We start from the raw sequence: 81,257 nt of genomic DNA on the forward strand, positions 1-81,257 counted from the left end.
CGTTCCGCCGGCGTCAGGGAACACCGCCGCGGTGAGCTCCTGGGGAGACCAGCTGAGGCCGGGCTCCCGGCTGAAGCGGTCGGTCTCGAAGATGTGGACGGTCGCCGGGCGGTGGCGCTCGATCTCCGCCTTGACGGCGTGGGCATGCAGGTCGCGCTCATGCGTCACGACGCCAATTCGCACGGCCTTCTCGCAGAGGCGCATGAGCGCGACCCCTCTTTCAGCCTCGGGCGGGCATGTAGTCGCAGTCGTCCCAGCCGTCACCCGAGCCGCTGATGGTCTCGTCCGGGTGCAGGTCGGGGCACGCCTGGATGTCGTACGTCCGCTCCAGCTCGAGCCGGCTGATCAGGTCGCGCTCCCACTGGGCCAGCTCCGGGGCGGGGGCCAGCGTCATCCGCTCCTGGCCCACGAAGATCGCGGGCCGGACCGGCGTCTCCACCGTCATGGCGTCTTCCCTTCCGTACGAGGCGGACGGGGGTCGTCCGTCTTCAGCAGGGATCATGGCGGCGCCCACTTGCGGATGATCTGCAGGACATTTGTGACAGGCTGGTAACAGCCGAACTTGCATTCAGGCTCTTAGGAACGTATGTTCGAAGTAGCGGCGATTCTGTCCGAATCATCCGCCCGTCTTCCCCCGGGTGGCCACGAAGCCACAGGGAGAAGGAGTCTTGAGCAGACTTTACGGCGATCCGATCGAGGTGTGGGTCCGGGACGGGCACCCTGCTCAGTTCGTCTGGCGTGACCGGCTCTACACCGTCCGCGAGATCCAGGACCACTGGGTGGTCGCCAGGGAATGGTGGAAGACCTCGGACGCCGATCCCGGCGAGCGGCGCTTCTGGCGAGTGGGTGCCGCGGCCGGCAAGGAGGTCGGGACCTATGAACTGCGCTTCGACACCGCCAGCGGCGGTTGGCTCCTGCTGAGGGCCTGGGACTGATGGGAACGCTCCAGCTACCCACGACGATCGGGGGACGGGCCGCTGGAGGACGGACCGGGGGACGGACGGGGGCGCGCCCGTGACGCAAGCCTTCGTCCACCTGCACGTGGCGTCCGCCTTCTCGCTGCGGTACGGCACCGCGTTCCCGGCCGCCCTCGTCCGGCGGGCCGCCGAGCACGGCACGGACACCCTGGCGCTGACCGACCGCGACGGCCTCTACGGCGCGATCAAGCACGTCGTCGCCTGCCACGAGCAGGGCGTCCGCCCGGTCGTCGGCGTCGATCTCGCACTCGACAAGGGTTCCTCCACAGCGGACGACCTGTTCGGGGGCGGCCTGCCGTCGGCTCGTCCGGCGCAGGGCCGCCGTACCGGACACGGGCACGGACACGGGCACGGCCGGGGGACGGCGGGCGAGCCGGCGCGGGTCGTCGTGCTCGCGCGTTCGGACGGCTGGGCCTCGCTGTGCCGCCTGGTCACGGCCGCCCACCACGCGGGGGAGCGCGGCGAGCCGTACGTCACGCCGGGGATGGTGGCCGAGCACGCGACCGGGCCGGACGGCGGGCCGCTGCTGACCGTGCTGCTCGGGCCCCGCTCGGGCGTCGGCCGCGCGGTGGCCGAGCGGCGCGACGACCATGCCAGGGCCCTGCTGGCCGCCTGGCGCGCGGTGGTCCCCGACCTGGTCGTCGCGGTGTCCGACCTGTACGGCTACCGCGACGCGAGCACCGCCGCCCGCATGATCGGGCTGGCCGACTCGATGGGCGTGCCGGTCGTGCTGACCAACGCGGTCCGCTACCTGGACGCCGCCGACCACCAGGTCGGCAACGTGCTCGACGCGGCGCGCAAACTGGTGCCCCTCGACGGACGGCACCTCGACGACCCTACGGCCCACGCGTACCTGAAGGACGGCGCCGAGATGGCGCGGGTGGCCGCGCGGATCTGCGGCGGCGACACCGGCCGGGCGGCGCGGCTGCTGGCCGAGACGCGCCGCGTGGCCGAAAGGTGCGTGCTCGACCCCGTCGAGATCGTGCCCCTGCTCGAACCCGAGCGGCCCCGGCTCCACCTGCCGGAGGTCGGCGAGGACCCGGTGCCCCTGCTGCGGCACCGCTGCGAGGAGGGGCTGGCCCGGCGGGGCCTGGAGCGCTCGGGCGAGGCCCGCGACCGGCTCGCCGCCGAACTCCACGTCATCGAGAGGAAGCGGCTGTCGGGCTATTTCACGTCCGTCGCCGGCATCACGGACATGATCAGGGCGATGGGCGTGCGGTGCGCGATCCGCGGCTCGGGGGCGGGCAGCCTGGTCAACTACCTGATCGGCATCGGCGAGGTGAACCCGCTCGAACACGGCCTGCTGATGGAGCGCTTCCTGTCCGAGGGCCGCAAGGGCCTGCCCGACATCGACATCGACGTGGAGTCGGCCCGCCGCCTCGACTGCTACCGCGCGATCCTCGACAGGTACGGCGAGGAGCGGGTGGCCTGCGTGTCGATGATGGAGACCTACCGCGCCCGCAGCGCGATCAGGGACGTCGGCGCCGCCATGGGCCTGCCGCCGCACGAGATCGACGTCATCGCCAAGGCGTTCCCGCAGGTGCGGGCCAGGCAGATCAGGGCCGCGCTGTCCGACCTGCCCGAGTTGCGCGACAGCGGGCTCAACGACCGGTCGCTGGAGACCGTGTTCCGCCTGGCGGAGCGGCTCGACGGGCTGCCCCGGCACATCGCGCTGCACCCCTGCGGCGTGCTGATCGGCAACTCCACTCTGCGTGACCGCACGCCGGTCGAGCGCAGCCTGCTGGAGTTCCCGATGTCGCAGTTCGACAAGGACGACGTCGAGGAGGCGGGCCTGCTCAAGCTCGACGTGCTCGGCGTGCGCATGCAGTCCGCCCTGGCGTACGCGCTGACCGAGGTCGAGCGGGTCGAGGGGCGGCGGATCGACCTGGACGCCGTCCCGCGCGACGACCAGGAGACCTACGACATGATCCGCGTCAGCCGCACGATCGGCTGCTTCCAGATCGAGTCGCCGGGGCAGCGCGAACTGGTCGCCAAGCTGGAGCCGCGCACGATGCACGACCTGATCGTGGACATCTCGCTGTTCCGCCCGGGACCGGTCAACTCCGACATGGTCACGCCCTACCTGGAGACCAGGCACGGCTTCCGCGAGGCGCGCTACCCGCACGAGTCGCTGCGCGACGCGCTCAGGGAGACCAACGGGGTGGTCGTCTTCCACGAGCAGGTCATGAAGGTCATCGACATCATGACCGAGGCGGGGCTGTCGGAGGCCGACCGGGCCCGCCGCGCCCTCGGGACGCCGGAGGGCCGCGAGGCCGTACGCGCCTGGTTCGTGCCGCTCGCCAGGGAGAACGGCTACGCCCACGACGTCGTCGAGCGGGCGTGGACGGTGCTCGACGCGTTCGGCGGGTTCGGGTTCTGCAAGGCGCACGCGGCGGCGTTCGCGCTGCCCACCTACCAGTCGGCCTGGCTGAAGCGGCACCACACGGCCGCGTTCCTCGCGGGCGTGCTCACCCACGACCCCGGCATGTACCCGGGCCGGGTCATCCTCGACGAGGCCCGCCAGTGCGGGGTGGACGTCCTGCCCCTCGACGTCAACCACTCGGGGAAGACCTGGCTGGTCGAGCGTACGGGGCCGGTGGAGGACGGTCCCGGGGAGTTCGGCCGAGGGTACGGCCTGCGGGTGCCGTTCTCGGCCGTCCGCGGGGTGAGCGAGGCCGAGGTGGACCGCATGGTCGCGGGCCGGCCCTACACCTCGCTGGCCGACTTCTGGGAGCGGGCCCGGCCCTCACGGCCGGTCGCCGAGCGGATCGTGGAGGTCGGCGGGTTCGACGCGCTGCACGGCCTGCGGCCGGGGGAGCCGCGCTGGCGGCCGGGCCGGCTGACCAGGCGCGACCTGATCGCCCAGGTCGGCGCGCTCGACCGCTCTCCCGTCGGCGCGGCGGGGCAGCTTCCGATGGGGTTCACCGATCGGGTCACGCCCGGCGAGCTGCCGGAGATGACCGAGGCCGAGGCCGTCGAGGCCGAGCTGGAGATCCTCGGCATGGACGTGAGCCACCACGTCATGGACTTCTACCGCGACCTGCTCGACGCAGTCGGCGTGACGTGGGCCAGGGATCTGCTCCGGCAACGCAACGGCGCGGAGATCCTGGTCGCGGGGGTGAAGGTCGCCACCCAGACGCCCGCCGTGCGGTCCGGGCAGCGGGTCGTCTTCACCACCCTGGACGACTCCACCGGCCCGATCGACCTGACGTTCTTCGAGTCGGTGCAGGCGCACACGGCCGCGACCGTGTTCGGGTCGTGGCTGCTGGCCGCCAGGGGAGTGGTGCGGCGCACCGGGGGCCGGGCGGTCTCGCTGCGCGCCGTCCACTGCTGGAACCTCGCCGACCTCGACCACGTGTGGCGCACCCAGGGGCCCGACGCCGTACGCGCCGTGATCAGCGAGGTGCCCGCGCCGGGCGCCGGGGTGGGCGGACGGCCCATCGAGTACGGCAACGGCTTCCGGGTGTCGCCCTACTCCGACAACGGCGCCCCGCCGGCCGTACGCGAGGGGCGGTTCCTCGGCCATCCGGCCGCGCCCCAGCGGCGGCTCTGGCACGCCAGCTCCGGCAGCTCGGGACCGCCGCCCGGCCGATGATCCTCCCCGCCGCCGTCCGTGAGTGCGGCGCGTGCCTGGCCTTCCGCCGGTGTCGCCGGCATGCCGGAGGGCCGTTCGGCGTGGCTGAGGCGGACCTGCGGCCGGGCGGCGGGCCGTGCCGCCCGCTTTCGTCCGGCGCCCGTGTGCCGGGCGGTGACCTCGTGGACGGCCGAGGCGCACAGGAGCGCCGCGACGGCGACCGCGGCGGCCTGTGGCGTGCCGAGGCCGGTCAGCCCGTCCCGCGCCGGGCCGGCGAACACCAGCCCGAGCGCGGCCAGCCAGCTCATCCACCAGCAGGCGAGGACGACCAGCCACCGCGCCCGGTCCCTGCCGCCGTACGGCTCGCTCCGCGCGGGGTCGCCGCTTCGCACGATGCCGCCGCTTCGCCGCGTGCGCCCCGCCGGGCCCTCGCGCCAGGCCAGGTCGGCGAGGAACGGCGGGACCACGAGGTTGACTCCGGGCACGAGGCACGCCGCCGCGAGCGTGACGGGCGGCGTGGCCGGGCGCACCCGCCGCAGCCAGGACAGGTAGGCGCCGGCGCATGCCACGGTGGCGCCGGTCATCACCAGGACCAGCACGGCGAACGCCGTCGCCGCGCCGCTGACGGTCCGTGCGGCGGGAGAGGCGGGATCGCCGCCGAAGGCCGCGATCTGCGCGGCCAGCCGCCTGCCCCGGGTCTCCTCGAACACGGCGAGCGTGGCCACCGAGACGACCTGGGCGGCGAGGGCCGCGTACACGCCGGCGGCCGCCCGGCTCACCGCTGACGACGTGGACCGCATGTGTTCTCCCCCCGCGCCGGTGTGTGACCTGCCTCACTCTTATCCCGTCCGCGATCCCGCTAATCCGGTCCGGGGTCGCCCGGCGGGGAAGGATGATTCAGGGCATTTGCGGCTTTTCTTCAACTCCAACCTGATTCAGTGTCACTGGGAGAGTTTTGAGGCGGAGTCCATAACTGGTGTGCAAGGGCATGTGCGCGCGGACTCGCCTCACGAAATCCTCGAACATGCTCGCGTATCGGTCGTCGGATCCGCGTATCTCGCGCTCGCGCCGGACGAACGGCTCTACGGCGTCCCACGCCCTGCTCGCGCGATATCCGATCAGTGGAACGACGAGGCTTTCGTCCGCCATTTTCCGGTAGACGAAGTAGCCGAATCCACTGTAGTAACCGACCACCTTGTTGACGGCGATCCTCGCCTCGTCCGGCAGCCCTGAGCAGCCGATATCCGGGTCGTGCTCGGCCTGGAGGCGTCCCAGGGCGTAGGCCTCGGCGCGTTGCCATTCTGTCGACCGGAATTCTTGAAAAAGCTCGACCAGAACGGGGAGCTGATTCGAGTGCCGCATCATCGTCGTCTGCCGCAGGGCCGTGAAGACGGACACGACGAGTGCGAGCAGGGAGACCGCCAAAGCGGTGATGTCAGACGGATCCATCGAGCTCCTCGGTGATATCCGGGACCCTTTCACCGATGCAACGCCCGGGTTCTCCTAATGGTTCGCCCATTTCCGGAAAACGCTCGCCGGGATGCTTCGGCGCGTGTCGAAACACCGCGGCCCTAGCCTGCGTCGGCACATCCCCTCGCACCCCTGGAGGCCACACATGACCGACGCCCCGCTGACCGACGACCGCGAGCCCGCGCGGGTCGTGGCCGAGATGATCGACCACGTTCTCCGCCTGGCGGCGACCTGGACCGCCTGGGACGGCCGCCCGGTGCCGTCGGGCGACCGGATCTACACCCCGCACAAGGCGATCCGCCGGGTGGCCGACCACCTCGTGGACCACCTGGCGGAGATCGAGGACCGGCTGGCCGGCCGTGTGCCCCTGCCCGACCACTGGCACGCGTCCATGATCACCACTGCGGCCGACCTCGCCCCGTTCACCGAGCAGGACCTCGACGAGGCCCGCAGCAGGCTCACCAGGCTCGCCCGGATCTGGACGGCCCGCCTGGGGGCGCTGACCCCGGACCAGCTCGACCACTCGCCCGGCGAGGGCTGGACGCTCCGCCAGGTCGCCTTCCACCTCGGCGGGTCGGTGTACTACGCGGACGCCGTAGGCGACCTGTCCGGCTGATATCCGTTACCACGCGAGGTGCCGCTGTTCTCTTCTCAGCGCTCTCGGGTGCGGGACCGGACAGCGGCTGTCCGGTCCCGCGGTGTCTTCAGCCGAAGTTGATCCAGGCTCGGGTGGAGCCGGTCTGGGGGTCGACGTCGAGGTAGTCGGCCCGGCCGTCGCCGTTGAGGTCGGCGAACTGGATCCGGGCGCCGTCGACGCCGACACCGCTGGCGACCTGTCCGCCGGGGAACCAGTACCAGTCGCCGCCGCTGGGCTTGGGACCGCCGTTCAGCCAGGCCTGGACGGAGCTGTTGGAGTTGACCTGGAGGTAGTCGGCCTTATCAACCAGAGCTCCCCGGAAGCCGGCGAGTGTCGCCGCGGGCGGCTCACACGACAACCGAGCATCCCTGCCGGTTTGGCGGTCTGGATCGCTCAGGACGTGAGCGCGCGGACGACCTCGACGGCGGGGCCCGGCGGCAGGGCCGCGTGCACCAGTTCGACCCGGTGGACGATCCTCGGCGCGACCAGCGGCACCCGCACCCCGCAGGGCGCGGCGGACGCGGGTAGCAGGGTGAGGCCGTGCCCGGCCGCGGCCAGGCGCGCCGCGACGGCCGGGTCGTGGCCCTCGTAGCGGATGCCGGGCCGCAGCCCGTCGAGTCGTGTCACCGCGCGCAGGCGGTCGAGCGGCATCACCTCCGGGGCGTCCACCCACAGGGCGTCGGCCAGGTCGTCCAGCCGCAGGCCGGCGCGGCCCGCCAGCGGATGCCCCTCCGGCAGCACGACGACCAGCTCCTCCTCCCGTACGCCGACAGTGGTGAGCGGCCCCGCATCGGGGAGGTTCAGCGGGTCGGAGGGCGCGGCCGGGCCGTCGGCCAGCGCGAGGTCGGCCTCGCCCGAGGCCACCAGCGCCACGGCCGCCGCCGCGCCGGCGATGCGCAGCGTCGTCACCCCGGCCAGCGCCGCCGCCGTACCCGCTGTGAGGGCGAGCGGGCCGGCGGCGACGGTGAGGGTCCGCGGCTGCGCGGACAGCCGCGCCACGTCCGCCCGCGCGGCCCGCAGCCGCAGCAGCAGCGGCCCGGCGTGCTCCAGCAGGCGCTCGCCCGCCCGGGTCGGCCGTACGGGACGGCGGGTGAGCAGCGGCACCCCGAGGTCGGCCTCCAGCGCCGCGATCTGCTGGGACACCGCGGGCTGGGTGTAGCCGAGCCGATCCGCGGCGGCCGAGAACGACCCCTCGGCGACCACGGTCACGAACGTGCGCAGCAGATGAGGGTCCACGGACATCAGCATCGCTTATGCAGACCCCAGAAATCATCATTTGTCATTAAGTTCGCACGTCGCCAGCATGGAGGTCATGAGACCCCGCATCGCGCTGGTGGCCGACCGATCACCCGCCGTCCGCTCCCACACCCGCATCCCGCTCATCCTCGACGCGCTGCGCGAGCGTGAGGGGCTGAACCTGGACGCCTACTGGATCAGGACCGACGAGGTCGCCGATCTCGGCGGGTTCGACGGCGTCTGGATCCTGCCCGGCAGCCCCTACCGCAGCGAGCAGGGCGCGATCACGGCCGCGCGGACCGCCAGGGAGAACGCGATCCCGCTGCTCGGCACCTGCGCCGGCTTCCAGCACGCGCTGCTGGAGTACGCCCGCCACGTGTGCGGGCTGAGCGTGAGCCACGCGGAGAACGACCCGGGCGCCCCGAACCCCATGATCAGGCAGCTTGCCTGCTCCCTCGCCGGTCACGAGGCGGCGGTCCGGCTCGTCTCCGGCTCGCTCGCCGAGCGGATCGTCGGCGCCGACCGGACCGTGGAGCGGTACTTCTGCTCGTACGGCCCCGATCCCGCCTACCTGGAGACCCTGGAGACCCACGGCCTGCGCTTCACCGGCCACGACGAGGAGGGGGAGACCCGGGTGGCCGAACTGCCCGGCCACCCCTTCTATCTGGTCACGCTGTTCCAGCCCGAGCTGGCCGAGCGCCAGCCCCATCCGCTTGTGCGCGCGTTCGCCGCCGCTGCCGCCGGCCGGGCGGCGCTCAGCCGAGGACCAGATCCCGTACGGCTCTGAGCGTGGGCTCGTCACGGGGGCCCATGACGAGCAGCGTGGTGACCGGGCTGCGGCGCCACAGCTCCAGCCGCTCCCGGATGCGGCCGAGCGGCCCGAGGAGCGCGATGCCGTCGGCCAGCTCGTCGGGGATGGCCGCGAACGCCTCGTCGCGGCGGCCGGCCAGGTACAGCTCCTGGATGCGGCGGGCCTGCTCGGCGTAGCCCATGCGGCCGATGATGTCGGCGTGGAAGTTGCGGGTTTTCGCCCCCATGCCGCCGATGTAGAGCGTCAGCATCATCTTCACGCCGTCGAGCGCGGCCCGCAGGTCGTCGGTGACGACCACCATGACCATGGCGGCGACGTCGAACCCCGGCTTCGCGCCGGCCAGCGCGTCGCCGTACATCGCCTCGATCTTCTCGGGGAAGGCGAACAGCGGCAGCCAGCCCTGCCCGATCTCGGCGGCGAGCGCGACGTTCTTCGGGCCCTCGGCGCCCAGGTAGACCGGGATGTCGGGCCGCAGCGGATGCGTGATCAGCCTGAGCGGCTTGCCGAGGCCGCCGGGCAGCGGCAGCGGATAGTGCGGGCCCGGGTTCGTCACCGGCTCCTCCCGCCGCCACACCCTGCGCATGATCTCGACGTACTCGCGGGTGCGGGCGAGCGGCGCGGCGAACGACTGGCCATACCAGCCCTCGACGACCTGCGGGCCCGAGGCGCCGACGCCGAGCAGCAGCCGCCCGCCGGTCAGGTGGTCGAGCGTCATGGCGGTCATCGCGGTCGTCACCGGGGGCCGGGCGGACAGCTGGGCGACGCTCGTGCCGAGCTTGATGCGGCTGGTCCTGGCGCCATACCAGGCCAGCGGGGTGAACGCGTCGCTGCCGTACGCCTCGGCGGTCCACACCGACTCGTATCCCAGCCGCTCGGCGGTCCGCACGACCTCGGTCGCGTCGTCGGCGTTCCGCTGCCAGTACCCGAGGTTCAGCCCGAGTCTCAGATCATCGGCCACACGCGCGATTAGAACACGTTCTATGAATCCCGGCCAGACTCCGGATAGGCGCGGGCAAGGTGCTCGGCCACCGCGGCGGCCGCGGCCCCGGCGTCGCCGTCCTCGATCGCCCGGTGGATGCGCCGGTGGTCGTCCTGCAGGCCGCCGGTGTCGCCGAGCCGTACGACCGCGTTCACGGCGTAGCGGCGCAGGGCGTCGCGCAGCGCCCGCATGACCGCCACGATCAGCCGGTTGCCCGGCGCCTCCGCGAGTGCCAGGTGGAACGCGATGTCGTGCTCGACGAACTCGGCGGGGTCGCGGGCGGCGTCCATGGCCGTGATCGCCTCCGCCATCCGCGCCGTCGCCGTTCCCGTGGGGGTGGCCGCCGCCCGGGCCGCGGCCCACTGCTCGATCATCAGCCGGGTGTCGATCACCTCGCGCATCGAGAGCGTGGCGAGGCCGAGGTGCAGCCGGAGCAGGTCGGTGAGCGCGTTCCCCGGCCGGGAGGTGAGCACCGCCCCGGCGTCCGGGCCCCGGCCGGCCTGCGACGCGACCACCCCGAGGGTCTCCAGCACGCGCAGCGCCTCCCTGACCGACGACCGGCCGACGCCGAGCTGCTCGGCGAGCTGCCGTTCGCCCGGGAGGCGGTCGCCCACGGTCAGGCCGTCGGCCGCGATCCGCTCCTCGATGCGGGCGAGCACCTCCTCGAAGGCGCGCGGGCGGGCGTCCGGACGCCGGCGTTCTCCGATGGTCACCGCGGCTCCTCACACTGCCGGTGTCGCCGGGCGCGCACCAGGATGTATGGTCTGACCATATTTGGTCTGACCATACACGCCGGGAGGGCATGTGCGGGTAGCCCTGTTCGTCACCTGCGTCAACGACACGCTCTTCCCGGACACCGGGCGGGCGGTCGTACGCCTGCTGCGCCGCCTCGGCGTCGAGGCCGACTTCCCCCGCGCCCAGACCTGCTGCGGCCAGATGCACGTCAACACCGGCTATCGAGACGAGGCCGTACGGCTGGCCCGGCGCACCGTGGCGGCGCTGCGCGGCTACGACGCGGTCGTCGTCCCCTCGGGTTCGTGCGCCGCCATGATCCGCGAGCAGTACCCGAAGCTGGCCGGGTCGTCCGGCCCCTTCGCCGACGCGGTGGCGCAGGTCGTGCCCAGGACCTACGAGCTGACCGAGTTCCTGGTCGACGTGCTGGGGGTGACCGACGTGGGGGCCTACTTCCCCCACCGGGTCACCTACCACCCGACGTGCCACTCGCTGCGCGGCATCCACCTGGGCGACCGCCCGCTGACGCTGTTACGCCAGGTCAATGGGCTCGAACTGGTGCCGCTGCCGGGTGCGGAGGAGTGCTGCGGCTTCGGCGGCACCTTCGCGCTGAAGAACGCCGACGTGTCGGCGGCGATGTGCGCCGACAAGGTGCGGGCCGTCCTCGACACCGGCGCCGAGGTGCTGTGCGCGGCCGACAACTCCTGCCTCATGCACATCGGCGGCATGCTCGGCCGGCAGAAGTCGGGCGTACGCGTGATGCACCTGGCCGAGATCCTCTGCTCGACCGAGACGGCGGGTGTCCGATGAGCGTCACCTTCCTCGGCATGCCGGCGACGCGGCCCTTCCCCCGCAACGCCGCGAGAGCCGTACGGGACTCGCAGCTGCGGTTCAACCTGCGCAAGGCGACCACAACGATCAGGGCCAGGCGGGCGAGCGTCGTCGCGGAGGCGCCCGACTGGGCCGAGTTGCGCGAGGCCGGCCGGGCGATCAAGGAGCACACGCTCCGCAACCTGGACAAATACCTGGTCCAGCTGGAGGACGCCGTCACGTCGGCCGGAGGCCGCGTCCACTGGGCCGCCGACGCGGAGGAGGCCAACCGGATCGTCGCCGGGCTGGTGAAGGCCACGGGCGAGACCGAGGTCGTCAAGGTCAAGTCGATGGCCACCCAGGAGATCGGGCTCAACGAGGCGCTGCTGGAGCACGGCATCACCGCCTACGAGACCGACCTCGCCGAGCTCATCGTGCAGCTGGGCGACGACCGGCCCTCGCACATCCTCGTCCCGGCGATCCACCGCAACCGCGCGGAGATCCGGGAGATCTTCGCCGAGCACATGTCCGGCTGGGGACGGCCCGCCCCCGAGGACCTGACCGACGACCCCGCGGCGCTGGCCGAGGCGGCCCGGCTCCACCTGCGCGAGCGCTTCCTGAAGACCAAGGTGGCGATCTCCGGGGCCAACTTCGCGATCGCCGAGACCGGCACCATGGTCGTGCTCGAGTCCGAGGGCAACGGCCGCATGTGCCTCACGCTGCCGCGCACCCTGATCAGCGTGGTCGGCATCGAGAAGGTGCTGCCGACCTGGCGCGACCTGGAGGTCTTCCTTCAGCTGCTGCCCCGCAGCTCCACGGGGGAGCGGATGAACCCCTACACCTCCACGTGGACCGGCGCCGCCGAGGGCCAGGAGTTCCACCTCGTGCTGCTCGACAACGGCCGCACCGGCGTCCTCGCCGACGAGGTGGGGCGGCAGGCGCTGCGCTGCATCCGCTGCTCGGCCTGCCTCAACGTCTGCCCCGTGTACGAACGGACGGGCGGCCACGCGTACGGGTCGGTCTATCCCGGGCCGATCGGGGCGATCCTCACGCCGCAGCTTCGCGGCATGGGCTCCGAGCTGGACCGCTCGCTGCCGTACGCCTCCTCGCTGTGCGGCGCCTGCTACGAGGTCTGCCCGGTGGCCATCGACATCCCGTCCGTACTGGTGGAGCTGCGGGCCCGGGCCCGCCACCCCTGGCCGGAGCGCGCCGGGATGGCGGCGGCCGGATGGGTGTTCGAGCGGTCGGGACGGCTGGCGCGTCTGCAGCGGGCCGGGGGACGGCTGCGCCGGCTCGTGCCCCGCAGGCTGCCCGGGCCGCTCGGCGGATGGACCGACACCAGGGACCTCCCCGAGGTGCCCCGCGAGTCGTTCCGCGAATGGTGGGACCGCACGGACGGAGGACGCCGATGAGCTCCCGCGACCTGATCCTCGCCCGTGTCCGCCGCGCCCTGGCGGGCGTGCCCGACGTCGAGATCACCCGCGCCTACCGAGGGCCCGCGCGGACGCCGGGCGAGATCCGCCTGTTCGAGGAGCGGGTCCGCGACTACCGCGCCGTGGTCCACGTCGTGGACGAGGCGGGCACGGCCGGGCGCGTCGCGCGGTCCCTCGCCGGGCGCGGGGCGCGGCGGGTCGTCGTGCCCGGCGGCTTCCCCTCGGGGTGGCTCGCCGCCGCGGATGTGGAGGCGGTCGCCGACGACCCGCCGCTGAGCGCCGCCGACCTCGACGCCGTGGACGGCGTGCTCACCACCTGCGCGGTCGCGATCGCCGAGACCGGCACGATCGTCCTCGACACCGGGCCGGGCCAGGGCCGTCGGGCGCTCACGCTGGTGCCCGACTATCACCTGTGCGTGGTGCGGGCCGCCCAGATCGTCGCGGGGGTGCCGGACGCCGTCGCCCGGCTCGACCCCGCGCGGCCCCTGACCTGGATCAGCGGCCCCTCGGCGACCAGCGACATCGAGCTGAACCGGGTCGAGGGCGTCCACGGCCCACGCACGCTCGAAGTGCTGATCGTGACCTGAGCCCCGCCGAGTCGCAGGCGCGGCGACCGCCCCGTCCGCGAGGCTCCGGACGGGGCGGCGGTTATCGTCGCTCTCGTCGCTCTCGTCAGAAGCGCAGCAGCGCGCCGATCCCGTCGGGTGATTCGAGGCGCGGGACGAACCACAGCTCGGCGTCGGTCGCGGCCACCGCCCGCGCGAGGGCGGCGTCCGCGCGTTCCCGCATGGGCTCCTCGACCCCCCAGGCGGTCAGCTCCGCCGGGTCGGTGGACAACTGCGTGGGCTCGGGCCCGATCCACATCATGGCCGTGGAGGACGGGTCGTCGTGCATCAGCACCGTGCCCACCCGCCGCTCGCGCAGCGCGCGTGCCGTCTCCGCCAGGCCCGTCACGGCGTTGCCCGCCGCGTACGTGTTCAGCAGTTCCTCGCAGCGCCGGTCGGTCCAGGCCCGGCAGGCCCCTTCGACCTCCTGCCGGAAGTGGTCCAGGTCGGCGCCCGGGGCGCGGCTGCCGTGCTCCGCCACCGTCAGCCGCCGTACGACGTCCTTGGCGAGGTAGTCGGTCACGAGCGCGCGGGCCTTGGGATCGCCGGCCAGCACCACGACCTCCGCGCCGATGCCGTGCGCCTCCTTCTCCACCACCTCGGCGACGGCCACGGCGGTGCGGCGCCAGCCCTCCTCGACCTCGCGGTCGAAGTTGGCCTGCGACCAGCCGCCCTGGCCGGTCTTCTGGAGCGACCGGTCCGGGTCCGCCACCTCCACCGTCAGCTCACGCCGCCGCCCGTCGACCACGACCGTGACGTCGCCTCCGGCCCGGTCGGCCAGCACCTCGACGTGCGGGACGTGCTCGCCGCGCTGCGCGAGCAGCGGCACCACGTGGGGGAGCGGGGACCATCGCGCGGTCTGGCGGCGCGGCCGGGCGGCGAGCGGCTCGGTGAGCACGACCTCACCCTCCCTGGCGAAGGCGGCGCGTCCTGGCGCGGCCCACACGGGATCGAGCATCAGCTGCCCGATGGGGTCGAGGGCCGAGGCGGGCGCGCCTTCCTCGGCGAGCCGCTCCCGGAGATGGGCCCACCGTCGCTGGATCACGTTGGCCGGGCCCTCGGACGACCGGTCGGTGTCCACGTATACCGAGGCGTACGGGCCGCCCCGCTCGTACAGCCCGCGAATGAAGTCCAGTCTCACCGGCCTCTCCCTACCAGCGCTGTCGTTCCACTCCGAGTCCGAGCGCCTCCGCCACCTCCCCGATGTTGTGGAACCTCATCTCGGGCAGCCGGCGTACGGCGTCGATCACGGCGTCGGGGGCGTTCTTGCGTTCCGCGTGGGCGAGCAGTTTGGCCGGGTCGGCGGGGAAACCGGCGTCGCTGAGCCAGGTGGCGAGGTGGCTGCGGCGTTCCACGTCGGCGGGGGTGATGCCGAGCGGCGTCCCGGGTTCGCGGCCGGGCGGCTGCCGGCGCGGCGGCGACATGTCCTCCTCGGGCTGCTGCGTCGGCTCGGGCTCGCGCCACTCCTCCGCCCGGCTGCTTCCCGCGCCCTGCACGAGGCCTTGCGTCTCGTGCTTCTGCTCCTCGTCGAGCCGGCGTCCGTGCTTGTCGCTGCCGCGTTGGATACTCATGACCTCACCTCCCGATTAGGGTCACTGACGTGCCTCGTACCCGGACCGCCTGCCCCAAACATCGAGAGCGGTGAGGCCGTGTCCCACATAACCTGCGTCGGGCGAAAAATCCGCTTATGTGATGGAGTGACGCATTGTTCGACGAGCGGCTGACGATCAACACCGAACGGCTGATCCTGCGGCCGTTCGGCTCCGGGGACGCGGGCCAGGTGCGGGCCGTCATCGAAGACGGCGCGCATCCCACCGCGCTGCCGCCCGGCGCGCCCGGGCACGCGTCCGGCATCGCGCAGTGGCTGTCGTACGGCGTGCACGAACTGTGGCGCTCGGGCCAGGGCATCCACCTCGCGATGCACGCGCGGAACGGCGTGGTCGGGTCGATCAGCGTCTTCAAGACCCAGTGGGGCGCGGGCACCGCGGAGGTGGGGTACGGCGTGCATCCCGCCTACCGCCGCAGGGGATACGCGACCGAGGCGGTCCGCGGGCTCGTCGGCCGCCTGCTCGGGGAGGGCCCGCTGAGGCGGATCGAACTGCGGGCAAACGCCGACAACCTCGCGTCGATCAGGGTCGCGGAGAAGGCCGGCTTCACCCGTGAGGGACTGCTCCGCAGCGCCGGATTCGAGGACGACGGCCCACACGACCTGGTGGTCTTCGGCCGGCTGCGGGGCGACGAGCGGTCGGTCCCGCGCCGCAGGATCGAGAGCGAGCGGTTGGTCCTACGGCCGTTCGCCCGTCAGGACGCCTTCGACGTCATCGACGCGGTCAAGGGCGATGCCGAGATCGCCCGCTGGATGCCGTGGGCCGAGGGCTACACGCTGGAGCGCGCGCTGGAGTGGTGCACCCGGCTCGCGCACGCGAACGGCCCCGGCTATGGTGGCAACTTCGCGATACAGCCGAAGGACGGGGAACGGCTCGCCGGAGCCATCGGCGTGCAGCGCGAGGACCACGAGCGCGGGGACGCCGAACTGGGCTACTGGATCGCGCCGTGGGCCCGCCGCAGGGGGTACGCGGCGGAGGCCACGCAACTGGCCACGGCCCACCTGTTCGACCTCGGCTTCCACCGGGTCCACCTGCTGGTCGCGACGGGCAACCGCGCCAGTCAGGCGGTCGCGAGGAAGGCCGGGTTCATCGAGGAGGGCATCATGCGGCGGGCGCTGCCGGTCCCGGGAGGCTGGGCCGATGCCGTCCTGTTCGGCATGCTCAACGGGGAAATTTCATGGCATTAGGTAAAGAATCCCCCTAGTCGCTGTGCCTGCCGGTCAAGTGACCACCATGATTGGGGGCCGGAAGGCTATCCTCACCAGCCGTGAGACTCCCGCCGGCGGGTGAGCGCGCGTCCCGAAGCGGGAGATCCCGTCCTGGCATGCACACGGGCGGCGCCGGCCCGGACGGGGGCGGGGGATTGTGAACGACACGCAGGTCAACTGCAGGGGAGATCAGTCAGATGAAACCGCCGCTGCTGCTCATCGGCCACGGCACCCACGATGAGACCGGCGTCGCCGAGTTCGGCAGGTTCGTTCACCGCCTTCGCTGCCGCCTCGACGGGCTTCCCGCCGAGGTGAGCGGCGGCTTCATCACGAACGCCCGCCCCCCGCTCGGCGACTCCATCGCCTCTCTCGTGGCCCGGGGACACCATCACCTGATCGCGGTGCCGCTCAGCCTGACCGGCGACCGGCGCGCGCTCGGGGACATTCCCGGCACCATGGCCCTGGAGCAGGAGCGGCACCCGACGCTCGAATACGACCTCGGCCGCCCCCTCGGGCCCGACCCACGCGTGCTCAAGCTGCTCGCGGAGCGGCTCGCCGACGCCCGCGCGGAGATGCCGCGGTTCGTGACCGACGAGCCGCCCGCCGAGATCGAGCCGGGCGAGACCGCGGTCGTCCTTGTCGGGCACGGCTCCAACGACCCCGCCGTCAACGCCGAGGTCCACCGGGTCTCGCGGCTGTTCTGGGAGACCCACGCCGCCGACCTGCTGACCGTGGAGACCGCCTACGTGTCGCACACCCGCCCCGGCGTGCCCGGCGGCCTGGAGCGCTGCCGCAGGCTCGGCGCCAAGCGCGTGATCGTCCTGCCGTACGTCCTGTTCGCCGGCGGAGTCCTCGAACGGATCTGGGCGCAGGCGCTGGCGTACGGCGCCAACCACGAGGGCCTCGACATCCGCTGCGCCGAGGTCATCGGCGACTGCGAGGGCCTCGCCGACGTGGTGATCGACAGGTACGAGGAGGCGCTCGCCGGGGGCGGTCAGTCATCGGCGCCGGCCGCGCGCCGCCCGTCCGCGGTGCTGCCGGTGACCCGGCCGTTCCCCGCGACGCGTACGCCGGACGTGGGTCAGGGCGCCGAGACCGGCGCCGGTCTCGTGACCGCCATCGCCGGGCGCCTGAACACGGCCACGGACACCGGCGATGAGCCGCTCGCGCCCCTGGAGCTGGAGCCGCTCGACGTGGACGCCTTCGACGTCGAGACGTTCGACGCCGAGACGCTGGAACCGGAAACGGACGGCGAGATCGAGGCCGATAGCATGATCGGCGTGGCCGGCCGCGGCGAGGCCGGGGAGGAGCCCCGCGGCGATGCGCCGGACGGACCGCTCGGCCGGCCAGGAGTCGCCAGCGCGGTGTAGCCGCCGCGCAGAAGGAGAGAGCATGACGTCCCTCGGCGAGACGATCGGCGCCATCCGCCCGGTCGAGCCCGGTCCCATGGCGGAGGCCAGGGCCCACCAGGACAGGCTCACCAAGCCGAGCGGCTCACTCGGGGTGCTCGAGGACGTCGCGGTGCGGCTCGCCGGCATCGCCGGGACCTGCCCGCCGCCGCTCCCGGTCCCGGCCGCCCTGGCGATCTTCGCCGCCGATCACGGCGTGCACGCGCAGGGGGTGAGCCCCTGGCCGCAGGAGGTCACCGCGCAGATGGTGGCCAACTTCACGGCGGGAGGAGCCGTCGCCAACGTGTTCGCCGCCGAGGTGGGCGCGTCGGTGACCGTGGTGGACGTGGGCGTCGCGGCCGACCTGCCGCCCGCCCCCCGGCTGCTCGCCCGCAAGGTCGCGTACGGCACGGCCGACCTGTCGCAGGGCCCCGCCATGACGCAGGAGCAGGCCACCGCGGCCCTGACGGCCGGGATCGAGGTCGCCCGCGACCTGGTGGACGCGGGCGGGCGCTGCCTGGTCACCGGCGACATGGGCATCGCGAACACCACCGCGTCGGCCGCCCTGATCTGCGCCTTCACCGGCAAGCCCGCCGCCGAGGTCACCGGGCGGGGGACCGGCGTCGACGACGCCACCTACGAGCACAAGATCGGGATCGTACGGCGGGGCCTGCGGGCCAACGGGATCACCGAGGCGGGAGCCGTACCGGCCGGGCCCGACGAGGCGCTGCGCGTGCTCGCGGCGGTCGGCGGCCTGGAGCACGCGGCGATCGCCGGTTTCGTGCTCGGCGCCGCCGCGGCGCGGGTGCCCGTCATCCTCGACGGGGTGATCGCCGGAGCGGCGGCCCTGGTGGCCGGCGCGCTCGTGCCCGACGCGATCGGCTACTGCCTGGCCGGGCACCGCTCGGCCGAGCCCGGCCACGCGGCGGCGCTGACCCACCTGGGCCTCGACCCGCTCGTCGACCTGCGGCTGCGCCTCGGAGAGGGAACCGGCGGTCTGCTCGCCCACCCTCTGGTCAGCGCGGCGGCGCGGGTCATGCACGAGGTCGCCACCTTCGACTCCGCGGGCGTGGCGGACAAGGGCGAGTGAGCCCCGTGCGGGCCCGCGGGCGATCGCGTCGTGGCCTCACAAGTCTCATCCTGTGAATGTCGCCCGAGCCCAGCGGGTAGGTTTGCCTCCTAACAATGCACGCTTGACGCAATAGGGAGACAGGGGTCATGGCGCCCTACCTGCTCGGCCTCCGCCTCGATGGGCGGCGTGTGCTCGTGGTCGGCGGCGGACGCGTCGCTCAGCGACGGGTCCCCGCACTGCTCGACGCCGGAGCCTCCGTCACCCTGGTCTCGCCCAGTGTCACCCCGGCGCTGGACGACCTCATCGCCACCGGGCGGGTGACCTGGGAGCGGCGGCCCTACCAGGTCGGCGACTGCGACGGCGCCTGGCTGGTGCACGCCTGCACCGACCACCGCGACGTCAACACCGCGGTCGCCGCCGAGGCCGAGGCCAAGCGCATCTGGTGCGTGCGGGCCGACGACAAGGACGCCTCCGCGGCCTGGACCCCCGCCAGCGGGCGGGTGGAGGAGATCGGCGTGGCGGTCACCGCCGGTGGCGACCCCCGCCGCGCGGCCGGCATCCGCGACGCCATCGTGGGCGCGCTACGCGACGGCACCGTGGACGCCCGGCGGCACCGCACCAAGCCGGTCGGCGTCGCGCTGGTGGGTGGCGGCCCCGGCGACCCGGGCCTGATCACCGTGCGGGGACGCCAGCTCCTGGCCCAGGCCGACGTGGTCGTGGCCGACCGCCTCGCGCCGCGCGCCCTCCTGGACGAGCTGTCGCCCGACGTCGAGCTGATCGACGCGGCGAAGGTGCCGTACGGCCGGTCGCTGCCCCAGGAGAAGATCAACGAACTGCTCATCGAGCACGCCCGCAAGGGCAGATTCGTCGTACGGCTGAAGGGCGGCGACCCGTTCGTCTTCGGCCGCGGCGGCGAGGAGATGATCGCCTGTGCGCGGGCGGGCATCCCGGTGACCGTGGTGCCCGGGATCACCAGCGCGGTCGCGGTCCCCGGGGCCGCCGGAGTCCCGGTCACCCATCGCGGGGTGAGCCAGGAGTTCCACGTCATCTCCGTGCACGTCGCTCCCGGCGACCTCAGGTCCACCGTCGACTGGGCCGGATTGGCGAGATCGACGGGAACCCTGATACTTCTCATGGCGGTCGAACGGATCAAGGAGATCGCCGAAACGCTGGTCCGAGACGGACGTTCACCGGAAACTCCCGTGATGGTGGTACAGGACGGTACTCTTCCGACCCAGCGAGCCGTTGCCGCCACCTTGTCGACCGTGGCGGAACGGGTGACCGCGGCCGGAGTGCGGCCTCCGGCGATCGTGATCGTCGGCGAGGTCGTCAAGGTCGGCCAGGAGATCGAAATGGTGCGAGCGGAGCGGGTCCCGTGAGATCGGCAGCCAGGAACACGCCCGACCACGGGGCCGGTGCGGGTTCCGGCGACGCCGTGACCGAGGAGCCGGACATCGAGGAGCACCCGGAGTCGCCGGGCGAGCAGACCGTGGCGTTCCGCCCGATCCGCGACGACGAGCCCGCGCCGGAGCCCGCTTGGCGTCCCTCGGGCTCGGACGGACGGCTGTCCGCCGGGTCCGCCTCGGACGCGACCGAGGACGAAGCCTCCGACGAGGATGTCCCCGCACCCGAGGCCGACTCCGTACCGCCCGCCGAGGGCAGCGCGGACGGCGACGGCGAACAGGACGCAGAAGACGCCGAGGACGCGGAGGACCTCGAGGAGGGCGCCGAAGACGCGGAGGATGCCGAGGACGCGGACGCGTCCGACGAGGATCTCGTCCGTTCGTTCCCGATGCCGGAGCCGGTCTCCGCGGCACTGACCGAGGCGCTCAACCAGCTCCGTACGGCGGTGAAGGGCCTGCACTTCGGTCTCGACGTGCCGGGTTCGGATGAGGCGCGCAAGGCGCAGGCGGCGGTCCTGGCGCAGCTCGACGACTACGTCATCCCGCGCGTCCACATGAGCACCGCGCCCGCGCTGATCGTCGTGGCCGGTTCGACGGGGGCGGGCAAGTCCACCATCGTCAACTCGCTCGCCGGGGGGAAGGTCTCGGCCACGGGAGTGCGCCGCCCGACCACGGCGACGCCCGTGATCGTCTGCCACCCCGACGACCACGAGTGGTACGCGCGGGGCGCCCTCCTCGGCGGCCTGGAAAGGCTCGAAACACCCACGCGGGACGCCGCGCCCGGCAGCGTGGTGCTGGCGTCGAGCCCGTCCCTGCCCCGGGGGCTCGCGCTGCTCGACACGCCCGACATCGACTCGGTCGTGGAGGAGCACCACGAGATCGCGCACCGCATGCTGGACGCCGCCGACCTGTGGGTGTTCGTCACCACGGCGTCCCGATACGCCGACGCGCCGTCCTGGGGCCTGCTGCGCCGGGCCAAGGAGCGCGGGGCGCGCCTGGTCATCGTGCTGTCCCGCGTGCCGCCGAGGTCCCGCGAGGTCGTCGTCAAGCACTTCGGCCGGATGCTGAACGAGTACGGCCTGGGCGAGGCCGAGTGCTTCGTCATCAACGAGACGTCCGTGCAGGACGGGCGGCTGCCCGAGATCGAGATCGCGGATCTCCGCATCTGGCTGTCCGCGCTGTCGGTCGACGACGAGCGGCGGGAGGCGGCGGTCAAGGCGACGCTGAACGGCGTGCTGAACAGCTTCCGCATCCGGCTGCCCGCGCTCGCCCGGCACCTCGAGACCCAGGTCGCCCTGCGCGCCGATCTGCGCTCCGACGTCGACTCCGCGTACATGGGCGCCCTGGCGCGGATCGACGAGGCGACCAGGGACGGCTCGCTGCTGCGCGGGGAGGTGCTCGCGCGGTGGCAGGACTTCGCCGGCTCGGGCGACCTGATGCGCACGCTGCAATTGCGCCGCGGCGCCAAGGGCCACCAGCAGGGCCCCGAGCGGGTACGCGGGCTGAAGGCCGCCGTGCGGGCGGGCCTCGAAGCGCTGGTCAACTCGGCCGTCCAGCAGGCCGCCGAGGAGGTCGTGGCGCGCTGGCGGCAGCGGGCGGGCGCGGGCGACCGGCTGGCCGCGACACCGGGGCTCGGCCACCCGTCGGAGGAGATCGTCCGCAGGACCACCAGGACCATCACCGCCTGGCAGGACCACGTCACCGAACTGATCCGCACCGAGGGCGTGACCAAGCGGTCGGTGGCCAAGCTGATCTCCTTCGACGTGGAGTCGCTCTCGCTGATCTTCATGATCGGCCTGCTCGGCTACGGCGCCACGGACGCGCCGGCGGGCGCGGGCGCCGGCGCGCTACCCCAGCGGCTGCTGCGCGGCCTGCTCGGCGCCGAGTCGCTGCGCAACATCAGCGCCAAGGCCCGCAGCGACCTGCGCGCCCGCGTGGGCCTGCTCTTCGACGAGGAGACCCTTCGGTACGTCGACGCGCTCGACAGCGCCGGCATCCCGGACGAGGCCGCGGCGACGCGGCTGTACCAGGCAACGTACAACCTCGAGGTCGCACGATGACGGAGCCGATCCGGCAGATCACGCTCGGGTACGCCTCCGCCACCACGGTGAGGAATCCATGACGGCTGTCAGCACCGCCGAAACGCAGCACGGGCTCGGCTCCAGGCTCGCCGCCCTGGCCAAGATCGTCGAGCTGGGACAGGGCCGGCTCGACCCGGAGCTGGTCACGGAGGCCGCCCAGCTCCTGCTGCGCGCTGGCGATCGGCTCAAGCTGTCGCCCGACCACACGGTCGTCGCGCTCGCCGGTGGCACGGGCAGCGGGAAGTCGTCCCTGTTCAACGCCATCTCCACGCTGGAGCTTTCGCCCATCGGCGTACGCAGGCCGACCACGGCGCGCACCCACGCCTGTGTGTGGGGCATCGACGGCGCGGGCCCGCTGCTCGACTGGCTGCAGATCCAGTGGCGGCACCGGTTCGCCCGCGCCAGCGCCCTCGACAAGGGCGAGAGCCAGCTGCACGGGCTGATCCTGCTCGACCTGCCCGACCACGACTCGATCCGCGCGCTCACCGACCACGAGGCCCACCGGCTGATCCAGGTGGCCGACCTCATCGTGTGGGTGCTCGACCCGCAGAAGTACGCCGACGCCTCGGTGCACCGGCGTTACGTGACCGAGCTGACCGGGCACGACGCGGTGACGGTCTTCGTGCTGAACCAGTCCGACCGGCTCACCCCGGAGGAGCAGGCGGAGTGCGTGGCCGACCTGGAGGACCTTCTCCGGCGTGAGGGCGTATCCCATCCCCGGGTGGTCGCGACGTCCGCCACCACCGGCAAGGGCGTGGACAGCCTGAAGGCCGTCCTGGCCGAGTCCGTGGCCGCCCGGCATGCGGCCTACCGGCGCCTGGAGGCCGACCTCGACCGGCTGGTGCTGCGCCTGGTGAAGGACCTGCCGGAGCTGCTGCGGGTGGATCCCACGGTGGACGGCGCGCGGCGTGCCGGGCTGGTCGACGCGCTGTGCGACGCGATCGGCGTCTCCGCTCTCGGCGAGGCCCTCGAGAACGTGTACGCGGTCCGGTCCGCCGACTGGGTCGGCTGGCCGTACGCGCGCTGGGCGGCCCGGCTGCGGCCCGATCCGCTGAAGAGCCTGCGTCTGGGGGCCGTGAAGGACGACATCCGCAGCCTGGTCGCGAGTTCGGTCACCGCCCAGCCCGCCGAGGTGGACAACGCCGTGCAGGCGCTGGCCGACGGGCTGACTGCCGGCATGCCCGAGGTGTGGCGCGACGGCGTGCGCGAGGCGGCCCGCTCGCGGGTGGACGAGCTCCCCGGAGCGCTGTCGGACGAGCTGTCGGAGGTGGCTCCGCCGCTCGACCGGGTGCCCGCCTGGTGGTGGCTGCTGAAGATCTGGCAGTACCTCCTGGTGCTCATGTTCATCGCGAGCCTCGCCTGGGCGGGCGCGATCCTCGCGTACGGCGTGTTCAAGGCGGGACGTCCGCCGGCCGAGGTCCTCGGCGACGTGGCCGTGCTGCCCTGGGTGGGGCTGATGATGATCAGCGTCCTCGGGCTCGGCCTGTTCTCGGCCATGGCGAGCAGGAACTTCGTGGTGCTCGCGGCGGGCAAGGAACGCGACCGGCTGGACCACGACATGAGACGCCGCGTGGGCGTCCTGGCGCAGGACATGGTCGTCCAGCCGGTCGAGCGCGAGCTGAACCGCTACAACGAGTTCTTCGGTGCGATGGCGGCCGCCCGGCGCTGAACGGTGTGCCGCCCGTCGGCGGTCGGGCGGGAGCGTTGTCCACAGGCGCGGCTTCATCCACAGAACGCGTTTCTGGGCCGTGCGGCGGTGGGGCGCGCGGCCAGTGTGTCCCCGAGCCCGGCGAGTGACCGGGCCGGGGAGGCACTTCGATGAACGACATCTACGTCACGCTGAGCGGGAACGTCACCGACGACCCCCGGCAGTACCAGTTCCGCGACGGCTCACGTGTCACCTCGATGCGGATGGCCGTCAACAGGCGCGTCCTCGACCAGCAGACCAACACCTGGCAGACCAGGGACACCACCTACTACACCGTGCGGTGCTACCGCGGCCTGGCGGACAACGTGCAGCAGTCGATCCGCAAGGGCCACCCGGTCGTGGTGTACGGCAAGCTGCGGATCAAGCAGTTCGAGCGCGACGGTGAGCAGCGGTTCTGGGCGGAGATCGAGGCCGGCTCGGTGGGCCATGACCTCAAGTGGGGGATCGCCACGTTCGAGAAGCCGATCCGGGCCTACTCGGCGGGCGCGCCGAGCGACGGCGAGCGCCAGGCGATGGAAGACGCGACGCGCGAGTGGGAGCTGACCGGTCCCACCGCCCTCGGTGGGGCGTCCGTCGTCGAGGGAGGCGGCGACGAGGCGTTCGACGCCCTCGTCGGCGAACGAGGCGTGAACGGCTCGGCCCTTCCTGCCGCCGGAGCGTGGGGGACCGCCGGCGCTCGCCAGGCCGACGGAGCCTGGCAGCCCGGCGACACGCGACAGGCCGCCGCGCCGGAGGAGACGGACGCGGGAGACGCGCCGGAGGCGACGGCCGCGACCGTCGCGACCGACCCGGCCGATACGCCGGATCCGGAGAGCGCGGACCCGGAGAGCGCGGACAATGACCGTCAGGACAGCGGCGACCCCTGGCTCCCACGCGCTCTGGCCGCCTGACCGAAGCCCGCGCGGCAGGGTCGTGACCATGGCCGTGCCGCGGACGACCGCGGCACGGCCACGCCCATAGCCGGCTTGTGCAATCGGGAGGGCGCGGCACTGCGTCGCGCGCCGCGGGTGAGTCTCGGTGAGGCGGCGACGGAGGGTCCGCGGGCAAACCGCCGCAGATGCCTCCTTAGTCCATCAGATACAGATGGCCATCGTGCCAAGGTAGCGGTTCCCGTCGCGCATCGCACACTCCGCAACTATTGTGTTACTCATCGTGAGTTGGGCTTCGGCTACTGGGGGGCGGGATGACGGCAACCGGTCAGACCTCGGCCAGGCCGCGAAGCGCGATCTGCTCACGAAGTCGCTGGCCGTTGCTGGCCCAGCCGCCCGCCCTCGTGTCCTACGTGTGCGCGATCGTGGCGTTCGACGCGGTCCTGATCGCGGTGCTCGCGAGATCCACGGCGTTCCACGCCCACCACCTCGCCATGTTCGGGGCGCTCACCGCGTGCGGTGCGGTGTGCATCGAGGCGACCCGCCGCCTCGGCATGCCCGCCGGTGTGTCCCGTGACCTGCTGTCCGCCTGGTGGTTGCCGGTGGCGTTCCTGCTTCCGCCGGTCTACGCCCTGCTCGCGCCCATACCGATGCAGATCCTGCTGCAGCTCAGGGTCCGGGCGACCGTGCTGTACCGCCGGGTGTTCAGCGCGGCGGCGATCGGACTCGCGGCGGCCAGCGCCTCGGCCGTCTTCCATCGCTGGGTCTCCGTCCCCACGCACCTGTCGTCGGGGCAGGGCGGGCCGATCGCGGTCGCGGCGGCCTGCGCGGTGCTGTTCACGGTGCTCAACACGGCCCTGATCGCGGTCGCGGCGCACGCGTCCGACCCGGAGGGCCGCTGGGGCGAGGTCCTGTGGGACCGCGAACGCGTCCTGCTCGACGCGGTCGAGCTCTGCCTCGGCGTGCTCGTCGCGGTCGTCTGCGGCCTCAACCTGGCGCTGCTGCTGCTCGTGCTGCCGCCCGTCGTGCTGCTCCAGCGGAGCCTGCTGCACGCCCAGCTCCAGGCCGCGGCCCGCACGGACCCGAAGACGGGCCTGCTGAACGCGGCCGCCTGGCAGCGGGAGGCGGACACGGAGATCGTCAGGGCCCAGCGGACCGGGGAGGCACTCGCGCTGGTCCTGGTGGACATCGACCACTTCAAGAAGGTCAACGACACCTACGGCCACCTGGTGGGCGACCAGGTCCTCGCCCAGGTGGCCGCCACCCTCCGTACGCAACTGCGCGAGTACGACGTGGTGGGGCGGTTCGGCGGCGAGGAGTTCGTCGTGCTGCTGCCCGGCGCCGACGTGCACGAGGCGAGGCGGGTGGCCGAGCGGCTGCGCACCCGCGTGGGCCGGATGGTGGTCCCCGCCGAGCAGGCGACGGTCACGGTCACGGTCTCCGCCGGGGTGGCCATCATGAACGTTCACGGTGAGGACCTCATCGAGTTGCTGGCCGCCGCCGACCTCGCCCTCTACCGTGCCAAAGAGCTCGGCAGGGACAGGATCTGCCTCCCGGCCGCCCCAGTGGCCCCACCTCCCCGCAGCGCGGACGGCGCTGCCGGTGCGATCCCCTAGGCTTGAAGGTATGCCGGAGTACATCTACACGTTGCAGCGCGTGCGCAAAGCGCACGGTGACAAGGTGGTCCTCGACGACGTCACGCTGTCGTTCCTGCCGGGGGCCAAGATCGGCGTCCTGGGCCCGAACGGCACGGGCAAGTCGACGCTGCTCAAGATGATGGCGGGGCTGGAGCAGCCGTCCAACGGCGAGGCCCGGCTGATGCCCGGCTTCACGGTCGGAATCCTGCTGCAGGAGCCGTCGCTCAACGAGTCGAAGACCGTGCTCGGGAACGTCGAGGAGGGCGTCGCCGAGACCAAGGCGATGCTCGACCGGTTCAACGAGATCGCCGAGCAGATGGCCACCGACTACAGCGACGAACTGCTGGAGGAGATGGGCCGCCTGCAGGACGCGCTCGACCACCGCAACGCATGGGACCTCGACAGCCAGCTCGAACAGGCCATGGACGCGCTGCGCTGCCCGCCGCCCGACGCCGAGGTGACCACGCTCAGCGGTGGCGAGCGGCGCCGAGTGGCGCTGTGCAAGCTGCTGCTGGAGCAGCCCGACCTGCTGCTGCTCGACGAGCCCACCAACCACCTCGACGCCGAGAGCGTCCAGTGGCTGGAGCAGCACCTGGAGAAGTACCCGGGCACCGTCCTGGCCGTCACCCACGACCGTTACTTCCTCGACAACGTGGCCGGCTGGATCCTGGAGCTCGACCGCGGCCGGTGCTTCGCCTACGAGGGCAACTACTCCACCTACCTGGAGGCCAAGACCGCGCGTCTGAGGGTCGAGGGCCAGAAGGACGTCAAGCGCAAGAAGCGCCTGGAGGAGGAGCTGGAGTGGGTGCGCTCCAACGCGCGCGCCCGCCAGACCAAGAGCCGCGCCCGTCTCCAGCGCTACGAGGAGATGGCCGCCGAAGCCGACAAGTACCGCAAGCTCGACTTCGAGGAGATCCAGATCCCGCCGGGCCCGCGCCTGGGCACGACGGTCATCCGGGCGGAGAAGCTGAGCAAGGGCTTCAGCGACCGGCTGCTCATGGACGAGCTGTCCTTCGACCTGCCCCGCAACGGCATCGTCGGCATCATCGGCCCGAACGGCGTCGGCAAGACCACGCTGTTCCGGATGATCACGGGTTCCGAGACTCCGGACACCGGGTCCGTCACGGTCGGCGAGACCGTCAAGATCTCGTACGTGGACCAGGGCAGGGCCGGCATCGACCCGAGCAAGAACGTCTGGCAGGTCGTCTCCGACGGGCTCGACCACATCAAGGTCGGCAACGTCGAGATGCCCTCGCGGGCGTACGTCGCGGCGTTCGGCTTCAAGGGCCCCGACCAGCAGAAGCTCGCTGGTGTCCTGTCCGGCGGCGAGCGCAACCGGCTCAACCTCGCGCTCACCCTCAAGCAGGGCGGCAACGTGCTGCTCCTGGACGAGCCCACCAACGACCTCGACACCGAGACGTTGTCCAGCCTGGAGAACGCGCTGCTCGACTTCCCGGGCTGCGCCGTGATCACCTCGCACGACCGGTGGTTCCTCGACCGCATCGCCACCCACATCCTGGCGTGGGAAGAGGGCTCGAACTGGTTCTGGTTCGAGGGCAACTTCGCCGACTACGAGAAGAACAAGATCGAGCGCCTGGGCGCGGACGCCGCCCGCCCCCACCGCGTCACCTACCGCAAGCTCACCCGCGACTGAGCCGCGTCCCCTTCCGCTGTACGCGGGCCTTCCGTCCCGTCCCCCGCCGCCGCGCGGGGGACGGGCACCCGTTAGGTTTGACCGGTGACCGAGCTGCGCCATCTCCCAGAGCAGGTGACCCGTTACGTCTTCGAGCGCAAGGTGCGCTTCGCCGACATCGACAGCTTCGGCCACGTCAACAACGTCCGCTTCTTCGACTTCCTAGAGGACGCGCGGGTGTCCATGCTGTGGGAGCGGCCGCGTGAGATCACCGGCCGCCGGCAGGACCTGGTGGTCGCCCGGCACGAGATCGACTACCGGCGGCCCCTGACCTTCCGCTCCGATCCCGTCCGCGTCGAGATGTGGGTCACCGAGATCTCCAGGGTCCGTTTCACCCTCGCGTACGAGATCCGCGACGACGAGACGCTCTACGTCGAGGCGAGCACGGTCATGGTCGCCTACGACGCCGCGGCGGCACGCCCCCGCAGGCTCGACGAGGACGAACTCGCGTACCTCAAGCGATTCGCCGGCCGAGACCACGCTGCTGGGCACATATGGCCCACGCCGGGCGCGGCGTCGCCGCCACCGGCGTAGCCGCCCGCATCCGCCCGGCGTTCACCAGGCGGACTGAAGCGATCGTGACCGGCCGCGGCGGCGAAGAGCCCGCGGCCGGTCCGGAGGCAGGGCGAGGTCAGCCGGTGAGCAGCCAGGCGGCCGTGTCGGCGGGAAGTGCGGTGCCGTCGAGCGGGCCGCTGGTGATCAGCACCTGGTCGTGGGGCGGGAGCGCGACCGCGCCCTCGCCGCAGTTGATCACGCAGATCAGCCGGCCCCGCTGGAAGAGCAGCGTCTCCTCCGGCGACTCCAGCCAGGTGATCGCGTCGGGCAGCGTGCCGCGCAGCTCCCGGCGCGTCTGCAGCACCCGGCGGTAGAACCACAGCGTGGAGGACGGGTCGGCCGCCTGCCGTTCGGCCGTGAAGTCCGCCCAGTCCGCCGGCTGGGGCAGCCACGACCCGCCAGGCCCGAAGCCGTACGGCGGCTCGGTGCCCGTCCAGGGCAGCGGCACCCGGCAGCCGTCGCGGCCCGGCACCTCGCCGTTCGACCGCGCGAAGATCGGATCCTGCCGCGCCTCCGGCGGCAGGTCGGTGACCTCGGGCAGCCCGAGCTCCTCACCCTGGTACAGGTAGGCCGACCCCGGCAGGGCGAGCATGGTGAGCAGCGCCGCGCGGGCCCGTGCCAGACCTGCTCCCGGGTTGAGCGACCCCTGGCCGTAGCGGGTCACGTGCCGTACGACGTCGTGGTTGGACAGCACCCAGGTCGGCGAGGCGAGGGACTTGAGTGTGTCGTCGATGACCTTCCGGAAGGCCGTGGCCGACCAGGGGGCCTCCAGCCAGGCGAAGTTGAAGCTCTGGTGCAGCTCGTCCGGCCGCACGTACAACGCGAGGTCCTCGGCCGAGTCCGTCCAGACCTCGCCGACGGCGACGCGGACACCGGGATAGGAGTCGAGCACCCGCCGCCAGTCGCGGTAGATGTCGTGCACCTCCGGCTGGCTCCAGATCGGCGATTTCGAGGTGAAGCCAGGATCGGTGTCGGGCAGCCCTTCCGCCTTGATCAGGCCCATCGCGACGTCGATCCGGAAGCCGTCCACCCCTCGGTCGAGCCAGAACCGCAGGATGTCGAGGAACTCCTCCCGCACCTCCGGGTTGCGCCAGTTGAAGTCGGGCTGTTCGGGCGCGAACAGGTGGAGGTACCACTGCCCGTCCGGCACCTGGGTCCACGCCGGACCCCCGAAGGTCGACAGCCAGTTGTTCGGCTCTCCGTGGCCGCTTCCGCCGCCCTCGGGACCGCCGTCCCGGAACATGTACCGCTCGCGCTCCTGGGAGCCCCTGGGGGACGCCAGGGCCTTCTGGAACCAGGGGTGGGCCGACGAGCTGTGGTTCGGCACGATGTCCACCATCAGCCGCAGGCCGTGGGCGTGCGCGTCGGCGACCAGGTCGTCGAAGTCGGCCAGCGAACCGAACAGCGGATCGACGTCGCGGTAGTCCGCCACGTCGTAGCCGCCGTCGGCCATGGGGGAGGGGTAGAAGGGGGTCAGCCAGATCGCGTCGATGCCGAGCTCGGCGAGGTAGGGCAGGCGGTCGCGGATTCCCGCCAGGTCGCCCGTACCGTCGCCGGAGGCGTCGGCGAAGCTGCGAACGTAGATCTCATAGACAACGGCATCACGCCACCAGGGGGTTGTTTCCATGAGTCTTGGGCTGCCCGCTGCTTCCGTTACTTATGCGTTGACCATGCTGTGGGCGGCGTAGACGAGGTAGTCCCACAGCTGCTTCTCGTGCTCGGCCGGCAGGCCGAGGGAACGCACGGCGTCGCCCATGTGCCGCAGCCAGGCGTCCCGCTCCGCCTCGCCGATCACGAACGGCACGTGCCGCATCCGCAGCCGGGGGTGGCCGCGCTGCTCGCTGTAGGTCCTCGGGCCGCCCCAGTACTGCATGAGGAACAGGCGCAGCCGCTCCTCCGCCCCGGTGAGGTCCTCCTCGGGATACATCGGGCGCAGCAGCGGGTCTTCCGCGACGCCCTCGTAGAACCGGCGGACGAGGCGCTCGAAGGCCTCCTCGCCGCCGATCGCCTCAAAGAAGGACAGGGTCTGCTCGCTGGTCACGATTTCAGCCTAAGACAGTTACCGGTCGGTAAGGTCAGGTGGCGAAGGCGAGGCTCTTCTCGTCGAAGGCCCGCTTCACCCGCAGGCGCAGCTCACGGGCGACCTCCTGGTGCCGCGCGGGCATGGTCTTCACGCTGACCCGGAAGATGACGGACGAGCCCGACACCGACTCCAAGCCGAAGACCTGCGGCTCCTCGACGATGATCGTGTCCCGGTACTCCGGGTCCTCCCACATGTCGAGCGCGAGGTCCTTCAGCAGCTCGCGGACCGTCGCCACGTCGCTGTCGTACGGAACCGGGACGTCCACCACGGCCCGCGACCAGCCCTGCGACTCGTTGCCGACCCGGGTGATCGTGCCGTTGCGCACGTACCAGACCTTGCCGTCGGCGTCGCGCAGGCGGGTGATGCGGAGCGTGACGGCCTCCACCGTGCCGACGGCCACCCCGGTGTCGATCACGTCGCCGACGCCGTACTGGTCTTCCAGCAGCATGAACATGCCGGCGATGAAGTCCTTGACCAGCTCCTGGGCGCCGAAGCCGACCGCCACACCGAGGATGCCGATGCTCGTGAGCAACGGCGCCAGCTCGACCCCGAGCTTCGCGAAGACCATCAAGGCCGCGGTGCCCAGGATCACGACGGACGCGATGCTCCGCAGCACCGAGCCCATCGTCTCGGCCCGCGCCCTGCGGCGCTCGGTCATGATCGCCGCAGCGGCCTCCGTGCTGGTCAGCACGGTCTTGCCGCGCAGCCGTTCCGGCAGCACGCCGACGCTGGCCCGCATGGTGAGCCGGGTGATCAGCCGGTGCACGACGTTCCGGATGATCAGTGCCCCGGCCAGGATCAGGACGATCAGGAGCAGCACGTCCATGATGCCCGCCACGAGCTGCACCCAGGCGGGGAAGGCTCTGCCGGGCAGGGCGCTGTTCAGGACGGTGCAGAAGACGCCCTCGTTGTTCGCACACGCCTCCGATACCTTCGCGACCATCGCATCCGCGTCGGGAATGGGCGGTTCAGGACTGGGCGTCGCGGGCGACAGCGGTAACACGAGGTGGATCCCCCCCGGATCGGATCAACGGCAGTTCTTGAACGTAGCCAATACTGCCGACTGATCCGGCCTCCGTCACATCGCCGGGGAAGACGGAAGCGCGTCCCGTCCGGGTGCCGCGGAGGGCGGACCGGACACGCTCCAGTGACGGCGGGGCAGGGCGCGGGCGCGCACCCGGAAGCGCGTCCGACGCCGTTCTCCAAGTGGGGATCCCCTCGATCGCCGCCCGGCCCAACCTGCTCGACAGGGCCGGACGGCGGTCCATGACGACCGGCGAACCGGTCGGCCCGCAAGATGCGGGGTCGGGGCGGGCGGGACGCCGCAGCGTCGCCGTCGCGCCGGGGCGGCACGACGACCACGCTCCGCACCGGGCGTCCTGCCCGCCCCCCGAGGCCGCGGTGGATGCGGCGGCCCATGGCGATTGCGCTTTCACTGTTGCTTTCACCTTGGGGGCCGCCGCCTTCCCCTACTCGCTCACCGCGGCAAGCACGCGGGCCACCTTCGTGGCCGCTCCGGCGGGGTCGTCCGCCCGGTGCATCCGCTCACCCCAGGACCACCAGTAGTCGGCCGCCTGGCAGACGACGTTCTCCGTGAGGCTCGTCGCGTCGGGATTGATCACGCGTACGTAGGCGCGGCCCGACGGGGTGCGCACGACTCGCGCGAGTAAACCCCGCGCGTCGAGTTCGGCCACCAGATGTTCCAGGCGCCGGAAATCGTCCTCCCCCACCGTAGGTCCTCCTTCATTTCCGTTCGCGGGCGGAATGTGTACTTTGCGTTCCCGTCTGTTCACTCTGGTGCGCCCAAGATGGCTCACGGAAGTGCTCGGGTCAACGAGGGCGAGAAGTGGCCGCGGTGAAGGAAAACCCATATCGGTTGAAAGAAAACCCCTATCGGGAGACGATCCTTAATCGACACGTTCAAGTTGGGGACTTGGCCGCGCCAACTATGGTCCATCATTATGGTGTGGTCGGAGCGCGACGAGTGGGTCACTCTCCGTCACCAAGCGAGGACCGGTCGAGACCAGGGCTGCTAGTGCGGCCGGCCACGAGAGAGGGGCCGGAATGTCCGGCAGGCAACACAGGGAGACGGAGATCGCGCGTCGGATCCGGGCGCGAGGCCTGGCCACCAGGCGCAGTCTGGCCGAGATCGCCGAGGAGATCCACAACGACTGCGGGTCGCAGTTCGGCACGACCCGGATCAAGGCACATCGCCTCTCGCACGGTGTGGCGCTCGCCGACGTCATCGAGCAGGTGCGCGCTCTCTTCGAGAGGGACGGAAAAGCCGTCCCCGGCATCGGCGAGACGCTACTGTCCGCGTACGAGTCGGGCATGAAGCGGCCCGGCCCGGAGTATCTCCACTACCTGTGCTCGGTCTACCGGGTGGAACCGCTGGCCCTCGGGTTCGAAAGCCCGTGCATCTGCGGTCACGGACACCTGGCCGAATTAGGTGGCGGGGCCCCAGAAGAGGACAGACCCATCACTTCACCCGCTCCGTGGGGTGCGCCGCCCCCGTCGGGCGGCGGCACCCATTCGGTCGACGGGGGCGAGGAGGACGAGAACGTGCTACGGAGGACGCTGTTGAGGCTCCTCGCCGGCGGCACCGTTGGGGCGGTTGGGCTCAAGGAGCTCAACGAAGAGGTGCTCGGCGCGGTGGAGAACCTCCGCCGGCGGATGGACGAAACCATGGTCACGGCCACCGTCTCGCCGGCGATGCTCGACCAATGGGAGCAGGCCACGTCCGGCTTCGGGCGGCAGTACATGAACACCCCGCCTGTACGGCTGCTCTGCGACGTCATGCTGGAGTTCGCCTCGGTGCGCAAGGCCCTGGACCGCCGGCAGCCCATCGACGTGCAGGAGCGGCTGTGCCGGATGGCAGCCCAGCTCGCCGGGCTCTCAGGGATGATCATGATCGACCTGGGGGACCAGCGGATGGCCCGCTCGTTCTTCCGCACGGGCCGGATGGCGGCGGACGAGACCGGCGACCGGGCCCTGCGTGCCTGGGTCACCGCCCGGGAGGCGCTGGTCCCGCTCTACTACGGCGACCCACGCGAGGCGCTCACGCTGGCGAAGAAGAGCCGCGACCTGGCAGGCCACACCCCCTGCGCCGCGCGGACCATGGCGCCCGTCGTCGAGGCGAGGGCGCTGGCGAAGATCGCCGGTATCAACGGCTCGCGGCACGAGGTGGTCGAACAGGCCAAGCGAGCCCTGCACCGCGCCAGGGCGGCCTTCCAGCAGATGAGTGACAGCGACCGGGAGGACCCGGCCTTCGGCTACACCGAGCGGCAGCTCTACTTCTACCAGGGCGACGTCCTGGTGAAGCTGGGGCAGACCGTGGAGGCCGACGTGATCCTGGAGCAGGCACTCGCCAAGTACTCCGACGAGGACCTGCTCGACCAGACCCTGATCCGGTTCGATCAGGCGTTGTGCCGGCTCATCGACGGCGACGTCGACGCGGCGCTGAAGCTGGGCCAGGAGGCCATCGAGCTGGTCGACAAGGACTACCGGACCGACCTGCTGCTCAAACCGGCGTACGACCTGGCGAAGGCGGTCAGGGTCAAGCACGGCGACTCCCCCCGGCTGCAGGCATTCTGTGAGGTGATCAAGCAGAGCCGCGTCACGATCCCGCCGGAACTGATCCGGGACGCCGGGTGACGTGGGTACCGAGGAGGACGTGTGGCAGGAGACGCGCTGGCGGGAGATCTCGAGCCGGGAGATCCCGTGAGGGGCGGGGAGAGCGGGACCGCGCCGCTGAGGATCCGGCGATACCGCTGGTCCGACCTCGACGCGGTGTGGTCCCTCCACCAGATCGGCCTTGCCCAGGTGGGCGTCGTGCCGGGTGACGGCGTCTACTACGACGACGACTTCCCCCGGATCACCGAGGTCTACCTGGCCGCCAGGGGCGACTTCCTGGTGGGGGAGGTGCCCGGGGCGGGGCTCGTCGCGATGGGCGGCCTGCGGCGCATCGACGCCGACGCGGCCGAGATGTGCCGGCTCCGGGTCCACCCTGATCACCAGCGGCGCGGTTACGGCGCGCAGATCACGCAGGAGCTCGAGGAGCGGGCGCGGCGGCTCGGCTACAGGACGTTGCGCGGTGACACCACCCTGCGTCAGGTCGCCGCGCTGGAGCTCTATCGCAAATCCGGGTGGCGGGAGCTGAGGCGCGAGGTACGCGGCGACAACGTGGTGATTTATATCGAGAAGCAGCTAAATGCCGTAGTCTCTCCACTTTTCTCCCGATAGATAATGCTTCCATCCCTTGGCGGATAGCTGATCCCTGCGAATACTTGTGCCTTGTCCGCAAGAGTGGGGAAAGAGGCGTGATGAAGAAGATCATTATCCGCAAGCCGGGAACGACCAAGCTCAGCGGTACCTCGAGCGTCATCCACAAGGGGTGAGGGACCACCCGAGCCACATCTGGGTCCGGGGAGACCTCTCCCGGGACCGCGTGGCGGCCCTCCGAGCGCTTGCCCCGGAGGTGCCGCCCTCCGTGGCGCCCGTCGTCAACGGGCACCGCCGGCTACGCGGTCCGTACACGATCGGTGGCGCGATCCTGCGCGCCCTCGTCCCGGTCGCCTTGGAGCGTTCCCCGGGTCTGGTGGCGGAACACGACATCGAGATCCGCGCCGTCGCTCCCAGCCTGCGCCCCCTCGTGCCGGCACGGCGGCAGAGCATCGAAGCCCGCCTGACGGAGGACGAGCGGATCCTCGTGCCCGCGCCGCGCCGCACGCTGCGGATCGCCAACGGGATCGCCGAGTTCGTCCGCGACTGCCTCGAAGGGCCGCGGACGCTGCTGGTGGACAACCTGCACGAGGCGGATCCGGCCGACCGTGAACTGTTGCGGGTCCTGGCGCGCCGGGTGCCGGATCTGACGCTGGCCCTGGGCTCCGCGGAGCCGTCGTGGGAGGGCACGCAGGAGGGCATGCGGCTGGTGGAGGCACGGGCCCAGGGAGGGCCGCCCGACGACTACGTCGCCTCGGACTGCACCTCCGACGACCCCCGGGCCTACCGGGCGTACCTGTCGCTGCCGCCGGAGGAACGGGAGCGCCGGCACGACCGGCGCGCCGCCGAGCTGAGGGCCGGCGCCGCGGCGGCGGAGCACGCTCTGGGCGCGGTGCCCTACCACCTGGAGCACGCCGGCGACCTGGACGCGGCGGCGCGAGCCCTGTGGGCGGCGGTGGACCACTGCGTCACCGAGGGCTTCCTGCACGCGGTCGTGGAGCTGGGCTCGCGCGGCCTGCGGCTGGTGGAGCCGGGTTCCGACCTGTGGTGGCGCTTCATCCACCGCACCGCGACCGCCCTGGCGGGACTGGGCCGGCGGGCGCACGCGCAGGAACTGTACGACCAGGCCCGGCGGGTCAGCGTCGATCCGGCCGTGCACGCCGCCGCCGCGTACGGCACGGCGATGCTCGACGCGCGCGACCGCGATCCGGCGCGGCGCGACCTGGCCAGGGCCAGAGCCTGGATCAATGAGGCGATAGCGATCTCCACGCTGCTGCCCGACCGGCGGACGCGAGCCTTCAAACTCGGGTTCGACCAGAACGGCCGCGCGCTGATCGAGCTGCGGGAGGGGCGGGCCGACGAGGCGCTGAGCCTGGTGCGGTCGGCCATCGACCTGGCCGAGCGCGACCTTCCGCCGGACGCCCACCCCGTGCATCGAATGGTGCTGTTCGCCAACCGCGCGCAGCTTCTCGCGCGACTGGGCCGCAGGGAGGAGGCGCTGGCCGACTTCGACCGGGCCGTCGCGATCGACCCGGGCTTCCCCGACCACTACCTCGACCGGGGCAACCTGCTGTTCGAGATGGGACGTACGGACGCGGCGCTGGCCGACTACGAGACCGCGATGCGGGTGGGCCCGCCGCTTCCCGAGGCGTACTACAACCGGGCGGAGCTGCGCCTGGCCGCCGGGGACCTGGACGGCGCCCGGGCCGACCTCGACCACGTGCTCGAACTCGACCCCGGTTACCTCGACGCGTACGTCAACCGGGCCGGCGTGCTGGAGATGCTCGGCGAGCACGAGGCCGCCAGGGCCGACGTCGAGGCGGGGCTGGCCCTGGACCCCGGCAACGCGCACCTGCACGGCGTGCTCGGGCAGCTGGAGACCGAGGCCGGCCGCTACGCGGAGGCCGCCCTGGCCTTCGACGCGGCGCTGGCCGCCGACGCCCGCCTGGCCTCGGCCTGGGCGAACCGCGCGACCCTGCGGTTCGAGACCGGCGACGCGCGGGGCGCCGTCGACGACCTGACCCGGGCGATCGAGCTGGGCGAGGAGGCGGCCCTGTACTTCAACCGGGCCACCGCGCTCGACGCGCTCGGCCGGGGCCGGGAGGCGCTGCTCGACCTGCGCCGGGCGCTGGCCCTGGCCCCCGGCGACCCGGACGTACGCGCGGCGCTGGAGCGGCACGAGAAGGAGGGATGACGCGGGGGGACACCCACGGCGGGCGGCCGGCCGGTCGTCCGCCGTGGGTGTCTCCACCTGCCCGCACCCTTCGATTCGCTGGCCCTACCCTTGAAGCCGACATCGTCACCCGTCGAGGATCTGAGCATGAGCGCTGAATTTGTGCTGACCCTGTCCTGCCCGGACCGGCCCGGGGTGGTCGCGGCCGTCTCCGGGCTGCTGGCCGGGAAAGGCTGCAACATCATCGAGAGCCAGCAGTTCGGCGACCCGGTCGAGGAGCGGTTCTTCATGCGCGTGCAGTTCTCGAGCGGGTCCCCCGCCGACGAGCTGCGGGTCGCGTTCGCCTCGCTCGCGTCGGAGTTCGCCATGGAGTTCCAGCTCTTCGACCTCGCGGTGCGGACGCGGGCGCTGGTGCTCGTCAGCCGGTTCGACCACTGCCTCAACGACCTGCTCTATCGGGTGCGCTCGGGCCTGCTGCCCATCGAGATCGTGGGCGTCGCGTCCAACCACCCCGACCTGCGCCCGCTCACCCAGTCGTACGGCGTGGACTACCACCACCTGCCGGTCACCACGGAGACCAAGCCGCGGCAGGAGGCGGAGATCCTCACACTGGTCGACCACTATCAGGCCGACCTGGTCGTGCTCGCCCGCTACATGCAGGTGCTCTCGCAGGAGATGTGCGCCAAGCTCGCCGGGCGCATGATCAACATCCACCACTCGTTCCTGCCGTCGTTCAAGGGCGCCAAGCCGTACCACCAGGCGTACTCCCGGGGCGTGAAGCTGATCGGCGCCACGGCGCACTACGTGACGCCCGACCTCGACGAGGGACCGATCATCGAGCAGGAGGTCGCCCGGGTGAACCACACCCACTCGTCCGAGGACCTCGCCGCGATCGGCCGTGACCTCGAATGCCAGGCGCTGGCCCGGGCCGTCCGCTGGCACGCCGAGCACCGCGTGCTGCTGGACGGCCACAAGACCATCATCTTCCCGCGCTGACCCTGCCCTCAGCCGACCTTCAGGCCGGTGTGCCGGGCCAGGAACGCGAGCTGGTCGGCCGAGAGATCGACCGACCGGCTCACGGCCCGGGCGCCGTGCCCCACCTCGGTCTCGTTGCGCAGCAGGATCGGGCGGTCGCCCGCCTGCGCGTGCTGCAGGGCCGCCGCCATCTTCCACGCGTGCAGGGGATGGACGCGGGTGTCGGAGGCGAACACGGCGAACAGCGTGGCCGGGTACGACACCCCCTCACGCACGTGGTGGTACGGCGAGTAACCCCACAGCCAGGCGAACTCCTCCGGCACGTCGGCCGAGCCGTACTCGACGTTCCAGGTCGCCCCGAGACCGAACTTCTCATACCGGACCATGTCGAGCAGTGGGGCCAGGCAGACGACGGCCGCGTACAGGTCGGGACGCTGGGTGAGTCCCGCGCCGACGAGCAGGCCGCCGTTGGAGCCGCCGGAGATGGCGAGCCGGTCCGGGCTGGTGACGCCGGTGGCGATGAGGTGCTCGGCCGCGGCGTGCAGGTCGTCGAAGACGTTCTGCTTGTTGCCGAGCATGCCGTCCCGGTGCCACTGCTCGCCCTCCTCGCCGCCGCCGCGCAGCTGGGCGACCGCGTAGACGCCGCCCGCCTCGACCCAGGCCAGCGTCGTGGCGGAGAACCCGGGGCTCATCGGGACCCCGAAGCCGCCGTAGCCGTACAGGATGGTGGGGCGGGGCCCGGAGCCGGGGCGTGAGGTGACCAGCATGTGCACCTCGGTGCCGTCCTTGGACCGGTAGACCACCTGCTCGGTCGTCGCCTCGGGCACCTCCACCGCGCCGGGGGGCGCCTCCCAGAGCGAGGTCTCGCCGGTCAGCGCGTCGTAGTGGTACACCGCGGTCGGGGTGATGCCGTCGGTGTAGCTGAACCAGGCCTCGTGCCCGCCCTCAGGACGCTCGAAGATCCCCCCGATCGAGCCGAGCCCCGGCAGCGGGGCCTCACCGATCCGCTCGCCGCTCTCCAGGGTGTGGACGGAGATCTCGCCGATCGCGTGCCGGGTCCAGCCGGCGAGCAGGACCGGGTCGGCCATGCCGTCGAGGATCGCGAAGTCGGACAGCACCGCCTCGGCGTCCTCGGGGATCAGGTCGCGCCAGTGCTCCGAGCCGGGCGTCTCCGGCGCGGTGACGCAGACCCGCCCACGTGGGGCGTCGAGATCGGTGAAGACGTAGAGCCGCCCGTCTCGGCCGAAGTGGAGCCCGGTCTGGGCGTCGACGTCCTGCTGCACGGTGACCAGTTCCGGCGCCTGCGGCGACGAGGCGACCAGGTCGGCCACCCACAGGTCGTTGCGCGGGGCCGTTCCCCGTGAGGCGGAGATCGACAGCCATCTGCCGTCGAGGGAGACCGAGACTCCGTAGTAGTTGGTCTTCTCCAGGCCCTCGCCGAAGATCAGCACGTCGTCGTCGGGCGAGGTGCCGACGCGGTGCAGGTAGACGCGGCGGTGGAACTGCTCCTCGCCGGCCGGGACCAGCGCGGGCGCAAGCCTGCGCACGTAGTAGAACGCCTCACCGCCGGGCAGCCAGGCCACGGGGGAGTAGCGGCAGCGGTCGATCGGCCCCTCGACGACCTTCCCGGTCGCCACGTCGACGACGTACAGGCGCGACTCCTCGTCACCGCCGACGGAGATCTGGTAGGCCAGCCGGTTTCCCTCCTTGTCCGGCTGGTAGGAGTCGAGCGTGGTCAGGCCCGAGGGGTCGAGGGCAGTGGGGTCGAGCAGCGCGCGCTCGCCGGCTCCGTCCGCGACGTACAGGACCGGATGCTCCTGGTCGGGGGCCCGGCGGGTGAAGAAACGGCGCTCGCCGCGCCAGGACGGCGTGCCCACCGACCCGGAGCGCAGCAGTTCGGCGATGCGCTCGCGGAAGTGGTCGCGCCCTTCGAGTTCGGCGGACCGGAACAGGGTTTCCTGCGCGTCCAGCCACTCCTTCGTCGCCGGGTCGTCCGGATCCTCCAGCCACCGGTACGGGTCGGGGACGGGCGTTCCGTGGAGATCGTCGACGATGTCGTCACGGCGGGCTGGTGGGTACGGCACTAGGCTCATGCTGGCACTTTAAATCAGCCGGACGACTGCGACGGTACATCGTCCGTACCCGGCCAAGGCGGGAATAAAGGGGTGAACAGCTGGGCATAGAAGCAGCAGGCGTTCCAGTCGTTCACCTCGCGGACCCTTTTTATGGGGTGGCGAAGGGGCCGCCGAGAAGGCCACACTTTGCTGAAGGGCGGTGCCGTGGTGACGATCCGCTGGGCCGTCCGGCGGAGGTCCCTGTGACGGAAGCACCCGGGTCCCAACAGACGGGGCCACAACCCAGGCGCACAGCCGAGACCGCTGTGGAGGCCGGCTGATGCGCCAAGTCCTGCTACTGAACGCCACATACGAACCGCTGACCACGCTCTCCCTGCACCGGGCCGTCATCCTGGTGCTGAGAGAGAAGGCGGACGTCGTCCATCGCGACGGCCGGGGCGCGGTACTGCGCTCGGCCACCTGCACGCTCGACGTCCCGTCGGTCATCCGGCTCCGGCGCTACGTCCGCATCCCCTACAGGACGCGTATCCCGCTCACCCGGGCGGCGCTGATGCGCCGGGACAACTTCCGCTGCGCTTACTGCGGCCAGCGGGCCGAGACCATCGACCACGTCATCCCGCGGTCCCGGGGAGGCCCCCACACCTGGGAGAACTGCGTCGCCTCGTGCATGCCGTGCAACCACCGCAAGGCCGACAGGCTGCTGGAGGAAATCGGGTGGGCGCTGCACGTGGCCCCCGTGGTGCCGCACGGCGCGCACTGGCGGCTCATCGGCGCGCAACTCGACGGCGATCCGCAGTGGGCGCCCTACCTGTCGGAGACGGCGGCCTGACGGGTGACGTCATGAAATGGACGATCACCGCCGACGTGGAGGAGTACGCCGCGGCGGCCGAACCCTGGCTGCTGCGCGATCCCGTCCGCAACACGATCATGCTGACCGTGCTGCGCGGGATCCGCGGCGGCCAGTTCACGGCCGATCCCCTGCTGGCCTGGCTGGAGGACGGCGACACGGTGGCGGGGGCGGCCTGCCGGACGCCGCCCTATCCGCTCGCGCTGGGCGACGTCCCGCTCGCGGCGCTTCCCCTGCTGGCGCGGGATCTGATCGAGATGGACCACGACGTGCGCGCGGTCGGCGGTCCTGTGGCCGCCGCCGAGGCGTTCGCACGCGCCTGGTGGCGGCCGGAGACACACCGGCGGGCCGAGCGGCTCTACCGTCTCGGCGCCCTGCGGGCTCCCTCCGCACCGGGGAAGCCCCGCGTCGCCGGCCCCGACGACCTGCCGATGGCCGTGCGCTTCTTCCAGGAGTTCCAGGACGAGGCGCACGTCGACCGCACGGCCGATCCCACCCCGGTCGTCGCCGCGCGGGTCAACCGCGAGGAACTGATCTGGTGGGAGGACGACGACCGGCCCGTGTCCATCGCCGGCGTCTCCGCGCCGATCGCCGGCATGTCACGGATCGGGCCCGTCTACACCCCGCCCGAGCTGCGCGGGCGGGGGTACGGCAGCGCCGTCACCCATGCGGCCAGCAGGAAGGCGCTCGACGACGGGGCCGCCGAGGTCCTGCTGTTCACCGATCTGAACAACCCCACGTCGAACTCGATCTACCAGCGGCTCGGCTACCGGCCCATCGCCGACTACGCGACCATCCACTTCGCCTGAGGGTGTCCCCCGGGGCGCTCGCGGTCGCCGCGCCTGGCCTTAATCTGGACGCATGCCTCGCTATGACTACCGTTGCCGCGCGTGCGGGTCGACGTTCGAGCTCAACCGTCCCATGGCGGAGTCCGGCGACCGGGCGGTGTGCCCCTCCGGCCACGACGACACCGTGAAGCTGCTGTCCACCGTGGCCGTCACGGGCAGGGCGTCCGGGGCTGCCGCCGCCCGTCCGGCGGGCGGTGCGGGCGGCGGATGCTGCGGCGGTGGCTGCTGCGGCGGCTGATCTGACCTGTGTCCCGCGTGTGGCCCGCGGGCGTGAGTGCCACGCCCGCGGGCCGCGGACTCAGGCCGCGGACGGCCGCCTGGTCCGTGAGCGTCGCTGGAACGGCAGGTAGCGCTGCGGCAGGTGGGGGCGGGCCGGCAGGTCGGTCGGCTCGACCGCCAGGATGCGGTCGAAGCGGAAGGCCCTGATCGACCGGCGCATGCGGCACCAGCCGACCAGATACCAGAACTCGCCGTGGACCAGGCAGGTCACCGGCTCGACGTCGCGGACCGTCATCCGGCCCCCGGCGTCGTGATACTGGATGCGGATCACCAGTCGGGCGGTGATCGCGTTGGCCACCGCCCGCGCCCGGCGGGCGACGTCGGTGGGCAGCGGAGTGGTCAGGGTGGTCAGGGTCGTGGCGATGACGTCGTCGTCCAGATCGAGGTGCTCGAAAGCGTGGCGCAGGCCGCGCCGGGCGGTGACCGACTGCGGGCCGGCACCGAGGTGAGCGAGCGACAGGGCGAGGGCGGCAAGTTCCTCGGCGGTCAGCGAGTGCCGAATGACGTTGGCCATACCTCGACAATAACGACGAGGACTGACATTTTTCCGAACGCTCGCTCGATGCAAGGGGCAGGAGGAGCTGCCTTCGTGGGCACATTTTCCTGTCGTTTCCACCCGGGCGAGCGGACACGGCGCCGGACGTAGCCGGACCGTTGTCCGATGCCGCCGCGCCGGGCGTGATCGCGCCTTCGTGCCCGGACGCTGAATATTTCACCGGGCCGGGACGCGCTCGAAATCGCGGCGGGCCTGGTTTGCGAAACGTTTCGCCGAATCTCCGGCATGCATTTCGCGATCGCCGCTGCATATCGGATTCCGGCCGATGGACCCGGCCGGTAACAGGTTTCGGGCCCTCGGCGGAGTGCGATTTCGCATATCGGCCGCAGGATGTTCCGGCCTGCCGAAAACGCAGGCGATTGACGGTGTACCGGGGGAGGTGGTGCATTCGCTGTGGCTGATGTCAGAGGCGGGAGAAGGGACTACCCATGTTTGCTGCGAAATCGGCCCGGCGGGTGCTCGCGCTCGGTGCGGCGCTCGCCACGACCGGCGTACTGAGCCTGGCGCTCGCGCCCACGCCTGCCACGGCCGCCACCGTCACGCTGCAGGCCACCGTGGACTGCCTCAACAACAACTACTCCGGGGACACGAGGGACTGGTACCCCTCCATCCCGAGCGTCGTCACCTCGCCCCCCTCCACGTCCACGCCGGTGCCCGGCGGCAGCGTGGTGGCGGACCCGGCCACGCACGCGTGGCATTTCTCGCAGGCACTGCCCAGCGGGGCCACATCCGTCGGCGTCGCCGCCCTGTGCAGCAGTGGCCACACGTACGACCTCACCGGCTCCGTGGGCAGCGTCAGCATCCCCGCGGGCACCACCACCGTGACCGCGAGCTGGGGCTGCACCACCAATCCGGTCTACCCCGGCCCGTGGGTCACCAACTGCAGCCTGCAGTCGGTCTCGTACAGCTGAGCGCCATGAAAGACGCGGGGCCGCCTCCGTAACCACGGAGGCGGCCCCGAGCGGCAGGCTCTAGCGGGAGAGCTGGGACAGGTCGCGGGACGCGCCGGTCGATGCCGAGGTGGTCAGCGCGGCGTACGCCTGCAGTGCGGCCGACACCGGGCGGTGCCGGTCGCGCGGCCGGTAGCCGCCGAGGTCGGCCAGCAGCCGCTCGCGGCGGGCGGCCAGCACGTCGTCGGCCACCTTGAGCTCGATCGAGCGGCCGGGGATGTCGATCTCGATGATGTCGCCGTCCTCGACCAGGGCCATCGTGCCGCCCTCGGCCGCCTCGGGGGAGGCGTGGCCGATGGACAGGCCCGACGTGCCTCCGGAGAAGCGGCCGTCGGTGACCAGCGCGCACGCCTTGCCCAGGCCCCGGCCCTTGAGGAAGCTGGTCGGGTAGAGCATCTCCTGCATCCCCGGGCCGCCCTTGGGGCCCTCGTAGCGGATGACGACCACGTCACCGGGCTTGACCCGGTCGCCGAGGATGCCCTCGACGGCGTCCTCCTGCGACTCGAACACGACGGCGGGGCCGGAGAAGCGCCAGATCGACTCGTCCACGCCGGCCGTCTTGACCACGCAGCCGTCCTGGGCGAGGTTGCCGTACAGCACGGCGAGGCCGCCGTCCTTGGTGTAGGCGTGGTCGAGGTCGCGGATGCAGCCCTCGGCGCGGTCGACGTCGAGCGACTCCCAGCGGGCGTCCTGCGAGTACGCCTTGATGGTCCGCACGTTGCCGGGCGCCGCGTGCCACAGCTCCACGGCCTCGTCGGTGACCTCGGGCGACTTGGGGTCCCACTTGGCGATGTACTCCGCGATGGAGGCGGAGTGGACGGTCGGCAGCTCGCGGTGGAGCAGACCGGCCCGGTCCAGCTCGCCGAGGATGCCGGGGATGCCGCCCGCCCGGTGCACGTCCTCGACGTGGTACTTCATCGTCGCGGGGGCGACCTTGCACAGGCACGGCACCCGCAGCGACAGCTCGTTGATCTCCTTGAGCCCGAAGTCGACGCCCGCTTCGCGGGCGGCGGCCAGGATGTGGAGGATCGTGTTGGTGGATCCGCCCATGGCGACGTCGAGCGCCATCGCGTTCTCGAACGCCTCGCGGGTGGCGATGCTCCTCGGCAGGACCGACTCGTCGTCCTCCTCGTAGTAGCGCCGGGCGAGGTCGACGATCTGCCGTCCCGCGTTCTCGAACAGGGTCTTGCGGGCCTTGTGGGTCGCCAGCGTGGTGCCGTTGCCGGGCAGGGCCAGGCCGATCGCCTCGGCCAGGCAGTTCATGGAGTTGGCGGTGAACATGCCGCTGCAGGACCCGCAGGTCGGGCAGGCGTTCTCCTCCATCGCCAGGAGGTCGGCGTCCGACACGCTCGTGTCGGCGGAGGCGATCATCGGGTCGATCAGGTCGAGCTTGCGGCCGGGGATCTTGCCGGCCTCCATCGGGCCGCCGGACACGAAGATCGTGGGGATGTTGAGCCGGAAGGCGGCGAGCAGCATCCCAGGCGTGATCTTGTCGCAGTTCGAGACGCAGACCAGCGCGTCGGCGCAGTGGGCGTTGACCATGTACTCGACCGCGTCGGCGATCAGCTCGCGGGACGGCAGCGAGTAGAGCATGCCGCCGTGGCCCATCGCGATGCCGTCGTCCACGGCGATCGTGTTGAACTCGCGCGGGATGGCCCCCGCCTCGCGGACCGCGCCGGCCACCACCTCGGCGACCTCGCGCAGGTGCACGTGGCCGGGCACGAACTGGGTGAAGCTGTTGGCCACAGCGACGATCGGCTTGCCGAGGTCGCTGCCCGCTACGCCCGTGGCCCTGAGCAGCGCACGGGCGCCGGCCATGTTTCTGCCATGAGTGACAGTGCGGGACCTGAGAGCGGGCATCGAGGGACCCCCATCCGGAGACTACTGAGTCTTCAAATGGTACGACCAGTGCCCGGCTGCCGAGACCCGCTGTCCACGACTCGGAACGTGTCTACTCGGGATACCGCGCGGGCAGCACGCGTTCGGCGGCCCGGAAGATCGCGTCGATCTCGGCGGTGGTGAGCGACCTCTCCCGCTTGGTGATCCACTTGCGCACCAGCCCGCCGGAGAAGACGTCCACCTCACGGATGTTGAGGATGCGCCACGGGATCGGCGGCCCGTAGATGGCCAGGGACGGCACCACGGTGATCTCCCGGCCGAGCGCCTTGCTGATCAGGTCGCTGGCCTGCGCCGCCTCCCACCGGGCCTCGTCGAGGCGCGGCTTCTGGTTGAACGGGCCGTGGAAGAGCTTGCGGTGCGACTGGACCCGGACGGGCAGCCGCTTGTCCCACTTCTCCGAGTCCACCGCGTACACGCCGGTGGGCCCGACCACCAGGTGGTCGATCTGCGCCTCGCTGCCGGGGATGGCCCGCGCGTGCAGCGTCTTGTACCCGTTGCGCTCCAGCTTCTTGAGCTGGGCCTCCGTCTGACGCTCCGCCGCGGAGGCGCGCCGCCACGCGGGGATGGTCGAGACCGTCCTCGCTCGGACGACGGCGTCGGCGACGCACGCGAGGATGGCCGCGGTGAGCCCGAGCCGCCAGCTGCCGAAGAGCACGGCGAACACCACGCCCGCCGCGACCGCGATCAGGGCCCGGCGGCGCAGGTGGCGGTATCGCGTGTCCTGCCACAGGCTGCTGAGCGACGTGCGCTCGACCGGAGCGTACGTGGGAGACTCCGGCGCCTCAGGTGGCGCCGAAGGGCGTTCCGCCTGCTCCGACGATTGGTCACCCACCCAGATAGGTGACGTATCGTGACCGTCTTCTGGCGCTAGACCGGTATCCACATCACTCACGGTAGTTGAGCCGTCAGCAGCTTGCCTAGTGTTGGATGGTTCATACTTTTGTGGCCTGCTTGAGCCGATTCGTTGCGCGGAAGTGCGGGTATCTTCTCTAGATATCCGCGGCCCGGAGGCCTACCGTTCGGTAGCGTGGCGCACATTCACGATCTTACCGCCCTTGAGCAGGCGGCAGCCGTACGTACGGGTGAACTTTCTCCCGTCGAGATCACCGAGCACTACCTGGAGCGCATCGAGCGGCTCGACCCCGGCCTGGGGGCGTTCGTCACGGTGACCGCCGACCGGGCCCTGGCCCAGGCGCGCGAGCAGGAGACCCGGCTCGCCGCCGGCGACGCCGAGGACCTCCCCCCGCTGCTGGGCGTACCGATCCCGATCAAGGACCTCAACTTCGTCAAGGACGTGCCGGTCTACTTCGGCTCGGCCACGTACGAAGGGTTCGTCGCGCCCGCGGACGACAGCGTGGTCGAGCGCCTGCGGGACGCCGGCACGATCATGCTGGGCAAGACCAGCACCCCCGAGTTCGGCATGCCCTGCTACACGGAGACCTACCTGCACGAGCCCACCCGCACGCCGTGGGACACCACACGGTCGGCCGGGGGGTCGAGCGGGGGAGCGGGCGCCGCCGTCGCGGCCGGTCTCGCGCCCGCCGCGCAGGGCAGCGACGGAGCGGGCTCGATCCGCATCCCCGCCTCCGTCTGCGGCCTGTACGGCATCAAGCCCAGCCGCGGCCGCATCTCCGCGGCCCCGATCATGCCCGACCTCGCGGGTCTGTCGACCAACGGACCGCTGGCCAGGAACGTCGCCGACGCCGCGGCACTGCTGGACGTCATGGCCCACAACAATCCCGGGGACCTCTACCACGCTCCGGCGCCGGCGCTCGGGTCGTTCTCGGCCTACGCCGGGCGGGACCCGGGCCGCCTGCGGATCGCCAGGTTCGCCACGCCCGCCGTGCCCGGCGCGGAGGTCCACCCCGACGTGCTCGCGGCGTACGAGAGCGCCTCGGCGGTGCTGGAGTCGCTCGGCCACGAGGTCGAGGAGATCGCGCCGCCGTTCGGCCCGGACGTGGTGCCCGAGTTCGTCAAGATGTGGTTCAGCTTCTCCTGCATGCACCCGGTGGCGGAGGAACTGGAGCCGAAGCTGCGCCCGCTCACCGCGTGGCTGCGCGAGCGCGGCCACGCCGTCTCGGCCCCCGAGTTCCTCCAGGCGCAGTCGACGCTCCAGCTCGCCACCCGGTTCGCGATGCTCGTGACCGACGCGTACGACGCGGTGCTCTCGCCGACCGTCACCCAGCCGCCCGTGCCGCTGGGCTGGTTCGAGGACGTCGAGTCGCCCGAGGAGACGTTTGAGCGGATGATGCGCTTCGCGCCCTTCGCGGCCATCTACAACGTGAGCGGCCAGCCCGCGGTGAACCTCCCGCTCCACTGGACGCCCGACGGCCTGCCCATCGGCGTCATGCTGGCGGGCAGGTACGGCGACGAGGGGACGCTCATCTCGCTGTCGTCCCAGGTGGAGGCGTCGGTCGGTGGCTTCTGGGGGGATCGCAGGCCGCCGGTCTGGTGACGGCTACCCCTGCAGGAGTTCCACGACGTACGCGGAGACGTCGGCGAGCAGCGTGGCCGGCCGCACCGGCGCCGCGGCCACGGCGGAGAACAGGGCGGGCAGTCCCGGCAACGGGAAGCCGTCGTCTGCGGTGACCGCGGCGGCCGCCTCGTGCTTGGCCAGCGCGGCGCGGCTACGCTCCCACGCCTCCAGCACCTCCTCCGGCGACGGCACGCCGAAGCCGTGGCCCACCGGGGCGGCGTGGCGCAGCCGTACGAGCGGGGTCTCGGCGAACGCGAGCGCGATCCGGCAGCGGGCGGACAGGTCGTCGAGGTCCGGCACCCAGTCGAGGGCGGTGCAGGGGGTGCGGCATCGGCCCGCGCAGGTGGCGAGGGCACCCGCCACCTGGCTGTGCTGCCGGTCGAAGTAGGCCCGCCAGCCCGCGGGCGGCTCCACGGCCACCCGCAGCGTCCGCTCGGCCGCCGACCGCTCGGCCCTGGTGTGGTCGCACTCCCTGTCGGGCATCAGCCCGAACCGGCTGCCGGGGGCGCGTAAGCCCTCCGGCCAGCGAGCCGGGTCGCCCGCGTGGCCGAGCGCGGGCTCGAAGGCGAGCAGCGGGAGATACTCGCTGCAGATGTGCACGGCCGCGATCATCGCGCTGAGATCGCGCCGCCGCCAGCGGGCCTCGACGACCTCGAGGAGCAGCGCGTACGCCGGCCGCAGCGAGTCGAGCGCGCCGCGCGGCTGCTCCCTCGGCGTCTGCGGCATGTGGCACGCGCGGGCGCGTCTGCGCAGGTCGGCCGGCACCGTCTGGGCGTCGATCTCGGTGTGGAAGTCCTCGGCATCGAGGGTGAGCAGCCGCTGGCCGAACTCGCAGACCGACGCCACCAGGGCCGCCCGTCCGCCCTCCCCGAGCACGGCCGGCGCGAGCGCGCCGACGTCGCCGAACGAGTACCTCCCGGCCAGGGCGATCAACAGGTCGTGGGCTGAGTGCACCCGACGACCCTACTCAGGGCGCCGTCCGCCGTCCGCCGGGCCATCCCACGTGCGCGGCGGGTGGTGGGGCAGGACGCGCACCTCGCCGAGGTTCTCCGGCGCGTCCACCAGGTATTCGCCGGTGTCGTCGTAGGTGGCGGCGTCCCGCAGGCGCGAGCCCTCGATCACGTCGATCCGCCTGATCCAGCCGAGCCTGCGCCCCGCCACGGCCCGCACCCTGTCGCCCTCCCGCAGGGGGCGCCACGTCTCCTCGCTCAGGCACATGGCCCTGACGTCGCGGGAGCCCCCTTCGTCGATCGCGCACCAGTACGTCCATTTGGGGGTGTCGTTGGCCTTGCCGCCGTCGGAGAAGCGGCGCAGCCGGACGATCTGGCCCTCGACGGCCGCCGCGCCGCCGAGGTCGGAGATCGCGTAGACGATCGGCAGGCCGGCGACCGCCAGTCCCACGGCGAGGGCGGCGGGCAGGACCAGCCCGTCCGGCCACACGCCGAAGGCGGTGGCGACCACCAGGAGGATCCAGGTGAAGAACCCGGCGAACCAGCCGGCCGCGAGGCCCCGCAGGATCGTCGTCCCCGGCGGCCGGCCCCACAGCAGGCGCGAGGGGTAGCGGACGGTCACGACGTGCCACATCCCGCCGTAGTCGGACCAGGCCCGGTTGTCGTCGGCGGGGGTGCTGACCGGCAGGCTCCTGACGGCCCGCGGCGCGAGCCCGAGCGCGGCGGCGTACGCGAGGTGGCGGCCCCAGATCGTGACCGAGGCGGCGGGCTGCTCGGCGAACCGCCCGGTCGCCCGCAGGTGCTCGCGGACGCCGAGCCAGTGCGCGGCGGCCCTGGCCCCCTCGGCCGTGCCGCGCTCCCCGTTCAGCCTGTTCATCAAGCCCATGAGCAGGGCGAAGGACACGATCGCCGCGCCGGGCCCGCCCTCGTGGTCGGCACGGGCGCCGTCGATGGAGACCGCGATGCCGATCGCCGCGGCGGGGACGCTCGCCGCCACGCCGAGGAGCAGCGCGTGGGCTCTGCTCCAGCGCGGCCGGGACAGGCCCTGCGCCCGCGCCTCGACGATCACCTTCTTGCGGAAGCTCTTCCACCACCGGCCGAGGTCGCGCGAGCCCTCGGCCAGCGCCCCTGTCGCCACCACGCCGTCGACGGCCAGCGAGCGTACGTGGTCGTAGACGAGCCGCTCGTACGGCCGCAGGTCGCCCGGCTCCTTACGCAGCCGTACGAGGGACAGTTCGGGGCCGATCTCCTCGACGGCCACGACGCCCCTGGCGGCCAGGTCGAGCAGGGTGGCCGAGGGCGCCTCGTCGCACAGCCGCCAGTGCCCGGTGATCAGGTCGACCACCGCTGGGGACTGCCCGCCGAGCTCTCCGGTGGCCGGACCCGGCTCGACGTCCGGGTTCCTCGTCGCCACGGCGAGCGCGAGCAGGAGCAGCAGCCACAGGCCGGTCGCCGCCGCGGCGGCCATCCAGGCGGCCATCATCAGAACCTGACCTGCACGGGCCCGCGCTCCTCGCCGGGCGCCCGGAAGTACTCGCGGGGGGTGAAGCCGGTCATGCCTGCCACGATGTTGGCGGGCACCGTCTGGATGGCGTTGTTGTAGGTCAGGACGGCGTCGTTGTAGTACTGCCGGGAGTAGGCGATCCGGTTCTCGGTGGCGGCCAGCTCCTCCTGGAGCTCGGCGAAGTTGGCGCTCGCCTTGAGGTCGGGGTAGGACTCGGCCACCGCGAACAGGCTCTTCAGCGCGCCGGACAGCATGTTCTCGGCCGCCGCCTGCTCCTCGGGGCCCCGGGCGCCGATGGCCTGGGAGCGCGCCGCGACGACGGCCTCCAGTGTGGCCCGCTCGTGGGCGGCGTAGCCCTTGACGGTCTCCACGAGGTTGGGGATCAGGTCGTAGCGGCGCTTGAGCTGCACGTCGATCTGCGCCCAGGCGTTGTCGACGTTGTTGCGGGCGCGTACGAGGCGGTTGTAGACGGAGACGAGCGTCGCGACGAGGACGGCCACGACGGCGAGGACGACAATCATGGGGATCATGGGGGCCTCCTGCACGGACGGTAGTCCGGGCCCGTTCGCCCTGTAAACGGCCCGGCGTGCCCATGGCACCGCCGGAGCCTTGCACCGGGCTTGCGCCCTGCTTTCATGCCCCCGCCGCTTTCATGCTTCCGCCGACGCCACCTGGTCCCTGACACGCCCGAGGGCCCCGGCAGTGTGCCGGGGCCCTCGGGATCGTGATCGTGCGGCCGGACGCGGATCAGGCGGAGGCGTCCCGCGCCCGGGCGCGCAGCGCCCGGCTGACGCCGTCCGCGCCCTCCAGCAGCAGGCGCCGCAGCGCGTGCGGCGGCTGCTTGGCGGTGATGTGGTCCTGCGTGCGGGCCACGGTCTCCGGACGGATCAGCAGCGCGGGGTAGCAGCCGATGGCGAAGTTCTGCGCCATGTCGGAGGTCCACTCGCTCCAGATCCGCCCGACCTCCTCGAAGTACCGGTCGGCGTACGGCTCCAGCAGCTCGGGGTGGTGCGGGTCCACGAAACCGAGGATCGTGGCGCGCAGCAGCGCGCCGCTCAGCTTTCCTCCCACGATCGTCGCCCAGGTCTCGGCCTTGGCCTCCGGGGTCGGGATCGAGGCCCGGCTGGTGGCGGCCGAGCGCTCGCCGGTCGCCGTGGCGTCCCTGGCCAGCTCCGCGTCGATGTCCCCGGCGCCGAGGACGCCGCCGGACACGAGCGCCTGGATGAGCGTCCAGCGCAGGTCGGTGTCGACGGCCAGGCCTTCGGGCACCTCGGTGCCGTCGAGCACGCTCTTGAGGAACGCCAGGTCCTCGGGCGAGGTGGTGGTCGCGGAAAGAGCGTTGACGTAGGCGAGCTGGTGGTCCGAGCCCGGCTCGGCCGCCGCGACTAGGCGGCGCAGCGCGCCGGCCAGCTCGGCCAGGCCGGCGGCCCGCCACGCCGGGTCGGCGTACTGCTGCACGGCCTGGCGGGCCTGGCGCAGCACGGTCTGCAGGACGGTGATGTCGCGCACCGAGTCGATGCCGGAGACGACCAGCTTGATGTAGTCGCGGGTGGCCATCTCGGCGTCCCGCGTCATGTCCCAGGCGGCCGACCAGCACAGCGCGCGGGGCAGCGACTCGGTGAACGCGGTGATCCCGCCGCCGACGAGGGTGCTCAGCGACCGCTCGTCGAGCCGGATCTTGGCGTAGGTGAGGTCGTCGTCGTTCACCAGCACCAGGTCGGGCTGGACCTCGCCGACCAGCTCGGGCACGGTCGTGCGCGCGCCGACGACGTCGAGCTCGACCCGCTTGGTCCTGGTCAGCACGCCGTCGCGCAGGGAGTACAGGCCGATGGCCACCCGGTGCGAGCGCAGCGTCGGGTGCTCCTGCGTGGCCTCCTGCAGCACGTCGAAGCTCAGGAACCGGCCCTCGTCGTCCGTGGTGAACGACGGCCGCAGCGTGTTGACGCCCGAGGTCTCCAGCCACTCCTTCGACCAGGACGACAGGTCGCGGCCGGAGGTGCGCTCCAGCGCCGACAGCAGGTCCTGCAGGGTGGTGTTCTTCCAGGCGTGCTCGTTGAAGTAGTCGCGCACCCCGGCCAGGAAGTTGTCGAGCCCCACGTACGCGACGAGCTGCTTGAGCACCGAGGCGCCCTTGGCGTACGTGATGCCGTCGAAGTTGACCTCGACGGCCTGCATGTCCGGGATGTCGGCGGCGATGGGGTGGGTGGAGGGCAGCTGGTCCTGCCGGTAGGCCCAGGCCTTCTCGACGTTGGCGAACGTCGTCCACGCGCCCTGGCCCCACCGGGTGGCCTCGGCCTGGCACAGCACGGACATGTAGGTGGCGAACGACTCGTTCAGCCACAGGTCGTCCCACCAGCGCATGGTGACGAGGTCGCCGAACCACATGTGCGCCATCTCGTGCAGGATCGTCTCCGCGCGGCGCTCGATCAGCGCGTCGGTCACGCGCGAGCGGAAGACGTAGTCCTCCAGGAACGTCACCGCGCCCGCGTTCTCCATGGCGCCCGCGTTGAACTCCGGCACGAACAGCTGGTCGTACTTGCCGAAGGGGTAGCGCAGGCCGAAGACGCGGTGGAAGAAGTCGAAGCCCTGCTTGGTGACCTCGAAGATGTTCTCGGGGTCGAGGTACTGCGCGAGCGAGCGCCGCACGTAGATCCCGAGCGGGATCCCGTCGTGCTCGTCCCGTACGACCGCGTACGGCCCGGCGATGAGGGCCGTGATGTACGTCGACATGACGGGGGTCGGCGGGAAGTGCCAGCGCCTGGCGGCCTGCAGGGTGCCGTGCCGCCCGCGGTGCTCCTCCAGCGGCTCGACCGCGTCGGGGGCGGCGTTGGACACCACCTCCCAGTCGCCGGGGGCGAGGACGGTCAGCTCGAAGGTCGCCTTGAGGTCCGGCTGGTCGAAGCAGGCGTACATCCGGTGCGCGTCGGCCGTCTCGAACTGGCTGTGCAGGTAGACCTGCTGGTCCACGGGGTCGACGAAGCGGTGCAGGCCCTCACCGGTGCGCATGTAGGAGCAGTCGGCGTCCACGCGCAGCTCGTTGTGCCCGGCCAGCCCCGGCAGCGGGAAGCGGCCCTTCTCGGCGTCGTAGGTGCTGACGTCCAGCTCCCTGCCGTTGAGCACGACCTTCCGCACGTGCGCGCCGTGGAGGTCGATGAACGTGTCCGCCCCCTCGCGGTCCGACGTGAAGTGGACCGTCGTGACGCTCTCGAACCGCTCCTCGCCCTCGGTCAGGTCGAGTTCGACCTGGTAGGACTGGACGGAGAGCAGCCGAGCACGCTCCCGAGCCTCGTCCCGTGTCAGATTCCCTGCCACACCCGCTCCTCATCGCATGATCAACGCCCCCGATCCCCGCCGCCCCGTCGCGTCAGGGATTGCATGAATCCTGCCACGTCGCGGCGACATGACGGATTCGAGATCGCTCCTACCTGGAATAGGAGAATTCCTGCCCGGGTTGACGACCGAGGGAACCATAGTCCGTTCGAGAGGGTGTCACAGTGTCCGACCGAAAGCTTGTCGATTTCTGGTTCGACCCCGCCTGCCCCTGGGCGTGGATCACTTCACGCTGGATCCACGAGGTGGCCGCGCTCCGTCCCGTCGATGTGCGCTGGCACATCATGAGCCTGGCGGTGCTGAACGAGGACAAGGACATCCCCGACGACTACCGCGCGCGGGTCAGGCAGACGCTCGGCGCCGTACGGGTGCTGGCCGCCGCCGCGGACAAGTACGGCGAGGAGGTCCTCGGCGACCTCTACACCGAGATCGGCAGGCGCTTCCACGACGAGGGGCGCGAGCGCGACCAGGCCACGATCGCCGAGGCCCTGACCGCCGCCGGGCTCGACCCGGCGCTGGTGGCCGCGCACGACTCCGACGAGTTCGACGAGGCGATCCGGCGTTCGCACGGCGAGGGCATCGACCTGGTCGGCCAGGAGGTCGGCACGCCGGTCATCGCCGTCGAGGGCACGGCGTTCTTCGGCCCCGTCGTGTCGCCCATCCCCAGGGGAGAGGCCGCCGCGCGCCTGTGGGACGGCGTCCTGCTCGTCGCCGGCACCGACGGCTTCTTCGAGCTGAAGCGTTCCAGGACCCGCGACCCGATCTTCACCTGAGACTTCACAGGCTCCTTCACCCTCGCGCGAACCGATTGGAAAGGTTTCCGCAGGAAGACTCGCCATCTGACAGTCGAGGCGCAAGGATGAGTGACATGCGTCACCTCTACGTGAACGGAGCCTGGGTCCCGTCCTCCTCCCGCGAGGCCGTCGACGTCGTCAACCCCGCGACCGAGGAGGTCGTGGACCGGGTGCCCGCCGGGGCGCCCGCCGACGTCGAGTCCGCCGTCGCCGCCGCCCGTGCCGCCTTCCCGTCCTGGTCGGCCATGGAACCGGCCGAACGCGCCGCGTTCCTGGGGGCGGCGGCAGGGCTGCTGCAGGAGCGCGCCCAGGAGATCGCGGCGACGATCGCCACCGACATGGGCGCCCCGCTCACGCTCGCGCTGAAGGTGCAGACGCTGATGCCCGCGGAGGTGCTGGCCTCCTACGCCGACCTGGCCAAGCGGTACGAGTTCGACGGCGGCCGCGTGGGCAACTCGCTCATCGTGCGGGAGCCCGTCGGCGTGGTCGGCGCGATCACGCCGTGGAACTACCCGCTCCACCAGGTGGTGTGCAAGGTGGCCCCGGCCCTCGCGGCCGGCTGCACCGTCGTGCTCAAGCCGAGCGAGGTCGCGCCGCTCGCGGCGTACGCGCTGGCCGACATCCTCCACGAGGTCGGACTGCCGCCCGGCGTGTTCAACATGGTCAGCGGTCACGGGCCGGTGGTCGGCGAGGCCATCGCCGCCCACCGGGACGTGGACATGGTCTCGTTCACCGGGTCCACCAGGGCCGGCCGCCGGGTCGCGGCCCTCGCGGCCGAGACGGTCAAGCGGGTGGCCCTGGAGCTGGGCGGCAAGTCGGCGAACATCATCCTCCCCGACGCCGACCTGGAGAAGGCGGTGAAGAGCGGGGTCGGGGGCGCCTACCTCAACTCGGGCCAGACCTGCTCGGCGCTGACCCGGATGCTCGTCCACTGGGACCAGTACGACGACGCCGTGCGGCTCGCCGTGCAGGCGGCCGGCGCCTACGTCCCCGGCGATCCGTTCGCCGAGGGCACGCGCCTCGGGCCGCTGGTGTCCGCCGCCCAGCGCGACCGGGTCGTCAAGTACATCAACCGCGGCCAGGAGGAGGGCGCCCGCCTCGTGCTCGGCGGGACCGACAACCCCATGGAACGGGGCTACTACGTCGAGCCCGCGGTCTTCGCGGGCGTCTCGCCCGGCATGTCCATCGAGCAGGAGGAGATCTTCGGCCCGGTGCTGTCGATCATTCCGTTCGCGTCGGAGAACGAGGCCGTCGAGATCGCCAACGGCACGCCCTACGGGCTGTCGGGGGCGGTGTGGGCGGGCACCGAGGACAAGGCGCTCGCGGTCGCCCGCCGCCTGCGCACCGGGCAGGTGGCGATCAACGGCGGCCGGTTCAACACGATGGCGCCGTTCGGCGGCTACAAGCACTCCGGGATCGGCCGCGAGCTCGGCGAGTTCGGCCTGGAGGAGTTCCTGGAGACCAAGGCCATCCAGCTGTAGGACGTCAGGGCGCCTGCAGGAGGATTTTGCGGCGCTCGTCCTTGCCCAGCCGGTCGACGTACAGCGTGCCCTCGAGGTGGTCGAACTCGTGCTGGAAGCACCGGGCGAGCATGCCGCGGGCCTTGACGGCGACGGGCCGGCCGAGCTTGTCGACCCCGCGCACGGTCACTCCGGCGGCGCGGGCGGTCGGGGCGTAAAGCGGCTTGCCGGTCTCCTTGCCGGGCACCGACAGGCAGCCCTCCTCCTCGACGACCTGCTCGGGGTCGTCGATCGTCAGCTCCGGGTTGATCACATGGCCCTTGCGGTTGCTGATGTCGTAGACGAACAGCCGCCGGCCCACGCCGATCTGCGGCCCGGCGAGCCCGACGCCGTCGGACTGGTACATGATCGCGAACATCTCGTCGATCAGCCGGCGCAGCTCGCGGTCGAAGTCCGTCACCGGTTCGGCGGGGGTACGCAGGACCGGGTCGCCGACGTAACGAAGCTCGCGCATGACACTCCTGTCAGGCCGGAGGTGTAAGGGACGTAGGCCCGTATCGGCTATTACTTTAGTGGAGCCCGGGGTCGTCTCCGCCAGAGGCTTTCTGGGAAACTTGTGCCGTGCGTGTCTACATCGGTGCCGACCATGCCGGCTACGAGCTGAAGAATCACCTGGTCTCCTGGCTGAAGGAGCAGGGCCACGACGTGGAGGACTGCGGCCCCCACGTCTACGACGCGGAGGACGACTACCCGCCGTTCGTGCTGCGCGCCGCGCAGGGCGTGGCCGGCGACGAGGGCAGCCTCGGGGTGGTGATCGGCGGCTCGGGGAACGGCGAGCAGATCGCCGCCAACAAGGTGCGGGGGGTGCGCGCGGCCCTCGCCTGGAACGAGGACACGGCCAAGCTGGCCCGCGAGCACAACGACGCCAACGTGATCAGTCTGGGCGCCCGGCAGCACACGCCGGAGGAGGCCGTCAGGTTCGTCGGGCTCTTCCTGGCCACGCCGTTCTCGGGGGCCGAGCGGCACGCCCGGCGGATCCGCCAGCTCGCCGACTACGAAACCACCGGCGAACTGCCGCCGCTGCCCGCCTGACCCTGCCCCTGGCGGGTGTCCCTGTCGCGTCCCCGGCGGGGCTCCCGCCGGGGCGCCTCGTCGCGCAGCGGCCGCTGCTCGGCGGCCTCCTGCTGCTCGGGCGTCGGCCGGGACACGTCGCGGGCCCGCATGGCCGTGATCGCGGTGATCTGCAAACTCTGCAGCGCCATGCCCCGAAGCCTACGCCCCGGCTGTTGTCGGCGCGTCTTAGAACACCCGGCAGCCCCAGGGGGCCGGGTCCCACGCCATCGCTGCCGACAGCTCGCGCAGGGCCCCCGGCCGGTGCTCCCGCACCAGCCCGGCGTCCGCCGCCGCCCGCAGGGGCCGCCCGCCGAGGTACGCGGCGCCCAGCACGTCGACCGGCAGCGTGAGATCGGCGGGCGCGCCGGTCGGTTCGCAGGACGCCTTGTCGGTGACGAGGCGCCGGCGGCCGGCGTTCCACGGGCAGACCTCGTCCTGGATTTCCAGCACCAGGTCGGCCGGGGCCGCGTAGGCGCGGGCGGCCAGGGCCCGGTCCACGTCCACCAGGCGGATCCACAGGTCGTCGAACCAGGCCGCGTTGAGCTGGCGGGGTTCGGCGAGCAGATGCATGATCGGGTCGTCCACCGGCCGCCGCGCGGCGTGGACGACCGCGCACAGGTCCCGGTCGAGGACGCCGCGCCAGACCAGCGCGTACGCCGCGGGATCGGAGGCCATCAGCTCCAGGAGCCGGACCTCCCCGTCCGGCACGCCGTGCTCGTCCCAGTCGGCCTTCGCCCGGAACAGCGCGTAGCCGCGCGCCCCCGTCGCGTCCTCCGCGACCAGGCAGCGCAGCGGGCCCATCCCGCCCCGGTCGTGCTCGGTGTCCGGGAGGATCTCGGTTCGCCAGTACGCCTCCGAGCGTCCGTACAGGCCGGGACGGCCGGGCCGTACGGCGTCGTAGACCCGCCGGAGGCCGGCCAGCGTGTCGGCGGGGTCGGCCACCCGCAGGCGCAGCGCCGGATCGGCGGGGGCCGAGCGCGTGAAGGCCGATCCGTGGGTGGGGATGCGGAAGGACAGGGTGTCGGCGGCCCTGCCGTACCCGAAGCGGCCGTAGATGCCAGCCTGGCTGGCGTAGAGCGCGGCGACGGCCTCACGCCCGTCCTCGTGCAGACCGTGCAGCTGCCGGGTCATCAGCGCGGTCAGCACGCCGCGGCGGCGATGCGAGGGGAGCACACCCACCGACGTGACGCCGGCCACGGGGATCGGCCCGCCGGGGACCGTCATCTCGAGGGACAGCGTGCCGGCGCAGCCGACCATCAGGTCGCCGTCGAAGGCGGACAGCAGGCGGTCGATCTCCAAGACATCGAGCCACCGGTCGGCGATCTCCAAGGGATAGGTGGCGCTGAACGCCTCGTAATCGACGGCGACGAAGGCCGGCCACTCGGATTTGTCGATGGGGCGCACGGTGATGCTCACCGAATCACCGTAGAAGCGGACCGCCGCGCGAGGCGACCCAATATCCGTGCCGGATGATCTAGACGTTGGTCAAGCAGGTGCCGCCACCTGGGATGTCCAGATACAGTCGAGGCCATCATGACTTCCCGTCCGGCGCCGCTGATCCCTCCTCGGCTGCGCGCGCTCCTGGCGCGCGTGCCGCTCCTGGTGCCGTTGGTCCGCTTTGTCAGGAAGGTTTGGTCGAGCGACCGGTACCTCCTCATCGCTCTCATCGTGGTCACCATCGTGATCGGCGTGCTCGACGCGGAGGTGTCGCCGTACTGGTTCTCGCCCTCGCTGCTGATCCTCTTCACGCTGATCGGCGGCCTCCAGCTCCGGCTGCGCAGCCTCGCGATCCTGCTGTGCGTGGTCGTGGCGTCCCTGGCGTACATGGGACCGGTCAGGGGAGTGCTCAGCGTCGGGCCCGGCCTGCTGATCACGATGGCCTTCACCGCCGCACTGGCCTGGATGATGGCGCGGACCCGGGGCAAGCTCGGCGTCCAGGGCCTGCGCGGCGACGCGATGCTGCTGGAGCTGCGCGACCGGCTCAAGCGGCAGAGCGAGCTGCCGCCGCTGCCCAAGGACTGGGGCGGCAAGGTCGTGTTGAAGCAGGCCGGGGGATCGTCGTTCGGCGGTGACTTCGTCGTCTCGATGCGGGAGGGCGACCGGGTCCGGGTGGCGGTCGTCGACGTGTCCGGCAAGGGCGTGGACGCGGGGACCCGCGCGCTCATGCTGTCGGGCACCTTCGGCGGCCTGCTCGGCTCGGTGGACGACTTCCTCGTCGCGTGCAACTCCTATCTGCACCGCCAGCTCGGCGACGAGGGGTTCGTCACCGCCGTCCACCTGGAGCTCGACCTGTCCACCGGGGAGTACACCATCACCTCGGCCGGGCACCCGCCCGTGGTGCGGTTCGACTCCGGGTCGGGCACGTGGCGGGTCTCCACGGCGAAGGGCGTCGTGCTCGGTGTTGTGCCGGACCTGGCCTGCGAGACCGACAGCGGGGTGCTGCGCAAGGGCGACGCGCTCATGCTGTTCACCGACGGGCTGATCGAGCAGCCCGGCCGGGACATCGACGCCGGGCTCGACCGGTTGCTGGGCGAGGCCGAGCGGCTGCTGCCGTCGGGATTCCGCGACAAGGCCCGGCAGCTCGTCCAGTCGATGTCCTCCGGCCACAACGACGACTGCGCGCTCGTCCTGATCTGGCGGCCCTGATCCCCGGACCGCTCAGATCCAGCCGGAGTCGGCGGCGATCCTGACGGCGTCGACGCGGTCGCGCGCTCCGGTCTTGACGAGGATGCGCGACAGGTGGTTGCGCACGGTGCCGGAGGACAGGCCCAGCTCGGCGGCGATGTCCTTCGAGCGCGCGCCCCCCGCCGCGAGCCGCAGCACCTCGTGCTCCCTCGGCGTCAGCGGGCAGTCGGCGGCCTCCAGCGCCGCGACCGCCAGCTCGGAGTCGACGACCCGGCGTCCGGCGATCATCCGGCGGATGCCGTCGGCGAGCTGCTCGGGGGCCACCTCGATGCTCAGGTAGCCCAGGACGCCCGCCGCGAAGGCCCGCTTGACGTGACCCGGGCTGGGCTGCGCCGACAGCAGCATCACGCGGCAGCGTGGCGCCTTCTCGCCCAGCCGCGCGGCCGCGGTGAGCCCGTCCACCCCGGGCAGGTCCGCGTCGATGACGGCGGCGTCCGGCCGCACGTCAAGGGCCGCGGGCACGATGTCCTCGCCCGACCCTACGTCCGCGACCACCCGCAGGTCGTCCTCTCCGTCGAGGGACGCGACCAGGCCTCGCCGTACCAACGGAAGGTGTTCGGCCACCAGGATCTGGATCAAGGTTCTCCCCTCTGGACGTCTCTCAAAGGGTGATCGACCAATTGCATACTGTCAACGAAGTGTCCCCAATCGGTCACTCACGGGCAAGCCGTACCCGCGCCGGAAAAGTCTTCGCCCTCCTGCGGGTGGGCTACGCTCGAAGGGTGCTTCGTCCGCCAGGGCACCTTCTCCGATTCGGGGGTACGCGCTGATGAGCTGGCTCTTCGTGGCCGGGTTCGTGATCCTCTTCGTCGGTCTGCTGGTCTCGATCGCGCTTCACGAGATCGGGCACCTCGTGCCCGCCAAGCTCTTCGGCGTCCGCGTGACTCAGTACATGGTCGGCTTCGGACCCACGATGTGGTCGCGCAGGCGGGGCGAGACCGAATACGGCGTGAAGTGGGTTCCGCTCGGCGGCTACATCCGCATGATCGGCATGCTCCCGCCGCGCGCATCCGACGAGCCCGGCAAGCTGCGCAGCGTCTCCACCGGTCCCTGGCAGGGCCTGATCGAGAACGCGCGGGCGGTCGCGTCCGAGGAGATCCGGCCGGGGGACGAGAACCGGGTCTTCTACCGCAAGCCCTGGTGGCAGAAGGTCATCATCATGGCCGGCGGCCCGGCGATGAACTTCGTGCTCGCGTTCGCGCTGTTCGCGGTCGTGATCATGGGGTTCGGCGTGCGCGTGCAGACGCCGGTCGTGTCCTCGGTGTCCAAGTGCGCCATCCCCGCCGCCGAGGCGGAGCACCGCGACTGCCGGCCGAGCGATCCCCTGACGCCCGCCGCCCAGGCCGGCCTGCGGCCCGGCGACCGCATCGTCGCCATCGGCGGCACCCCGGTGACCGGCTGGGAGAGCGCGCAGCGGCTGATCCGGGAGCACGGCGCGGGGGTGACGACGCTCGGCGTCGAGCGGGGCGGGCAGCGGACCGACCTGAAGGTCGACCTGATCGCGCAGGACATGCCCTCGCTGACCGACCCCGACAAGGTCGAGAAGAACGTCGGCTTCCTCGGTGTGAGCCCGACCATGGTCGTCGAGAAGAAGGGCCCCGGCTACGTCGTCGGGCAGATGTGGGACCTGACCGAGCGCACCGCCGCCGCGATGGTCAACATCCCCAAGAAGATGGTCGGCGTGTGGAACGCCGCGTTCTCGGGCGAGAAGCGCGACCCGAACGGGCCGATCGGCATCGTCGGGGCGGGCCGCATCGGCGGTGAGATCGCCGCATCGGACCTCTCGGTCGAGAACAAGATCGAAATCTTCATCAACCTGCTGGCCGGGCTGAACCTCGCGGTGGGCATGTTCAACCTGATCCCGCTGCTGCCGCTGGACGGCGGCCACATCGCCGGCGGGCTGTGGGAGGGCGTCAAGCGGGCCTTCGCGCGGGTGCGCCGTCGGCCCGTCCCCGGTTACGTGGACGTGGCCAAGGCGCTCCCGCTGACGTACGTCATGGCGGCCCTGCTGGTCGTCATGGGCGGCCTTCTCATCTACGCCGACCTCGTCAACCCGGTCCGCCTGTCCGGCTGAGCCCAGCCGGGCAGCGGCGCTACTCGCCCGTCGCCCCGTCGATGCGCTCGCGCAGCAGATCGGCGTGGCCGTTGTGGCGGGCGTACTCCTCGATCATGTGGCACATGATCCAGCGCAGCGAGTAGTGGACGCCCAGGCGGGCCTCCTTCGCCGGCACGTCCAGGTCGGCGCAGGCCTCCTCGGCCGCACGCGCGTGCTCGATCTCCGCGCGCCAGGTGGCGAAGGCCTCCTCGGCCGACGCGGTGTCGACGTTGTCGAACTCGCCGTCAGGGTCGTCGTCGCTGTAGTAGATGCTGCCGAGGTCCTCGCCGTTGATCCGCCGCCGGAACCAGCCCCGCTCCACGTCGGCCATGTGCCGTACGAGGCCGAGCAGCGACATGCTGGAGGGCGGCACGGAGCGCAGCCGGAGCTGTTCCTCCGTGAGGCCCTCGCACTTCATCGCGAGGGTCTCACGGTGCCAGTCCAGCCAGGCGCGCAGCATCGCGCGCTCTCCCGCGGCGGCGGGAGGATCGATACGTGTTTCGGTCATTCTGGCATCTTGCCCCGAGCCGTGGCGCGGAGCCACATCAATCAGAGCTGGGCGGGCCGGTATTCGAGCAGGACGAGGCACGAGTCAAGGACCCTGGTGGCGGCCAGCTCCAGCCCTGTGCGGGGATAGCCGGCGTAGGCGGGCTCCCGGCCGTCGCCGCCCAAGGTGAGGGGAAAGACCATCAGCCGGAGCCGGTCGACCAACCCCAGCTCCATCAGGCTTCTGACCAGGCTGAGGCTGCCGATCGAGCGCAGCGGCACGTCCGACTCCTGCTTGAGCGCCCGAACCTGCTCGGCGAGATCGCCGCGTACGAGCCGGGTGTTCTTCCAGACGAGCGGCTCGCGCAGGGTGTTGGAGAAGACGGCCTTCGGCAGGTCGTTCATCCGGGTGCTCGCCTCGTCGGTGGCCGCGGACGAGATCGCCGCCAGCGCCTCATAGGTGACGCGCCCCATGAGCATCAGCTGAGGCTCGTCGGTCGCCTCACGTATCCACGCGTCGAGGTCGGGACCCGGGTAGTCGAAGAAGGCACCCACGTCCACGCCGGCGGCGAAGCCGTCCAGCGACACGAACAAGTCCGCCGTGAGGTCAGCCACGGCGGTTACCGCGCTTCATCACCAGGGCCCCTTGATACGCAGCACGCATGAACTGATCGTAAGGGCCGTCGCGTCAGGCGGCCTGCCCGATCAGTACATCGAGATGTGCACGTGGTCGTAGTGGTTGGCGGTGATTCCGCCACGGTCGGACATGGTGCGCCAGCCCGGATGGCCGAGGTTGTAGATGCGCTGCTGCCAGATCACGTACATCACGCCCAGCTTCGGCCCGTTCTTGATGGCCCAGGCGGCCACGCTGTCGCCGAGTGCCTTCATCTCGGCGGAGGGCATGGCGCCGCCCGAGCTCATCATGAAGTCGCAGGCGCGCCCGAGGGGGTGCTCGCCGCTGTTCTCGGCGCGGTAGCAGCCGATCGGGAACTGCAGATCGAAGTGCTTTTCGACCTCGGTGCGCATGAGCCGCATCCGCGGCGTGATGTTGTCGGAGCCGCTGGGCAGCTCCGGCGCCCACGACCCACCCACGCGCTTGCCCGGCGCGATCGGGATCAGCGCGTCGAGCTTGTCCTTGATCTCGTCGATGAGATCCTCGGCGTCCTCGCGCTGCCCGGCGACCACGGCGGCCTGCGCCTTGAGCTGTTCGGTCAGCGTCTTGGCGGCGTCCGCGGCCCGCTGCCGTTCGTCGCGGACCTGGTCGAAGCGCGCGAGCCTGGCGGCCTGCTCCTCCTTGAGCTGGTAGTTCAGCGCGGCGGTGTTCATGTCGGGCAGCGCCATCGCGCTCTCGGTCTGGTAGCGCAGCCCGGCCATCTGCCGTACGGCGTTGCTGGCGGCCTCGTAGTCGGCCTCCGCCTTGACCAGCCGGCCGCGTGCCGCCTTCTCCTCGACGCGGGCCTTGGCGAGCGCGACGCGTTTGGCGTTGTAGTCGCCGATCAGCCGGTCGACCTTCTTCCGCAGGTCCGACAGCTCCTTCTTGAGCTGCTTCTCCGTCGGCTTGGGGTCGGCGGCGCCCGGGGCGGCCGCGCCGAACACGAGGACGGCCGAGGTGAGCACGCCGACAGCCAGGGGGAACGCGCGGGGCAGCGCCCACTCCTCTCCATCTGCCGACCGGGTTAGCTGACGGGTTCGGGCTGGAGAAGCCCGGGCAGGCGACTGCCTTGACCCCAGGTGCGTGGTTGGGTCCCCGGCTCCCGGGCGAGGCGCCCGGGATTAGGCGTACCGGCTGTGACAGCCGGTGTGAGGGATACTAATGGTAAAGAAAGCGCGGCTGCCACCCAAGTCGCAACCATTCGGAGATCAAGCCGTTACCGCCTCGCGGAGCATCCGGGCGGCCTCCTCCGGGAGCACGTCGTTGACGAACGCGCCCATTGCCGACTCCGATCCGGCGAGATACTTCAGCTTGTTCGGCGCGCGCCTGATCGTGAAGAGCTGCAGGTGGAGGTAGGCGAGGTCGCGGCGGTAGGTGACCGGGGCCTGGTGCCAGGCCGCGACGTACGGCATGACGACGCCGAACAGTCCGTCCAGGCGGCGCAGCACCTCGATGTAGAGCGGCGCGAACGCGGCCCGCTCCTCGGGCGACAGCGCGGGGATGTCGGGGACCCGACGGTGCGGGTAGACGTGCACCTCGAACGGGTAGCGCGCGGCGGCAGGGACGAAGGCCGTCCAGTGCTCGTTGGCGGCCACCACCCGGGGCCCCCTCCGCTCGGCGGCCAGGACGTCCGCGAACAGGTTGCCGCCCTGATGGCGGGCGGCGGCGTCCAGCATCTGCCGGGAACGCGGCGTGACGTACGGATAGGCGTAGATCTGCCCGTGGGGGTGCGGCAGCGTGATGCCGATCTCGGCGCCGCGGTTCTCGAAGCAGAAGACCTGCTCCACACCGGGCAGCGAGGCCAGCTCGGCCGTGCGGTCGGCCCACGCCTCGACGACCAGCTCGGCCTGCTCGTCGCTCAGCGAGCTGAACGACGCGTCGTGGTCGGAGGTGAAGCAGACGACCTCACATCGCCCGATCCCCGGACGCACCTCGCTCAGCCCGCCCACCTGCTCGTACGCGCCGGTGTTGAAGCTGAACGACGGGAAGCGGTTCTCGAACACCGCCACCTCGTACGGCGAGGGGATCTCCGAGCCGGGATGGGCCGGGCAGAGCGGGCACTCCTCGGCGGACGGCAGGTGGGTGCGCGTCTGGCGGTGCCGGGCGACGGCCACCCACTCGTCCATCAGGGGGTCGTAGCGCAGCTCGGAGGAGAGCGGGCGCGGCGGCAGGTCCCTGGTGTCGGTGGCGCTGTGGTCGGCGTCGTCGCGCCGGTCGAAGTAGATCAGCTCACGGCCGTCGGCGAGATGGGTGATGGTGCGCTTCACAGAGCGGTCTCCAGCTTCACAGTGCGGTATCCGGTGTCAAGGTTCGGCCCGGCGTCACAGTGCGGTCTCCAGCTCGGTTTCCCCGGACGGATCGGTGAGGAGGAGTTCGCCGGCGTGCTCCGACAGCGCGGCGCGCCCCTCCTCCGGCAGGCCGACGTCGCTCACGACCACGCTGGCCTCGCCGAGGGCGGCGATCGTGCTGATGCCGATCGTTCCCCACTTCGTGTGGTCGGCCAGGACCACGAGCTGCTGGGCGGCCGCGATGAGGGCGCGGTCGGTCTCCGCCTCCAGCAGGTTGGGCGTGGTGTAACCCGCCCGGACGCTCATGCCGTGCACGCCGAGCATGAGCGTGTCGACGTTCAGGGAGCGGACGGCCGCCACGGCCACCGGGCCGACCAGCGCGTCGGAGGGCGTGCGCACGCCTCCCACCAGCACCACGGTCTGGTCGGGCCGTCCCGCCCGATGGAAGACGTCGGCCACCTGCACGGAGTTGGTGATGACGGTCAGCTCGGGCACGTCCACCAGATGGTGGGCCAGTGTCCAGGTCGTGGTCCCGGCCGACAGGGCGACGGAGCTGCCCGGCCTCACGAGCATGGCGGCCCGGCGGGCGATGGCCTCCTTCTCGGCCTGCTGCCGCACCGACTTGGCCGCGAAGCCCGGCTCCTCCGTCGAGCCGGTGCCGGTGGCGGTCGCCCCGCCGTGCACCTTGACGATCAGGCCGCGCTCCGCGAGGACCTCCAGGTCGCGGCGGATCGTCATGTCCGAGACCCCGAGGTCGCGTACGAGCTGCGCGACGCGCACCCCGCCGGTTCTGCGTACCCTCTCCAGGATCGCCTGCTGCCGTTGCTGGGCCAGCATCCACCACTCCTGTCAACAGATTCAAACAAATTATGCCCCACATGCGTGGAGACATGTTGAGTTGGGTCCCCGTACTTGTCGCCGGCGGTCCGGGGGGAGGACAGTGAGCGAAAGCCGTACTCGACGGAAGGCGGTCGTGATGGGCAGGCGCGCACGCAAGTCGAAGGCACGCAAGAAGAAGAAGGCCAACCACGGCAGGCGGCCCACAGGACGGTAGGACCTGCGGTAGGCCCTGCGCGGTAGGGCTTAAAGGTTCCTGCCCCAGGCGGCGAGCAGGTGAGTCTGCTGGTCGGCGCCGGCCGGGACGTCCCGCTCGTCCCCGATCACTCCCGCCTCGCGATAGTCCTCCCGCGCCTTCTCGAACCATTCCGAGCAGGAGGCGACGAGCTCGGGGTCGAGCCGTTCCGGCCCGCCGATGGCACGTGCCAGGTCCCAGGTGTGGATGAGCGCGTCCGCGAACAGCTCGGTGATGTACTCCTCACCCAGCACGTCGCCGAAGGACAGGTGGGTCACGCTGGTCAGGGCACCCTCGGCGTACACCGCGTGGACGGCGCCCTGCGCGGACGCCTCGAACGCCTTGAGCGGATCGTCGCCGAGCACGTCGCCCTCGAAGGAGTCCCCCACCTCGGCGACCGTACGGCCGGACAGCAGCTCGGGGGCCCACAGATTCTCGGCCACGACATGGTTGACGAGCCCCCGGACGTCCCAGTCGACACAGGGAGTCGGCAGCTCCCACTGCCCGCGGCGGACGAGATGGAGGCGGTCCCCGAAACCGTCCAGCGCCCTGCGGTACGCGTCACGGATGTCGATCATGTCCCCTCCTCGCCACGAACTCCCCATTCGAACGTAACTCTTCTCAACGATCAGTCATACACGCTCGCCGGGGAGGGGACGCCGGGTCAAGGGAGGTGCTGCTCGACCCAGACGATCTTTCCGTACGCGGTGGGCCGGGTGCCCCAGCGGTAGGCGAACCGCTTGATCAGCTGGAGACCGCGGCCGGTGTCCTCGTCGGGGGCGGCCGTGCGCGGGGCGGGCGCGGCGGGGGAGCCGTCGACGACCTCGACCACCAGCGTGAGGCCGCGCAGCAGGCGCAGCTCGATCGGCGGCCAGCCGTGCTTGAGCGCGTTGGTGACCAGTTCGCTCACGATGAGCTGGGTGCTGTCCACCAGGCCGCCCAGCCCCCACCTGTGCAGGGTGCCGCGGACGAAGCGGCGGGCGTGCGAGACGAACCGCGGGTCGGCCGGCAACGGGCAGGTCGCTACCTCGTCCGGGTCGAGATCGCGCACCCGGGCCACCAGCAGGGCGATGTCGTCACGCTCGTGGCCCGACCGCTGGCTGCTGATGATCACGTCGCACATGTCCTCCAGGTCCTCGACCGGACCGGCGAGCAGGCGGCGCAGCCCCATGATCCCGGCGTCCAGGTCCCGCTCCCGGCTCTCCACGAGGCCGTCCGTGTAGAGGGCGAGCACGCTCCCGGGCGGCAGGACCATCTCGCGCGACTCCAGCGGGTCGCTGCCGATGCCGAGAGGCAGGCCCGAGGGCAGCTCGATGATCTCGGTCGACCGGTCGGGGTGCAGCAGGATCGGCGGCACGTGCCCGGCACGGGCGAGCGCGCAGTTACGCGTGACCGGGTCGTAGACGGCGTAGATGCACGTCGCGATCTGGCTCGGGTCGAGGTCCTGGCTCATCAGGTTGAGCCGGAACAGCACCTCGTCGGGCGGCAGGTCGAGACTCGCGAGCGTACGCGCGGCCGTGCGGAGCTGGCCCATGGTGGCCGCTGCCCTGGTCCCGTGGCCCATGACGTCGCCCACCACCAGGGCCGTACGGCAGCCGGGCAGCGCGATCACGTCGTACCAGTCGCCCCCGACGCCCATCAGGTCGCTGGCCGGCAGGTAGCGCGAGGCGATGTCCGTGCCGAGCGCCTGCGGCAGTTCGACGGGCAGCAGGCTGCTCTGCAGGGTCAGCGCGGTCCTGCGCTCCCTGGTGTACAGCCGCGCGTTGTCGACGCACAGGGCGGTGCGGGCGGCCAGGTCCTCGGCCACCACCACGTCCTGCTCCTCGAACGGCAGGCTCTCCGGGCGCCTGGTGAAGATGACGCAGCCGAGGACCCGTCCCCGTGCGCGCAGGGGCACCGCGAGGAACGAGGAGTCGGTCAGGAGCGACGCGACCGCCTCCTCCCGGTCCAGGCTGGCGCCGATCAACCGGGCGCTCTCCTTGTCCAGCGCCGGGTACATCAGCGGCTTGCCGCCGGCCATGCACTGGGCCTGCGGGAGGATCGCCGGGTAGACCGTCGCCTCGCCGATGGGGAAGGCCTCCGCCCAGGCGTCCGCATCGGCGCCGGCCACGCCCAGGGCGACCCGGCGTACAAGGGTCGTCCCGTCCACCGGCCGGGACGACAACTCGCCTTCCGCGATGAGGCGGTCCTGCACCATCACGGCCGCCGTGTCGGCGAAGCGGGGGACCGCCACGTCGACGAGCTCCCGGCTCGTCTCGGATAAGTCGAGCGTGCTGCCGATCCGCCGGCTCGCCTCGTTCAGGAAAGCCAGCCGCTCGTGCGCGGACGCGGCGCTGCTGCGGCGCCACTGCGCCCGGTTGCCCGGGGCGGGGTCCTTGATAACGCAGTTCCGGTTCAACTAATTCTCCGGAGAGAGCGGATGGTGTTCCAGAATCGTATGGAGCTGATACCGCGCATTTCAGCCGTTTGACATGAGTGCTCCGGTCGGTATGACGGCGCGATGGCGCAGCCGTACCCGCCGGTCAAGGGACGAAACGGATATCGTCGGCCACGCGTCGCATCAGACGGCGGGCAGGTGCGCGAGCGCCGCGTCGATCCGCTCCTGCGGGAGCGTGAAATCCTCCAGGTGACCGGCGAGACGGCTCTCATAGGCGGGCAGGTCGAAGTGGCCGTGCCCGCACAGGGACATCACGATGACCTTCTCCTCGCCCGACTCGGCGCACCGCAGCGCCTCCGCGATCGTCGCGGCCACCGCGTGGGAGGGTTCGGGAGCCGGTACGACCCCCTCGGCCCTGGCGAAGCGGATCCCCGCGTCGAAGCACTCGGTCTGCGTGACGGCCACCGCCTCCACCAGCCCCTGTGCGTACACGTGCGAGAGCAGCGGTGACATGCCGTGGTAGCGCAGCCCGCCCGCGTGGATCGGGTCGGGCACGAACGTGTGCCCCAGCGTGTGCATCTTCATCAGCGGCGTGAACCCCGCCGTGTCGCCGAAGTCGTACGCGTAGGCGCCCCGGGTCAGGGACGGGCAGGCGGCGGGCTCCACGCTCCGCAGCACGGGGTTCATCCGCCCGGCGAGCTTCTCGCGCAGGAACGGGAAGGCCAGCCCGGCGAAGTTGGAGCCGCCACCGGTGCAGCCGATCACCACGTCCGGGGTCTCGCCGAGGGCGGCCAGCTGCTCCAGCGCCTCCTCGCCGATAACGGTCTGGTGCAGCAGGACGTGGTTGAGCACCGAGCCGAGGGCGTACCGCGTGTCGTCGTGCTGCCCGGCGACCTCGACCGCCTCGCTGATCGCGATGCCCAGCGACCCCGTGCAGTGGGGGTCCTCCGCGAGGATCCTGCTGCCCGCCGTGGTCACCGCCGACGGGCTGGCGTGCAGGGTCGCGCCGTAGACCTTCATCAGCGTGCGGCGGTACGGCTTCTGCTCGTACGACGCCCTGACCATCCATACCTCGCAGGCCAGGCCGTACTGGGCGCAGGCGAACGCCAGGGCGGAGCCCCACTGGCCCGCGCCGGTCTCGGTGGTCAGCCTCCGCACGCCCTCCCGCGCGTTGTAGTACGCCTGGGGGACCGCGGTGTTGGGCTTGTGCGAGCCCGACGGGCTGCCGCCCTCGTACTTGTAGTAGATCCGCGCGGGCGTGCCGAGGACGCGCTCAAGGCGCCGGGCGCGGATGAGGGGCGTGGGCCGCCAGAGGCGGTAGACGTCGAGGACGTCGTCAGGGATCGGGACGAACCGCTCACCCGACGCCTCCTGCTCGATCAGCGCCGCCGGGAAGAGCGGGGCGAGGTCGTCGGGGCCGATCGGCTGCAGCGTCGCCGGATGGAGCACCGGCGGGGGAGGCGCGGGCAGATCGGAGATGATGTTGTACCAGTTCCGGGGGATCCGGGACTCGTCGAGAAGGACCCTGGTCGGCTCGCCCATATCTCCCAGTGTCCGCGCCGCGGGCCCGTCGGGAAAGTGCGTCCGCCGATGTGGCCGGACCTGGTCAGACGGTGCCTCCGGAGCGCCAGTAGACGTTGGCCTCCCGGGTGAGGAACCCCTCGTCCACCAGGTAACGGCGCAGCGCGGCGTAGTCGTCGTGGAACGCCCGCAGCGCCACGTCGACCTCCTTCTCCTGGTAGCGCACGCCCACCTCGAACACCTGCGCGATGTAGTCGAGCACCATCAGCCGTTTGGTCCTCTTCACCGGGATGGAGACGAGCCGCCCGTCGACCAGGAACGCGTCCATCGGGTCCGCCGGCGTGGAGGGGATCGTGCGCAGCAGGTCGCGGAAGGTCTCGGGCCGTGCCCGCCAGCCGTTCTCGTCTCGTACGGCGAGGCCGCCCCGCTCCAGCCGGTCCAGGGCCTTGGCCGCCGCCTCCGGCGCCAGCCCGGTGACCTTGTCGAGCGGCTCACCCGGACGCAGGACCAGCCCGGCGAGGACGCGAAGCGTGTCGTCCTGCCCGAGCAGCCCGAGCACGCGGGAGATGTGCTTGTCGATCATCTGTCCACGGTATTGGGTCGATGAAGACCGTAGGAAACCTGGAGGGCGCCGTGACCGCTCAACTGGACCACACGATCGTGCACAGCAGCGACCGCTTCGAGTCCGCCCGGTTCCTGACCGGGCTGCTCGGCGAGCCGGAGCCCGGCGCGTTCGGGCCGTTCGCCACGGTCAGGGTCGCCAACGGCGTGACGATCGACTACGCCGACTCGATCGTCGACCGGGACCGGATCGTCATGCAGCACCTGGCGTTCCTCGTCTCGGAGGGCGAGTTCGACGACATCTGCGCCCGCATCGCCGAGCGAGGCCTGCCGTACTGGGGCGGCCCCCACCACCAGGAGCCGCAGCAGATCAACCACCGCCACCACGGCCGCGGGGTGTACGTGGACGACCCCGACGGCCACGCCATCGAGTTCCTCACCCATCCGTACGTCGAGGAGGAGTGACTTTCAGCGGGTCTGATTCCGGCCCCGGTCGAACACGGCGCGCCTGCGGGCGGCGAAGTCCTCGGGGCCGGCGATGGTGAGCCCGTCCCGGCCGGTCTCCAGCTCGGCCCGGAGGCCGTCGGCGCCGGTGCCGTCGCGCAGGAGGTCGTAGATCTCCCGGATCCTGCCCAGTGTCTCCGGCGTCGTCGTCGCGATGCTCTGCGCGAGCTCCACGGCCCGGGGCAGCAGCCGGTCGTGCGCGACGACCTCGTTCACCAGGCCGATGCGCAGCGCCAGCGGAGCGTCGACGAAATCGCCGGTGAACGTCATCTGCCGGGCCCAGGCCTGCCCGACGGCCTGGCTGAGCCGGGCCGTCATGCCCCAGGAGGGCACGATGCCGACGCGGGTGTGGGTGTCGGCGAACCGCGCCCGTTCGCTCGCGATCCTGAAGTCGCAGGCGAGCGCGAACTCCAGGCCACCGGTCACGGCCACGCCGTTGACCGCCGCGATGACGGGCACCGGGAAGTTCCGCAGCGGGAGGATGGAGTCGGGATGGCCGATCTTCACCCCCGCTTCCAGCTCGCCGAGGTCCAGACCGGCGCAGAAGGCGGGGTCGGCCCCGGTGAGGATCATCGCGCGCAGGTCGGGCTCCTCCGCGAGCCGCTCGAGCGTGTCGTGGAACTCTTCGAGCACCGCCTTGGAGATCGCGTTGTACTTGCGCGGACGGTTCAGCGTCACGACCGCGACGGCCTCGGAGGGCCGGTCGACGAGGACCAGGTCGCCCATGGTGCTCCTCAGGGTTCCGGGGTACGGCGAGAACAGGTTATAGAAACGCGCCGGGCATCGGACGCCGGTCACACCGGTGTGCGGGCGGCTCGTTCGCAGGTTCAGTGGTGATCCGGGCCATTCGGCTCGAACACTCGCCAAGATCATGATACGCATCGCCCATGCGTCGCTCTCTGGCGATATCTCTGATCACTGCGGTCGTCGCCGTCTTCGGCGCCGCTGTCATCGCCACCTTCGCGCTGATCCTCTCTGACCGTGGTTCCCTCACGCCGTACCCCGCGCCCACCGCGTCGGGACGGCCGGCGGAATCTGCCCTCGACACTTTCACGATGCCCCAGCTTTGGTATCAGGACGCGGAGACCGCGAGAAGAGTCGTCACCGCTCTCGGATTCGACCCGGCGATTCACACTGTGACCGGCGAGGAGATGAAAGACCCGAGGGATTGGATCGTGGTCGGCCAGGCTCCGGCTCCGGGGACCCTCCTCAAGAGCACCATGCCGATCGAGTTCTACGTCACGCGCAGGGACATGCCCGTGCCCAGCCCCACCACAGCGACGGCACACCCCGGGAGGGGAGCCGGCTGAGCCGTAGTCACTCAGCTGGTCGCCCGGGGAACAGACGAGGCCGCTTCCGATGATCGGAAGCGGCCTCGGTAGTGCGGGAGCGCTGGTCGGGGCGACAGGATTTGAACCTGCGACTTCTTGCTCCCAAAGCAAGCGCGCTACCAAGCTGCGCCACGCCCCGTCTCGTCGGGTACGCGAGCGGTCCGAGACTCCGGTACGCTTACGCCCTGACGACCGGATGAAGTCTAGACCAGATGGACACCGGGCGCGCGCGGACGTAGCTCAATGGTAGAGCCCCAGTCTTCCAAACTGGCTACGCGGGTTCGATTCCCGTCGTCCGCTCTCACTGCGAAAGGCCAGGTCATCCCGCATAGGGAGCCTGGCCTTCGTGATGTCAGCGAGCACCCGGGTATCGCAAGACCCGTTTACGCGGATTCTTCCTATAGCCGTTCTGAGCGAGGTGGCGGGGAACGGGCGGCCGCTGAGAAAGGGTCAGCCGCCGGTGCGGAAGAGGGCCCAGACGGCCTTGCCGCCCTCGTCCAGCGCGTCCCAGCCCCACGCCTGACTGTAGGTCTCGACGATGTAGAGGCCGCGTCCGTGCTCGGAGACGAAGTCGGGCTGCACGGGCGACGGCGCCTGGTCGCTTGGATCCGAGACGGCGAGCAGTACGTGCGGGGCGATGCGCAGGAGTGTCAGCGTTATCGGCCGGTCGCCGGCGCGGTTCGCCGGATACAGAGCGTAACGGACCGCGTTCGTCACCAGTTCGCTCACGACCAGTGCCGCGTCGTCGCTCAGTTCCGACAGGCCCCACCGATGCAGGGTCGTCCGGGTGACGTCACGAGCGGTCTTGACGGAGTCGGCCTGCGGGGCCAGGGGGCACATCGTCGTATCGGACGCGCCTGCCGTCCTCCGGAACCAGCCGAATCCCACGTCGCGGGTCAACTGGCCGCCGGATTTGGGCTCGTCCGACATGGTTGCCCGTACCTCCCGCTGGCCTGAATCGAGGACTGGTGCACATTTGGCCCAATATGCACCTAGACATGATGGAACAGCGCCTCCTGCCGCTGCAAGACCCAAATGCACGTGCAATTGTCATGTGCAGACGCACAAGGCGGCAGTGCTAACCGTCAGGGACACGTAGATCAGACCTTGTCATCGGAGCCCGAAGTGGTGACACTGTGTGGGCTAGGGGTGTCGTGCGGGTCGTCCCTTGGCGGCACACAGGGCCGAGGTGAGAGGGAGGCGCCGTGATACAGATCCAGGCTGGATCGGGTCCGACGGCTCTGCGCATCCTTCTCGGTTCTCAGCTCCGCAAGCTCCGTGAGAGCAAGGGCATCAGCCGTGACCAGGCCGGCCAGTGCATCCGGGCGTCCGAGTCGAAGATCAGCCGGATGGAGCTGGGCCGGGTCGGATTCAAGGAACGCGACGTCACCGACCTCCTCGCCCTCTACGGGGTGGAGGACGAGGAGACGCGCGATGTCGTGATGAGCCTGGTCGAACGGGCCAACGAGCCCGGGTGGTGGCACAGGTTCAACGACCTGCTGCCCTCGTGGTTTCAGGCGTACGTCGGCCTGGAGGAGGCCGCCGAGCGCATCCGCACCTACGAGGTGCAGTTCGTCCCCGGCCTGCTGCAGACAAAGGAGTACGCGCGGGCCGTCATCATGGCCGGCGCGGTCGGCGCGGCGCCGGAGGAGATCGCCAGGCGGGTGGACCTGCGGCTGGAACGCCAGCGCATCCTCGACGGCGAGAACAGCCCCAAGTTCTGGGCCGTGATCGACGAGGCCGCGCTGCGCCGCCCGATCGGCGGCGTCGAGGTCATGCGGGGGCAGATCCAGCACCTCATCGACCTGATGAACCAGCCCAACGTGACGATCCAGGTCATCCCGTTCAGCTACGGTGGACACGCCGCAGAGGGCGGCGCCTTCAGCATCCTGCGGTTCGCCGATCCCGACCTGCCCGACATCGTGTACGTCGAGCAGCTCGCCAGCGCGCTTTACCTGGACAAACGGGAAGAGGTCGACCGCTACAGCGAGGTCATGGAACGCCTCTGCGCGGTCAGCACCACTCCCGCGGAGACGGTGGACCTGCTGCGGCAGATCGTGGCCGACCTCTGATCAGTCGCTACAGGGCCTCATCTGCTCTAGACTGCCCTTGGCGTTGGACACCCGCCACAGTCGAGCATGCCCGGACAGGTCGCGTGCAGGCGAGACGGTGATCCTGCGCCTCTCACGTGGGCGCGGCGCGCGTTACTGTGCCGCGGTTGCCGTGCATGACGTGCCCGCGATCACCAGATGCTGGATCAAGGAGACCACCCCGTGAAGACCGCTGTCGAGGAGCTCAGCCCTACCCGGGTCAAGCTCACCGTCGAGGTGCCGTTCAAGGAGCTCGAGCCGAGCCTGCAGGCCGCGTACAAGAAGGTCGCGCAGCAGGTGCGTGTCCCCGGCTTCCGTCCTGGCAAGGTGCCGGCCCGGATCATCGAGCAGCGCTTCGGCCGCGCGGTGGTTCTCGAGGAGACCCTGAACGACGCGCTGCCCAAGCTGTACGGCCAGGCCGTTGACGAGACCGAGGTCTTCCCGGTCAGTCAGCCGGAGATCGAGGTCACCAAGATCGAGGACGGCGAGCAGGTCGAGTTCACCGCCGAGGTGGACATCCGCCCCGCCTTCGACGTCCCGGACTACCAGGGCGCCGAGGTCGTGGTCGACCCCGCCGAGGTGGCCGACGAGGACATCACCACCCAGCTCGAGGGCCTGCGCCAGCGCTTCGCGACGCTCACCGGTGTGGAGCGCCCGGCCCAGAACGGCGACTACGTCGTGATGGACCTGCGCGCCGAGATCGACGGCCGCAACCTCGACGAGCAGCAGGCCGCCGACGTGTCGTACGAGGTCGGCGCGGGCTCGGTCCTGGAGGGCCTGGACGACGCCCTGCAGGGCATGGCCGCCGGCGACGAGAAGACCTTCCGCACCACGCTCGTCGGCGGTGAGAACGCCGGCGAGGAGGCCGACGTGATCATCAACGTCAAGTCGGTGAAGGAGAAGGTGCTGCCCGAGCTGGACGACGAGTTCGCGCAGCTCGCCAGCGAGTTCGACACGCTCGACGAGCTCAAGGACAGCATCCGCGAGCAGGTTCGCCGCAACAAGCTGGTGGACCAGGTCGTGCAGAGCCGTGAGAAGGCGCTCGACGCGCTGCTCGAGAGGATCGACATCCCGCTGCCCGAGAGCGCGCTCCAGGCGGAGATCGACGCGCGCAAGCACAACCTCGAGCACCAGGTCTCGGAGAGCGGCCTGAGCCGCGATGCGTACCTCCGCCTCCAGCAGACCACCGAGGAGGAGCTGTTCGCCGACTACGAGGCGGACGCGGCCAAGGCGCTGAAGTCCGGCTTCGTGCTCGACAAGATCGTCAAGGCTGAGGAGATCGGCGTCAGCGAGCAGGAGCTGACCGACTTCGTGGTCCGTCGCGCCATGCAGCTCGGCGTCGCGCCGAACACGCTGGCCCAGCACCTCGCCGACAACAACCAGCTCCCGCTGGCGATGATGGAGATCGTGCGGGAGAAGGCCAAGACCCTCATCGGCGACGCGGCGAAGGTGACCGACACCGCCGGTAACGATGTGGACATCAAGGCCATCTACGCCGAGCTCAACCCCGAGCAGGAGGCCGTGGGCGTGGAGGAGGCGGGCGCCGGGGAGCCCGTCGACGAGGCCGGGGAAAGCTGATTCCCGAGGCTCTCGCCTGACCTCTGCCGGCGGTCGGCCGGGAGGCCGGTCGGCATGGCGGTAACAGTGGAACCCCCGTCGCACTCGGGTGCGCCGGGGGTTTCCGGTTATATTCGGGCAAATCCCTGCAAATTTGTTTCTTACCGCGCGTCGGGGAGCAATGGCACGGCTGAGATCAGTGTGCCCCTGACTGTGCGCCACGGACGGGAAACACGGACGATGCGGCGCGGGGCCCTTCGCGGGCCGGGCATGCGCCGTCAGCGAACAGTACGGCGCACGGGCATGACCTGTCTGCGTCGCGCGTTAAGGTCACAAGCAAAGCCAATCGATTACGACGCATCGGAAGGTGACGCTGTGACCAGCCCGCCGACCTTCTTCCCGACTGGTGGTTCCGGCTTCGAGGCCCGGAGCTCGGAGGGTGGCCCCTCCCGCCTCGAGGACCAGCTCTACCAGCGCCTGCTGCGCGAGCGGATCGTGGTGCTCGGCACCCAGGTCAACGACGAGGTGGCCAACCGGCTGGCCGCTGAGCTCCTGCTCCTCGCCGCCGATGACCCCGACCGCGACATCTGGATGTACATCAACTCCCCCGGTGGCTCGGTGACCGCCGGCATGGCGATTTACGACATGATGGAGTACGTGCCGAACAACGTCTGCACGGTCGCCATGGGCTTGGCCGCCTCCATGGGGCAGTTCCTGCTCTGCGCCGGCGCCCGCGGCAAGCGGTACGCGCTTCCGCACGCCCGGATCATGATGCACCAGCCGTCGGGCGGCATCGGCGGCACCGCGGCCGACATCGCGATCCAGGCCGAGCAGATGCTCTACGTGAAGAAGACGCTCGCCGAGCGGATCGCCCATCACACCGGCCAGCCGCTCGACCAGATCGAGCGTGACTCCGACCGGGACCGCTGGTTCACGGCCGAGGAGGCCAAGGACTACGGCTTCATCGACCACGTGGTGCGCAGCGCCCGCCAGGTGCCCTCCGAGGGCGCCGTCTCGTGACTGGAGCTTCCCAGATGAGTGAGCTGATCCGGCCGGGTGACATCAACGGCCGTTACGTCCTTCCCTCCTTCGTCGAGCGCACGTCGTACGGCGTCAAGGAGATGAACCCTTACAACAAGCTGTTCGAGGACCGCATCATCTTCCTCGGCGTCCAGATCGACGACGCTTCGGCGAACGACGTGATGGCGCAGCTGCTGACGCTGGAGTCGCTGGACCCGGACCGCGACATCAGCATGTACATCAACTCGCCGGGCGGCTCGTTCACCGCGATGACCGCGATCTACGACACCATGCAGTTCGTCCGGCCCGAGATCCAGACGGTCTGCCTGGGGCAGGCGGCCTCGGCCGCCGCGGTTCTGCTGGCCGGCGGCACGCCGGGCAAGCGGTTCGCTCTGCCGAACGCCCGCGTGCTGATCCACCAGCCCTACACCGAGGGCGGCGGCCAGGGCAGTGACATCGAGATCCAGGCTCGTGAGATCCTGCGGATGAGGTCGCTGCTCGAGGAGATCGTGGCGAAGCACTCGGGCAAGGCACCCGACGAGGTCCGCAAGGACATCGAGCGTGACAAGATCCTCAGCGCCGAGGAGGCGAAGGCGTACGGGCTGGTGGACGACATCATCCCGTCGCGGAAGAAGCGTGCGGCGGCGGTCGCCGCTTCCTGAGGGAGTTGCCGCACCGGAACGGTGCCCATTTGGGCACGTTCCGGTGCGACTCACCGCTAGGGGGCTCACTGAGGGCCCGAGAGACGGTAACGTCGAAACCTGAGCGGGATGACGTTTTCGCACCGGATCGCGATCACCGGATCATGAGCCCGGATCGTGAACAGGTGCGGACGGAAGCGACCGCGGCGGCAGGGGCGGTCCCACGCAAAGGAGTATCTGGGGTGGCACGCATCGGCGACGGCGGAGATCTGCTGAAGTGCTCGTTCTGCGGCAAGAGCCAGAAGCAGGTCAAGAAGCTCATCGCCGGACCAGGCGTCTACATCTGCGATGAGTGCATCGATCTCTGCAACGAGATCATCGAGGAGGAGCTGTCCGAGTCCTCCGAGCTCAAGTGGGACAACCTCCCCAAGCCGCGCGAGATCTACGAGTTCCTCGACGCGTACGTCATCGGGCAGGACAAGGCGAAGAAGGCGCTGTCGGTGGCGGTCTACAACCACTACAAGCGCGTCCAGTCCGGGGAGCGGGGCCGTGACGACGGCCTGGAGCTGGCCAAGTCCAACATCCTGTTGCTCGGCCCCACCGGGTCGGGCAAGACCCTGCTCGCGCAGACCCTCGCCAAGATGCTCAACGTGCCGTTCGCCATCGCGGACGCGACCGCGCTGACCGAGGCCGGCTACGTCGGCGAGGACGTGGAGAACATCCTCCTCAAGCTGATCCAGGCCGCCGACTACGACGTCAAGAAGGCCGAGACCGGCATCATCTACATCGACGAGGTCGACAAGATCGCCCGTAAGAGCGAGAACCCGTCGATCACGCGGGACGTGTCGGGCGAGGGCGTGCAGCAGGCGCTGCTGAAGATCCTGGAGGGGACCACGGCGAGCGTGCCCCCGCAGGGCGGGCGCAAGCACCCCCACCAGGAGTTCATCCAGATCGACACGACGAACGTGCTGTTCATCTGCGGCGGCGCCTTCGCCGGCCTCGAGAAGATCATCGAGTCGAGGGTCGGCAGGAAGGGCATCGGCTTCAACGCCATCATCCACTCGAAGGAGGAGATGGACTCCTCCGACATCTTCTCGGACGTCATGCCGGAAGACCTCCTGAAGTTCGGCATGATCCCCGAGTTCGTCGGCCGGCTCCCGGTGATCACGTCGGTGCACAACCTCGACAGGGACGCGCTGATCCAGATCCTCACCGAGCCGCGCAACGCGCTCGTCAAGCAGTACCGGCGCCTGCTTGAGCTGGACAACGTCGAGCTGGAGTTCTCCGACGACGCGCTGGAGGCCATCGCCGACCAGGCCATCCTGCGCGGCACCGGCGCCCGCGGGCTGCGCGCCATCATGGAGGAGGTCCTCCAGTCCGTGATGTACGAGGTGCCGTCCCGCCAGGACGTGGCCCGCGTCGTCATCACCCGCGAGGCCGTGCTGGAGCACGTGAATCCGACCCTGGTGCCGCGCGACCAGCTGCAGGCCAAGCAGCAGCGGACCCCGAGGGAGAAGTCGGCCTGACGCGGGTCTTCGCCGCCACGTTGTCCACAGGGCGTGCGGCGACGGCTCGGGCGGCGTCCGGACGTCCCTAGAATTGGGCAGCGTGACTACGTCTGAGCTGCCCACCCAGTACGCCCCCGTCGATGTCGAGACCCGGAGCTACGAGCGCTGGGTATCGGCGGGCTACTTCACCGCGGACCCGGGCAGCGGGCGCGAGCCGTACAGCATCGTGCTTCCCCCGCCCAACGTGACCGGGTCGCTCCATGTGGGCCACGCCCTCGACCACTCGATCCAGGACGCGCTCACCCGGCGGGCCCGGATGCGGGGCATGGAGACGCTGTGGCTCCCCGGCATGGACCACGCCGGCATCGCCACGCAGAACGTCGTGGAGCGCGAGATCGCCAAGGAGGGCCTGTCCCGCCACGACTTCGGCCGTGAGGCGTTCGTCGAGCGCGTCTGGCAGTGGAAGGAGGAGTCCGGCGGCCGGATCCTCGGCCAGATGACGAAGCTCGGCGACGGCGTGGACTGGTCCCGCGAGCGCTTCACGATGGACGAGGGGCTCTCCCGGGCCGTCCAGACGATCTTCAAGAAGCTGTTCGACGACGGGCTCATCTACCGTGCCGAGCGGATCATCAACTGGTGCCCCCGCTGCCTGACCGCCCTGTCCGACATCGAGGTCGAGCACAGCGATGACGACGGCGAACTCGTGTCGATCCGGTACGGCTCCGGCGACGCGGAGATCGTCGTCGCCACCACCCGCGCCGAGACCATGCTGGGCGACACCGCGGTCGCCGTCCACCCCGCCGACGAGCGCTACGCGCACCTGATCGGCAAGTACGTCGAGGTCCCGCTCACCGGGCGGCGCATCCCGATCGTCGCGGACGAGCACGTGGACCCCTCCTTCGGCACTGGCGCGGTCAAGGTCACCCCCGCGCACGACCCGAACGACTTCGAGATCGGGCGCCGCCACTCGCTGGAGTCGCTCGTCATCATGGACGAGCGCGGCGTCATCACCGCCCACGGTCCCTTCCTGGGTCTCGACCGGTTCGAGGCGCGGCCCGCCGTGGTCGCCGCGCTGCGCGAACAGGGCCGCATCGTCGCCGAGAAGCGGCCCTACGTGCACTCCGTCGGGCACTGCTCCCGCTGCAAGACCGTGGTCGAGCCGCGGCTGTCGCTGCAGTGGTTCGTCAACGTCACGCCGCTGGCCAAGGCCGCGGGCGACGCGGTGCGCGACGGCCGCACCCGCATCCACCCGCCGGAGCTGGCCAAGCGCTACTTCGACTGGGTCGACGACATGCACGACTGGTGCATCTCCCGACAGCTGTGGTGGGGACACCGGATCCCCGTCTGGTACGGCCCGGACGGCGACATGGTCTGCGTGGGGCCCGACGAGGAGCCGCCGGTCGGTTACGAGCAGGACCAGGACGTCCTCGACACCTGGTTCTCCTCCGGCCTGTGGCCGTTCTCCACGCTGGGCTGGCCCGACGCCACGCCCGATCTGGCCCGCTTCTATCCGACGACCGTGCTCGTCACCGGCTACGACATCCTGTTCTTCTGGGTCGCCCGGATGATGATGTTCGGGTTGTACGCGATGGACGGCCAGCCGCCGTTCCGCACGGTGGCGCTGCACGGAATGGTGCGCGACCAGTTCGGCAAGAAGATGTCGAAGTCGTTCGGCAACGTCGTCGACCCGCTCGACTGGATCGAGCGATACGGCGCGGACGCCACGCGCTTCACGCTCCTGCGCGGTGCCAACCCCGGCTCCGACGTGGCGATCAGCGAGGATTGGGCGGCCGGATCCCGCAACTTCTGCAACAAGATCTGGAACGCCACCCGCTTCGCCTTGATGAACGG

At 71.1% G+C, this 81,257-nt stretch carries 74 protein-coding genes, 2 tRNA genes, 1 pseudogene and 1 riboswitch (2 of these 78 running past the window's edge); of the genes and pseudogenes, 40 read left to right on the forward strand and 37 right to left on the reverse strand.

Going from position 1 to position 81,257, the window contains the following annotated elements:
- Positions 1–168: the 5' portion of an ATP-grasp domain-containing protein gene (locus ACQEVJ_RS09620; RefSeq protein WP_433099314.1), read on the reverse strand. Its footprint begins 759 nt before the window's first position; 168 of the gene's 927 nt are visible here — the first part of the coding sequence; the start codon lies at positions 166–168; its stop codon lies beyond the left edge, outside the window.
- A 52-nt stretch (positions 169–220) separates the two neighbouring features.
- Positions 221–445, reverse strand: a complete 225-nt coding sequence (locus tag ACQEVJ_RS09625) for a hypothetical protein (RefSeq protein ID WP_433099316.1) — start codon at positions 443–445, stop codon at positions 221–223.
- Positions 446–668: 223 nt separating this feature from the next.
- On the opposite strand from ACQEVJ_RS09625, the gene ACQEVJ_RS09630 reads away from it, so the two are divergent.
- Both ACQEVJ_RS09630 and ACQEVJ_RS09635 read left to right on the forward strand, forming a co-directional pair.
- The gene (locus tag ACQEVJ_RS09630) at positions 669–935 is read left to right on the forward strand and encodes a DUF6504 family protein (protein ID WP_030509646.1); all 267 of its coding nucleotides are present in this window, start codon (positions 669–671) and stop codon (positions 933–935) included.
- A gap of 79 nt (positions 936–1,014) precedes the next feature.
- Positions 1,015–4,572: a DNA polymerase III subunit alpha gene (locus ACQEVJ_RS09635; RefSeq protein WP_433099318.1), complete on the forward strand. Its 3,558-nt coding sequence runs from the start codon at positions 1,015–1,017 to the stop codon at positions 4,570–4,572.
- 876 nt (positions 4,573–5,448) lie between these two features.
- On the opposite strand, the gene ACQEVJ_RS09640 is transcribed toward ACQEVJ_RS09635, so the two are convergent.
- Entirely contained in the window at positions 5,449–6,000 is a 552-nt protein-coding gene (locus ACQEVJ_RS09640) for a DUF4760 domain-containing protein (RefSeq protein WP_433099320.1), read from the reverse strand.
- Positions 6,001–6,166: 166 nt separating this feature from the next.
- Between ACQEVJ_RS09640 and ACQEVJ_RS09645 the strand changes: the two genes are divergently transcribed.
- Complete coding sequence (locus tag ACQEVJ_RS09645; protein ID WP_433099322.1) at positions 6,167–6,637, forward strand: hypothetical protein; 471 nt, start codon at positions 6,167–6,169, stop codon at positions 6,635–6,637.
- 88 nt (positions 6,638–6,725) lie between these two features.
- Here ACQEVJ_RS09645 and ACQEVJ_RS09650 read toward each other — a convergent pair whose 3' ends face one another.
- On the reverse strand, positions 6,726–7,016 hold the full coding sequence (locus ACQEVJ_RS09650) for a hypothetical protein (protein ID WP_433099324.1): 291 nt from the start codon (positions 7,014–7,016) through the stop codon (positions 6,726–6,728).
- 35 nt (positions 7,017–7,051) lie between these two features.
- A complete protein-coding gene (locus tag ACQEVJ_RS09655; protein ID WP_433099326.1) occupies positions 7,052–7,894 on the reverse strand; it encodes a LysR family transcriptional regulator in 843 nt (280 codons plus the stop codon).
- 76 nt (positions 7,895–7,970) lie between these two features.
- On the opposite strand from ACQEVJ_RS09655, the gene ACQEVJ_RS09660 reads away from it, so the two are divergent.
- The gene (locus ACQEVJ_RS09660) at positions 7,971–8,681 is read left to right on the forward strand and encodes a CTP synthase C-terminal region-related (seleno)protein (protein WP_433099328.1); all 711 of its coding nucleotides are present in this window, start codon (positions 7,971–7,973) and stop codon (positions 8,679–8,681) included.
- Here the strand turns inward: ACQEVJ_RS09660 and ACQEVJ_RS09665 are convergent.
- Entirely contained in the window at positions 8,650–9,663 is a 1,014-nt protein-coding gene (locus tag ACQEVJ_RS09665; RefSeq protein WP_433099330.1) for an LLM class F420-dependent oxidoreductase, read from the reverse strand. The two genes, ACQEVJ_RS09660 and ACQEVJ_RS09665, sit on opposite strands and share 32 nt — an antisense overlap.
- Before the next feature lie 20 nt (positions 9,664–9,683).
- Positions 9,684–10,397 carry a FadR/GntR family transcriptional regulator gene (locus ACQEVJ_RS09670; protein ID WP_433099332.1) on the reverse strand — a complete coding sequence of 238 codons (714 nt, stop codon included), beginning with the start codon at positions 10,395–10,397 and terminating at the stop codon, positions 9,684–9,686.
- 91 nt (positions 10,398–10,488) lie between these two features.
- On the opposite strand from ACQEVJ_RS09670, the gene ACQEVJ_RS09675 reads away from it, so the two are divergent.
- The 3 genes from ACQEVJ_RS09675 to ACQEVJ_RS09685 are packed head-to-tail and all read left to right on the forward strand — an operon-like array spanning position 10,489 to position 13,246.
- Positions 10,489–11,226 carry a (Fe-S)-binding protein gene (locus ACQEVJ_RS09675; RefSeq protein WP_433099334.1) on the forward strand — a complete coding sequence of 246 codons (738 nt, stop codon included), beginning with the start codon at positions 10,489–10,491 and terminating at the stop codon, positions 11,224–11,226.
- Positions 11,223–12,638, forward strand: coding sequence for a lactate utilization protein B (locus tag ACQEVJ_RS09680; RefSeq protein WP_433099336.1), 1,416 nt, complete (start codon positions 11,223–11,225; stop codon positions 12,636–12,638). Before ACQEVJ_RS09675 ends, ACQEVJ_RS09680 begins: the two co-directional genes overlap by 4 nt.
- Positions 12,635–13,246, forward strand: a complete 612-nt coding sequence (locus ACQEVJ_RS09685; protein WP_433099338.1) for a LutC/YkgG family protein — start codon at positions 12,635–12,637, stop codon at positions 13,244–13,246. Before ACQEVJ_RS09680 ends, ACQEVJ_RS09685 begins: the two co-directional genes overlap by 4 nt.
- 85 nt (positions 13,247–13,331) lie before the next feature.
- Here the strand turns inward: ACQEVJ_RS09685 and ACQEVJ_RS09690 are convergent, their stop codons facing one another.
- Both ACQEVJ_RS09690 and ACQEVJ_RS09695 read right to left on the reverse strand, forming a co-directional pair.
- Positions 13,332–14,405, reverse strand: a complete 1,074-nt coding sequence (locus ACQEVJ_RS09690; protein ID WP_433099340.1) for a Vms1/Ankzf1 family peptidyl-tRNA hydrolase — start codon at positions 14,403–14,405, stop codon at positions 13,332–13,334.
- A gap of 10 nt (positions 14,406–14,415) precedes the next feature.
- Positions 14,416–14,835, reverse strand: a complete 420-nt coding sequence (locus ACQEVJ_RS09695; RefSeq protein ID WP_433099342.1) for a DUF2795 domain-containing protein — start codon at positions 14,833–14,835, stop codon at positions 14,416–14,418.
- Positions 14,836–14,969: 134 nt separating this feature from the next.
- Here ACQEVJ_RS09695 and ACQEVJ_RS09700 point away from each other — a divergent pair, with 134 nt between their 5' ends.
- From ACQEVJ_RS09700 to ACQEVJ_RS09745, 10 genes are all read left to right on the forward strand, one after another.
- Positions 14,970–16,058 carry a GNAT family N-acetyltransferase gene (locus ACQEVJ_RS09700; protein WP_433099344.1) on the forward strand — a complete coding sequence of 363 codons (1,089 nt, stop codon included), beginning with the start codon at positions 14,970–14,972 and terminating at the stop codon, positions 16,056–16,058.
- 218 nt (positions 16,059–16,276) lie between these two features.
- Complete coding sequence (locus tag ACQEVJ_RS09705) at positions 16,277–17,449, forward strand: sirohydrochlorin chelatase (RefSeq protein WP_433099346.1); 1,173 nt, start codon at positions 16,277–16,279, stop codon at positions 17,447–17,449.
- 22 nt (positions 17,450–17,471) lie between these two features.
- Positions 17,472–18,557: a nicotinate-nucleotide--dimethylbenzimidazole phosphoribosyltransferase gene (gene cobT / locus ACQEVJ_RS09710; RefSeq protein WP_433099348.1), complete on the forward strand. Its 1,086-nt coding sequence runs from the start codon at positions 17,472–17,474 to the stop codon at positions 18,555–18,557.
- Between the two features lie 128 nt (positions 18,558–18,685).
- Complete coding sequence (gene cobA, locus ACQEVJ_RS09715) at positions 18,686–19,918, forward strand: uroporphyrinogen-III C-methyltransferase (protein ID WP_433099350.1); 1,233 nt, start codon at positions 18,686–18,688, stop codon at positions 19,916–19,918.
- Positions 19,915–22,002: a dynamin family protein gene (locus ACQEVJ_RS09720; protein WP_433099352.1), complete on the forward strand. Its 2,088-nt coding sequence runs from the start codon at positions 19,915–19,917 to the stop codon at positions 22,000–22,002. The genes cobA and ACQEVJ_RS09720 overlap by 4 nt, the downstream gene beginning before the upstream one ends.
- Before the next feature lie 58 nt (positions 22,003–22,060).
- Positions 22,061–23,692 (forward strand): GTPase, encoded by a 1,632-nt coding sequence (locus ACQEVJ_RS09725; RefSeq protein WP_433099354.1) that lies wholly within the window; start codon positions 22,061–22,063, stop codon positions 23,690–23,692.
- A 149-nt stretch (positions 23,693–23,841) separates the two neighbouring features.
- Positions 23,842–24,621: a single-stranded DNA-binding protein gene (locus ACQEVJ_RS09730; RefSeq protein ID WP_433099356.1), complete on the forward strand. Its 780-nt coding sequence runs from the start codon at positions 23,842–23,844 to the stop codon at positions 24,619–24,621.
- A gap of 293 nt (positions 24,622–24,914) precedes the next feature.
- Complete coding sequence (locus ACQEVJ_RS09735; RefSeq protein ID WP_433099358.1) at positions 24,915–26,216, forward strand: GGDEF domain-containing protein; 1,302 nt, start codon at positions 24,915–24,917, stop codon at positions 26,214–26,216.
- A 10-nt stretch (positions 26,217–26,226) separates the two neighbouring features.
- Positions 26,227–27,891: an energy-dependent translational throttle protein EttA gene (gene ettA / locus ACQEVJ_RS09740; RefSeq protein WP_433099360.1), complete on the forward strand. Its 1,665-nt coding sequence runs from the start codon at positions 26,227–26,229 to the stop codon at positions 27,889–27,891.
- Positions 27,892–27,975: 84 nt separating this feature from the next.
- Complete coding sequence (locus ACQEVJ_RS09745; protein ID WP_433099362.1) at positions 27,976–28,464, forward strand: acyl-CoA thioesterase; 489 nt, start codon at positions 27,976–27,978, stop codon at positions 28,462–28,464.
- Between the two features lie 97 nt (positions 28,465–28,561).
- Here ACQEVJ_RS09745 and ACQEVJ_RS09750 read toward each other — a convergent pair whose 3' ends face one another.
- The 4 genes and pseudogenes from ACQEVJ_RS09750 to ACQEVJ_RS09765 all read right to left on the reverse strand — a co-directional run bounded on the left by ACQEVJ_RS09750 (position 28,562) and on the right by ACQEVJ_RS09765 (position 32,298).
- A complete protein-coding gene (locus tag ACQEVJ_RS09750) occupies positions 28,562–30,112 on the reverse strand; it encodes a glycoside hydrolase family 13 protein (protein ID WP_433099364.1) in 1,551 nt (516 codons plus the stop codon).
- A gap of 36 nt (positions 30,113–30,148) precedes the next feature.
- Positions 30,149–30,508: pseudogene (locus tag ACQEVJ_RS09755) on the reverse strand (globin); the annotation flags it as partial.
- 52 nt (positions 30,509–30,560) lie between these two features.
- On the reverse strand, positions 30,561–31,511 hold the full coding sequence (locus ACQEVJ_RS09760; protein WP_433099366.1) for a mechanosensitive ion channel family protein: 951 nt from the start codon (positions 31,509–31,511) through the stop codon (positions 30,561–30,563).
- Positions 31,512–32,037: 526 nt separating this feature from the next.
- Positions 32,038–32,298, reverse strand: coding sequence for a hypothetical protein (locus ACQEVJ_RS09765; RefSeq protein WP_030509616.1), 261 nt, complete (start codon positions 32,296–32,298; stop codon positions 32,038–32,040).
- A gap of 334 nt (positions 32,299–32,632) precedes the next feature.
- On the opposite strand from ACQEVJ_RS09765, the gene ACQEVJ_RS09770 reads away from it, so the two are divergent.
- The 4 genes from ACQEVJ_RS09770 (at position 32,633) to purU (ending at position 37,958) form a co-directional block, all read left to right on the forward strand.
- Positions 32,633–34,222: a tetratricopeptide repeat protein gene (locus ACQEVJ_RS09770; RefSeq protein WP_433099369.1), complete on the forward strand. Its 1,590-nt coding sequence runs from the start codon at positions 32,633–32,635 to the stop codon at positions 34,220–34,222.
- A gap of 21 nt (positions 34,223–34,243) precedes the next feature.
- On the forward strand, positions 34,244–34,810 hold the full coding sequence (locus ACQEVJ_RS09775) for a GNAT family N-acetyltransferase (RefSeq protein ID WP_433099371.1): 567 nt from the start codon (positions 34,244–34,246) through the stop codon (positions 34,808–34,810).
- A gap of 247 nt (positions 34,811–35,057) precedes the next feature.
- On the forward strand, positions 35,058–36,983 hold the full coding sequence (locus tag ACQEVJ_RS09780) for a tetratricopeptide repeat protein (protein ID WP_433099373.1): 1,926 nt from the start codon (positions 35,058–35,060) through the stop codon (positions 36,981–36,983).
- A gap of 126 nt (positions 36,984–37,109) precedes the next feature.
- The gene (gene purU, locus ACQEVJ_RS09785; protein ID WP_433099375.1) at positions 37,110–37,958 is read left to right on the forward strand and encodes a formyltetrahydrofolate deformylase; all 849 of its coding nucleotides are present in this window, start codon (positions 37,110–37,112) and stop codon (positions 37,956–37,958) included.
- Positions 37,959–37,966: 8 nt separating this feature from the next.
- Here purU and ACQEVJ_RS09790 read toward each other — a convergent pair whose 3' ends face one another.
- On the reverse strand, positions 37,967–40,030 hold the full coding sequence (locus ACQEVJ_RS09790; protein WP_433099377.1) for a prolyl oligopeptidase family serine peptidase: 2,064 nt from the start codon (positions 40,028–40,030) through the stop codon (positions 37,967–37,969).
- A gap of 301 nt (positions 40,031–40,331) precedes the next feature.
- Between ACQEVJ_RS09790 and ACQEVJ_RS09795 the strand changes: the two genes are divergently transcribed.
- The 3 genes from ACQEVJ_RS09795 to ACQEVJ_RS09805 are packed head-to-tail and all read left to right on the forward strand — an operon-like array spanning position 40,332 to position 41,945.
- A complete protein-coding gene (locus tag ACQEVJ_RS09795) occupies positions 40,332–40,841 on the forward strand; it encodes an HNH endonuclease (protein ID WP_433099379.1) in 510 nt (169 codons plus the stop codon).
- Positions 40,842–40,852: 11 nt separating this feature from the next.
- Positions 40,853–41,668, forward strand: a complete 816-nt coding sequence (locus tag ACQEVJ_RS09800) for a GNAT family N-acetyltransferase (protein ID WP_433099381.1) — start codon at positions 40,853–40,855, stop codon at positions 41,666–41,668.
- A 52-nt stretch (positions 41,669–41,720) separates the two neighbouring features.
- Positions 41,721–41,945: an FmdB family zinc ribbon protein gene (locus tag ACQEVJ_RS09805; RefSeq protein ID WP_433099383.1), complete on the forward strand. Its 225-nt coding sequence runs from the start codon at positions 41,721–41,723 to the stop codon at positions 41,943–41,945.
- A gap of 60 nt (positions 41,946–42,005) precedes the next feature.
- On the opposite strand, the gene ACQEVJ_RS09810 is transcribed toward ACQEVJ_RS09805, so the two are convergent.
- Positions 42,006–42,500 carry a helix-turn-helix transcriptional regulator gene (locus ACQEVJ_RS09810; protein WP_433099385.1) on the reverse strand — a complete coding sequence of 165 codons (495 nt, stop codon included), beginning with the start codon at positions 42,498–42,500 and terminating at the stop codon, positions 42,006–42,008.
- A gap of 470 nt (positions 42,501–42,970) precedes the next feature.
- Here ACQEVJ_RS09810 and ACQEVJ_RS09815 point away from each other — a divergent pair, with 470 nt between their 5' ends.
- Complete coding sequence (locus tag ACQEVJ_RS09815) at positions 42,971–43,453, forward strand: hypothetical protein (RefSeq protein ID WP_433099387.1); 483 nt, start codon at positions 42,971–42,973, stop codon at positions 43,451–43,453.
- A 60-nt stretch (positions 43,454–43,513) separates the two neighbouring features.
- Here ACQEVJ_RS09815 and ilvD read toward each other — a convergent pair whose 3' ends face one another.
- On the reverse strand, positions 43,514–45,352 hold the full coding sequence (gene ilvD, locus ACQEVJ_RS09820) for a dihydroxy-acid dehydratase (RefSeq protein WP_433099389.1): 1,839 nt from the start codon (positions 45,350–45,352) through the stop codon (positions 43,514–43,516).
- A gap of 91 nt (positions 45,353–45,443) precedes the next feature.
- Complete coding sequence (locus ACQEVJ_RS09825; RefSeq protein WP_433099391.1) at positions 45,444–46,223, reverse strand: nuclease-related domain-containing protein; 780 nt, start codon at positions 46,221–46,223, stop codon at positions 45,444–45,446.
- Positions 46,224–46,418: 195 nt separating this feature from the next.
- Here ACQEVJ_RS09825 and ACQEVJ_RS09830 point away from each other — a divergent pair, with 195 nt between their 5' ends.
- Positions 46,419–47,846 carry an amidase gene (locus tag ACQEVJ_RS09830; protein WP_433099393.1) on the forward strand — a complete coding sequence of 476 codons (1,428 nt, stop codon included), beginning with the start codon at positions 46,419–46,421 and terminating at the stop codon, positions 47,844–47,846.
- Positions 47,847–47,849: 3 nt separating this feature from the next.
- Here ACQEVJ_RS09830 and ACQEVJ_RS09835 read toward each other — a convergent pair whose 3' ends face one another.
- The 4 genes from ACQEVJ_RS09835 to pepN form a co-directional block, all read right to left on the reverse strand.
- The gene (locus tag ACQEVJ_RS09835) at positions 47,850–48,821 is read right to left on the reverse strand and encodes a hypothetical protein (protein ID WP_433099395.1); all 972 of its coding nucleotides are present in this window, start codon (positions 48,819–48,821) and stop codon (positions 47,850–47,852) included.
- Positions 48,822–48,830: 9 nt separating this feature from the next.
- The gene (locus ACQEVJ_RS09840) at positions 48,831–50,300 is read right to left on the reverse strand and encodes a DUF2207 family protein (protein ID WP_433099397.1); all 1,470 of its coding nucleotides are present in this window, start codon (positions 50,298–50,300) and stop codon (positions 48,831–48,833) included.
- Positions 50,300–50,851, reverse strand: a complete 552-nt coding sequence (locus ACQEVJ_RS09845) for a LemA family protein (protein WP_433099399.1) — start codon at positions 50,849–50,851, stop codon at positions 50,300–50,302. The genes ACQEVJ_RS09840 and ACQEVJ_RS09845 overlap by 1 nt, the downstream gene beginning before the upstream one ends.
- Positions 50,852–51,068: 217 nt before the next feature.
- Positions 51,069–53,633 carry an aminopeptidase N gene (gene pepN, locus ACQEVJ_RS09850; protein ID WP_433099401.1) on the reverse strand — a complete coding sequence of 855 codons (2,565 nt, stop codon included), beginning with the start codon at positions 53,631–53,633 and terminating at the stop codon, positions 51,069–51,071.
- Positions 53,634–53,815: 182 nt separating this feature from the next.
- Here pepN and ACQEVJ_RS09855 point away from each other — a divergent pair, with 182 nt between their 5' ends.
- Positions 53,816–54,424 carry a mycothiol-dependent nitroreductase Rv2466c family protein gene (locus ACQEVJ_RS09855; RefSeq protein WP_433099403.1) on the forward strand — a complete coding sequence of 203 codons (609 nt, stop codon included), beginning with the start codon at positions 53,816–53,818 and terminating at the stop codon, positions 54,422–54,424.
- 95 nt (positions 54,425–54,519) lie between these two features.
- Positions 54,520–55,926 carry an aldehyde dehydrogenase family protein gene (locus ACQEVJ_RS09860; protein WP_433099405.1) on the forward strand — a complete coding sequence of 469 codons (1,407 nt, stop codon included), beginning with the start codon at positions 54,520–54,522 and terminating at the stop codon, positions 55,924–55,926.
- 4 nt (positions 55,927–55,930) lie between these two features.
- Here ACQEVJ_RS09860 and def read toward each other — a convergent pair whose 3' ends face one another.
- Positions 55,931–56,419 (reverse strand): peptide deformylase, encoded by a 489-nt coding sequence (gene def, locus ACQEVJ_RS09865; protein ID WP_433099407.1) that lies wholly within the window; start codon positions 56,417–56,419, stop codon positions 55,931–55,933.
- Positions 56,420–56,526: 107 nt separating this feature from the next.
- On the opposite strand from def, the gene ACQEVJ_RS09870 reads away from it, so the two are divergent.
- On the forward strand, positions 56,527–56,997 hold the full coding sequence (locus tag ACQEVJ_RS09870; RefSeq protein WP_433099409.1) for a ribose-5-phosphate isomerase: 471 nt from the start codon (positions 56,527–56,529) through the stop codon (positions 56,995–56,997).
- Here ACQEVJ_RS09870 and ACQEVJ_RS09875 read toward each other — a convergent pair.
- Both ACQEVJ_RS09875 and ACQEVJ_RS09880 read right to left on the reverse strand, forming a co-directional pair.
- Complete coding sequence (locus tag ACQEVJ_RS09875) at positions 56,958–57,167, reverse strand: hypothetical protein (RefSeq protein ID WP_433099411.1); 210 nt, start codon at positions 57,165–57,167, stop codon at positions 56,958–56,960. The genes ACQEVJ_RS09870 and ACQEVJ_RS09875 overlap by 40 nt on opposite strands.
- A gap of 37 nt (positions 57,168–57,204) precedes the next feature.
- Positions 57,205–58,434 carry a GNAT family N-acetyltransferase gene (locus ACQEVJ_RS09880; RefSeq protein WP_433099413.1) on the reverse strand — a complete coding sequence of 410 codons (1,230 nt, stop codon included), beginning with the start codon at positions 58,432–58,434 and terminating at the stop codon, positions 57,205–57,207.
- Between the two features lie 117 nt (positions 58,435–58,551).
- On the opposite strand from ACQEVJ_RS09880, the gene ACQEVJ_RS09885 reads away from it, so the two are divergent.
- Positions 58,552–59,664, forward strand: a complete 1,113-nt coding sequence (locus ACQEVJ_RS09885) for a PP2C family protein-serine/threonine phosphatase (RefSeq protein WP_433099415.1) — start codon at positions 58,552–58,554, stop codon at positions 59,662–59,664.
- Positions 59,665–59,676: 12 nt separating this feature from the next.
- On the opposite strand, the gene ACQEVJ_RS09890 is transcribed toward ACQEVJ_RS09885, so the two are convergent.
- Positions 59,677–60,282, reverse strand: a complete 606-nt coding sequence (locus ACQEVJ_RS09890; protein ID WP_433099417.1) for a response regulator transcription factor — start codon at positions 60,280–60,282, stop codon at positions 59,677–59,679.
- Positions 60,283–60,472: 190 nt separating this feature from the next.
- On the opposite strand from ACQEVJ_RS09890, the gene ACQEVJ_RS09895 reads away from it, so the two are divergent.
- Positions 60,473–61,777: a M50 family metallopeptidase gene (locus tag ACQEVJ_RS09895; RefSeq protein WP_433099419.1), complete on the forward strand. Its 1,305-nt coding sequence runs from the start codon at positions 60,473–60,475 to the stop codon at positions 61,775–61,777.
- A gap of 19 nt (positions 61,778–61,796) precedes the next feature.
- On the opposite strand, the gene ACQEVJ_RS09900 is transcribed toward ACQEVJ_RS09895, so the two are convergent.
- The 9 genes from ACQEVJ_RS09900 to ACQEVJ_RS09940 form a co-directional block, all read right to left on the reverse strand.
- Positions 61,797–62,306: a DinB family protein gene (locus tag ACQEVJ_RS09900; RefSeq protein ID WP_433099421.1), complete on the reverse strand. Its 510-nt coding sequence runs from the start codon at positions 62,304–62,306 to the stop codon at positions 61,797–61,799.
- 41 nt (positions 62,307–62,347) lie between these two features.
- Complete coding sequence (locus ACQEVJ_RS09905; RefSeq protein WP_433099423.1) at positions 62,348–62,899, reverse strand: dihydrofolate reductase family protein; 552 nt, start codon at positions 62,897–62,899, stop codon at positions 62,348–62,350.
- A 90-nt stretch (positions 62,900–62,989) separates the two neighbouring features.
- The gene (locus tag ACQEVJ_RS09910) at positions 62,990–63,901 is read right to left on the reverse strand and encodes a coiled-coil domain-containing protein (RefSeq protein WP_433099425.1); all 912 of its coding nucleotides are present in this window, start codon (positions 63,899–63,901) and stop codon (positions 62,990–62,992) included.
- A 34-nt stretch (positions 63,902–63,935) separates the two neighbouring features.
- Positions 63,936–64,074: riboswitch (cyclic di-AMP (ydaO/yuaA leader) on the reverse strand.
- Between the two features lie 70 nt (positions 64,075–64,144).
- Positions 64,145–65,203 (reverse strand): galactose-1-phosphate uridylyltransferase, encoded by a 1,059-nt coding sequence (galT, locus tag ACQEVJ_RS09915; RefSeq protein WP_433099427.1) that lies wholly within the window; start codon positions 65,201–65,203, stop codon positions 64,145–64,147.
- A gap of 54 nt (positions 65,204–65,257) precedes the next feature.
- Positions 65,258–66,061: a DeoR/GlpR family DNA-binding transcription regulator gene (locus tag ACQEVJ_RS09920; protein ID WP_433099429.1), complete on the reverse strand. Its 804-nt coding sequence runs from the start codon at positions 66,059–66,061 to the stop codon at positions 65,258–65,260.
- A 246-nt stretch (positions 66,062–66,307) separates the two neighbouring features.
- On the reverse strand, positions 66,308–66,874 hold the full coding sequence (locus ACQEVJ_RS09925; protein ID WP_433099431.1) for a TIGR03086 family metal-binding protein: 567 nt from the start codon (positions 66,872–66,874) through the stop codon (positions 66,308–66,310).
- An 86-nt stretch (positions 66,875–66,960) separates the two neighbouring features.
- Entirely contained in the window at positions 66,961–68,694 is a 1,734-nt protein-coding gene (locus tag ACQEVJ_RS09930; protein ID WP_433099433.1) for an ATP-binding SpoIIE family protein phosphatase, read from the reverse strand.
- Between the two features lie 162 nt (positions 68,695–68,856).
- Positions 68,857–70,215, reverse strand: coding sequence for a TrpB-like pyridoxal phosphate-dependent enzyme (locus ACQEVJ_RS09935; protein WP_433099435.1), 1,359 nt, complete (start codon positions 70,213–70,215; stop codon positions 68,857–68,859).
- 64 nt (positions 70,216–70,279) lie between these two features.
- The gene (locus tag ACQEVJ_RS09940; protein WP_433099437.1) at positions 70,280–70,777 is read right to left on the reverse strand and encodes a DUF2087 domain-containing protein; all 498 of its coding nucleotides are present in this window, start codon (positions 70,775–70,777) and stop codon (positions 70,280–70,282) included.
- 50 nt (positions 70,778–70,827) lie between these two features.
- On the opposite strand from ACQEVJ_RS09940, the gene ACQEVJ_RS09945 reads away from it, so the two are divergent.
- Entirely contained in the window at positions 70,828–71,220 is a 393-nt protein-coding gene (locus ACQEVJ_RS09945) for a VOC family protein (RefSeq protein ID WP_433099439.1), read from the forward strand.
- Between the two features lie 3 nt (positions 71,221–71,223).
- Here the strand turns inward: ACQEVJ_RS09945 and ACQEVJ_RS09950 are convergent, their stop codons facing one another.
- Positions 71,224–71,985 carry an enoyl-CoA hydratase gene (locus ACQEVJ_RS09950; protein WP_433099441.1) on the reverse strand — a complete coding sequence of 254 codons (762 nt, stop codon included), beginning with the start codon at positions 71,983–71,985 and terminating at the stop codon, positions 71,224–71,226.
- Positions 71,986–72,314: 329 nt separating this feature from the next.
- Between ACQEVJ_RS09950 and ACQEVJ_RS09955 the strand changes: the two genes are divergently transcribed.
- Positions 72,315–72,569: a PASTA domain-containing protein gene (locus ACQEVJ_RS09955; protein ID WP_433099443.1), complete on the forward strand. Its 255-nt coding sequence runs from the start codon at positions 72,315–72,317 to the stop codon at positions 72,567–72,569.
- Between the two features lie 83 nt (positions 72,570–72,652).
- Here the strand turns inward: ACQEVJ_RS09955 and ACQEVJ_RS09960 are convergent.
- A tRNA-Pro gene (locus ACQEVJ_RS09960) sits at positions 72,653–72,729 on the reverse strand.
- A 90-nt stretch (positions 72,730–72,819) separates the two neighbouring features.
- Between ACQEVJ_RS09960 and ACQEVJ_RS09965 the strand changes: the two genes are divergently transcribed.
- A tRNA-Gly gene (locus ACQEVJ_RS09965) sits at positions 72,820–72,890 on the forward strand.
- A gap of 150 nt (positions 72,891–73,040) precedes the next feature.
- Here the strand turns inward: ACQEVJ_RS09965 and ACQEVJ_RS09970 are convergent.
- Positions 73,041–73,520 carry an ATP-binding protein gene (locus tag ACQEVJ_RS09970; RefSeq protein WP_433099445.1) on the reverse strand — a complete coding sequence of 160 codons (480 nt, stop codon included), beginning with the start codon at positions 73,518–73,520 and terminating at the stop codon, positions 73,041–73,043.
- 275 nt (positions 73,521–73,795) lie between these two features.
- On the opposite strand from ACQEVJ_RS09970, the gene ACQEVJ_RS09975 reads away from it, so the two are divergent.
- The 6 genes from ACQEVJ_RS09975 to ACQEVJ_RS10000 form a co-directional block, all read left to right on the forward strand.
- Positions 73,796–74,662 (forward strand): helix-turn-helix domain-containing protein, encoded by an 867-nt coding sequence (locus tag ACQEVJ_RS09975; protein WP_433099447.1) that lies wholly within the window; start codon positions 73,796–73,798, stop codon positions 74,660–74,662.
- A 201-nt stretch (positions 74,663–74,863) separates the two neighbouring features.
- Positions 74,864–76,258, forward strand: a complete 1,395-nt coding sequence (tig, locus tag ACQEVJ_RS09980) for a trigger factor (RefSeq protein WP_433099449.1) — start codon at positions 74,864–74,866, stop codon at positions 76,256–76,258.
- 354 nt (positions 76,259–76,612) lie between these two features.
- Positions 76,613–77,257: a ClpP family protease gene (locus tag ACQEVJ_RS09985; protein WP_433099451.1), complete on the forward strand. Its 645-nt coding sequence runs from the start codon at positions 76,613–76,615 to the stop codon at positions 77,255–77,257.
- A 14-nt stretch (positions 77,258–77,271) separates the two neighbouring features.
- On the forward strand, positions 77,272–77,919 hold the full coding sequence (locus ACQEVJ_RS09990; RefSeq protein ID WP_139576457.1) for an ATP-dependent Clp protease proteolytic subunit: 648 nt from the start codon (positions 77,272–77,274) through the stop codon (positions 77,917–77,919).
- Between the two features lie 221 nt (positions 77,920–78,140).
- Positions 78,141–79,424, forward strand: a complete 1,284-nt coding sequence (gene clpX, locus ACQEVJ_RS09995; RefSeq protein ID WP_079317756.1) for an ATP-dependent Clp protease ATP-binding subunit ClpX — start codon at positions 78,141–78,143, stop codon at positions 79,422–79,424.
- Positions 79,425–79,497: 73 nt separating this feature from the next.
- On the forward strand, positions 79,498–81,257 hold the 5' portion of the coding sequence (locus tag ACQEVJ_RS10000; protein WP_433099454.1) for a valine--tRNA ligase. Its footprint extends 829 nt past the window's final position; only the first 1,760 of its 2,589 coding nucleotides appear in the window; the start codon lies at positions 79,498–79,500; its stop codon lies beyond the right edge, outside the window.

It is taken from the genome of Microbispora sp. CA-102843 (assembly GCF_050936215.1).
Lineage (GTDB): Bacteria > Actinomycetota > Actinomycetes > Streptosporangiales > Streptosporangiaceae > Microbispora.

Excerpts from the sequence above, each read along its gene's own strand:
- ACQEVJ_RS09625 (WP_433099316.1), bottom strand. The coding sequence starts at position 445 with ATGACGGTGGAGACGCCGGTCCGGCCCGCGATCTTCGTGGGCCAGGAG.
- ACQEVJ_RS09640 (WP_433099320.1), bottom strand. The coding sequence starts at position 6,000 with ATGGATCCGTCTGACATCACCGCTTTGGCGGTCTCCCTGCTCGCACTC.
- ACQEVJ_RS09645 (WP_433099322.1), top strand. The coding sequence starts at position 6,167 with ATGACCGACGCCCCGCTGACCGACGACCGCGAGCCCGCGCGGGTCGTG.
- ACQEVJ_RS09660 (WP_433099328.1), top strand. The coding sequence starts at position 7,971 with ATGAGACCCCGCATCGCGCTGGTGGCCGACCGATCACCCGCCGTCCGC.
- ACQEVJ_RS09680 (WP_433099336.1), top strand. The coding sequence starts at position 11,223 with ATGAGCGTCACCTTCCTCGGCATGCCGGCGACGCGGCCCTTCCCCCGC.
- ACQEVJ_RS09685 (WP_433099338.1), top strand. The coding sequence starts at position 12,635 with ATGAGCTCCCGCGACCTGATCCTCGCCCGTGTCCGCCGCGCCCTGGCG.
- ACQEVJ_RS09695 (WP_433099342.1), bottom strand. The coding sequence starts at position 14,835 with ATGAGTATCCAACGCGGCAGCGACAAGCACGGACGCCGGCTCGACGAG.
- ACQEVJ_RS09705 (WP_433099346.1), top strand. The coding sequence starts at position 16,277 with ATGAAACCGCCGCTGCTGCTCATCGGCCACGGCACCCACGATGAGACC.
- cobT (WP_433099348.1), top strand. The coding sequence starts at position 17,472 with ATGACGTCCCTCGGCGAGACGATCGGCGCCATCCGCCCGGTCGAGCCC.
- cobA (WP_433099350.1), top strand. The coding sequence starts at position 18,686 with ATGGCGCCCTACCTGCTCGGCCTCCGCCTCGATGGGCGGCGTGTGCTC.
- ACQEVJ_RS09725 (WP_433099354.1), top strand. The coding sequence starts at position 22,061 with ATGACGGCTGTCAGCACCGCCGAAACGCAGCACGGGCTCGGCTCCAGG.
- ACQEVJ_RS09730 (WP_433099356.1), top strand. The coding sequence starts at position 23,842 with ATGAACGACATCTACGTCACGCTGAGCGGGAACGTCACCGACGACCCC.
- ACQEVJ_RS09735 (WP_433099358.1), top strand. The coding sequence starts at position 24,915 with ATGACGGCAACCGGTCAGACCTCGGCCAGGCCGCGAAGCGCGATCTGC.
- ettA (WP_433099360.1), top strand. The coding sequence starts at position 26,227 with ATGCCGGAGTACATCTACACGTTGCAGCGCGTGCGCAAAGCGCACGGT.
- ACQEVJ_RS09750 (WP_433099364.1), bottom strand. The coding sequence starts at position 30,112 with ATGGAAACAACCCCCTGGTGGCGTGATGCCGTTGTCTATGAGATCTAC.
- ACQEVJ_RS09760 (WP_433099366.1), bottom strand. The coding sequence starts at position 31,511 with ATGGTCGCGAAGGTATCGGAGGCGTGTGCGAACAACGAGGGCGTCTTC.
- ACQEVJ_RS09770 (WP_433099369.1), top strand. The coding sequence starts at position 32,633 with ATGTCCGGCAGGCAACACAGGGAGACGGAGATCGCGCGTCGGATCCGG.
- purU (WP_433099375.1), top strand. The coding sequence starts at position 37,110 with ATGAGCGCTGAATTTGTGCTGACCCTGTCCTGCCCGGACCGGCCCGGG.
- ACQEVJ_RS09790 (WP_433099377.1), bottom strand. The coding sequence starts at position 40,030 with ATGAGCCTAGTGCCGTACCCACCAGCCCGCCGTGACGACATCGTCGAC.
- ACQEVJ_RS09795 (WP_433099379.1), top strand. The coding sequence starts at position 40,332 with ATGCGCCAAGTCCTGCTACTGAACGCCACATACGAACCGCTGACCACG.
- ACQEVJ_RS09800 (WP_433099381.1), top strand. The coding sequence starts at position 40,853 with ATGAAATGGACGATCACCGCCGACGTGGAGGAGTACGCCGCGGCGGCC.
- ACQEVJ_RS09805 (WP_433099383.1), top strand. The coding sequence starts at position 41,721 with ATGCCTCGCTATGACTACCGTTGCCGCGCGTGCGGGTCGACGTTCGAG.
- ACQEVJ_RS09810 (WP_433099385.1), bottom strand. The coding sequence starts at position 42,500 with ATGGCCAACGTCATTCGGCACTCGCTGACCGCCGAGGAACTTGCCGCC.
- ACQEVJ_RS09815 (WP_433099387.1), top strand. The coding sequence starts at position 42,971 with ATGTTTGCTGCGAAATCGGCCCGGCGGGTGCTCGCGCTCGGTGCGGCG.
- ilvD (WP_433099389.1), bottom strand. The coding sequence starts at position 45,352 with ATGCCCGCTCTCAGGTCCCGCACTGTCACTCATGGCAGAAACATGGCC.
- ACQEVJ_RS09840 (WP_433099397.1), bottom strand. The coding sequence starts at position 50,300 with ATGATGGCCGCCTGGATGGCCGCCGCGGCGGCGACCGGCCTGTGGCTG.
- ACQEVJ_RS09845 (WP_433099399.1), bottom strand. The coding sequence starts at position 50,851 with ATGATCCCCATGATTGTCGTCCTCGCCGTCGTGGCCGTCCTCGTCGCG.
- ACQEVJ_RS09860 (WP_433099405.1), top strand. The coding sequence starts at position 54,520 with ATGCGTCACCTCTACGTGAACGGAGCCTGGGTCCCGTCCTCCTCCCGC.
- def (WP_433099407.1), bottom strand. The coding sequence starts at position 56,419 with ATGCGCGAGCTTCGTTACGTCGGCGACCCGGTCCTGCGTACCCCCGCC.
- ACQEVJ_RS09875 (WP_433099411.1), bottom strand. The coding sequence starts at position 57,167 with ATGGCGCTGCAGAGTTTGCAGATCACCGCGATCACGGCCATGCGGGCC.
- ACQEVJ_RS09885 (WP_433099415.1), top strand. The coding sequence starts at position 58,552 with ATGACTTCCCGTCCGGCGCCGCTGATCCCTCCTCGGCTGCGCGCGCTC.
- ACQEVJ_RS09895 (WP_433099419.1), top strand. The coding sequence starts at position 60,473 with ATGAGCTGGCTCTTCGTGGCCGGGTTCGTGATCCTCTTCGTCGGTCTG.
- ACQEVJ_RS09900 (WP_433099421.1), bottom strand. The coding sequence starts at position 62,306 with ATGACCGAAACACGTATCGATCCTCCCGCCGCCGCGGGAGAGCGCGCG.
- ACQEVJ_RS09920 (WP_433099429.1), bottom strand. The coding sequence starts at position 66,061 with ATGCTGGCCCAGCAACGGCAGCAGGCGATCCTGGAGAGGGTACGCAGA.
- ACQEVJ_RS09925 (WP_433099431.1), bottom strand. The coding sequence starts at position 66,874 with ATGATCGACATCCGTGACGCGTACCGCAGGGCGCTGGACGGTTTCGGG.
- ACQEVJ_RS09935 (WP_433099435.1), bottom strand. The coding sequence starts at position 70,215 with ATGGGCGAGCCGACCAGGGTCCTTCTCGACGAGTCCCGGATCCCCCGG.
- ACQEVJ_RS09940 (WP_433099437.1), bottom strand. The coding sequence starts at position 70,777 with ATGATCGACAAGCACATCTCCCGCGTGCTCGGGCTGCTCGGGCAGGAC.
- ACQEVJ_RS09950 (WP_433099441.1), bottom strand. The coding sequence starts at position 71,985 with ATGGGCGACCTGGTCCTCGTCGACCGGCCCTCCGAGGCCGTCGCGGTC.
- ACQEVJ_RS09955 (WP_433099443.1), top strand. The coding sequence starts at position 72,315 with ATGCCCCAGCTTTGGTATCAGGACGCGGAGACCGCGAGAAGAGTCGTC.
- ACQEVJ_RS09970 (WP_433099445.1), bottom strand. The coding sequence starts at position 73,520 with ATGTCGGACGAGCCCAAATCCGGCGGCCAGTTGACCCGCGACGTGGGA.
- ACQEVJ_RS09990 (WP_139576457.1), top strand. The coding sequence starts at position 77,272 with ATGAGTGAGCTGATCCGGCCGGGTGACATCAACGGCCGTTACGTCCTT.